The sequence below is a fragment of the Streptomyces sp. NPDC036822 genome, assembly GCF_055609145.1.
The window spans coordinates 54038-166342 of record NZ_JBVJPY010000001.1; the positions used below are offsets into that span (position 1 = coordinate 54038).

Sequence of the window (112305 nt, forward strand, 5' to 3'; positions counted from 1 at the left end):
GCTTCGGCTGGGCCTCGGCCCGGCTCGACGACCTCGCCGGCTGGCCGGGAGCGCGGCTGACGGCCGTGCTCGCCGCGGTCGCGGGCGGCGACCCCCGCGGGGCGCTGCGGGCCTGGCGCGCCGACGCGGCCGCACATCCGAGCCCCAACGCCGGCCCCGTCGAGGCTGCCTTCGCGGGAGCGCTCGGCGTGCGGCTGGGAGGGACGCTGTCGTACGGCGGCCGGGTGGAACACCGGCCGGTGCTCAACACGGAGGGCCGGGACGTGGACGTGGCGGACATCGAGCGTGCCGTACGGCTGTCGCGCCGGGTGACCGGGCTGACGCTGGCGGTCTGTGTGACCGGACGGGCCCTGGCGGGCGCGACGAAGCGGAGGAACGCATGACAGGCGGGGGGCTGCTGGTCGCCGGGACCACGTCCGACGCGGGCAAGAGCGTCGTCACGGCGGGGATCTGCCGCTGGCTGGTGCGCCAAGGAGTGAAGGTCGCGCCGTTCAAGGGGCAGAACATGTCCCTGAACTCCTTCGTGACCAGGGAGGGCGCGGAGATCGGCCGGGCGCAGGCCATGCAGGCGCAGGCCGCGCGGGTGGAGCCGACCGCCCTGATGAACCCGGTGCTGCTGAAGCCGGGCAGCGACCGCTCCAGCCAGGTCGTACTGATGGGCAAGCCGGTGGGCGAGCTGAGTGCCCGGGGGTTCTTCGGAGGGCCCGGCGGGTCGTCCCCCGGGAAGCTGCTGCACGGAGGACGGCGGCAGGAACTCTTCGAGCCGGTCCTCGCGTGCCTGGAGGAGCTGCGGGGCACGTATGACGCCGTGATCTGCGAGGGGGCGGGCAGTCCGGCCGAGATCAACCTGCGGCGCACGGACATCGTGAACATGGGCATCGCGCGGGCCGCGCGGCTGCCGGTGCTCGTGGTCGGCGACATCGACCGGGGCGGGGTGTTCGCCCAGTTCTTCGGGACGACGGCGCTCCTGGCGCCCGAGGACCAGGAGCTGATCGCGGGTTACCTCGTGAACAAGTTCCGGGGCGACGTCTCGTTGCTCGAACCCGGGCTCGACATGCTGCTCGGCCTCACGGGGCGCCGGACGTACGGCGTCCTGCCCTACGCCCACGGCCTCGGCATCGACGAGGAGGACGGGCTGCGGGTCTCCCTGCGGGGCGCGGTGCGCGAGTCGGTCGTGGCGCCCCCGCTCGGCGAGGAAGTGCTGCGGGTCGCGGTCTGCGCCGTGCCGCTGATGTCCAACTTCACCGACGTGGACGCGCTGGCGGCCGAGCCGGGCGTGGTCGTGCGGTTCGTGGACCGGGCCGAGGAGCTCGTCGACGCGGACCTGGTGGTCGTGCCGGGCACGCGCGGGACCGTCAAGGCGCTGGCCTGGCTGCGGGAACGCGGCCTCGCCGACGCGCTGGCCCGGCGCGCGGCGGAGGGCCGGCCGGTGCTCGGCATCTGCGGCGGCTTCCAGGTCCTCGGCGTCCGCATCGAGGACGACGTCGAGTCGAAGGCGGGCGCCGTGGACGGGCTCGGGCTGCTGCCCGTCCACGTCCGGTTCGCGCCCGGGAAGACCCTGGCCCGGCCGGTCGGGGAGGCGCTCGGCGAACGGGTGGAGGGATACGAGATCCACCACGGCATCGCCCGGGTGGACGGCGGCGAACCGTTTCTGGACGGCTGCCGGGTCGGCTCCGTCTGGGGCACCCACTGGCACGGCTCGCTGGAGAGCGACGGCTTCCGCCGGGCGTTCCTGCGGGAGGTCGCGGCGGCGGCCGGGCGCCGTTTCGTACCGGCGCCGGACACGAGCTTCGGGACCCTGCGCGAGGAGCAGCTGGACCGCCTCGGAGACCTGATCGAGGAGCACGCGGACACGGACGCGCTGCTGCGGCTCATCGAGAACGGCCCGCCGCCCGGGCTGCCGTTCATCCCTCCGGGCGCGCCGTGACGCCCCGTCCCGCCGGACCCCCACGAGTTGAAGGAGTGACCGCCCGATGAGCACCCGGTATCCGTTCACCGCCGTCGTCGGCATGGACGACCTGCGGCTGGCGTTGCTGCTGAACGCCGTCAGCCCGGCGGTGGGCGGTGTCCTCGTACGCGGCGAGAAGGGCACCGCCAAGAGCACGGCCGTCCGTGCGCTGGCGGACCTGCTGCCCGAGGTGCCGGTCGTCGCGGGCTGCCGCTTCAGCTGCGACCCGGCCTCCCCCGACCCCGGCTGCCCCGACGGGCCCCACGAGGCCGCCCCGGCCGCCGCGCGGCCCGCGCGGATGGTCGAGCTGCCCGTCGGCGCATCCGAGGACCGGCTGGTGGGCGCGCTGGACATCGAACGGGCCCTCGCCGAGGGCGTGAAGGCCTTCGAGCCGGGGCTCCTCGCGGACGCGCACCGCGGGATCCTCTACGTCGACGAGGTCAACCTCCTCCACGACCACCTGATCGACCTGCTCCTCGACGCCGCCGCCATGGGCTCCTCGTACGTCGAGCGCGAAGGCGTCTCCGTACGGCACGCGGCCCGCTTCCTGCTCGTCGGCACGATGAACCCCGAAGAGGGCGAGCTGCGGCCGCAGCTGCTGGACCGCTTCGGTCTGACCGTGGAGGTCGCGGCCTCCCGCGAGCCCGAGCAGCGGGTCGAGGTGGTGCGCCGCAGGCTGGCGTTCGACGACGACCCGGCCGCCTTCGCCGCCCGCTGGGAGGGCGAGGAGAGCGCGCTGCGGGACCGGATCACGGCCGCGCGGGCCCTGCTGCCCCGGGTGGGGCTCGGCGACGCGGCGCTCCTGCAGATCGCCGCCACCTGCGCGGCGTTCGAGGTGGACGGCATGCGCGCCGACATCGTCATGGCCCGCACGGCGACGGCGCTCGCCGCGTGGGCGGGCCGGACGGACGTCACCTCCGAGGACGTACGGCAGGCCGCGCTGCTCGCGCTCCCCCACCGCAGGCGGCGCAACCCCTTCGACGCGCCCGGCCTGGACGAGGACAAGCTGGACGAGACGCTGGAGCGGTTCAAGGGCGAGGACGAGGACCCGGATCCGGATCCCGAGGGTCCGGGGCCCGACGGTCAGGGTCCCGACGACGGGCCGGGTGGAGGCGGAGGCGGGGTGCCGCCGCAGGGCGAGGGGCCCGACGGGTCCCCGGAGAGCGCCGGTCCGGCCGAGCCGCCCCGCGAGGCGGAGCCCGAGCCGACGACCGAGCCCGAGCCGGCGGCACAGAACGGACCGGCCCCCGCGCCCGGCGGTGGCGCCGGGCAGCGCGCCGCCGTCCGAGCCGCCGAACCGTTCCGTACGAAGATGCTCAGCGTGCCAGGACTGGGCGAGGGGGCGGCCGGGCGCCGCTCCCGGGCCCGTACCGAGCACGGCAGGACGACCGGGGCCGTACGCCCCCGGGGCGCCCTCACCAAGCTGCACCTGGCCGCGACCGTGCACGCCGCCGCCCCGCACCAGAAGGCGCGCGGCCGCTCCGGCCCCGGCCTGGTGGTGCGACGGGACGACCTGCGGCAGGCCACCCGCGAGGGCCGCGAGGGCAATCTGGTGCTCTTCGCCGTGGACGCCTCCGGGTCGATGGCGGCCCGGCAGCGGATGAGCGCCGTCAAGGGCGCCGTGCTCTCCCTCCTCCTCGACGCCTACCAGCGCCGCGACAAGGTCGGCCTGGTCACCTTCCGCGGCCGGGACGCCGAGGTGGCGCTGCCGCCGACCTCGTCCGTGGACGCGGCCGCGGCCCGGCTCGAACAGCTTCCGACGGGTGGCCGCACGCCCCTGTCGGCCGGGCTCCTGAAGGCCCACGACGTCCTGCGGATCGAGCGGCTGCGCGATCCCTCGCGCCGCCCCCTGCTCGTCGTGGTGACCGACGGCCGGGCGACCGGCGGCGGCCGCGACCCGGTGGCGCTCGCCGCCCGCGCCGCGCGCCTGCACGCCGCCGACGGCACCGCCGCCGTCGTCGTGGACTGCGAGAGCGGGCCGGTGCGGCTCGGCCTCGCCGGGGACCTCGCCCGCGAGCTGGGCGGGACCGCCGTGACGCTGGACGAGCTGCGGGCGGACTCGATCGCCGGGCTGGTCAGAGACGTACAAGTGAACCGCTCCACGAGAAGGGCCGCCTAATGCCGCAGGGACAGCCGACCGTCGTACCCGACGACGGTCTCACCACCCGTCAGCGCCGCAACCGCGCGCTGGTGATGGTGCACACCGGCGTCGGCAAGGGGAAGTCGACCGCCGCGTTCGGCATGGCGCTGCGCGCCTGGAACCAGGGCTGGCCGGTCGGGGTGTTCCAGTTCGTCAAGTCCGCCAAGTGGCGGGTCGGCGAGGAGAACGCCCTCAAGGCGCTCGGCGAGACCGGCAAGGGCGGCACCGTCACCTGGAACAAGATGGGTGAGGGGTGGTCCTGGATCCAGCGCGAGGTCGCCGAGGGCGAGCAGTCGCACGAGGACAAGGCGCGCGAGGGCTGGGAGCAGGTCAAGCGCGATCTCGCCGCCGAGGCGTACAAGTTCTACGTCCTCGACGAGTTCGCCTATCTGCTGCACTGGGGCTGGATCGACACCGCCGAGGTGGTGGAGGTGCTGCGGAACCGTCCCGGGCAGCAGCACGTGGTCATCACCGGCCGCAACGCCCCGCAGGAGCTGGTGGACTTCGCGGATCTCGTCACCGACATGTCGAAGGTGAAGCATCCGATGGACGCCGGCCAGAAGGGCCAGCGGGGCATCGAGTGGTAGCACGTCTCGTCATCGCCGCGCCGTCCTCCGGCGCGGGCAAGACCACGGTCGCCACCGGTCTGATGGCCGCGTTCGCGGGCCGTGGTCTCGCGGTCTCGCCGCACAAGGTCGGCCCCGACTACATCGACCCCGGCTACCACGCGCTCGCGACCGGCCGCCCGGGCCGCAACCTCGACGCGTACATGTGCGGTACGGGCCTGGTCGCGCCGCTCTTCGCGCACGGGTCGCGCGGCTGCGACCTGGCGGTCGTCGAGGGCGTCATGGGCCTGTACGACGGGGCCGCCGACCAGGGGGAGCTGGCGTCGACCGCGCAGGTCGCGAAGTTGCTCAAGGCGCCGGTGGTGCTGGTGGTGGACGCCTCGTCGCAGTCCCGGTCGGTGGCGGCGCTGGTGCACGGCTTCGCCTCCTGGGACCCGGAGGTGCGGATCGGCGGCGTGATCCTGAACAAGGTCGCGACCGACCGGCACGAGCACCTCCTGCGCGAGGCGCTCGGCGAATCCGGGGTTCCGGTCCTCGGGGTGCTGCGCCGGGCGCCCGCGGTGGCGACTCCTTCGCGGCACCTGGGCCTGGTGCCGGTGGCCGAGCGGCAGGCCGCCGCGGTGGCCGCGGTGGCGGCGCAGGCGGAGCAGGTACGTGCCGGGTGCGACCTGGAGGGGTTGCTGGCTCTTGCGCGCAGCGCCCCTGAACTGCACGCCGAAGGTTGGGATCCTTCCGTCGCGGGGCGGCGGTCCGCCGGTGGGTGGGCTGTGCCCACCCGTTCCGCCTCCGCGGAACAGTCGCCCACGACCAGGCCGGTCGTCGCGGTGGCCGGGGGCGCCGCGTTCACGTTCTCGTACGCCGAGCACGCCGAACTCCTGCGGGCGGCCGGGGCGGAGGTCGTCACCTTCGACCCGCTGCGGGACGAGGCGCTGCCCGAGGGCACCTCGGGGCTCGTGATCGGGGGCGGGTTCCCCGAGATGTACGGCTCCGAGCTGTCCGCCAACGAGCCGCTGCGCAAGGCCGTCGCCGAGCTGGCGCGCTCCGGTGCGCCCGTCGCCGCGGAGTGCGCCGGGCTGCTGTACCTCGCGCGGTCGCTCGACGGGGCGCCGATGTGCGGGGTGCTCGACGCGGACGCCCGGATGTCGGAGCGGCTGACGCTGGGCTACCGCGACGCCGTGGCCGTGAGCGACAGTCCGCTCGCCGAGACCGGGGCGCGGATGCGCGGGCACGAGTTCCACCGGACCGTGATCGAGCCGGGGGCGGGCGCCCGGGCGGCCTGGGGGCTGCGGCAGCCGGAGCGGAGGGTGGAGGGGTTCGTGCAGCGGGGGGTGCACGCGAGCTATGTGCACACCCACTGGGCCGGTGCGCCCGGAGCGGCCGCACGCTTCGTCGAGCACTGCGCGAACGGTCCCGTGGCGTGAGGTCAGCCGGAGACGCCCACCACGAGCCAGATGAAGGCCACGCCCCCCACCGTGCAGAGCAGGGTGGAGAGGGCGGGGTGGTCGTGGTGGGCCTCGGGAAGGATCTCGGCCGCGGCGAGGTAGAGCAGGGCTCCGCCGAAGAAGCCGAGGTAGCTGCCGAGAAGTTCCTCCGGAAGGGTGAACAGCAGGGTGGACGCGGCTCCCACGATCGGTGCGCACGCGTCCGCGACGAGCATCAGGACGGCTTTGCGGCGGGCGTTCCCGTACAGGCTGGTGATCGTGTACGTGTTGAACCCGTCGGCGAAGTCGTGGGTGATGACGGCGAGCGCGACGGTGGCTCCCATGCCCCCGCCGACCTGGAAGGCGGCGCCGAGCGCGACGCCGTCCATGAGGCTGTGGGCGACCATGGCGGCGGCCGCGGTCAGTCCCACCTGCGGGACGCGTTCACCGGGGGCGACCCCGTGTGCCGCCTGGCGGACGGCGAGGAGGCGTTCCACCACATGGGCGAAGAGGAAGCCTCCGACGAAGAGGAGCAGGGCCTGCGACACGCCGAAGACCTCGGTGCCGACGGCCTCCAGGGCCTCCGGCAGGAGGTCGAGTCCGACCACGCCGAGCATCAGTCCGCCGGCGAGGCCGAGGACCAGGTGGCGCCGGTCGGTGACGCGCCCGGCCGTCCATCCGCCGAACAGCGTCATGAGGAACGCGCCGAGCGCGACGAGAACGGCCATGCGCCCTTGCTATCGGATCGCGCGGCCTCCGCGCACGTCCGCGCTCGTGCGGGTGCCGTCGTGGCGGGCGTGGGTGCCCGCTCCGGGACGTCGGCGGACGAGGTGCTCGCCCTGCTGGAGCAGGTGGTGCGGGAGGCGGGCCTGACGGCCGCCGACGTGGCGGCGCTGGCCACGCTGGACGCGCGGGCCGGGGATCCGGGCATAGCGGGCGCGGCGAAGCGCTGGGGGCTGCCGGTGCGGGCGTTCGGGTCCGAGGTGCTGGCGTCCGTACCCGTACCGCATCCGTCGTCGGTGGCGGAGGCGGCGACGGGGACGGCGTCGGTGGCGGAGGCGGCGGCTCTGGCGGGAGCGGCGGAGCTGTCCGGCGCGGGAGCGGACGCCGGTACGGCCGCCCCGGGGGGCGCGGGGGCCGAACTCCTCGTGCCGAAGCGGAAATCGCGTGGAGTTACGTGCGCGATCGCCCGTTCCCTCCCGTTTGTGGCGAACGAAGAGTCCATCGCCGCACGGTTGTTGTCCCAGGGACACGGGTACACCGCTGGGAAGGCGGCGTTCGACCCGGTCCCCGAGCTCCGCACTCCCCCCACTCACCACCCCACGGCGGCCATGTATACGCATACGCATTCCGACGCCCATGATCTGCGTCATCACGGTGACGCGGAGGTACGGGACGAGAAGTTGATCGACCTCGCGGTCAATGTCCGGACGCACACGCCTCCGGAGTGGCTGCGGGAGCGGATCGCGGCCTCCCTGGCGGGTCTGGCGGCCTATCCCGACGGGCGGGCCGCGCGGGCGGCGGTCGCCGAGCGGCACGATCTGCCGACCCGGCGGGTGCTGCTCACGTCGGGTGCGGCGGAGGCGTTCGTGCTGCTCGCGCGGGCGCTGCCGGTGCGGCGGCCGGTGGTGGTGCATCCCCAGTTCACCGAGCCCGAGGCGGCGCTGCGCGACGCCGGGCACGAGGTGGGCAGGGTCCTGCTGCGGGAGAAGGACGGCTTCCGGCTGGATCCCGCCGCCGTCCCGGAGGACGCCGACCTGGTGGTGATCGGGAACCCGACGAATCCGACGTCGGTGCTGCATCCGGCGGAGACGATCGCGTCGTTGGCGCGTCCGGGGCGGACGCTGGTGGTGGACGAGGCGTTCATGGACGCGGTGCCGGGCGAGCGGGAGGCGCTGGCGGGGCGGACGGACGTGCCGGGTCTGGTGGTGCTGCGGAGCCTGACGAAGACGTGGGGGCTCGCGGGGCTGCGGATCGGTTACGTCCTCGCCGAGCCGGAGACGGTCGACGCCCTGGAGCGGGCGCAGCCGTTGTGGCCGGTGTCGACGCCGGCCCTGGTGGCGGCGGAGGCGTGCATGTCGCGGCTGGCGCTGGCCGAGGCGGAGCACGCGGCGCACCGGATCGGGGTCGAGCGGGCGCATCTGCTGGCCGGGCTCGCGGAGTTCGACGAGGTGCGGGCGGTCGCGGCGGCGGAGGGCCCGTTCGTGCTGCTCCGGATCGAGCGCGCGGACGCGGTGCGGGAACGGCTGCGGGCGCTGGGCTTCGCGGTGCGCCGCGGCGACACCTTCCCGGGCCTGGACCGGAACTGGCTGCGGCTGGCGGTGCGGGACCGGACGACGACGAACCGTTTCCTGCAGGCGCTTGACCAGGCGCTGCTCGCGGCCGGCTAGCCGACCGAAGCGGCCCGCCGGAGCGGCCGGTGGAGACGGCGGGAGGGGTGGGTGGTGCCGGACGGCACCACCCACCCCTCCCCCGTTCTCCCCGCTGCCCCGTCCGCACCCCCCGGTGCGTTCCCCCCTCAGCCCCCCCTCGGGCAGGTGGGCGGCGGGTCGATCGGCCGCGAACCGGTCGGTCAGCCGCGGGCGCGGATCCGGGCCAGGACGAGGCCCGCGCCGCCGAGGCCGAGCAGGAGCGCGGCGCCGCCGGCCAGATACGGGGTGGTCGAGCTGCCGCCGGTCTCGGCGAGGTTCTGTCCGGCCGGGTTCGAGCCGCCGTTCTGCGTCTGCACGCCACCGCCGTCGGTGGGTTCCGCGGAGGGCTCCGTGGTGGGCCGCTCGGTCGGCCGCTGCGTGGGCCGGGTGTCCTTCGGGGTCTCGCAGGTCGCCTCGGCCAGGGTCAGCACGCCGTCGACCTCGGCCACGTTGAGCTTCAGCGGGTTCACCGCGACCTTCAGCTCCAGGGCGGTGGCCGCCGCCGTGCGCGAGGTCGTGGCCGTCTTCGACAGGTCGAGGGTCACCTCGCCGACCCCGGGGACGGTGACCTTCGTGCGTCCGCCGCTGGTGAGCGTGGTCTTCTTGCCGAGGACCGTCACGTGCCCGAGCACGTTGGACTCGGCGACGGGCTGCTTGCCCGCCTCGCAGACGGCCTTGGAGGTGACCTTCTCGACCTCGATCAGCGAGAGGGCGGGAAGGCCGGGGACGTGCACCCGCGCCTTGGCGAGGTTGACGTACCCCTCGGCCCGCTTCCCCTCCACGGTCGCCTTGGCGGTGGCCACGTCGGCGCGCAGGACGTCGACCGGCTTGCCCTTCTCGACGCCCTCCAGCGTCACGGTGAGCGCCGTACGGTCCGCGCTCTCCGGCGCCTGGACCTCGTTGAGGGAGGCCCGGAGCGGCACGTGCACGGCCTTGTTGAGCAGGGAGACGTCGAGGCCGGTCCGCAGGACGACGGCGGTGGCGCGTCCTTCGCCGCCCGTGGCATGCGCGGGGGCCGCGAGGACCACGGGGCCGACGGCCAGCGCGGCGGCGGTCGCGGCGGCGGCGGTGCGGCGTACGGGCAGGCGGAAGGTGTTGCTGTTCAAGGTGGTGGAACCCCCACAGGAGACATGGCGTCGCCGGCCGCTCACCACGGGGACATGTGGCCGGCGCGGAGTCGACGACTCGAGACACCGGAATCTTTACGCACGGAGAGTGAACCGGCGGACACCTGGCGTCAGTTCACTCCAAAGGGGGGTTTCCGCTTTCGCTTTCGATTCTTTCGGCACACGCGTTCCCTCGCGCCCCGTGCGTCGCGCACATACGGGGCGCGCGACGCACGGGGGAGGCGTTCCAACGAGGGCCGACGACAGGAGGTAACGGCCTGTCAACCCGGCGCCCCCGCGGGAGCCGTCAGGCGGCACGCCAGTAGCCGAGGGAGTGGACGCGCTCCTTGGGCAGCGCCAGCTCCTTGCGCACGTACGTGCCCAGCGTGCGGGTCGTGGCCGTGTCGCAGGCGATCCACACGTAGGGGTCGCTCCCGGTCAGCGCGGGCAGTTCGGCCTTGACGCGCTCGACGAGCGCCGCTCCCCCCCGCTCGCGCGGGACGCGGCGCACCTCGTGCAGGTCCGGGTCGAGCCGGATCGGAAGGTCCTCGTCGGAGTCGTGCGCGGTCTCGAACCAGAGGGTGGCCGGGACACCGGGGACCGCGTCGAGCAGGGAGTTGACGGCCGGCAGCGAAGCGGCGTCGCCGATGACGAGGAGACGCTCCGGAGGCGGCTCGGGGGCGCTGAAGCCGGTGCCCTGGAGGGTGGCGTCGATGGTGTCGCCGGGGGCGCAGGTGCGGGCCCAGCGGCTCGCGGCGCCGTCATGGAGGGCGAACTCCAGGCTGAACGTGCCGGACGCGGGGTCCGGGTCGACGAGGGTGTAGGCCCGCTGGTGCGGTTTGCCGCCGTCCTCGAACCAGAGCCGCACCCACATCGTCGGGTGGACGCCGGCGGCGGCGAGCAGTCCGCCGTCCGTGAGGTGCACCCGGCGGTAGTGCTCGGTGACCTGCTCGGCTCCGGTCACGGTGAACGTGAAGTCCTTGCCGCGCATCAATTTGAGGACGACGCCCTCCCAGCCATGCCCCACCGCGGCCTCCTCCCCTGAAGTCCTGTAGTAATTTAGGTCAGCCTAACCTAAGAAATGCCGGATCGGAGCGGAGTCGCTGTGAGCATCGAGGTCTATCGGGACGCATGGGGCATTCCGCATCTGCGCGCCGCCGATCCGTACGAACTCGCCCACGCGCAGGGTCTGGTGACGGCCCGGGACCGCGCCTGGCAGCTGGAGGTCGAGCGGCACCGGGCGCTCGGCACCACGGCGGCGTTCCTCGGGGCCGACGAGCTGGTGTGGGACTCCTTCGCGCGACAGGCACGCCTTGCCGACACCGCACGGCGCTGCTTCGAGCGTCTCGACCGGCTCGACGCCCGGACGGCGGGGTGGGTACGGGCGTACGTGGACGGCGTCAACGAGGGGCTCGCGGACGGGGCGCGGCGGGCACCGGAGTTCGCCGCGACGGGGCTCGCCCCCGGACGCTGGGAGCCGTGGACGCCGCTGGCGGTCTGGCTGAGCACGCACATCCTGTTCGCCGGATTCCCGGCGAAGCTGTGGCGGGAGGAGGTCGCCCGGCGGCTCGGCGAGGAGTGGACGGAGCTGTTCAACACGGACGGCCCCGCGACCGCGGGCTCCAACGGCTGGGTCGTCTCCGGTGGCCGCACCGCGAGCGGGTCGCCGATCGTGGCGGGCGACCCGCACCGCTTCATCGAGGCCCCCGGGGTCTACCAGCAGATCCGCCTCGCGTGCCCGGAGTACGACGTCGTGGGCTTCGCCGTGCCGGGCGTGCCGGGGCTCGCCCACTTCGGCCACACGGGCGGCGTGGCGTGGGCGATCACCAACGCCATGGCCGACTACCACGACCTGTACCGGGAGCGCCTGCGCCGGGCGGAGGACGGCGGGGTGGAGGCCCTCGGCCCGGACGGCTGGCAGCGCGCGGCGGTGCACACCGAGACGGTGGAGGTCGCGGACGGCCCGCCGGTCCAGGTCGAGGTGGTCGAGACGGCGCGGGGGCCGGTGATCATCGCCGACGCGGGCGGGGGCTCCGGCGCGGAGCCGGGCGCCGACGGCTCCTGGGAGGCGATCAGTCTGCGCTACCCGCCGCGGGTGACCGGTGAGCTGGGCTTCGGTGTCCTGCCCGAGCTGCTCGCCGCGCGGACCGTCGCGGACGTGGACCGGGCCGTCGACGGATGGTGCGAGCCGGTCAACGTCGTCCAGGCCGCCGACACGTCCGGCGGCCTGCTGCACCGGGTGGCCGGCCGGGTGCCGGTCCGCCACCGCGCCAACGGCCTGCGGGTGGTGCCCGCCTGGGATTCCGCCCACGCCTGGCGGGAGGACGCCTCGGCGCCGACGCCGCGCGCCGACGTCGACCGCGACGGGCACGCGGTCATGGCCAACGCCCGGGCCCTGGCGGCCCCCCTCGGCGTCGAGTTCGCGCCCCCGCACCGGGCCGCTCGCATCGACGCGCTGCTCGCGGAGTCGCGGGCCTGGACCCCGCGGGCCATGACGTCCGTCCACACCGACACCGACAACCCCTCCGCGGCCCGACTCCTGGCGGCGATCCGCGCCACGGGGAACGAGCCGCGGACGCAGATCCCCGCCGGGACGGCACCGGGCACCGGCGCCCCGGCCGAGGGGCCGGCCCCCGACGAGGCTCCCGGGGCGACCGGCTCCGCCCCGCTCTCCCCCGGCGCCGCCGCCGTACGGGCACGGTTGCTCGCCTGGGACCGGCGGATGGAGGCCGGGAGCACCGACGCCGGGTTGTACGCCGCCGTGCGGGGAGCCGTCGTGCGGCGGGTCGCCGCGCACCCCGTCTTCGCGGCGCTGCGCGAACCCGCGCCGTATCCCGCCCTGTTCCAGCCGTGGCTCGCGCTCGGGCCCCGGGTGGCCTTCGCCCTGGAGACCCTGCTCGTCTCCGGACCCGTACCGGCCGAGGACATCGCCGCGAGCGTCCGGGAGGCTCTCGAAGAGGTCGCCGAGGGAGCGGAGCCGGCGGCCTGGTGCGCGACCCACCGGCTCGCACCCTGGCAGGCCCTGCCGGACCCGGACGACGCCCAGTGGCCCGGGCTCGGCGGGGACCACGACTGCGTGCTGTCCACGTCCAGCGTGCCCGGCTACACCGACCGCAGCGCCCGCGCCTCGGCCGCCCGCTACGTCTGGGACCTCGCCGACCGGGCCGACAGCCTCTGGGTGGTGCCGTTCGGCGCCTCCGGCGTCGCGGGCGACCCCCACCACCGTGACCAACTCCCGCTGTGGCTGCGGGGCGAGCTCGCCCCCGTCACCACCGACTGGCACCACCTCACCAAGGAGCACCCCCGTGACGACCACTGACCCCCTCCGTCTCCAGACCGTCGAGGGCTTCGGCACGGTCCGCGTCGACCCCGTCGACCCCGACCGCGACGCCGTCCTCATCCACGGCTGGGTCAACGAGGACCGGGCCCGGTTCTGGGGGATGGGCGGCACGACCGTCGAACAGGTGCGGGAGGTCTACGCGCACCTGGACTCCCTGACCACGCACCACGGCTTCCTGGTCCGGCGGGCCGGCGTGCCGGTCGCCCTCTTCCAGACGTACGACCCCGCGGCCGACCGGGTCGGCGAGTGCTACGACGTGCTGCCCGGGGACGTCGGCGTCCACCTGCTGATCGCGCCGAGCGCGGCACCGGAACGGGGTTTCTCCGCCGGGTTGCTCACCGCCCTGACCGCCTTCACGCTGGCCCGCCACGTCCGCGTGGTCGCCGAGCCCGACGCGGCCAACGAGAAGGCCATCGCCCGGCTGGTGCGCTCCGGCTTCGAGCTGGGACCGGAGGTCGTGCTGCCGGAGGTGGACCTCCCCGAGATCTTCCTGCCGGAGAAGAGGGCGCGCCTCGCCTTCTTCTCCCGCCGCCAGGCGGCAGGCGCGGGGGAACCCCGCCGGATCGTGACCGAGAAGGGCGCGGCCGAACCGGCCAGGACCGGCCGGAGCCGCCGGCCGGCCCCGGTCCCGCCGGCCGCGACCGGTCCGGCATCCGGCGCGGACGACTCCGGGCGTCGGCGGCCCGCCCCGCCGGTCCGGCCCGGTGTCAGCCGATCACCCGTCCGTTGACGATCACCCGTCGCGGCGCCGCCAGGACGCGGACGTCCGCGCGCGGGTCGTCGTCGTAGACCACCAGGTCGGCCGGGGCCCCCTCCTCCAGGGAGGGGCGCCCCAGCCAGGACCGGGCCCCCCAGGCGGTCGCCGAGAGTGCCTCGATCGGCGGGATGCCGGCCTTGACCAGCTCCTCGACCTCGGCCGCGACCAGGCCGTGGGCCAGGGAGCCGCCCGCGTCCGTGCCGACGAAGACCGGCACGCCCGCGTCGTACGCCGAGCGGACGGTGTCGTAGCGGCGCTCGTGCAGCCGCCGCATGTGCGCCGACCAGCGCGGGAACTTCTCCTCGCCGCCGTCGGCCAGCCGCGGGAAGGTGGCGATGTTGACGAGCGTCGGGACGATCGCGACACCCCGCTCGGCGAAGAGCGGGATGGTGTCCTCGGTGAGGCCGGTGGCGTGCTCGACGCAGTCGATGCCCGCCTCCACCAGGTCCCGCAGCGAGTCCTCGGCGAAGCAGTGCGCGGTCACCCGTGCCCCGAGCCGGTGCGCCTCCGCGATCGCCGCCTCGACCTCGGCGCGCGGCCAGCAGGCGGTCAGGTCGCCCGCGTCGCGGTCGATCCAGTCCCCGACGAGCTTGACCCAGCCGTCACCGCGCCGGGCCTCCCGGCCGACGTACTCCACCAGGTCCGCCGGTTCGATCTCGTGCGCGTAGTTGCGGATGTAGCGGCGGGTGCGGGCGATGTGGCGGCCCGCGCGGATGATCTTCGGGAGGTCGTCGCGGTCGTCGATCCAGCGGGTGTCGGAGGGCGAACCGGCGTCGCGGATGAGGAGCGTGCCCGCGTCGCGGTCGGTGAGGGCCTGCTTCTCGCTCGTGGCGTCGTCGACGGGGCCGTGCCGGTCGAGGCCGACGTGGCAGTGCGCGTCGACGAGGCCGGGCAGGGCCCAGCCCGTCACGGTCAGCGTCTCGTCCGGCCGCCCCGAGGGGCGCTCGAAGGTGATCCGTCCGTCGACGGCCCACAGCTCGTCCCGCACGTCCTCCGGGCCGACGAGCACCCGCCCCTTCACATGCACCACCACGTGATCGCTCATGCCTGCACTGTACGAGGGGCGTGCGAGCCGCCGGAACGGGCTCCCGCCGCGTGCCGGCCCCCGCCGCCGGCCCGGCGCGGCCCCCGGCGCCGGGGGCCCTCTCGGTACGCTGAGCCGAAGCTCCACCTGCATCGAACTGAGTCGAAGAAGGCACCGCCGTGACCGTGACACACCCGTTCCTGGACCTGGCCCCGCTGACCGCCGCGCACTTCGCGTCCATCGAGCGGCGGGTCGCCGCGCTGCTCTCCACCGAGCAGGACGTGGTGATCACCCAGGGCGAGGCGCTGCTCCCCCTGGAGGGCTGCATCCGCAGCGGCGCGCGGCCCGGCTCGACCGCGCTGAACATCGTCACCGGCCCCTACGGACAGACCTTCGGCGACTGGCTGCGGGACTGCGGCGCGACCGTCGTGGACCTGGCGGTGCCCTTCCACACGGCCGTGACGGCCGCGCAGGTGGAGCGGGCGCTCGCCGAGCACCCGGAAATCGACTTCGTCTCCCTCGTCCACGCGGAGGCGGCCACCGGCAACACCAACCCGGTGGCCGAGATCGGCGAGGTCGTGCGGGCGCACGGTGCGCTGTTCTACCTGGACGCGGTGGCGTCGATCGGTGCCGAGCCGGTGCTGCCCGACGCCTGGGGCGTCGACATGTGCATCATCGGCGCGCAGAAGGCGATGGGCGGCCCGGCCGGCGTGTCGGTGGTCTCGGTCAGCGAGCGGGCCTGGGAGCGGTTCGCCGCGAACCCGCGGGCTCCGCGCCGCTCGTACCTCTCCCTCCTCGACTGGAAGGAGCGCTGGATCGACGGCGGCCGCAGGGCGCTGCCGCATGCGCCGGCGCAGCTGGAGATGCTGGCCCTGGAGGCGTGCCTGGAGCGGATCGAGGCCGAGGGCCTGGACACCCTCATGGGGCGCCACGCGGCCGCGGCGGCCGCGACCCGCGCGGGCGCGCTGGCGCTGGGCGGGGGCCTGGAGCCGTATGTGTACGAGGCGGCGGACGCGGCCCCGGTCGCGACGACGCTGCGGTCCCCCGCGGGTGTGGACGCCTCCGAGCTGGTGGCCCGGGCGCTGGCCGTGGATCCGTCGCTGCCGCTGATCGCGGGCGGGGGCGCGCTGGCCAAGGAGATGATCCGGGTCAACCACTACGGCGCGGCCGCGACCCGGGACGTGGTGCGCTCCTCGCTGGAGGCGCTGGGTGCCGCGCTCGACGCGACGGGCCGGACGGCCGATCCGCAGGCCGCGCGGCGCGCGGTCACGGAGGTGTGGGCGTAGCGGACAGGCCCGGCCCGGGCGCGGGCCGGGCACGCGAAATGCCGCGACCGGCTTCCCGGTCGCGGCATTTCGCATTTCCGAAGAGAAAAGCGGGCGCACACCGCGCAAGCGAATTCCCTTTCAATATGCCTTTACGTCACCGGACTCTTATGCCCCGAATCCGCGACCGCAAACGCAGGAGTTCCATCAGCGTTTCCCGAGGTTGTTGATGTTGTGACGGACTCCACACCGTGCCCGTTTTGCGGGGGTATTTACGGGCAAATCGGTCGGCTTTCGCGCTCGCGCGAATAACATGTCCCGCACGCTTTGCCCACCCCTGCGGGAGGTGCAATCGAGAATTTCGCTGGGTAAATTCCCTCTGCATGACCGCCGCACAAGCAGCCATGACCGTAGAAAGCCCACGAGTAGAGGACGGAGCCGCGATCTGGCGTATCGCCCGCGATTCCGAGGTACTGGACCTGAACTCCTCGTACAGCTATCTGCTGTGGTGTCGCGACTTCGCGGCCACGTCCTTGGTCGCACGCGACGCCGACGGGGAGCCGATCGCCTTCGTCACCGGATACCTGCGGCCCGACCGTCCCGGCACCCTCGTCGTCTGGCAGATCGCCGTCGGCGACGGGCACCAGGGGCGGGGCCTCGCCGGGGTGCTCCTCGACGCGCTGACCGCGCGGATCGCGCCCGACGCCGTCGAGACGACCGTCACCCCGGACAACACGGCCTCCGACCGGCTCTTCACCTCCTACGCCCGGCGCCACGGGCTCCGCCTGGAGCGCGAGGTCCTCTTCGACGGAGGGCTGTTCCCCGACGGCGCCGCCCACCAGCCCGAAGTCCTGTACCGCATCGGCCCCTTCCAGCCCACAGGAGAATCGCTGTGACCATCACCCCTCCCGCGCACCCGGCTCCCACCGCCCTCGGCCGAGCGGCTTACGACGGCGCCGACTCCGCCCTCAGCGTCTTCGAAAGCCTGGAGTCGGAGGTGCGCAGCTACTGCCGCGGCTGGCCCACCGTGTTCGACCGCGCCCAGGGCGCCCACCTCGTCGACGAGGAGGGGCACACCTACCTCGACTTCTTCGCCGGGGCCGGTTCGCTCAACTACGGCCACAACAATCCCGTGCTGAAACGGGCCCTCATCGACTATCTGGAACGCGACGGCATCACGCACGGTCTCGACATGGCGACCACCGCCAAGCGACGCTTCCTGGAGACCTTCAAGGAGGTCGTCCTCGAGCCCCGCTCGCTGCCGTACAAGGTGATGTTCCCGGGGCCGACCGGCACCAACGCGGTGGAATCCGCGCTGAAGCTGGCCCGTAAGGTGAAGGGCCGCGAATCCGTGGTCTCCTTCACCAACGCCTTCCACGGCATGTCGCTCGGCTCGCTCGCCGTCACCGGCAACGCCTTCAAGCGGGCCGGCGCCGGTATCCCGCTGGTGCACGGCACCCCGATGCCGTTCGACAACTACCTCGACGGCCAGCTTCCGGACTTCCTCTGGTTCGAGCGGCTGCTCGACGACCAGGGCTCCGGACTCAACAAGCCCGCCGCCGTGATCGTGGAGACCGTTCAGGGCGAGGGCGGCATCAACGTCGCCAGGGCCGAGTGGCTGCGGGCGCTCGCCGACCTGTGCCGCCGCCAGGACATGCTGCTGATCGTCGACGACATCCAGATGGGCTGCGGGCGGACCGGCGCGTTCTTCTCCTTCGAGGAGGCCGGCATCACCCCCGACATCGTCACCCTGTCGAAGTCGATCAGCGGGTACGGCCTGCCGATGTCGCTGTGCCTGTTCCGGCCGGAGCTGGACGTGTGGGAGCCGGGCGAGCACAACGGCACGTTCCGCGGCAACAACCCCGCCTTCGTCACCGCCACGGCGGCGCTGGACGCCTACTGGGCCGACGGCCAGATGGAGAAGCAGACGACGGCGCGCGGCGAGCAGGTCGAGCAGGCGCTCCTCGCCCTCTGCGAGGAGAACTCCGCCGACGGCGCCCACTACCGCGGCCGCGGTCTCGTGTGGGGCCTGGAGTTCGCCGACCGCACGCGGGCGTCGAAGGTCTGCGCGCGCGCCTTCGAGCTGGGGCTGCTGCTGGAGACCTCGGGCCCGGACAGCCAGGTCGTCAAGCTGCTGCCGCCGCTCACCATCTCGCCCGACGAGCTGGACGAGGGGCTGCGCACGCTGTCCCGCGCGGTCCACGAGACCGCCTGATCCACCCGTACACCCTGAGGAGTTGCACCCACCGTGATCGTCCGATCGTTCAAGGACATCGAGAACACCGACCGCCATGTCAGGGCCGCGTCCGGCACCTGGGAGAGCAAGCGGATCGTCCTCGCCAAGGAGAAGGTCGGCTTCTCGCTCCACGAGACCGTGCTGTACGCGGGCACCGAGACGTCCATGTGGTACGCCAACCACATCGAGGCCGTCCTGTGCGTGGAGGGCGAGGCCGAGCTGACGAACGACGAGACCGGCGAGACGCACTGGATCGAGCCCGGCACCATGTACCTGCTCGACGGCCATGAGCGCCACACGATGCGCCCGAAGACCGACTTCCGGTGCGTCTGCGTCTTCAACCCGCCCGTCACCGGACGGGAGGACCACGACGAGAACGGGGTGTACCCCCTGCTCACGGAGGAGGCCTGATCATGACCGACGTACTCACCGACAGCACGAACACGACCGACCTCTACCCGACCCGTGGCGCCGCCGAGGTGCTCACGCCCCGGCGTGACCCGGTGGTGTGGGGACGGGGCGGCCCCGGCCTGGAGTCGTACGAGCGGGACGGCTTCCTCGCCCAGCCGGACCTGCTGACCGACGACGAGGTGGCGGTCTACAAGGGCGAGCTCGACCGGCTGATCGCCGACCCGGCGGTACGCGAGGACGAGCGCTCGATCGTGGAGCCGAAGTCCGGCTCCGTCCGGTCGGTCTTCGAGGTCCACCGGATCAGCGAGGTCTTCGCACAGCTCGTGCGGGACGAGCGCGTGGTGGGCCGGGCCCGCGAGATCCTCGGCTCGGACGTGTACGTCCACCAGTCGCGGATCAACGTGAAGCCGGGCTTCGGCGCGTCCGGGTTCTACTGGCACTCGGACTTCGAGACCTGGCACGCCGAGGACGGGCTGCCGAGGATGCGGACCGTGTCGGTGTCGATCGCGCTGACCGAGAACCACGACACCAACGGCGGTCTGATGATCATGCCGGGCTCGCACCGGACGTTCCTCGGCTGCGAGGGCGCCACCCCGAAGGACAACTACAAGCGTTCGCTCCAGATGCAGGACGCGGGGACGCCGTCCGACGAGGCGCTGACGCGCATGGCGGACGCGCACGGCATCCGGCTGTTCACCGGCCGCGCGGGCTCGGCGACGTGGTTCGACTGCAACGCCATGCACGGCTCGGGTGACAACATCACGCCGTATCCGCGCAGCAACGTCTTCATCGTCTTCAACAGCGTGGAGAACACGGCCGGCGAGCCGTTCGCCGCGCCGGTGCGGCGACCGGAGTTCATCGGGGCGAGGGACTTCACACCCGTACGGTGACGGGCGCGGGCCCGGGAGACGACCGCGGACGCCCCCGGACATCAGGCATGGCCTGGCGTCCGGGGGCGTCCGCGCGTCCGGCCGCGCCGGCGGTCAGCCGCCGATGACCTCCAGGGCGCGGTCCACGTCCGCCGAGCCGTTGTAGAGGTGGAAGGAGGCGCGCAGGTTGCCCGCGCGGGCGGACGTCAGCACGCCGGCCTCGCTCAGCGCGGCCTGCCGTTCGCCGAGGCCGGGGACGGCGACGATGCCGGAGTCGTCCGGCACGGGCGCGTGCCCGAGAGCGATGAGCCCGTCCCGGAAGCGGGCGCCGAGCGCCTTGTTGTGCGCCTCGATCCGCTCGATGCCGATCTCCTCGAGCAGCGCCAGCGAACGGGCGGCGCCGTGGTACGAGAGAAAGGCCGCCGGCTCGTCGAACCGGCGCGCGGAACGGGCCAGTTCACGGACCGGACCGTAGCTGTTGACCCACAGCTCCTCGCCGGTGACCCAGCCGGCGTGGATCGGCAGCAGCGAGTCCTGCGCCTCCTGAGTGACGGTGAGGAAGGACGCCCCGCGCGGGCAGAGCAGGTACTTGTACCCGCCCGCCACGGTGTAGTCCCAGTCCCCCGCCCGCAGCGGCAGCCAGCCGGCCGACTGGGTGGCGTCGAGCAGCGTACGGGCGCCGTGGGCGGCGGCCGCCGCCCGGATCGCCGCCATGTCGGCCGTGCGGCCGTCCGCCGACTGCACGCAGGAGAAGGCGACGAGCGTGGTCTCCGGCCGGACGGACTCCGCGAGCCGCTCCAGGGGCACGAACCGCGTCTTGAGGTCGCCGCGCACGGTGAACGGGGTGATGAGGGAGCTGAAGTCGCCCTCGGGGAAGAGGATCTCCGCACCGGCCGGCATCGACTGGGCGATCATGCCGATGTGGACGGAGACCGAGCTGCCGACGGCGACCCGGTCCGGCCCGACCGCGGCCAGCCGGGCGAAGGCGGCCCGGGCCTCGTCGACGATGTCGAAGCTCCCGGCGCCGTCGGGGCGCCCGGCCGCGGTCTCCTCGGCGAGTACGGTGATCGCCTCGATGGTCCTCCGGGGCAGCAGCGCGCAGGCGGAGGTGTTGAGATAGGTCTGCTTCGGCGCGAACTCGGCTCCGCCGAGGGGGTCCAGGGATTCCATGGGACCAGCCTGGATTCCCCCCGACCTCGCGTCAATGACGAGAGATCCGGGGGAAAACCCAAGCGTCGCTTATACGTCACAGTTTCCGTCGACGTCACAGGCGGCTCCGTCGGCGGCGGGGCCGCCGACCGGCTGCGGAACACGGCCGTCCCACGCCTGCTCCAGCGCCCGGGTGAAGACCTCGGCGGGCTGACCGCCGGAGATGCCGTAGCGGCGGTCGAGGACGAAGAACGGCACGCCGTTCGCGCCGAGTTCGGCCGCTTCCCGCTCGTCCGCGCGCACCTCGTCGGCGTACGCGCTCGCGTCGGCGAGGACCGCCCGGGCCTCGGCCCCGTCCAGACCGGCCTCCACGGCGAGCGTCACCAGGGTCTCGGCGTCGAAGACGGACCGCTCCTCGCCGAAGTTGGCGCGATAGGCGAGGTCGAGCAGCTCGTCCTGCCGGCCGCGGGCCTTGGCCAGGTGCAGCAGCCGGTGGATGTCGAAGGTGTTGCCGTGGTCGCGGCCCTCGGTGCGGTAGGCGAGGCCCTCGGAGTGCGCGTTGGAGGCGACGTGGGCCTCCATGGCGCGGGCCTCCTCCAGGGTGCGGCCGTACTTCTCGGCGAGCATGTCGATCACCGGGGCCGTGTCGCCCTGGGGCCGGTTCGGGTCGAGCTCGAAGGAGCGGTGCACCACCTCGACGTCGTCCCGGTGGGCGAAGGCCGCCAGCCCCTTCTCGAAGCGGGCCTTGCCGATGTAGCACCAGGGGCAGGCGATGTCGCTCCAGATCTCGACGCGCATGTTCTTGCTTCTCTCCGGGGTGGCGGGGTGATGTCGTGGGATGTTCCCAGGTCGGAACGTTCCCGCCCGCCGGATTCATTCCGGCCGGAAGGGTCCGGCGCGCGCACGGTGCGCCCGTGCGCGCGCCGGGCCCCGCCAGGACCTCAGCGGCGCGGCAGCCCCAGCGGATTGCCGTCGCGCAGCTCCGGCGGGAGCAGGTGCTGGGGGGTCGACTGGTAGGTGACCGGGCGGAGCCAGCGCTCGATCGCGGTGGCGCCGACCGAGGTGGAGGTGGAGGTGGTGGCCGGGTACGGGCCGCCGTGGTGCTGGGCGCCCGCGACCGCCACGCCCGTCGGCCAGCCGTTGACGAGGACGCGTCCGGCCAGTGGCGTCAGCTCGCCGAGCAGGGCGGGGGCGTCCGGGTCGTCGTCGGTCGCCATCTGCAGGGTCGCCGTGAGGTTGCCGGGAAGCCGGGAGAGGATCTCGCTGATCTCCTCGCGGGAGGAGTAGCGGGCGATCACGGTGACCGGGCCGAAGCACTCCTCCAGGAGCAGTTCGTGCCCGCCCTTCAGCAGGGTCCCGGCATCGACGGTCAGCACGCCCGCGCTGACGGTGTGCTCCCCGCCGGCGCCGGGGGTGACGGGCGCGGCCACCCCGGGGAGCCCGGCCCGCTCCCGGACGCCGTCGACGAAGGCGCCGCGCATCCGGTGGTCGAGCATCACGCCGGGCTCGGTCTCGCTCACGGCGGCCGTGAGCGATCCGATGATCCCGTCGCCGGCCTCGCCCGCGGGAGCCAGGACGAAGCCGGGCTTGGTGCAGAACTGGCCGGCGCCCAGGGTCATGGAGCCCGCGAGGCCCGCCCCGAGCTCCTCGGCCCGCTGGCGGGCCGCCGCGTCGGTGATCACGACGGGGTTGAGCGAGCCGAGTTCGCCGTGGAAGGGGATGGGCACGGGCCGGGCCGCCGCCGCGTCGAAGAGCGCCCGGCCGCCCCGTACGGAACCGGTGAAACCGGCCGCCGCGACCAGGGGGTGGCGGACCAGCTCCACGCCGGCGTCGAAGCCGTGCACCAGGACGACGACGTCCTCCGGCAGCCCGACCACGGCCGCGGCGCGGCGCAGCAGGGAGGCGCAGAGCTCGGAGGTGGCCGGGTGGTCGGGATGGGCCTTCACCACGACGGGGCAGCCGGCCGCGAGCGCGCTCGCGGTGTCGCCCCCGGGGACGGAGAAGGCCAGCGGGAAGTTGCTGGCGGCGTAGACGGCGACGACACCGAGCGGGATCTTCCACCGCCGCAGGTCGGGGGTGGGCGGGGTGGTCGTCGGATCGGGCAGGTCGATCCGTACGTCGAGGAAGGCGCCCTCGTCGACCACGGCCGCGAAGGACCGCAACTGCGCGGTGGTGCGCGCGAGTTCGCCGGTCAGCCGGACCGGCCCGAGGGCGGTCTCGGCGTCGGCGGCCTCGATGACGTGCGCGGCCGCCTCGTCGAGGAGGTCCGCGGCGGTACGGAGCAGGGCGGCCCGCGCCGTACGGTCGGCGAGCGCGTCCCGTACCGCGTGCGCGGCCCGCACCGCCTGGTCGACCTCCGCCGCTGTGGCCTCCACCGCAACCTCTTCGCGCGGCTTCCCCGTCCGGGGGTCCACACTCCACACTGATTCAGCCGCCACCGACACGCCCCTCTTCACGACCTGTTCGCTATTCTGAACACGGTTCCTGTAGATGAATGGGACTCTATTGACGGGCGGGCCGTCTCCACAAGAGGCGGCGGCGAGAGGGGCGAGGGTGATGTCGACGGCCGACACCGGTGGGTCACAGGTCAAGTCAGCTGTACGGACGGTGGAACTGCTCGAGTATTTCGCCGGGCAGCCCGGGATGCACTCCCTCGCCGCCGTCCAGGAGGCGGTCGGCTACCCCAAGTCCAGCCTGTACATGCTGCTGCGCACCCTGGTCGAGCTCGGCTGGGTGGAGACCGACTCCACGGGGACGCGGTACGGCATCGGCGTCCGGGCCCTGCTCGTCGGCACGTCGTACATCGACGGCGACGAGGTGGTGGCCGCCGCCCGGCCCACCCTGGACCGGCTCTCCGACGACACCACCGAGACCATCCACCTGGCGCGGCTCGACGGGACCAACGTCGTCTACCTGGCGACCCGTCAGTCCCAGCACTATCTGCGGCCGTTCACCCGCGTCGGCCGCCGGCTCCCGGCCCACTCGACCTCGCTGGGCAAGGCGCTGCTGGCCACCCACAGCGACGAGCAGGTGCGCAAGATGCTGCCGGAGACGCTGCCGGCGCTGACCGAGCACACCCTGACGGACCGCGAGAAGCTGATCGAGGAGCTGCACCTCATCCGCGAGCAGGGATACGCGGTGGACCGCGAGGAGAACACCCTCGGACTGCGCTGCTTCGGCATCGCGATCCCCTACCGGACGCCCGCGCGGGACGCGATCAGCTGCTCGGTGCCGGTGGCGCGGCTCACCCCGGGACACGAGCAGATGATCAAGGACGCGCTGTTCGACGCCCGTGACCGGCTGACGCTGGCGACCCGCAGGCTCTGACCGCAGCGCCCCGGGCCTGACCGGAGCACCCCGGCCTGACCGCAGCGCGCCGGGCCTGCGCGGGCCGTTGCCAGGGCCGGTGCCATGCGGACCGCCGCCCGGCGGTGCGGTGCGTGGCCCGGCGGTGCGGTGCGGGCCGCGGCTCGGCGGCCCGTCACCGCTCGGCGAGCGCCTTCTGCCAGACCGGGCTGTCGACGTAGTGGTTGTCGAAGCGCTCGGAGGACTCCTTGATCTCCTCGAAACTCGCCTCGCCCCGCATCACCCGGCCGAGCAGCCGCAGATAGTCGAAGCGGGCCATGCCCGGGGTGAAGACGAACAGCACGTCGGCCTCGGCGCCCGGCGCCGCCGCGAAGGCATGCGAAGTGTGCGGCGGCACGAGCAGGAAGTCGCCCTGCTCCAGGACGCTCAGCTCCTCGCCGACCAGGACCTGGAGCGAGCCGCCGAGCACGAAGAACATCTCCGAGGCCCTGGTGTGGAAGTGCGCCGGGGCGCCGACGGCCCCCTTCGCGAAGGACGAGCGGTAGCTGGTGAGCAGACCGCCGGTGGTGTCGGAGTCGGCGAGGAGGGTCATCACGCTGCTCGGGTCGGCCGTGGTCTCGGCGTCGGCGGCGCGGGTCAGGAGCGGGGCGAAGGACTTCGGCGTGGTGATCTCGTTCATGAAGATCACCTTACGTAGCTGACTGACCCGACGGGAGGTGCATTCCGTGACCGAAAAGATCGGTCAATCAACGCTTCCGAGGGCCGGACGACCACCGCCTCCCCCGCGCGGCGGAGGCGGTTCACCTCGGGGAAGGAGGCGGCGGGGGCGGGCCGCGCGCGACCGTGAGCCCATGACGCAGACGCCTTCCCTCCGCGCCCCGGATCCCGGGGCCGACGCCCCGCCTGTCACCGCCCGCCGGGTCCTGCGGACCCTCGCCGCGCTGGCCTGCCTGCCCTACATCGCCCTCAAGATCGCATGGGTGGCGGGCAGCGAGATCGGCATCCCGGCCGGAAGCACGCTCCTCGACCACCGGGCGCTGCTGATCGTCGCCAACTCCGTCACCGTCGTGGCCGACGCCCTGGTCGTGGTCCTCGCCCTGCTGCTCACCCGGCCCTGGGGCCGGCGCGTCCGGGCGTGGCTGCTTCTGCTCCCCCTGTGGGCCGCCACCGGGCTGCTCGCCCCGATCATGGTGGGCTTCCCCGCGCAGGTGGTCACCGGGCTCCTCACCGGGTCGCGCGAGCACCGGCCCGGCGGACGGCCGTTCCTCGACGAGTGGGTCTTCGGCGTGGTCTACGGCGGCTTCATCGTCCAGGGAGCGACCCTCGGCACGCTGTTCCTCCTCTACGCCCGGGACCGGTGGGGCCACTCCTGGCGCGGCACCCTCGGGGATCTGCCCGCCCGGTTCGCCGGGACCGGCGCGCGGATCGCGGCCGTGGCCGCCGTCCCGGTCGCCGTCGCCTGCGCCGTGCCGCACGTGCGGTGGGCGATGGGCTCGACGGCCGGTCTCCCGGCGACCCTCGTCTCCCGGGGCGCCGACCTCCAGGTCCTGGAGTGGACGCGGACGCTCTTCGCGGTCGTCGCCGTCGGCGCGGTCCTGCTCCTGGTCTTCCAGCGGCCGCGTTCGCTCCCGGTCCGTGCGGTCCTCTGCGCCGGCTGGGTGGCCACGGGCGCCGTGGGCTGCTGGGGGGCGTACATGACCCTGGTGTCGCTGCTGCCCGAGACCGGGATCGAGGAAGCGCACTCCCGGGCGATGGAGCTGACCTACGCTGGGGAAATGATCACCGGGTTCCTGCTGGCCGGCTGCCTGGCCGTCTTCCTCCGGCGACGCGCCGCGTGAGGTCGTCCCACCCCCCGTTGCTCGGCCGGCGGGAGAGGCGACGGTGGCTCCATCTCATCCTGGGCGGCGCCCTGTTCATGCCGTACTGGCTGGTCGGCACCGTGATCGTGGGGCCGTTCACCGGCCAGGGGTCCGCGTTCACGGCCGGTCTGACCGTGCAGCTGGCGGCGTACGCGATCGGCCTGCCGCTCGCCGCGGTGACCTCGCTCTTCCCGCTGGCCCGGCCGATGTCCGTGGCGGCGGCTCGGGCACTGTGCGGGGTGCCGGCGGACCGGTTCGCGGACGGCCCCGCCCAGGGGCGCGCCGCCCGTGCGCGGACGGCGGCCTGGTTCACGCTCCACCTCGGCGTCGGCGCGCTGGTCAGCGGGACGACCCTGGCCCTGCCGCCGTTCGCGCTCACGCTGATCGCGCTGCCGTTCTCCGCCCGCCTGCGGTCGTCCGAGGTGAGCCGCTACTGGAACACGGACCAGGCATGGCTGCCCTGGGCCGGCGTCCCCCTCGGCCTGCTCATGCTGCTGGCGCTCGTCGCCGTCGCGGCGGGGGCCGGGGCGCTGCTCGCCCGGCAGGCCCCGCGGCTGCTCGGGCCGAGCCCGGCCGACCGGCTGGCGGCGGCCGAGCGGCGCGCGGCGGAGCTGGCCGTGCGCAACCGGCTCGCGCGCGAGCTGCACGACTCGGTCGGCCACGCGCTCAGCGCGGTCACGCTCCAGGCGGGCGCCGCCCGCAGGGTCCTCGACTCCGACGTGGAGTTCGTACGGGAGGCGCTGGCGGCGATCGAGGAGACCACCCGGCGCACGGTCGGCGAGCTGGACACGGTGCTGGGTCTGCTGCGCCGGGGCGAGGAGGACGGCGAGCTCGCGGGGCCCGGCCTCGGCTCGCTCGACGCGCTGGTCGGGGCGGCGGGACGGCGGGTGGAGCTGACCGTGACCGGGGAGCTGGCCCGGGTCCCGGACGCGGTGTCGAGGGAGGCGTACCGGATCGTCCAGGAGGGCCTGACCAACGCGGCGCGGTACGCGGACGGCGAGAGCGTGACCGCGCTCCTCGCCCTGCACGACGAGGAGCTGGAGATCACCATGGAGAACCCGCTGCCCGGCCACGCGCCGGTGACCCGCCCCGACGGCGGGCGCGGCCTGCGCGGCATAGCCGAACGGAGCCGCCTGCTCGGCGGCACGGCCCAGGCCGGGCCGGCCGACGGCGTCTGGCGGCTCGTCGTCCGGCTGCCCCTGGCGGGTGGACGGTGATCCGGATCGTCCTGGCCGACGACGAGCGGATGGTGCGGACCGCCCTGCGGGTCATCCTCGACGCGGAGCCGGACCTGACGGTCGTCGGCGAGGCGTCCACCGGCGCCGAGGCGGTGTCGGTCGTGCGCGAGCTGCGGCCGGACGTGGTGCTGATGGACGTGCGGATGCCGGAGATCGACGGGATCCGGGCGACCGAGCGGATCCTCACGGACCTGGCGGATCCCCCGCGGATCATGGTGGTGACGACCTTCGAGAACGACTCCTACGTCTACGACGCGCTGCGCGTGGGCGCGGCGGGCTTCCTGCTGAAGCGGGCGGCGGCGGAGGAGCTGGTGAGCGCCGTGCGGCTGGTGGCGTGCGGCGACTCGCTGCTCTACCCGGCGGCGGTACGGCATCTCGCCGCCGAGCACGCCCGCCGCAGGCCGCCCGCGGCGCCGGCCTGGGTCGCCCGGCTCACCGAGCGGGAGGGCGAGGTCCTGCGCCTGATGGCCACCGGCCTGACGAACGCGGAGATCGCGGGCCGGATGGGCGTCGGGCCCGCGACGACGAAGACCCACGTGGCGGCGGTCCTGGCGAAGACCGGCGCCCGGGACCGTACGCAGGCGGTGATCCTGGCCTACGAAGCGGGGTTCGTCACCCCCCGGTGAGCGCGTCCGCCGCAGGTCGTGTCCGTGACGTCTCGCCTGGGTCGCGACGCCCCCCGCGAAGGGGCGGGAGTCCGTCCGGACAGGCACATGAAGGTTGGGTGAGAAACCGGACACATCCGGAACGCCCCCCACCCCTTCGTTCGTCCCGCATATGGGATGAACAAGACGATCAGGCGCGCCTCGGTCTTCGCGCTGCTCCTGGTGCTCGCCCTGCTGGGCCGGGCGACCTGGATACAGGCGTACGAAGGCAAGGCCCTCGCGGACGACAAGAGCAACCGGCGGAACATCATGGCGCAGTACGCGCAGCCGCTCGGGAACATCATCGTGGCCGGCTCGCCGGTCACCGGTTCGAAGAAGACGGAGGGCACCGACCTCGCGTACAAGCGGGACTACACCGACGGAGAGCTGTACGCGGCCGTGACCGGCTACAGCTCGCAGGCGTACGGCTCCACCCAGCTGGAGGGCATCTACTCCGACGTCCTGGACGGTACGGACACCCGTCTGAAGAACCCGTTGGACGCCCTCACCGGCAAGGCGCAGGAGCCCGGTGACGTCCTGACCACGATCGACCCGGCCGTGCAGAAGGCCGGCTACGAGGCGCTCGGCGACAACAAGGGCGCGGCCGTCGCCCTCGACCCGGAGACCGGCCGGATCCTCGGGCTGGTGTCCACGCCCTCGTACGACCCCTCGAAGATCGCCGGTCTGACCGACGGCTCGGACTGGCGGGAGCTGACCACGGACGAGGACAAGCCGCTGGTCAACCGGGCCCTGCGGCAGCCGCTCCCGCCCGGGTCCACGTTCAAGCTGGTCGTGGCCGCGGCCGCGCTGGAGGAGGGGCTGTACGGCTCGGTGGACACGGCGACCGAGAGCCCCGACCCGTACACGCTCCCGAACACCCGGACGGTCCTGAGGAACGAGAACACGTCCGCGCCGTGCGAGAACGCGACCATCCGCACCGCGCTGCGGTACTCCTGCAACAACGTCTTCGCCAAGATGGCCGTCGACCTCGGCCAGGACAACGTGAAGGCGACGGCGGAGAGGTTCGGGTTCGGCGACGCCGAGCAGGACGTGCCCGTGCGGGCCTACCCGAGTGTGTATCCGTCCGGGATGGACAAGGCGCAGACGGCGTTGACCGGCATCGGCCAGTTCGACGTGACGGCCACCCCGCTGCAGATGGCGATGGTGTCCGCGGCGATCGCCAACGACGGGCTCATGGCGTCGCCGCACATGGTCTCCGAGGTCGTCGACTCCGACGGGGACGCCCTGGAGTCCTTCGAGGACGGGAAGACCGAGCGGATCGTCTCCTCGTCGACGGCGGAGCAGCTGCGCAGCGCGATGGTGACCGTGGTGGAGAAGGGCACCGGCACCAACGCGGCGATCGCCGGCGCGGAGGTGGGCGGCAAGACGGGAACCGCCCAGCACGGCGAGAACAACAGCAAGACGCCGTACGCCTGGTTCACGTCCTACGCTAAGGACGCGGACACCGGCAAGGAGGTGGCGGTCGCCGTCCTGATCGAGGATTCGGGCGCGGCGCGCTCGGAGGTCAGCGGCAACGGGCTGGCGGCTCCGGTGGCGCAGAAGATGATGAAGGCGGCGCTGAAGTGACCCGGCGGGTCGCTCAAGACAGCGGTCTGGCCATGAAGAGGGCGGTCTCGCCCTCGGACGCGGTGCCGGTGTAGAGCGTGGTGTCCAGGCCGCAGAGCCGGAATCCCATGCGCCGGTAGGCGCGTACGGCCGGGACGTTGACGCTGGTGACCTCGAGCCAGGCGGTACGGGCCCCCTGCTCGCGGCCGTACGCGAGGGCGCGGCGCATCAGCTCGCCGCCGATGCCGCGGCCGCGGTGGGCGGGGTCGACGGTGATCCGCCGGACGACGAGGCGGCGGTTCCACCGCTCGACGGCGACGGCGACGCATCCGCGGACGGTCCCGTCGGCGTCGACGGCCACGATCTCGTGAGCCTCGTCGGGCTCCCCGTCCTGCGGGTCCTCCGGGTCCTCCGGGAAGACCTTGGTCAGCGGCGGGTCGACGGCGACCATGCGCAGCCCGAAACCGACGTCCCCGGCGGCGACTTCGTAGACGTGCTCCGTCGTGAACGAGTCGTCGAGCGCGGCCACGGCCGATTGGTCCCCGGGGGCCGCGACACGATATGCAAGGGCACTCATGACCCGAGCATAGATTCGATCCCGCGGAGGACCCCGCCGTGCCCATGCGCCTGCCCCGTTCCCTGTCCGGCTGGACCATGGCCGTCTTCGGGCTGCTCGCAGCGGCCCTGGGGGTGGTGGGTCTCGTCTCCCCGGACACCCTGCTCGGGCTCATGGGCTTCGAGCCCGTACCCGGCGGGGAACGCGCGGACGGGGACCACACCCTCGTCTTCATGACCGCCTCCTCCATGGCGGCGCTGAACATGGGCGTCTACTACGTCCTGGCCGCCCTCGCCGACTGGAAGGCCTTCTTCCGCTGGACGGTCCCCTTCCGTCTCCTCACCTGCGCCGTCTTCACGCTGGCGGTGCTGACGGGCCGCGCCCCGGCGGGCTTCCTCGGCGTCGGCCTGTGGGAGGGCCTGGGCGCGGTGGTGACGGGGGCGGCGCTGCGCCACGAGAACCGCGGCCGCGAGAAGGCCGTGGCCTGACCGCGCCGGACGCGGCCCGGCACCTCCGTGCGTTGCGCCCGGGGCCCCTCAGGGACGGACGGCGGCGCCCCGTCCGACCGGGGACAGGGCGCCACCGCGCACGCGATGCCCCGGCCCCTGGTGGCGCGGACGGGGGACGCGCGTCTCAGGCGAGGGCCCGCAGGGCCTCCCGTACCGCCGCGAGGTCCGCGTCCGAGGCCAACCCGGCGTGGTAGAGGCGGAGTTCGGTCGCCCCGGCGTCCGCCGCGCGCTTCGCGTCGTCGGTCAGGGTGCCCGGGGAGCCGCCCATGCCCGTGACGACCGGGAAGTTGGCCGCGAGGACGGTGCCCGGGGCCGCGTGCGCGGCGAAGCCGGCGACCGAGGTGGCCGGGGTGACGACGCCGTCCGCGAGGGCGAGGACGTGGGCCGGGTCGGTGCCGACGTTGGCTCCGCAGCGGTGCGGGAGCGGGTCCGCGTGGAGCAGGACGCGGAAGCCGGGCGGGGCGGCCGCCCGGACGGCGTCCACCGCGGCCTCCTGGAAGGCGCGGGCGGCCCGGGTGCGCCACGACAGGGCGGCGTCGGAGTGGGCGGCGTCGAGCCGCCCGGCGGGCCCCCCGGTCCACACCGGCTCCAGGGCCGCCCGTACGGCGGCCGCGAGCGCGTCGGGGTCCGCGCCCTCCTCCCCGTACCCCTGCCGGCACGACGCGCAGAAGCAGAGGGACATGAGGTACTGCTCCGCGTCGCCCAGGGGCACGCCCGCCGTCTTGTCGTGGGCGTGCAGGTGGGCCAGCCCGTACCAGCCGCAGGACTCCAGCTCGGTGCCGGCCGCTCCGGGCCGTACCGCCGCCTCGGCCGCCAGGTCGACCAGGAACGCGCGGACCTCGGGCGTGCCGACGCACGGCGCCCAGGGGTAGCGGTCGCCGTACGCGTTGACGACCGAGGTCTCCGGACGCTCCGCGCCCAGCCGGGAGTTGTGGGCCAGGACGACCCAGCTGTGGACCTCCAGGCCCGCGTCCGCGAGCGCCTCGGCGGCCTCGCCGTACGCGTCTCCCGGCGCCCACTCCCCCGCCGGGTACGGCCGCGGGTCGCGCCCGGCCCAGCGGGCCGGGTCCGGCGGGTAGAGCACGGCGGCGTGCTCGGCCGTGACGACGCGGTGCGCGGGGTGGCGGGGGGTGAGGGCCCGCGTGGAGTGGTACGCGGAGGCGAGGGTCACCTGCGCTACGCCCAGCTCCGCGAGCAGGCCCGGCGCCGCCGGGTCGCCGACGACGTCCCAGGGGTAGACGAACGTCCCGGCCCTCACGACGCTCCGCCCAGCAGTGCCCGCCCGCGCTCGATGATCGCGGCCAGTTCCTTGAGGTGCTCGGGCGCCGGCTCGCTCAGCGGCGGCCGCACCTCCCCCACGTCCAGACCGCCCATCCGGACGGCGGCCTTGACCAGTGAGACGGCGTAGCCGCGTCCCTGGGCGCGGAGTTCGACGAGCGGCCGGTAGAAGCCGTCGATGAGCCGTTCCACGGTCGCGTCGTCGCCGGAGGCGAGGGCGCGGTGGAAGGCGAGGGCGATGTCGGGGGCGAAGCAGAAGACGGCGGAGGAGTAGAGCGTGACCCCGATGCCCCGGTAGGCGAGCCCGGTGAGTTCGGCGGTGGGCAGGCCGTTGAAGTAGAGCAGGTCAAGGCCCTCCGCCCGCACGGCGCTGACGATGCGCTGCATGAGGTCGAGGTCGCCCAGGCCGTCCTTGAGACCGATGACGCCGTCGACGCGGGCGAGCGCGACGACGGTCTCCGGGGTCAGGATCGCGTTGTCGCGCTGGTACACGATGACGTCGAGCGAGGTCGCGGCGGCGAGCGCGGAGTAGTGCCGCAGCAGCCCCGCCTGGTCGGCGACCACGAGGTACGGGGGCATGGCGAGGAGCCCGTCGGCGCCCGCCTCCTCGGCGAGGCGGGCGTACTGGATCGCGAGCGCCGTGCCGTAGCCGGCGCCGGCCACGACGGGAACGCGGCCCGCGGTCTCCTCGACCGCGGCGGCGACGCAGGCCCGGAACTCCTCCGGGGTGAGGGCGTGGAACTCGCCGGTGCCGCAGCAGGCGAAGACGGCGGCCGCGCCCGCCTCGACGCCGGCGCGCACATGGGCGCGGAAGAGGTCGAGGTCGACGGCGCCGTCCGGACCGAAGGCGGTGACGGGGAAGAACAGCAGGCCGTCGAGCCGGTCGGCGAGCGGGGCTGAGGTCACGGGCGCTCCCAGAGAAGTCCGTCGTGCACCGTCGTGCACAATTCTGATTGTCGTCCATATTCATGAACAAGCTCACGCTAAGGCAGGCGTCGAGCGCCGGTCAAGGCGCAGGCCCGTTGCCACATGGACTCTTGACGGCCCGCCCATGGACTCTTGACGACCCGTGGAGCACTCCTTAGCGTGTCCATGGTTGTGAATGCGATCTATGGACGGAGACTCCGCTACATGTCCACACCCCGCACCGTCCTGCTCACCGGCGCCGCCGGTGGCGTCGGCACCCTGATGCGGGAGCTGCTGCCCGCCCACGGATACACCCTGCGGCCGCTCGACGTCGTGCCCGTCGACGGCGCACCGGACGCGATCGTCGCCGACCTCGCCGACCGCAAGGCGCTGCGCGAGGCCGTCCGGGGCGTGGACGCCGTCGTCCATCTCGCCGGGATCTCCCTGGAGTCCACCTTCGAGAAGGTCATGGCCGCCAACGTCACCGGCCTGCACCACCTCTACGAGGCCGCGCGCGAAGAGGGGGTGCGCCGGATCGTCTTCGCGTCCAGCAACCACGCCGTGGGCTTCACCCCGCGCCCCCGCGGCGACGATCCCCTGATCCCGGTCGGCACCCCGCACCGGCCGGACACCTTCTACGGCCTGTCCAAGTGCTTCGGCGAGGACATGGCCCAGTTCTACTGGGACACGCACGGCATCGAGACCGTCTCGGTGCGGATCGGCTCCTGCTTCCCCGAGCCGACCTCGGTGCGGATGCTGTCGATGTGGCTGAGCCCGGCGGACTGCGCCCGGCTGCTGCACGCGGCCCTCACCGCCGACAACGTGGGACACACCGTGGTCTACGGCTCCTCCGCCAACACCCGTCTGTGGTGGGACCTCTCCTCCGCGCGGGCCCTGGGGTACGACCCCCAGGACGACTCGGAACCCTTCGCGGAGCGGATCATCGCCGAGCGGGGCCTGCCGGCCGACGACGATCCGGCGGAGGCGAACCTGGGCGGCCACTTCTGCACCGACCCGCCGCGCTGGCCGTCCTGAGCCGACGCGGACGGCGGGAAGGTACGCGGGCCCGGCCGGACATGCGGGGGAGCGCCGGCCGGGGCCCGGGTCAGGGCCTGCAGGGCACACCCGACCTCCGCACTCTAGGGACGCCGCCCGTCCGGCACTATCCGCGCAGCGCGGAGCCTGTCCGTGAAGCGCGGCACGTCGGGCCGGGCCGGGCCCGGCGGCTCAGGCCCGGACGGGGCCCCGGCGGGTGGCGCCGGTGGCCCTCAGCGTCTGCGAGGGCGTCTCGCCGAACCGCGTCCGGTACTGCGCGGCGAACCGCCCCTGGTGCGCGAACCCCCAGCGCCAGGCCACGTCGCCCACCCCCAGCTCGCCCGGCTCACCGTCCCGCAGCTCCTCGTGGACCCGGTCGAGCCGGACCTCGCGGACGTACGCCATCGGTGACATCCCCACGTACTGCCGGAAGGACTCCTGGAGCCGCCGCACGCTCACCTTGGCGAGGAGGGCCAGTTCGGTGGTGGTGAAGGGGTGCTCTGGCCGTGCCCGTACGGCGTCCATCGCGCGTTTGACGGGTGCGGGCCGCAGCCGCTCGCCGGGACGGTCCAGCTCCTCGCGCCAGGGATGCTCGGCGGCCAGCAGCAGCCCGTTCAGCAGGGCCTCCTGGAGGGGCAGGGCGACCAGCTCGTGGTGGGCCAGGCCGTCCCCGCGCAGCGCCTCCCGCGCCACCTGCCCGGCGAAGCGCACCCAGGCGAGCCCGGGGCCGCGCGAGGTGTCCAGGCGCGGGGCGAGGGAGAGCCGGCTGCGCAGCGGGCGTCCCGTCAGGCGCTCCAGGCGGTCGCTCAGCGCGGCCGCGTCGATCTTGACGGAGAGCGCCCGGCAGTCCCCGCTCCAGCGGTCGAGGAAGGTGTCCCCGACGGGGTCGAGCACCACCGCCTCGGCCGCCGTCGCGAGCAGCGGAGCCCTCCCACCACCCTGACGCAGCTCCATGGTCCCGCTCAGCGGCGCGTTGACGTGGAACGCGCCGAGCTCGCCGAAACGCATCCGGACGTCCGCCCCGCAGGCGAGGTCGCCGATGACCAGCGGGCCCAGCTCGACGGTGTCGAAACGGGCCGTGAAGGGACGGCTCCGCCGCTCGATGACGTCCATGAAGTTGGCGTAGTACCGCGCGTCGATCTCGAGCCGCGCCTGGTCGACGTCCCGCGTACGAAAAGAACTCCCACCCACGAGTCGCAAGAATATTCGTATGACGGACCCGCCTCCGACCGGCAGGATGCCCGTCATGCCTCAGCCTTTCGGATTCAGCTACGAGCGGCGCGCGGACGGCGCGGTCCTGCTCACCCACCGCGGCCGCGCCGCCGGCACCCTGCGCGGCGGCCGGGCCGAGAAGTTCCTGGCGGAGGTGGCGTCGGGCGACGCCCAGCTGGTGATGGCCCGCTGGACCGGCGCCTACAAGTTCGGCAACGAACGGACCGCCCGCGACCACCCGCGTAACCGAAGTGGCCGAAGGGCGGGAAGGTAAGGGAACGGCAAAGCGGTCTCGCTCGTTAGCCCTGGCATGACCGCTATGACCCCCGGCTCGAACATCCCTCTCTCCGCCGCGCGCGTGGCGGTGGACGTCGCCGCTCCGGTGCGGCTCGACGTCTCGGGCCTGCTGCTCACTCCCGAGGGCAAGGTGCGCTCGGACGACGACTTCATCTTCTACAACCAGCCGGCCGGCCCGGGCGTGGCGTACCGCTCCGGCGGCGGCACGGCGCCGGACGCGATCGTCGTGGACACCGGAGCGGTACCGGCCGGGATCGAGAAGATCGTGGTCACCGCGAGCCCCGACGCGGCCGGCCAGTCCTTCCAGGGCATCGAGCCCACGGCGACGATCCGCAACGCCGACGACGGCAGCGTCCTCGCCACCTTCACCCCGCCGCGGCTCGGCACGGAGACGGCGCTGGTGGTCGTGGAGATCTATCTGCGCAACGGCGCCTGGAAGGCGCGGGCCGTGGGCCAGGGTTACGCCGACGGGCTCGCCGGCATCGCCACCGACTTCGGCGTCTCCGTCGACGAGGAGCCGGCGGCGCCCGCCGCCGCGGCCCCGGCCGCTCCCCCGGCCCCGCCGGTCGCCCCGCCCGTGACCGCCCCTCCGGTGGCCGCCCCCGCCGACCCGCGCGTGGCCGCCGCGACCCCTCCCGCGCCCCCCGCCGCCCCCGGCAAGATCAACCTCGACAAGGGCCGCGTCAGCCTCCAGAAGAACCAGACCGTCTCGCTCGTCAAGGGCGGCCGGCCGCTGCTCTCACAGGTCAAGATGGGCCTCGGCTGGGAGCCGGCGTACCGCGGCAAGGACATCGACCTCGACGCCTCGGTCATCGCCTACGGCCCCCAGCGCAACCACCTGGACAGCTGCTACTTCGGCAAGCTGTCCATCCTCAGCGGCTCGATCAAGCACTCCGGGGACAACCTCACCGGTGAGGGAGCCGGCGACGACGAGGTCATCGTCGTCGACCTCGGCCGTCTCCCGGCCGACGCGACCGGCCTGGTCTTCACGGTGAACTCGTTCTCCGGGCAGAAGTTCACCGAGGTCGCGAAGGCGTACTGCCGGCTGATGGACGCGGCGACCGGCGAGGAGCTGGTCCGCTTCGACCTCACCGGCGCCGAGCCGCAGACCGGCGTCATGATGGCCAAGCTCATCAAGCAGTTCTCGGGCGAGTGGGAGATGACGGCGCTGGGCGACTTCGTGAAGTCCCGGACCGTCCGCGGCATGGTGAAACCGGCCGCCCAGGCGCTCTGAACCACGCACCCGCACGCGGAGCACCGCGGGGCGACGCGCTCCCCCGCGCAACCGACGCGCACCGTCCACGGCCGCACCGTCCACGGCCCGCCGTGGACGGTGCGCGCGGCGGTCAGAACAGCGCGCTGTAGGCGTCGAGGGCCGGCTGACCGCCGAGGTGGGCGTAGAGGACGGTCGAGTCACGGCCGATCTCGTCCCGTGTCACCAGGTCGATCAGGCCCGCCATCGACTTCCCTTCGTAGACGGGGTCGGTGACCATCCCCTCCGTACGGGCGGCGAGCCGCATCGCGTCGAGGGTGGCCTCGTCGGGGATGCCGTACACCCCGGCGTGATACCGGTCGTGCAGCTCGACGTCCGCGGCCGTGATCTCCCGCTCGACGCCGATCAGGGCGGCGGTGTTCCTGGCGATGCGGGTGATCTGCTCGTGGGTCGCTCCGGGCTTCGCCGAGGCGTCGATGCCGATGATCCGGCGTGCCGGGCCGCCCTCCTCGGCGAGCGCGGCGAAGCCGGCGACCATGCCGGCCTGGGTGGAGCCGGTCACCGAGCAGACGACGACGGTGTCGAAGAAGACCCCCAGCGTCCGCTCCTGCTCGGCCACCTCATAGGCCCAGTGGGCGAAGCCGAGCCCGCCGAGGCGATGGTCGGAGGCGCCGGCCGGGATGGCGTACGGCTTGCCTCCGCTCTCCTCGACCTCCCGCAGGGCCAGCTCCCAGCTCTCCTTGAACCCGATGCCGAACCCGGCCTTCACCAGGCGCACATCGGCGCCCGTGAGGCGGCTGACGAGGATGTTGCCGACCTTGTCGTAGACCGGGTCGGGCCAGTCCACCCAGCTCTCCTGGACCAGCACGCACCTCAGCCCGGCGCGGGCGGCGACGGCGGCGACCTGGCGGGTGTGGTTGGACTGCACCCCGCCGATGGAGACGAGCGTGTCACAGCCCTGCGCCAGGGCGTCGGCCACGAGGTACTCCAGCTTGCGGGTCTTGTTGCCGCCGTACGCCACACCGGAGTTGCAGTCCTCCCGCTTGGCCCAGAGGGTGGCGCCGCCGAGGTGGTCACCGAGCCGTTCGAGGGGGTGGACCGGGGAAGGACCGAACAGCAGGGGATAGCGGTCGAAGTCGGCGATCGGCATGGCGGCTCCCGGGGTCGTGACGTGCCGTGCGGAACGTGCGGGCGTACGACGTGCTGCGCGTGACGGGACGTGCTGCGGCGGAGCGAGCGCGGGGGGCAGGAGGGGCGCGGGGGGCAGGAGGGGCGCGGTGTCCTGCGCCGGCCGGCCTACAGCGGCTCCGGACTACAAGGGCTGGGGAACGCGTCCGCGTACGGCGGTCACGTCTGCGGCGTCGTCGGCGAGTTCCTCCAGGGCGCGCCAGATCTCCGTCGTCACCGTGACGGCCTCGTCCGTGTCCCCCGCCGCGCACGCCGCGATCAGGCGGTCGTGCAGCGCGGCCGAGCCACAGGCTCCGGTGTCGCCGAAGAGGCGGCGCTCGACGCGGCGCAGGAGCGGGGTGTACCGGTCGATGGTGGCGGCGACGGCGTGGTTGCCGCTGGCGCTCACGAGGACCTGGTGCAGTTCGTCGTCGGCGCGCAGGGCGGCCTCCACGTCGGCGGAGCGCACGGCGGCGGCGAAGCGCACGTTGGCCTCGCGCATGGCCCGGATGCCTTCGGGGCCGAGCAGCGGCACGCCGGTGCGGGTGGCGAGTTCGTGCATCACCCGCACGACCGCGGCGGCGTCCCGGACGACCCGGCTGACGAGGCGGGTGACCCGGGTGTAGCTCTGGGGTTTGGTCTCCACGAGACCTTCGTCGGCGAGCCGGGCCAGGGCCTCGCGCACGGGTGCGCGCGAGAGCCCCAGCCGCTCGGCGAGATCGGCGTCCTTGACCACGGAACCGGGCGCGAGGTCCCCGCGCACGATCGCGTCGCGCAGGGCCTCGTACGCCTGGTCACGCAGAAGCGTCCGGCCCACGGGCCGCAGTGCGTCCATGAGCTGACATGTTAGGTGTCAGTCACCGGGGCTGACCAGGTCAACGGGGCCGCCGCGTACGGTCGGCGGTGCAGGGAGGCGGTCGGCGGCGAGCGCCTCGGGGGCGGTGGCGAGGGCGCCGGCGGTGCTGGTGAGGTCGCGAGACCGGCACCCGCGGCGGCGGACCGCCTGGCGAACTCTCTACGGTGGAGGGGCATGGCGTACGTCTCCCCCGTTGTCACCGGATGTCGGGGCACACGGTCCCGTGCGCGTGCGCACGCCGGTCGAACAGAAGGGCCTCCCTCCATGAACCTCCCCGCGTCCGGTCGACGGGTCCTGATCAGCGGTGCGTCGCGGGGCCTCGGCCGCGCCGTGGCCCAGGCCTTCGCCGCCAACGGCGACCGGGTGGCCGTCCACTACGGCTCGCGCGCCGAGGAGGCCCGGGCGACCCTCGACTCGCTCGACGGCACGGGCCACGCCCTGGTCGGCGGCGACCTGGCGGATCCGGCGGTGGCGGTGACGGTGACGGACGCGGCGGCGGAGGCGCTGGGCGGGATCGACGTGCTGGTGAACAACGCGGCCGTGAACATCCGGCACCCGCTGCCGGAGACTCCGTACGAGGAGTGGGTGGCGCTCTGGCAGCGACACGTCTCCGTGAACCTGCTCGCCACGGCGAACCTGAGTCATCTGGCGGCGCGGCGGATGATCGAGCAGGGCGGTGGCGGACGGATCGTCAACATCGGTTCGCGCGGGGCGTTCCGGGGAGAGCCCGACCACCCGGCGTACGGGGCGACGAAGGCGGCGGTCCACGCGCTGGGCCAGTCGCTCGCGGTCTCGCTGGCCCCGCACGGCATCGGCGTCGCCTCGGTCGCCCCGGGGTTCTTCGCGACCGAACGCGTCGCCCCCCGCCTCACGGGCCCGGAGGGGGCGGCCATCCTGGCCCAGAGCCCCTTCCACCGCGTCGCCTCGGCCGACGAGATCGCCGCGGCGGTCCTCTGGCTCGCGTCCCCGGCGGCGGAGTGGTCCTCGGGCACCATCCTCGACCTCAACGGCGCGTCCCACCTGCGCACCTGACCCGCACGCCGGCGCCGAGCCACGCCCGTGGCGCGGGCACCACCCTCGACCTCAACGGCGCGTCCCACATACGCACCTGACCCGCACGCCGGCGCTGGGCGCCGCCCGTGGCGCGGGCACCGGCCCTCACCGTCGTCCGGCGCGATGCCCCTCAGCCGGGCCAGGGCCACCGTCGCGCCCCCGGGCCGCCGTCAGGTCAGGCGCCCGGGCCCGCGCGCCCCGTCACGCCCCCGTGCGGGACCTCGCCTTGAAGGCGGCCTTGCGGGCCTCCTTCGCCGCGCCCTTGTCCCGGTGGAGGCGGCCCAGCGCCTCCAGGACCTCCGCCGTCGCCGGGTGGTCCACCCGCCAGGCCGCCTCGAAGAAGCCGCTGTGACGGCCGGTCAGGCCCTCGGCCAGGTCCTGGAGCTCCTCCAGGTCGCCGTCCGCCTCCAGCTGCGCCGCGATCGTGTCGATCGCCAGCCAGAAGATCATCGACTCCGGCGGCGCCGGGATGTCCGTCGCTCCCCGCTCCGCCAGCCAGACCCTCGCCAGGCCCCCCAGCTCCGCGTCGTCCAGGACCTCGCGGACCGCGGGCTCCGCCCCCTCGCCGACCAGGGACAGGGTCTGCTGGCAGTGCAGGCGCCGCAGCGGCGACCCCGCGTCCGCACCCCGCGCGGCCGCGAGCAGCTCGCGCGCCGCCGTCAGCGCGTCCCTCCCGGCCAGCCATCCCACCGTCTCGGCGCGCGCCGCCGTCAGCGGGTAGTGCGCGATCCCGTCGAGCAGCGCGTCGGCTCCCTTGTCGGCCAGGTCGCCGACCGCCGGCGCGTCCACGCCCGCCTCCAGCATCCGGGCCCTGACGCCGTACAGGCCGAGCGGCGTCAGGCGCACCATGCCGTACCGCGTGACGTCCTCCTCGTCGACCGGCGGGGCCGGCTCCTCGCCCTCCTCCGCCATCAGCGCCTCGTCGACGGGCTGGTACTCGACGAGCCCGATCGGTTCGAGCAGACGGAACTGGTCGTCGAGACGCATCATCGCCTCCGACACCTGCTCCAGGACGTCGTCCGTCGGTTCGCCCATGTCGTCCGGCACGATCATCGACGCGGCGAGCGCGGGCAGCGGCACGGGGCCGTCGCCCGCCCCGGCCTCGCCGACGGTCAGCAAGTACAGGTTGCCCAGCACGCCCTCCAGGAACTCCGCCTCTTCCTCGGGGTTCCAGTCGAGCAGTTCGAAGTCGATCTCGCCGTCCTCGCCGATGACCTCCGCGAGGTCCTCGAGCACGGGCGCGGTGGCGTCGGCGAAGACGACGTCCAGCGCGTCCAGCCAGATGCCGAGGACGTCGAGCGGCGCGCCGCCGCCGGTGAGGAGGGCGAGGTTCTCGCCCGCCGTGACCGTGCCGACGCCCGTTCCGGCGTCGTCCGCCGCGTCGCCGGACCCTTCGTGCGCGCCGTCTTCGGAGCCCTCGTCACCGGCGACGTCCCCGTCCTCGGTCTCCACGAGACCGGTGTCCACGGCGACCCGCCAGGCCTCGCTCGCGTCGGCCGCGCCGTTCTCGTCCGCCGCCAGCCCCAGCGCCTCGGCGGCCGCGGGCAGTTGCTCGTCGAGCAGCTCGCCTCCCACGCCGACCCTGGTCTCCGGCCCGGCCCAGCGGGCGAGCCGCACGGCGCGGGCGAGCAGGGGGGTGGCCAGGGCGTCCCGCGCCAGCTCCGCGTCCGAGTGCAGCTGAACGGGCGGCAGGGTGGGGCGGTCCGATGCCATGAAGGGTCTTCTCCTCGAAGCGATGGGGGGGTGGGGGCCCGAGTCGGTCAGAGACGGCCTTCAGGGTAGACGCAATTGCGGCGAGGTCATCCGGTTCACGATTCCGTCAGCCTTCGTACACCCGTCGACCCTTGACAAGGAGGGCGCGCAGCCAAGAGATTGACGCGCGTAGATACATCGACCGATCCTCCAAGCACCTCCGGAGCCCCTTGATGCCTTCCTCCATACCGAGATCCGCGGCCGTCGCCGCCGTCGTGTCCGCCGCGCTGGCGGCCGGACTCCTCGCAGGCTCCTCCGCCTCGGCGGAGACGACCCCGGCGGGGACCACCGCGGGCGTCCGCGTCCACGACATCCAGGGCACGACCCGTATCTCGCCCCTCGTCGGCCGCCAGGTCACCGGTGTCACGGGCATCGTCACCGGCGTGCGCACCTACGGTTCGCGCGGGTTCTGGATCCAGGACCCGCAAGGCGACGACGACCCGGCCACCAGCGAGGGCCTGTTCGTCTTCACCAGCTCCGTCCCCACCGTCGCCGTCGGCGACGCGGTGAGCGTGGCGGGCACCGTCGGCGAGTACGTCCCCGGCGGCCTGAACTCCGGCAACCAGTCGCTCACCCAGATCACCCGGCCGACGGTCACCGTGGTCTCCTCCGGCAACGCCGTCCCGGCCCCCGTGACGATCTCCGGCTTCTCCGTGCCGGACGCGTACGCCCCCGAGGGCGACCCGGCCGCCGCCGGATCCATCAACGGCCTGGCACTGGACCCGGAGTCGTACGCCCTGGACTACTACGAGTCCCTGGAGGGCACCAACGTCCGCGTCGGCACCTCGCGGGTGGTCGGCGCCACCGACCCGTACTCCGAGCTGTGGGTGACGGTGAAGCCCTGGGAGAACGACAACCGTCGCGGCGGCGCCGTCTACGGTTCGTACACCGCCCAGAACACCGGCCGGCTCCAGATCCAGTCGCTGACCCCGATCGCCGAGAAGCCCTTCCCGAAGGCGAACGTCGGCGACGTCCTCGCCGGCAGCACCGAAGGCCCCCTGGACTTCAACCAGTTCGGCGGCTACACCGTGACCGCGCGCACCATGGGCACCGTCGTCGACCGCGGTCTCGAGCGCGAGACGACGGACAAGCAGCACAAGAACGAGCTGGCCGTGGCGACGTACAACGTCGAGAACCTCGACCCGTCCGACCCGCAGGAGAAGTTCGACGCGCTGGCCGCGGCCGTGGTGGACAACCTGGCCTCGCCCGACATCCTCGCCCTGGAGGAGATCCAGGACGACAACGGCGCCAAGAACGACGGCACGGTCGCCGCGGGCCAGACGCTGAAGAAGTTCACGGACGCGATCACCGCGGCCGGCGGCCCGGCCTACGAGTGGCGCTCCGTGGACCCGGAGAACAACAAGGACGGCGGCGAGCCCGGCGGCAACATCCGTCAGGTCTTCCTCTTCAACCCGGAGCGGGTCTCCTTCACCGACCGGGCGGGCGGCGACGCGACGACGGCGACCGGTGTCGTGCGCGGCGAGCGCGGCCGGGCCGCGCTGACCCTCTCCCCCGGGCGGATCGATCCGGCGAACACGGCCTGGGAGAGCAGCCGCAAGCCGCTGGCGGGCGAGTTCACCTTCCGCGGCCGCACGGTCTTCGTGATCGCCAACCACTTCGGCTCGAAGGGCGGCGACGAGGGCCTCACCTCGCACCACCAGCCGCCGAACCGTTCCTCCGAGGCCAAGCGCCTGCTCCAGGCGCAGGCCGTGAACGCCTTCGTCAAGGACGTCCTCGCCGTCGAGAAGCAGGCCGACGTGCTCGTGCTCGGTGACATCAACGACTTCGAGTTCTCCGAGACCACGAAGGCACTGACGGACGGCGGGGCGCTCTACCCGGCCGTGAAGTCGCTGCCGCGCGGCGAGCGCTACTCGTACGTCTACCAGGGCAACAGCCAGGTCCTCGACCAGATCCTGACCAGCCCGGGGATCCACCACTTCGAGTACGACAGCGTCCACATCAACGCGGAGTTCGCCGACCAGAACAGCGACCACGACCCCCAGGTCCTGCGCTTCCGCCCGTAGCGGCAGGGGCCGGCCGGTGGATCGGGTGCCGGCCGGTCACACGCCCGCGTGCAGGCTCAGCGCGGGCGTGTACCGCCGTACGCGGCTGCCGCTCAGACCGGGGAACCGGTGCACCGCCGCCCAGGCGTCGGTGAGCGGGCCTTGCTCGGCCTGCCACACGGCATGGGCCTGCTCGCTCTCCCACTCGGCGTGATTCAGCACTCCGGAGCCGTCGGTGGCGAGGTGGAAGTGCGCCGCGATGCCGCCGCGGGCCGGGCGCCGGCCGGCGTCGTCGGCCATCGCCGCGCACACCGTGTCCACCCAGGCGCGTTGCCGATCGGCGTCGGGCCCGTCGAAGGAGGCCTCGACGGTCACGACACAGCCGGGCACGGCGAGGGCGCGCTCCTCGTCGAGCACGGCGGAGCGGTACGGCGGCCCGTAGCGCCGCAGCCCGACCCGCTCGACGCCGGGGACCGCCGCGTCGATCTCGGCGTTGCGGTCGTCGCGGACCGCGTGGACGTACCGCTGGTACGCCTCCTCGCTCGTCCACTGGGAGTGGTGGAGCAGTGTCCGGCCGTCGGTCCCGGTGTACACGGAGTACGACAGGAGTCCGGCGTCCGGCCAGTCCCGGCGTTGCCAGGCCCGGGCGATCGCGTCGACGGCCGTCCGCTGCCGCTCGGGCGTGCCGACCCGCCAGGTGCCGGCGAGGACGAGTCCGACGCCGGCGCGGGTGGCGTCGGGACGGGCGTGGGGCTGGAGTACGGAGCGCATGACGGATCCTCCTGTCGTCGGGGCTCCAGCCTGTTTCCTCGACCATGGTTGAGGTCAAACGGGTGCGTGGCAGACTCCGGTCATGATCTTCCGTGCCGCCACCCGCGCCGAACTCCCGGCCGTTCTCGCCCTGCTCGCCGACGAGGAGCACGTCGTCGACCCGACCTCGGTCACCGTCACGGAGGCGTACGAGCGGGCCTTCGCGGACATCGAGGGCGACGCGCGCAACGAGATCCTGGTGCTGGTGGAGGAAGACGGGACGGTCGTGGGGTGTCTGCAGGCCACCTATATCCCCGGCCTGGGCAAGGGCGGCGCCGAGCGCGCGCTGATCGAGGCGGTCCGGATCAGGGCCGACCGGCGCGGTGGCGGGCTCGGCCGGGAGCTGCTGGGCCGGGCCGTGGAGCGGGCCCGAGCCCGCGGCTGCGGGCTCGTGCAGCTGACGAGCGCCAAGCGGCGGTCGGACGCCCACCGCTTCTACGCCTCCCTGGGCTTCGCGCGCAGCCACGACGGTTTCAAGCTCGCCCTGCCGCCCCGCTGAGCGGAGGCCGGCCGGGCCCTGCGCCGCGGCCCGCCGCCCCGGAGAGGGTCGGCGGGCCGCGGCGTGCGAGGAGCCGGGTCAGTCCTTGACGTACGTGCTGCCGAGGATCGCGGCATGCTCCAGGACGTCCTCCAGCGGGTCGTCGACCTGGCCGATCGAGATCAGGGAGACGTGCGGCCCGTTGTGCGAGTGGTTGTGTGTCTCGTCCGCGGTGGCGGCCGTGACGGGCACCAGCACCGCCGCGGCGGTCAACGCCCCGATCAGTCCGACGACGGTGCGCCTCGTCCTCATGTCGACTCCTCGCCTTGTCCGTTCGTATGACGCTGTGATCCGCGTCCTCCTGCTAACGCAGAGTCACCCGCATCGGTCACGTCGGGTCAGTTGTGGCTGTGGAGCACCTCGTTCAGTCCGCCCCACACCGCGTTGTTCGGGCGGGCCTCGACGGCGCCGGTGACCGAGTTGCGGCGGAAGAGGATGTTCGAGGCGCCGGAGAGGTCGCGGGCCTTGACGACCTCGCCGTCGGGCATCGTGACGCGCGTTCCGGCGGTGACGTAGAGGCCGGCCTCGACGACGCACTCGTCGCCGAGCGCGATGCCGACGCCCGCCTCGGCGCCGATCAGGCAGCGCTCGCCGATGGAGATGACGACGTTGCCGCCGCCGGAGAGCGTGCCCATCGTGGAGGCACCGCCGCCGATGTCGGAGCCGTCGCCGACGACGACACCGGCGGAGATCCGGCCCTCGACCATCGAGGTGCCGAGGGTGCCGGCGTTGAAGTTGACGAAGCCCTCGTGCATGACGGTGGTGCCGGCGGCGAGGTGCGCGCCGAGCCGGACGCGATCGGCGTCGGCGATGCGGACTCCGGCGGGGGCGACGTAGTCGGTCATCCGCGGGAACTTGTCGATCGAGGTCACCTGGAGGTGAAGGCCCTCGGCACGGGCGTTGAGGCGCACCTTCTCGACGTCGTCGACGGCGACCGGGCCGAGCGAGGTCCAGGCGACGTTGGCGAGGACGCCGAAGAGGCCGTCGAGGCTCTGGCCGTGCGGCTTGACCAGCCGGTGGCTGAGCAGGTGCAGACGGAGGTACGCGTCGTGGGCGTCGAGCGGCTTGTCGTCGAGGGAGGCGATGGCGGTACGGACGGCGACCACCTCGACGCCCCGGCGGGCGTCCACGCCGATCGCCTTGGCGGCGCCTGCGCCGAGGGCGTCGACCGCGGCGTCGGGGGTGAGCCGCTCGGTCCCGGCGGGGCCGGGCGCGTCGGTCAGCGCGGGGGCGGGGAACCAGGTGTCGAGAACGGTGCCGTCACCGGCGATGGTGGCGAGGCCGGCGGCGACGGCGCCGGTGGTGCGAGGAGCAGTGGTCATGCGGAAAACCTAACGGGCGGGCCCCCGCGCGGGCCAACCGGTCTCAGGTGTCGGTCGAGCCGTCCGGCGGATCCGACGAGGCGGGGGGCGGATGCTCCGGCGGTTCCGCCGAGACCGCGGGCGGGCGCTCCGGCGGCCCGGTCGCCCCGGCCGCGGGCGTCCCCGTCCCGGGCGCCCCGCCCGGCTTCGGCCCCGCCGGCGTGAGCACCCGGGCCAGGACCTCCCGCGCGTACTCCTCGTCGTACGTCCCGTCCGTCAGCAGCACCCGCAGACAGATGCCGTCCATGAGCGCGACCAGGGCGCGGGCGGTCACCGGGTCCGTCCGCCCCGCGAGGGGCCGGACGACGGCGTCCGTCCATTCGGCGGCGACCGGGCGCAGGGCGGGCCGGCGCAGGGCTGCCAGGTAGAGCTCGTACTCCAGCTCCGCGCCCGTCCGTTCGCCGCCGAGCCACTGTCCCATCAGGCCGGCCAGCTCCCGCGCGAGGTCGGCCCCCGGGTCCGCGAGGGCGCCGCTCTCGCGGACCGCGCGTCCGAAGCCCTCGTCGGCCTGGCGCAGGGCGGCGACGAGGAGTTCGTCGAGGGAGGCGAAGTGGTACGTGGTGGAGCCGAGCGGCACGTCCGCCTCGGCGGCGACCGTCCGGTGACTGAGCCCGGCGATGCCGAGCCGCCCCACGACACGCAGGGCCGCGTCGACGATCCGCCGGCGCCGCTCGGGGTCGTGGCGGCGGGCGCGGGCCATCAGTGCGCGCCGCCGAGGTTGAGGACGACCACACCGGCCACGATCAGGACGATGCCGGCGACCTTGGCGAGACCGAGCGACTCGTTCATGAAGAGGACGCCGATGGCGGCGACGGCCGCGGTGCCCACGCCCGACCAGATCGCGTACGCCGTGCCGATCTCCAGGGTCTTGAGCGTCTGCGCGAGGAGCGCGAAGGCGAGCAGATAGCCGCCGACGGTGACGAGCGAGGGCCAGAGCCGGGAGAAGCCGTCGCTGTACTTCATGGCCGTCGTCCCGACGATCTCCGCGGCGATCGCCCCGGCCAGCAGTCCGTATCCCATGTGTACGAGCGTACACAACGATGGGAACGGGCGTACGCATCCCGGGACGCCCCGCCCATGGGGCCTGCCGCTACGGTGTCCCGCATGACGCATCACTCGGGACCGTACGGCTACGGCTACGCTCCCCCACCGCCCCCGCCGAAGCCCGGCGTGATACCCCTCGTGCCGCTCAAGCTGAGCGAGATACTGACCGGCGCCTTCGCGACCCTCGGCCGCCACTGGAAGCAGCTCATGGGGGTGACGCTGGCCGCCTACGGCACCGCGACGCTGGTGGTGGCCGCCGCGATCTGGATCGCCTACGCGGCGGTCGGCGACCACCTGCCCGGGCTCTTCGACCTCTCGGGGAACCAGGAACCGTCCTGGGACGACGTGCGGCCGCTGCTGATCGCGTTCGGCGTCGTCTGGCTCGTCGCCATGATCGCGATGATCGCCGCGAGCGGCGTGGTCTACGCCGCCTGCCCCGCCGTCCTCCAGGAGGCGGTGCTCGGCCGCCCCACCACCTTCGGCGCGGTGTGGCGCCGTGCCTGGGCGAGCATGCCCGCGGTCCTCGGAACGGTCTTCCTGACCATGCTGGTCATGCTGCTGCCGATGGCCCTCTTCGGCGCGGCCTTCGTCGGGCTGATGGTGGCGGCCCTCGCGGCGGCCGACGACTCGGGCCCGGTCTCCTGGGGCCTGCCGGCCCTCGGCCTGGTCGGCGCGCTGGTGCTGATCCCCCTGGCGACCTGGCTCTGGGTGAAGCTGAGCCTGGCCCCGTCGGCGGCGGTCTTCGAGAGGCAGCGCGCGGCGGCGGCGATGCGCCGCTCGTGGCGTCTGGTGGACGGCTCGTGGTGGCGGATCTTCGGGGCCCTGCTGGTGGCGGGCGTCATCTCCGGGGCGGCCGGCTCCCTCTTCCAGGCCTTCGCCCAGCTGTTCTCGACCCCCGCGACCTTCTCCGCGCAGAGCGCCCCCGAGTCCCCTGGCGAGCTCCTGGCCGAGATGGCGCCCTTCCTGGCGGTCAGCATGATCCTGTCGGTGCTCGGCCAGATCGTCGTCTCGGTCTTCCCGCCGCTGGTCACCAGCCTGATCTACGTCGACCAGCGCATCCGCAAGGAGAACCTGGCCCCGGCCCTCCTCCAGGCGGCCGGGGACCCCACGTCCGGCCGGTGAGCGACGTCCTCACCCGGGCGGTGGGCGGTTCCCCTCAGTCGACCAGCGACTTCTTCGGCCGCAGCACGCAGAACTCGTTGCCCTCCGGGTCGGCGAGGACCACCCAGGTGACGTCCTCGCCCTGTCCGACGTCCACCCTCCGGGCCCCGAGGCCGACGATCCTCTCGACCTCGGCGTCCTGGTCGTCGGGCGAGAGGTCGAGGTGAAGCCGGTTCTTGACGGTCTTGGACTCGGGCACGGAGAGGAACACGATGCCGGGCAGGGCGTGCTCCCCCGCGCCGATGACGATCTCCTCCTCGTCCTCGTAGAGCACCTTCCAGTCGAGCACCCGCGTCCAGAACTCGGCCTGGCGCTTGGCGTCGTGCACATCGATCGCGATCTGGTACAGAGAAACGGCCATGCCCGCCAGTGTGCCTGGCGGGCATGGCCGTTCACCGTATTTCCGGCGGAAGGTCAGACGTTGAAGCCGAGCGCGCGCAGCTGCTCGCGGCCGTCGTCCGTGATCTTGTCCGGGCCCCACGGCGGCATCCAGACCCAGTTGATCTTCAGTTCGCTGGCGATGCCGTCGGTGGCGGCCTTCGCCTGGTCCTCGATCACGTCGGTCAGCGGACAGGCCGCCGACGTCAGGGTCATGTCCAGCGTGACGATGTTGGAATCGTCGATGTGGATGCCGTAGATCAGCCCGAGGTTGACCACGTCGATGCCCAGCTCGGGGTCGACGACGTCGTACAGCGCCTCGCGGATCTCTTCCTCGGAGGCCGGCTTCATCGTGGCCTCGGCGTTCTCGGTCATGCCGACTTCCTCTCCGCGTCGCCCAGCGCCTGGGCGGTCGCGTCCTTCCACGCCATCCAGCTGAGCAGCGCGCACTTGACCCGGGCGGGGTACTTGGAGACTCCGGCGAACGCGACCGCGTCCTCCAGGATCTCCTCCATCGCGTCGTCCGGCTCGAGCTGGCCCTTGGACTGCATCAGCTCCAGGAACGTGCCCTGGATCTTCTGTGCCTCGGCCAGCTCCTTGCCGACGAGCAGTTCGTTGAGCACGGACGCCGAGGCCTGGCTGATCGAACAGCCCTGGCCCTCGTACGACACGTCCTCGATCCGCGACCCGGCGTACTTCACCCGGAGCGTGATCTCGTCGCCGCACGTCGGGTTGACGTGGTGCACCTCGGCATCGCCGTCCCGAAGACCGCGCCCGTGGGGGTGCTTGTAGTGGTCCAGGATGACGTCCTGGTACATCGAATCCAGCTTCACGAGAATCCCCTAGCCGAAGAAGTTCCGTACGTGCTCCAGACCCTCGACCAGGGCGTCGACCTCGGCCGGGGTGGAGTACAGATAGAACGACGCCCGCGTGGTCGCAGGAATTCCGTACCGCAGGCAGACCGGCCGCGCGCAGTGGTGGCCGACCCGGACCGCGATGCCCTGCTCGTCGAGGACCTGGCCCACGTCGTGCGGGTGGATGTCCCCGAGCGTGAACGAGATCGCAGCGCCGCGGTCCTCGGCCGTGGTGGGGCCGATGATCCGCAGGTCCGGGACCTCCAGGAGGCGACGGACGGCGTACTCGGTGATCGCGTGCTCGTGGCGCGCGATGTTCTCCATGCCGATCGCCGAGAGGTAGTCCACGGCCGCGCCGAGGCCGACGGCCTGGGCGATCGGGGGCGTACCCGCCTCGAACTTGTGCGGCGCCGGGGCGTACGTCGAGGAGTGCATCGACACGGTCTCGATCATCTCGCCGCCGCCGAGGAACGGAGGCAGGTCCTCCAGGAGCTCCTGCCGTCCCCACAGCACGCCGATGCCGGTCGGGCCGCACATCTTGTGGCCGGTGAAGGCCACGAAGTCGGCCTGGAGGGCCTGCACGTCGAGGACCATGTGCGGCGCGGCCTGGGAGGCGTCGATGCAGACGAGCGCACCGACCTCCTGGGCGCGCCGGATGATCGCCTCGACCGGGTTGACCGTCCCCAGCAGGTTCGAGACCAGGGTGAACGAGACGATCTTGGTCTTCTCGGTGATGACCTCTTCGATGTTCGACAGGTCGAGCCTGCCGTCGTCGGTGAGGCCGAACCACTTCAGCTTCGCGCCCGTGCGCTGCGAGAGCAGCTGCCACGGCACGATGTTGGAGTGGTGCTCCATCTCCGTGATGGCGATCTCGGTCTCGTGGTCCACGCGGTAGGGCTCGTCGGCCCAGCCCAGCATGTTGGCCACGAGGTTGAGCGACTCGGAGGCGTTCTTGGTGAAGATCACCTCGTCGCGGCTCGGCGCGTTGATGAACGCCGCGACCTTGTCACGGGCGCCCTCGTAGAGCGCCGTCGCCTCCTCGGCGACCGTGTAGACGCCGCGGTGGACATTGGCGTTGTGGCGCTCGTAGTAGGTGTTGAGCGCGTCGAGCACCTGGCGCGGCTTCTGCGAGGTCGCCGCGGAGTCCAGGTACACGATCTTCTTGCCGTCGTGGACCACGCGATCCAGGAGCGGGAAGTCCTTGCGGATCGCCTCGGTGTCGAGGAGGCCGGAGAGCCCCTGATGGGCAGAAGTCACGCGGATGCGCCACCCTTCACGTACTTGTCGTAGCCCTCGTTCTCCAGCTGGTCGGCGAGCTCGGCGCCGCCGGACTCGGCGATCCGGCCGTTCGCGAAGACGTGCACGAAGTCGGGCTTGATGTAGCGCAGGATGCGCGTGTAGTGGGTGATCAGCAGGGTGCCGACCTCGCCGCTCTCACGGACGCGGTTGACGCCCTCGGAGACGACGCGCAGGGCGTCGACGTCGAGGCCCGAGTCGGTCTCGTCGAGGATGGCGATCTTCGGCTTGAGGAGCTCCAGCTGGAGGATCTCGTGGCGCTTCTTCTCACCGCCGGAGAAGCCCTCGTTGACGTTGCGCTCGGCGAAGGCCGGGTCCATCTGGAGCTGCTCCATGGCGGACTTGACCTCCTTCACCCAGGTGCGCAGCTTGGGGGCCTCGCCGCGGATGGCGGTGGCGGAGGTGCGCAGGAAGTTGGAGACCGAGACACCGGGGACCTCGACCGGGTACTGCATGGCCAGGAAGACGCCGGCGCGGGCGCGCTCGTCGACCGACATCTCCAGGACGTCCTCACCGTCGAGGGTGACGGTGCCGCCGGTGACCGTGTACTTCGGGTGGCCGGCGAGCGAGTACGCCAGGGTCGACTTGCCGGAGCCGTTGGGGCCCATGACGGCGTGGGTCTCGCCCTGCTTGATGGTCAGGTCGACACCCTTGAGGATCTCCCGGGGGCCGTTCTCGGCCTCGACGGAGACGTGCAGGTCGTGGATTTCAAGCGTTGCCATGGGTGACTCAGGACTCCTGGGTGACGGAGACGAGCACATCGTCCCCTTCGATCTTTACGGGGTATACGGGGACGGGGCGCGTCGCGGGAAGGCCGGACGGCTTACCGGTGCGGAGGTCGAAGCTGGAGCCGTGCAGCCAGCACTCGATGGCGCAGTCCTCGACCTCGCCCTCCGAGAGGGAGACGTTCGCGTGCGAGCAGATGTCGTTGATCGCGAACACCTCGCCCTCGGTCTGCACGACAGACACCGGCGTGCCGTCGACCTCGACCCGCTTGGGGGTGTCGCTCTCCAGCTCGCTCAGCGCGCAGACTCGGACGAAGGCCATCAGACGGAAGCCTCCAGCTCGGCCTCGATCTTGGCGAGGAGGCGCTCCTGGACGTCCGGCAGACCGATCTGCTGGACCAGCTCGGCGAAGAAGCCGCGGACGACGAGGCGGCGGGCCTCGATCTCCGGGATGCCGCGGGCCATCAGGTAGAAGAGCTGCTCGTCGTCGAACCGGCCGGTGGCCGAGGCGTGACCGGCGCCGGCGATCTCGCCCGTCTCGATCTCCAGGTTCGGGACGGAGTCGACCCGGGCGCCATCCGTGAGGACCAGGTTCCGGTTGAGCTCGTAGGTGTCGGTGCCCTCGGCCTTGGCCCGGATGAGGACGTCCCCGATCCAGACGGCGTGCGCGTCCTGGCCCTGCAGCGCGCCCTTGTAAGCCACGTTGGACTTGCAGTGCGGGGTGTTGTGGTCGACCAGGAGGCGGTGCTCCTGGTGCTGGCCCGCGTCGGTGAAGTAGAGGCCGAACAGCTCGGCCTCGCCACCGGTGCCCGCGTACTCGACGCGCGGGTGGATGCGGACCACGTCGCCGCCGAAGGTGACGATGACCGACTTGAAGCTCGCGTCGCGGCCGACGCGGGCGTTGTGCTGGGCGACGTGGACGGCCTTCTCGTCCCAGTCCTGGACGGAGACCACGGTGAGCTTGGCGCCGTCACCGAGGAGGTAGTCGACGTTGGCCGCGAGCACCGCGTCGCCGGTGTGGTCGATGACCACGACGGCCTCGGCGAACGCGCCGAGCTCGATCACCTGGTGGCCGAAGGCGATGCCGCCCTGGCCGTGCACGGCGATCCGGATGGGCTCGGTGAGGACGGTCTCCTTGGCGACGGTGACGACCGAGGCCTTCTCGAAGGAGGAGTACGCCTGGGCGGCGACGCGGTCGACGGGCGTGCCCGCCTTGCCGAGCCGCGCGTCGTCACGGCCGACGGTCTCCACGGTGACGCCCTCGGGGGCCTCGATCTCCACCTTGACGCCCTCGCCGCTCGCGACGGCGGTGCCGTCGTGCAGGCCGCGCAGGCGCTCCAGCGGGGTGAACCGCCACTCCTCCTCGCGGCCGTGCGGGACCGGGAAGTCCGCGACGTCGAAGGACGGGGGCGCGCTCATGCGCGTGGCGACGGTGGACTCGGCGGCCACCGCGATCGAGCCGGCGGTGGTGGAGCCCGCCGGGATGTTCTGAGCCTCAGCCATGGCTGTCGTCTTGCTCTCTTCCTACGTTTCGATCCTCGGCCCGCCGCAGAGGGCGGGCCGCTAGCTGGTGGTGGGGCGCCGGAACGTCAGCCGACGGACCCTTCCATCTGCAGCTCGATCAGCCGGTTCAGCTCGAGCGCGTACTCCATCGGGAGCTCCTTGGCGATCGGCTCGACGAAGCCGCGCACGATCATGGCCATGGCCTCGAACTCGGTCATGCCACGGCTCATCAGGTAGAAGAGCTGGTCCTCGGAGACCTTGGAGACGGTGGCCTCGTGCCCCATGGAGACGTCGTCCTCGCGGACGTCCACGTAGGGGTACGTGTCCGAGCGGGAGATCGTGTCGACGAGCAGCGCGTCGCACAGGACGTTCGACTTGGAGCCAGGGGCGCCCTCGCCGATCTCGATGAGACCGCGGTAGGAGGTGCGGCCGCCGCCTCGCGCCACAGACTTGGAGACGATGTTGGAGGAGGTGTTCGGGGCCATGTGGACCATCTTGGCGCCCGCGTCCTGGTGCTGGCCCTCGCCCGCGAAGGCGATGGACAGGGTCTCGCCCCTGGCGTGCTCGCCCATGAGGTAGACGGCCGGGTACTTCATGGTGACCTTGGAGCCGATGTTGCCGTCGACCCACTCCATGGTCGCGCCCTCGTAGGCCACGGCGCGCTTGGTGACCAGGTTGTAGACGTTGTTCGACCAGTTCTGGATCGTGGTGTAGCGGCAGCGGCCGCCCTTCTTCACGATGATCTCGACGACCGCGGAGTGCAGGGAGTCCGAGGAGTAGATCGGGGCGGTGCAGCCCTCGACGTAGTGGACGTAGGCGTCCTCGTCGACGATGATCAGCGTCCGCTCGAACTGGCCCATGTTCTCCGTGTTGATACGGAAGTAGGCCTGCAGCGGGATCTCGACGTGCACGCCCTTCGGCACGTAGATGAACGATCCGCCGGACCACACGGCCGTGTTCAGGGAGGCGAACTTGTTGTCGCCGACCGGGATGACCGTGCCGAAGTACTCGCGGAAGAGCTCCTCGTGCTCCTTCAGCGCGGTGTCGGTGTCGACGAAGATGACGCCCTGCTCCTCCAGGTCCTCACGGATCTGGTGGTAGACGACCTCGGACTCGTACTGGGCCGCGACACCGGCGACGAGGCGCTGCTTCTCCGCCTCGGGGATGCCGAGCTTGTCGTACGTGTTCTTGATGTCCTCGGGCAGTTCCTCCCAGGAAGCGGCCTGCTTCTCGGTGGAGCGCACGAAGTACTTGATGTTGTCGAAGTCGATGCCCGACAGGTCGGAGCCCCAGCTCGGCATGGGCTTCTTGTCGAAGAGGCGCAGACCCTTCAGCCGCAGCTTCAGCATCCACTCCGGCTCGTTCTTCTTCCCGGAGATGTCGCGGACGACGGCCTCGGAGAGACCTCGCTTCGCGGTGGCACCGGCCGCGTCCGAGTCGGCCCAGCCGTACTCGTACCGACCCAGGCCCTCGAGCTCGGGGTGGCTGATCTCGGTGGTCATGCGGGGTTCCTCCCGGCCGTACTTGCGGATGCTGACGATGGTGTGGTCTGAGGGGCGCTGTGCGGGATGAACGTGGTGCAGACGCCGTCACCGTGGGCGATGGTGGCCAGGCGCTGGACGTGCGTTCCCAAGAGGCGGGAGAAGATCTCCGTCTCCGCCTCACACAGCTGGGGATACTGCTCGGCGACGTGGGCGACCGGGCAGTGGTGCTGGCAGAGCTGCTCGCCGACCGGCGCGTTCCGCGCAGTGGCAGCGTACCCGTCAGCGCTCAGCGCCTTGGCAAGGGCCTCGGTGCGCTGGGCGGGCTCCGCCGACTCGACGGCCTCGCGGTACGCCTCCGCCTGAGCCTCCAGACGGTCGCGGGCGAACGCGGCGACGGCCGCCTCGCCCCCGGCGTTCTTCTCGATCCAGCGCAGGGCGTCCACGGCCAGCGAGTCGTACGACTGGTCGAAGGCGTCCCGGCCGCAGTCGGTCAGCGCGAAGACCTTGGCGGGGCGACCGCGGGTGCGGGCTCCGTAGACGCGCTTCTCGCGGGCTTCGACGACGTTCTCGGCGACGAGCGAGTCGAGATGGCGGCGCACGGCCGCCTGGGTGAGGCGCAGGCGCTGCGCGAGGTCGGCGACCGTCGAGGGGCCGTGGTCCAGGATGGACCGCGCGACCCGGTTGCGAGTGGATCGCTCACCGGTCGCGAGTTCCTCCAGGGGAGCCTCTCCGACGTTTTTCACAACGCCATTGTTGCGTAATTCCTTCGGGAGTGACAAGCGACGCGGATCTCGGCGACGGTGCCGTACATCACGCAGGTAAGGCTTACCTGACCTGGGGCAATGATCATTCGTAGGACGAATGACCCCGGATTTCCGGCCCCGCGCCGGGAGCCCGCGCGCGACCTCTCTAGACTTCCGGCATGCGATACGAGTCCGTCGTCCAGGTCCGGGGCCTGGTCAAGCGGTACGGGAACAAGACCGCCGTCGACGGCCTCGACCTCGACGTCCGGGCGGGCACCGTCACCGCGATCCTCGGCCCGAACGGCGCCGGGAAGACCACCACCGTCGAGAGCTGCGAGGGCTACCGGAAGGCCGACTCCGGCACCGTCCGGGTCCTCGGCCTCGACCCGGTGGCCGACGCGGCCGCGCTGCGCCCCCGGATCGGCGTGATGCTCCAGTCGGGTGGCGTCTACTCCGGCGCCCGCGCGGACGAGATGCTCCGCCACATGGCCAGGCTGCACGCGCACCCCCTGGACGTGGACGCCCTGATCGAGCGGCTCGGCCTCGGCTCCTGCGGCCGGACCACCTACCGCCGGCTCTCCGGCGGCCAGCAGCAGCGCCTCGCGCTCGCCCTGGCCGTCGTCGGCCGCCCCGAGCTGGTCTTCCTCGACGAGCCGACTGCCGGGCTCGACCCGCAGGCCCGCCACGCCACCTGGGACCTGGTGCGCGAGCTGCGCGCCGACGGCGCGACGGTCGTCCTGACCACCCACTTCATGAACGAGGCCGAGACCCTCGCCGACGACGTCGCGATCATCGACGCCGGCAAGGTCGCCGCCCAGGGCAGCCCCGAGGAGCTGTGCCGGGGCGGCGCGGAGAACACCCTGCGCTTCACCGGCCGCCCCGGCCTGGACCTCGGCTCGCTGCTCAAGGCCCTGCCCGACGGCACGGCCGCCGCGGAGCCGCTGCCGGGGACGTACCGGATCAGCGGCGAGGTGGGGCCCCAGCTGCTCGCCACCGTCACCAGCTGGTGCGCCCAGCACGGCGTCATGCCGGACGGCATCTCGGTGGAGCGCCACACGCTCGAGGACGTCTTCCTCGAACTGACCGGCAAGGAGCTGCGCGGATGAGCACCGGTACGGGTACGGGCACCTACGCGCCGAAGCCGGGCGCGGCCCCGGTCGGACGGATGATCGCGGCGCAGACGGCGCTGGAGACGCGGATGCTGCTGCGCAACGGCGAGCAGCTCCTGCTGACCGTGATCATCCCGTCGCTGCTGCTGGTGCTGTTCTCCACGGTCGACATCGTCGACACGGGCACGGCGGAGGCCGTCGACTTCCTCGCCCCCGGCGTCCTGGCGCTCGCCGTAATGTCCACGGCCTTCACCGGTCAGGCCATCGCCACGGGCTTCGAGCGCCGGTACGGGGTCCTCAAGCGGCTCGGGGCGTCCCCGCTGCCCCGCTGGGCGCTGATGACGGCCAAGACCCTGTCGGTGCTGCTCACCGAGGTCCTCCAGATCGCGCTCCTGACCGCGATCGCGCTCGGTCTCGGCTGGTCGCCCCGGGGTGACGTGTTCTCCGTCCTGCTGCTGCTGCTCCTCGGCACGGCCGCCTTCTCCGGCCTCGGGCTGCTGATGGCGGGCACGCTCAAGGCGGAGGCGACGCTGGCCGCCGCGAACCTGGTCTTCCTGCTGCTCCTGGTGGGCGGCGGGGTGATCGTGCCGCTGGAGAAGTTCCCCGGCGCGGCCCGCGCGGCCCTGGAGCTGCTGCCGATCTCCGCGCTCTCGGAGGGACTGCGGGACGTGCTGCAGGGCGGCGCCTCGCTGCCGTGGGGCCAGGCGGCGGTCCTCACGGTCTGGGCCGTGCTCGGCCTCGGCGCGGCGGCGCGGTTCTTCCGCTGGGAGTGACCACGGGGTGACGTTCCGGGACAACCCGGTTCGTACCCCACCCCTCGTGAAAGCGTGCACAAGCCCCCGCCTACGATGGTTCCCGTGCTGACCCCCCTCGCCTACATCGCCCAGCGCTGGACGCCGTCCCCCCGGACGCTCCGGCGCGCCGCGCTCTCCGCCGTCGTGATGAGCGTGGCCATCATCGTCACGGGTGGCGCGGTCCGGCTGACCGGTTCCGGTCTCGGCTGCGACACCTGGCCCAAGTGCACGGACGACAGCCTCTTCGCCACACCCGAGCAGGGCGTCCACGGCGCCATCGAGTTCGGCAACCGGATGCTGACGTACGTCCTGTCCGCCGCCGTCGGCTGGGCCATCATCGCCGCGCGCTCGACCAAGCCGTGGCGGCGCGGGCTGACCCGGCTCGGCTGGGCGCAGTTCTGGATCGTGGCCAGCAACGCGGTCATCGGCGGCATCACGGTGTGGATGGGCCTCAACCCGTGGACCGTCGCCGGGCACTTCCTGGCGGCCAACGCGCTCCTCACCGTCGCCGTCGTCACCTGGCAGCGCACCGGCGAGGGCGACACCACGCCCCGGCCGCGCGTCCCCCGGCCGGTCAGCAAGCTGTCGTGGGCGATCATCGGCGCCTCGGCGCTGCTGATCGTGCTCGGCACGGCGGTGACCGGCTCCGGCAAGCACGCCGGCGACAAGAGCGAGGTCCCGCGCATGCCGTGGGACTGGACCGCGGCCGCGCACGTGCACGCCATCGCCGCGTGGGTGGTCTGCGCGCTGGCGCTCGCCATGTGGCTGGTCCTGCGGGTGGTGGACGCCCCGGACGACACCCGGGCACGCGCCCGCGACCTGCTGATCGTCCTGCTCGCCCAGGGCGGCCTCGGCTACCTCCAGTACTTCACCGGGGTGCCCGAGCTCCTGGTGGGCGCCCACATGCTCGGCTCCTCGCTGATGTGGATCGCCGTCCTCCGGCTCTCTCTGAGCCTGCGCGAGCGCCCGCCGGCCGCCCCGGGAATCCCGGCGCAGCCGGACGCCGCGCTCGCCACCGCGTAGGACACGCAGCACGGGCGCTCACGCACGGCGGGGGACAGCGCTCGTCTCCGCGGAGGACACACCCGGGCTCTCACGCACGGCGGGGGCCACGCCCGGTGCTCACGCCCGCGGAGGACACGCCCCGGCGCTCCCGCGCCGCGGGGACCGGACCGCGGCGCTCACCACGCGAGACGTGTGAGCCCGCCCCCGAGAGCGGGGTCCGGACCGGCGGCCGACTGGCCGTCCAGGCCGTAGACGCGGCGCGCGTTGCCCGCCGCGATCATGGTGGCGACGCGTTGCGCGTCCGTACGGGACCAGGCGCCGTCGCCGACCCACTCGCCGAGCACACGGGCGAGCGCGCTTCGGAAGACGCTCGCCGCGACGACGTGGAGCTCGGGCAGCGCCCGCGCGCCGCTGGAGAAGAGCAGCTTGCCGAAGGGCGCCAGCTCCAGGAGCTCGGCGAGGACGGCGGCCGCCCGCGCCCCGGTCCGGGCGAGGACCGGTCCGAGGTCGGCGTAGACGTGCGGAAAGGCCTGGGCGAGCTGCGCCGCCCGGCGGTGGTGGGGGTATCCGTGCAGCAGGACCAGGTCGGTGCCCAGGCCGCTCGTGGCGCTGGCGAAGCCGGCCAGCCCGGCGAGGTCCCCCGACCCCGCGTGCAGCTGGAGCGGGCGCCCCGAGGCGACGGCGATCCAGAGCAGATGGCGCAGCAGTACGGGGTCGGTCAACCGGCCCCCGGCCCCGCGCCGGGCCAGCCAGCGGCCCGCGGCCCCGCGCACCTCGCCGGGGCCCGGCGGGTCGGGGGTGTGCGCGAGTCCCCTGCGGGCGCCGTCGGCCGAGGTGAAGGCGACGGCGGTCGCGGCGGCGCCGTGGACGGCCTCGACGAGGTTGGCGAGGAGCGCCTCGACGGTCCCGGAGGTGTCGGCGACCTGCTCGGCGAGCGGCTCCAGGCGGACGATCTCATGGGCCTCTGCGTCGCCCGCGGCGGCGATCTCGGCCGGCCCGGTCAGGTCCCCCGGCGCCCCGGTGTCCACCAGATAGGTGCTGATCCCGGAGGCGCGCAGCAGCCGGCGTCCGGTCTCCAGGACGCCCAGTTCCCGGCGGCGGGCCAGATAGCGCGCCGGTGTGCAGTGCGGCTCCAGACCGAGCAGGGGCGGGCACCAGCGGCGTACCGCGAAGCCGGTCTGGGTGTCGAAGAAGGTGGTGCCGGGCGCGGCCCGTCCGGGCGCCGTGCCGAGCTGGGCCTCGAAGGTGCCGAGGCCGAGCTCCGTGCGGAGCACCCCGTGGCAGTGCTGGTCCACCAGGCTCGGGGTCTCGATCATGCGGGGGGCTCCCTGTGTGGACGTGCTTGCACACGTCCTAACGGGTGAGCCCCGCGCGAGGTTGTTGCCTCCGTGACAAGTGAGCGGTCCCGCTCACTTGTCGGACGGACCACCGATCTGGATGCCCGCCATCCGGGTCCACTCGTAAGGGCCGGTGACGACCTTGGCGGCGAACTCGCCGTCGAACTCGTCGTGGAGGGTCAGTCCGGCCTTCTCGGCGGCCTGCTGGGCGACCGGGAACGAGGGCGCCACGAGGTCGCCCCAGCCGCCGTCCTCGCCGACGAGGACGATCCGGGTGCCCATCTGGCCGATGTACGCCAGCTGCCCCTCGGCGCCGCCGTGCTTCTCGGAGAACGCCTGGATCTGCTTGGCGAGCTTGGCCGCCTTGCGCTCTGCCTGCTTCGTGTCTGCCATGTGCAGGATGCTACCGAGCGGTAGATCCAGTGGCGACGGCCGGGGCGTGTGGGGTGTCCCACGCGCTCCGGCCGTCGGTACAAGCCTGGAAGGTCCGGTTCCGCTACCTCAGGAAGGGGTCCACCGCGACCGCGACGAAGAGCAGCGAGACATAGGTGATCGACCAGTGGAAGAGGCGCATCTCCTTGAGCTTCGCGCCGGTGGCGCCGCCCTTGGCGCGGTTCAGCAGCCCGTGCGCCTCCCACAGCCACCAGCCGCCGGTCAGCAGCGCCACGGAGGTGTAGAACCAGCCGGTGTAGCCCAGCGGGGTCAGCAGCAGCGAGACGGCGACCATCACCCAGCTGTAGAGGACGATCTGCTTGGCCACGACCTTGTTGGAGGCGACGACCGGGAGCATCGGCACGCCCACGCGCGCGTAGTCGTCCTTCACCTTCATCGACAGCGGCCAGTAGTGCGGCGGCGTCCAGAAGAAGATGACCAGGAAGAGGATGACCGCGGCCCAGGACATCGAGTTCGTGACGGCCGACCAGCCGATCAGGACCGGCAGACAGCCGGCGATCCCGCCCCAGACGATGTTCTGCGCGGTGCGGCGCTTCAGGATCATCGTGTAGACCACGACGTAGAAGAGCAGCGCGCCGAGCGAGAGCGCGGCGGAGAGCCAGTTGACCAGCAGGCCGAACCAGAGCGTGGAGACCACCGCGAGCGTGAGGCCGAAGACGAGGCCCTCGCGCGGCGAGACCATGCCGGTGACCAGCGGACGCTGGGAGGTGCGGTCCATCAGCGCGTCGATGTCGCGGTCGATGTACATGTTCAGCGCGTTCGCGCCGCCCGCCGACAGATAGCCGCCGAGGCAGGTGGCGAGGACGAGCCACAGGTCCGGCACGCCCTGCTCGGCGAGGAACATCACCGGCACGGTCGTGATGAGCAGCAGCTCGATGATCCGCGGCTTGGTCAGCGCCACGAACGCCTTGACACGGGCCCCGAACGGCCGATGGCCCCCCGGGCTGGGAGTCAAGACGACCCCTGCGGGTCGGGACTCGACGGCCGTCACGCACACCCCTGACAGAGAATTTCCCAGCAAGCTCCCCGGCGAGGTCGGGGTGAAGACTTGCGCGTACCACGCCACTCTAGACGCTGCCCGTACGCCGATCTTCGCCGGGGTGGGCTCGTGTTGGGAGGGGTCGTTCCGGGGCGTTTCGACGCCCCGTCCCACGGAGTGGACAGGGCGCCGGGAGGCGAAGTGACAGAGTCGCCCGCACTCTTGATGTATCCGCTCATTTGAGGGACAGCACTCGAAAAGATGGACGTTCTGTCGGGGGTAGGCTCGACAGCGCCGGTACACCCTCAGTCACCGGCTTATGCAGACATGTGGAGAGGAGCCCTGACTCAGGGTGAGCACTAAGCCGACCACCACAGACCTCGAGTGGACCGAGTTGGACCAGCGGGCCGTTGACACCGCTCGCATCCTGGCCGCGGACGCCGTACAGAAGGTCGGCAACGGCCATCCTGGTACGGCCATGAGCCTGGCCCCCGCCGCATACACCCTCTTCCAGCGGGTCATGCGCCACGACCCCGCCGAGCCGGAGTGGGTGGGACGCGACCGGTTCGTGCTGTCCGCCGGGCATTCGTCCCTGACCCTCTACACCCAGCTGTACCTGGGCGGTTTCGGTCTCGAGCTGGACGACCTGAAGGCGTTCCGCACCTGGGGCTCGAAGACGCCGGGCCACCCGGAGTACGGCCACACCAAGGGCGTGGAGACCACGACCGGCCCGCTGGGCCAGGGTGTCGCCAACGCCGTGGGCATGGCGATGGCCGCCCGCTACGAGCGCGGCCTGTTCGACCCGGAGGCGGCCCCCGGCACCTCCCCCTTCGACCACCACGTCTACGTGATCGCCGGTGACGGCTGCCTCCAGGAGGGCATCTCCGCCGAGGCGTCCTCGATGGCCGGTCACCAGAAGCTCGGCAACCTCATCCTGCTGTGGGACGACAACCACATCTCGATCGAGGGCGACACCGAGACGGCCGTGTCCGAGGACACGATGAAGCGGTACGAGGCCTACGGCTGGCACGTCCAGCGCGTCGAGCCGAAGGCCGACGGCGACCTGGACCCGGCCGGCCTGTACGCCGCCATCAAGGCCGCCGAGGCCGAGACCGAGCGCCCGTCGTTCATCGCCATGCGCTCGATCATCGCCTGGCCCGCTCCGAACGCGCAGAACACCGAGGCCGCGCACGGCTCGGCGCTGGGCGACGAGGAGGTCGCGGCCACCAAGCGCGTCCTGGGCTTCGACCCGGAGCAGAGCTTCGAGGTCTCCGACGAGGTCATCGGCCACACCCGCGCGCTCGGCGACCGGGGCCGCGAGGCCCGGGGCGCCTGGGAGAAGTCGCTCGCCGAGTGGCGCACGGCCAACCCGGAGCGCGCCGCGCTGTTCGACCGCATCCAGGCCAACGAGCTGCCCGAGGGCTGGGAGGCGAAGCTCCCGGTGTTCGAGGCCGGCAAGGGCGTGGCCACCCGTGCCGCCTCCGGCAAGGTCCTCCAGGCGCTCGGCTCGGTGCTCCCGGAGCTGTGGGGCGGCTCGGCCGACCTCGCGGGCTCGAACAACACCACGATCGACAAGACGTCCTCGTTCCTCCCCGAGGGCAACCCGCTGCCGGAGGCCGACCCGTACGGCCGCACGATCCACTTCGGCATCCGCGAGCACTCCATGGCCGCGGAGATGAACGGCATCGCGCTGCACGGCAACACCCGCGTCTACGGCGGCACCTTCCTGGTGTTCTCCGACTACATGCGCAACGCCGTGCGCCTGTCCGCGCTGATGCACCTGCCGGTGACGTACGTGTGGACGCACGACTCGATCGGCCTGGGCGAGGACGGCCCGACGCACCAGCCGGTGGAGCACCTCGCCTCGCTGCGCGCGATCCCCGGTCTGAACATCGTGCGCCCGGCGGACGCCAACGAGACCGCCATCGCCTGGCGGGAGATCGTCAAGCGCCACACGCGCGAGTTCGGCAAGGGCGCCCCGCACGGCCTGGCGCTGACCCGCCAGGGCGTGCCGACGTACGCGCCGAACGAGGGCACCGCCAAGGGCGGGTACGTGCTCTTCGACGCGGAGAACGGCGAGCCGGAGGTCGTGCTGATCGCCACCGGTTCCGAGGTGCACCTGGCCGTCGAGGCCCGTGAGCAGCTCGAGGCCTCCGGTGTCCCGACCCGTGTGGTCTCGATGCCGTCGGTGGAGTGGTTCGAGGAGCAGGACCAGGGGTACAAGGACGCCGTCCTGCCGCCGTCGGTCCGTGCCCGGGTGGCCGTCGAGGCCGGCATCGGTCTGACCTGGCACAAGTACGTCGGTGACGCAGGCCGGATCGTCTCGCTGGAGCACTTCGGTGCGTCGGCGGACGCCAAGGTCCTCTTCCGCGAGTTCGGGTTCACGCCCGAGGCCGTCGCCGCCGCGGCGCGGGAATCTCTCGCCGCCGCCTCGCGCTGACGCCCATACGTACGACTAATGGAGATGCAACTCTCATGACAGACGCTCTCAAGCGCCTCTCCGACGAAGGCGTCGCGATCTGGCTGGACGACCTCTCGCGTCAGCGGATCACGTCCGGCAACCTGGCCGAGCTGATCGACCAGAGCCACGTGGTCGGTGTCACCACCAACCCGTCGATCTTCCAGAAGGCCATCTCGGAAGGTCACGGCTACGACCAGCAGCTGACCGACCTCGCCGCCCGCCGGGTGACCGTCGAAGAGGCCATCCGCATGATCACCACGGCGGACGTCCGCGACGCCGCCGACATCCTGCGCCCGGTCTTCGACGCCACCGACGGCCAGGACGGCCGGGTCTCCATCGAGGTCGACCCGCGCCTGGCGCACAACACCCTGGCCACCGTCGCCGAGGCCAAGCAGCTCGCCTGGCTGGTCGACCGCCCCAACACGCTCATCAAGATCCCGGCCACCGAGGCGGGTCTGCCGGCGATCACCGAGGTCATCGGCCTCGGGATCAGCGTGAACGTGACGCTGATCTTCTCGCTGGAGCGCTACCGCAAGGTCATGGACGCCTACCTGGCCGGTCTGGAGAAGGCCAAGGACCGCGGCCTGGACCTGTCCAAGATCCACTCGGTGGCGTCCTTCTTCGTCTCCCGGGTGGACTCGGAGATCGACAAGCGCCTGGACTCGATCGGCACCGACGAGGCCAAGGCCCTCAAGGGCAAGGCGGCCCTCGCCAACGCCCGTCTCGCCTACCAGGCGTACGAAGAGGTCTTCTCATCTGAGCGCTGGGCGGCGCTGGACAAGGCGCAGGGCAACAAGCAGCGTCCGCTGTGGGCCTCGACCGGCGTGAAGGACCCGGCGTACAAGGACACCCTGTACGTGGTGGACCTGGTCGCCCCCGGCACCGTCAACACCATGCCCGAGGCGACCCTGGAGGCCACCGCCGACCACGGCGAGGTCAGCGGGGACACCGTGCGCGGCACCTACACCCAGGCCCGCGCCGAACTCGACGCCGTGGCCGAGCTCGGCATCTCGTACGACGACGTCGTCCAGCTGCTCGAGGACGAGGGCGTCGAGAAGTTCGAGGCGTCCTGGAACGACCTGCTCAAGTCGACCGAGGCGGAGCTTGAGCGCCTCGCACCTTCGGAGGCGTAACACCTTGAGCGCTGTCCACGGAGCCAACCCGCTCCGTGACGCCGCAGACCGACGGCTCCCGCGCATCGCGGGGCCGTCGGGTCTGGTGATCTTCGGCGTCACGGGCGATTTGTCCCGGAAAAAGCTGATGCCCGCCGTCTACGACCTGGCCAACCGCGGCCTGCTGCCGCCGGGCTTCTCGCTCATCGGCTTCGCCCGCCGGGAGTGGCAGGACGAGGACTTCGCCCAGGAGGTCCACGACGCCGTCGAGCAGCACGCCCGCACGCCGTTCCGCGAGGAGGTGTGGCAGCAGCTGATCCAGGGGATGCGCTTCGTCCAGGGCGACTTCGACGACGACGACGCCTTCGACCAGCTCAAGAGCACCATCGAGGAGCTGGACAAGGCGCAGGGCACCGGCGGCAACTTCGCCTTCTACCTGTCCGTGCCGCCGAAGTTCTTCCCCAAGGTCGTCCAGCAGCTGAAGAAGCACGGCCTGGCCGACCAGAAGAACGGCTCCTGGCGCCGTGCGGTCATCGAGAAGCCCTTCGGCCACGACCTCGCCTCCGCCAAGGAGCTCAACGAGGTCGTCCACGAGGTCTTCCCGCCCAACGAGGTCTTCCGGATCGACCACTACCTGGGCAAGGAGACCGTCCAGAACATCCTGGCGCTCCGGTTCGCCAACACCCTCTTCGAGCCGATCTGGAACCGGTCCTACGTCGACCACGTGCAGATCACCATGGCCGAGGACATCGGCATCGGCGGCCGCGCCGGCTACTACGACGGCATCGGCGCCGCCCGGGACGTCATCCAGAACCACCTCCTCCAGCTGCTCGCGCTGACCGCGATGGAGGAGCCCGCCTCCTTCGACGCGGACGCGCTCGCGGCCGAGAAGACCAAGGTCCTCGGCGCGGTGAAGCTGCCGAAGGACCTGGGCGCCTCGACCGTGCGCGGCCAGTACGCCGCCGGATGGCAGGGCGGCGCGAAGGCCGTCGGCTATCTGGAGGAGGAGGGGATCGACCCCAAGTCCAAGACCGACACCTTCGCGGCCATCAAGCTGGAGATCGACAACCGCCGCTGGGCGGGTGTCCCCTTCTACCTGCGGACGGGCAAGCGGCTCGGCCGCCGCGTCACCGAGATCGCGGTCGTCTTCCAGCGCGCCCCGCACTCCCCGTTCGACTCCACCGCGACGGAGGAGCTGGGCCAGAACGCCCTGGTCATCCGGGTGCAGCCGGACGAGGGCGTGACCATGCGGTTCGGCTCCAAGGTGCCGGGCACCTCGATGGAGGTCCGTGACGTGTCGATGGACTTCGCCTACGGCGAGTCCTTCACGGAGTCCAGCCCCGAGGCGTACGAGCGGCTCCTCCTCGACGTGCTCCTCGGCGACTCCAACCTCTTCCCGCGGGTCGAGGAGGTCGAGCTGTCCTGGAAGATCCTCGACCCGATCGAGCAGTACTGGGACAAGCACGGCAAGCCCGCGCAGTACCAGTCCGGCACCTGGGGTCCGGTCGAGGCGGACGAGATGCTCGCACGAGACGGACGGAGTTGGCGCAGGCCATGAAGACCGACCTGACGGACACCACGTCCAGCAAGATCAACAAGGCGCTGGTGCTCGGACGGCGGGCCATCGGCACGCCGGCCGTCGGCATGGTGCTCACCCTCGTCATCGTGACCGACGAGGAGAACGCCTACGACGCCCTGAAGGCCGCCAACGACGCGTCCCGCGAGCACCCCTCGCGGACGCTGGTGGTCATCAAGCGGGTCTCGCGCTCGCCGCGGGACCGCGCGAAGGCCCGGCTCGACGCCGAGGTCCGCCTCGGCGCCGACGCCAGCACGGGCGAGACGGTCGTCCTGCGGCTGTACGGCGACGTCGTCGACCACGCCCAGTCGGTGGTCCTTCCGCTGCTGCTGCCCGACGCGCCCGTCGTCGTCTGGTGGCCGGTCAACGCCCCGGCCGACCCGGCGAACGACCCGCTGGGCGCGCTCGCCCAGCGGCGGGTGACCGACACCTACGCGTGCGAGCAGCCGATCCACGAGCTGACCGGCCGCGCGGAGCGGTACACCCCGGGCGACACCGACCTCTCCTGGACCCGGATCACCCCGTGGCGTTCGATGCTGGCCGCCGCGCTCGACCAGGTCGTGTGCGAGGTCACCTCGGCCGAGGTGGAGGGCGAGGAGTTCAACCCGAGCGTCGAACTGCTCGCCATGTGGCTGGCGGACCGGCTGAAGGTGCCGGTACGGCGGTCCACGTCGTCCGGCCCCGGTCTCACCTCCGTACGGATGGAGTCCACCGGCGGGCCGATCGTGCTCGACCGGCCGGACGGCTCCCTGGCGACGCTCCACATCGAGGGGCAGCCCGACCGTGCCGTGGCGCTGAAGCGCCGTGAGACGGCGGAGCTGATCGCGGAGGAGCTGCGGCGGCTCGACCCGGACGACACCTACGCCTCGGCGCTGCGCTACGGCGTGCACCGGCTGGAGGAGAACGCCGCGCTGACGGCTCCCGATCCGGTCGACCAGGCCCCGGCCGCCGACCCCGCTCCCTCGTCGGCGAAGAAGCCGGCGAGGAAGGCGGCGGCCAAGTGAGCGCCCCACAGCTCGTCGTCCATCGCGACAAGGAGCTGATGGCCCAGGCGGCCGCGGCCCGGCTGATCACGCGGATCGTGGACGCCCAGGCCGCCCGCGGCACGGCGTCGGTGGTCCTCACCGGGGGCCGCAACGGCAACGGGCTCCTCGCGGCGCTCGGTTCGGCGCCGGCCCGGGACGCGGTCGACTGGTCGCGGCTCGACCTGTGGTGGGGTGACGAGCGGTTCCTGCCCGAGGGCGACCCGGAGCGCAACGTCACCCAGGCCCGTGCGGCACTGCTCGACAGCGTGCCGCTGGACCCGGCCCGGGTGCACGCCATGCCGGCGTCGGACGGCCCGCACGGCGACGACGTGGAGGCGGCCGCGGCGGCCTACGCGGCCGAACTGGCCGCCGCCGCCGGCCCGGAGGGCCACGGCGCCGTCCCGTCGTTCGACGTGCTGATGCTGGGCGTCGGACCCGACACCCATGTGGCCTCGCTCTTCCCGGAGCTTCCGGCGGTGCGCGAGACCGAGCGGACGGTGGTGGGTGTGCACGGCGCGCCCAAGCCGCCGCCCACCCGGATCTCGCTGACGCTCCCGGCGATCCGGGCGGCGCGCGAGGTCTGGCTGCTCGCGGCGGGTGAGGACAAGGCGAAGGCCGCGGCGATCGCGCTGTCGGGCGCGGGCGAGATCCAGGCACCGGCGGCCGGCGCGTACGGCCGCTCCCGGACGCTGTGGCTGCTCGACGCCGCGGCGGCCTCGGAACTGCCGCGCGACCTCTACCCGTCGGCGTCCGCCTGACGGACGGCCCGGCGGACAGCCTGACCGACGGTCATGGAGGCCCGGTTCACCCGTGGGTGGTGGACCGGGCCTTCGGCGTCGGTACGGGCTCCAGGAAGGGAGCGAGGAGACCGGGCACCGCCGTGGCGGCGAAGGCGAGGCCCTCGCTCTCGTCGGCGTCGAGGACGGCGTACGCGCCCTGCCCCGCCGCGGTGGTCGCGGTCAGCGTGAGGACTCCCGCCCGGCGCTGGAAGACGGACTGCTTGACGGTCCATCCGATCACCCCGCTCCGCTGGAGCGCGACGGTGGCCCGCCGTACCGTGCCGGACCGGGTCACGAGATAGCCGTCCGTGACGCCGTGCCCGAGGCCGCGGTAGGCGTCGAGGGCGAGGAGGACGCCGAGCGGGACCAGGACGAGGGCGCAGCCGGCCGCGACGTAGAACAGGACGGGGGTCAGGACAGCTCCCAGCCCCGCCAGGACGGCCACCGGCGCGCCGGTGGCCCACAGGGCCCAGCGCAGCCGCCGGGTGCGGGCGGCGCGGGGGTGGGCGGCGAGCGGGGCCCCGGTGGGCGCCTCGGTCTCGCGCAGCACCTGGGCCGCGACGCGGTCCGCGACGGCGCGCGGCGCGGGAGGCAGCAGGGCCCTGTGGTCCCCGTGCCTGTCCTCGTCGTCGTGGGTCAGTCCGGTGGCGACGGCGTCGACGCGGGCGGCGCGGCAGAGCCGTACGCCGAGCGGCTCGACGAGTTCGACACCGCGCAGCCGCCGTTCCTCGATCGAGACCGAGCGGGCGGTGAACAGTCCCCGGCGCACCCGCAGGGTGCCGCCGGGTTCGCGCTCCAGCCGGTAGTTCCACCACATCTCGACCCAGAGGCCGAGCGCGCCGACGATCCCGGCGAGGACGGCGAGCAGCACCAGGACGACGATCGCCCAGACGAGGGGGGTGTCCTGGAAGCGGTCGCCGACCCAGTCGATGACCTCACCCTGGGCTCCGAACGACTGGCTGACCTGCATCACGGCTCCGGCGGCGGCGCCGCCGAGGAGCGGGACGACGAAGGAGACGGGGGCGTAGCGGATCCAGCGTGGGTCGAGGGCGGCGAGCGCGCCGTCGTGCCGGGTGTCGAGCGCGGCCGGGGCCCGGCGGTCGAGGAGTTCACGGCGGAGCCGCTCCCCCTCCGCCCGGCCGACGGGGTCGAGTTCGAGGGTGGACTCACCGCCGCCGCTGTTCTCGCCGGTGCCGATGCGGACCTTCACGAGGCCGAGGACGCGCTGCAGCGGGTGGGCGGTGAGGTCGACGCTGCGGATGCGCTCACGGGCGAGGGAGCGCCGTTTGACCAGCAGGAGTCCGGTGTGGAGTTCGGCGCGCTCGGCGCCGATGCGGTAGCGGGTGCGGCGCCAGCGGACGTAGTCGGCGGCGGAGCCTCCGGTGACGAGCAGGGCCGCCCCGGCGAGGACCCAGCCGACGGCCTGCCACAGCGGCATGGAACCGGCCAGGCCGAGGACGGTGGGGAGCCCGGCGCCGCCGGCGACTCCCGCGAGGACGGCGGCGGTGACCAGGACCGTACGGCGGTCCAGGCGTCGCCAGTCCTCGGCGGGCGTCATGTCGCGTCCCCGGGCGTGGCCTGGGTGATGCGGGTCAGCTTCTCGGCGAGGCCGGCGGCGAGTTCGTGGTCGAGGCCCTCGATCCTGAGGGCGCCTTTGGAGGACGCGGTCGTCACGGTCACGGTGGCGAGCCCGAAGGCCTGTTCCAGGGGCCCGCGGACGGTGTCGACGGTCTGGATCCGGGACATCGGGGCGATCCGCCACTCCTGCCAGAACGCCCCGGTGCGGACGTAGACGGCGTCGCCGGTGACCTCCCAGCGGTGCACCGTGAACCACCAGGCGGGGAGGAACGCGGTGCAGGCCAGGCCCAGGACCGCCAGGATCCCGGCGGCGAGCAGCAGCCAGGACCGGGCGGGCGTGACCAGGGCGCCGAGCACGCCGAGGACGAGCACCGGGACGGCGGTCGTCACCAGCCACTGGGTCCGCCACCAGGTGACGGCCCGTCGGTCCAGCGTGTTGTTCGGCGGCCGCAGCCGCACCCCGGCCCCCACCGCGTCCTCCCCCCTCATCGGATCAGCCGCGTCCGCGCAGGGAACGGTAGGCGGCGACGAGTCCGGCGGTGGAGCCGTCGAGCCGCTCGCCGCCCTCGCCCCGGGTCAGGACCGGCTCGATCTTCTTGGCGAGGACCTTGCCGAGCTCGACGCCCCACTGGTCGAAGGAGTCGATGTTCCAGACGGCGCCCTGGACGAACACCTTGTGTTCGTACAGGGCGATCAGCTGGCCGAGGACGGAGGGCGTGAGCTCGGTGGCCAGGATGGTGGTGGTGGGGTGGTTGCCCCGGAAGGTCTTGTGCGGGACCAGTTCCTCCGCCACGCCCTCGGCCCGTACCTCCTCGGGGGTCTTGCCGAAGGCCAGCGCCTGCGTCTGGGCGAAGAAGTTGGCCATGAGCAGGTCGTGCTGGGCGACCAGGCCCGGCAGCAGGTCGGCGACCGGCTCGGCGAAGCCGATGAAGTCGGCCGGGATGACCTTGGTGCCCTGGTGGATCAACTGGTAATAGGCGTGCTGTCCGTTGGTGCCGGGGGTGCCCCAGACCACGGGTCCGGTCTGCCAGTCGACGGGGACGCCGTCCCGGTCGACGGACTTGCCGTTGGACTCCATGTCGAGCTGCTGGAGGTACGCGGTGAACTTCGACAGGTAGTGCGAGTACGGCAGCACGGCGTGCGACTGGGCGTCGAAGAACGCGCCGTACCAGACCCCGAGCAGGCCGAGCAGCAGCGGCGCGTTCTCCTCGGCGGGGGCGGTGCGGAAGTGCTCGTCGACGAGGTGGAAGCCGTCGAGCATCTCGCGGAAGCGGTCCGGGCCGATGGCGATCATCAGGGAGAGGCCGATGGCCGAGTCGTAGGAGTAGCGGCCGCCGACCCAGTCCCAGAACTCGAACATGTTGGCCGTGTCGATGCCGAACTCCTCGACCTTCTCGGCGTTGGTCGACAGCGCCACGAAGTGCCGGGCGACGGCTTCCTGGCCGGCCCCCAGCTCGGCGAGGAGCCAGTTCCGGGCCGAGGTGGCGTTGGTGATCGTCTCGATGGTGGTGAAGGTCTTCGAGGCGACGATGAAGAGCGTCTCGGCCGGGTCGAGGTCGTGGACGGCCTCGTGGAGGTCGGCGCCGTCGACGTTGGAGACGAAACGGACCGTCAGGTCCCGTCGCGTGTAGGAGCGCAGGACCTCGTAGGCCATGGCGGGACCGAGATCGGATCCGCCGATGCCGATGTTCACGATGTTCTTGACGGGCTTGCCGGTGTGGCCGGTCCACTCCCCCACGCGGACCTTGTCGGCGAAGGCGCCCATCTTGTCGAGGACGGCGTGGACGGCGGGCACGACGTTCTCGCCGTCGACCTCGACGACCGCGTCGCGCGGGGCGCGCAGCGCGGTGTGCAGCACCGCCCGGTCCTCGGTGGTGTTGATCCGCTCGCCGCGGAACATGGCGTCGCGCAGCTCGGCGACCCCGGTGGCGACGGCCAGCTCGCGCAGCAGCGCCAGCGTCTCGTCGGTCACGAGGTGCTTGGAGTAGTCCAGGTACAGGTCGCCGACCCGCAGGGTGTATCCGGTGCCCCGGTCGGGGTCGGCCGCGAACAGGTCACGCAGATGGGTCTCGCCCCACTGCTCACGGTGCTTGCCGAGGGCGGCCCACTCCGGCGTCTGGTTGAGCCTCACGCGGCCTTCGGTCTTCATCTCGGACATCGCCCACTTCTTCTCTCACTGCCTGCTTGCCCCGCTGCCGTCCCAACCTAATTGATCGCCGGTGCCGACGACGCGACGGCGCCGTGAACGGGTGCCGTCGTCGGGGTGCGGAGCGGCGGTGGCGGGGGGGCGGTGACCGGGCGTCAGTGGCCGCCGCGGTGGAGGCGGCCCGCGTAGTGGGCCTCCAGGGCCGCGTTGCGCTCGTGGCCGCCCGGCAGGTTGGCGGAGACGTACACCGGCGGCCGGTGGCCCTCGGCGAGGAGCAGGGCGACCGCCTCGGCGACGACCATCTGCACGAGGAGGGAGGAGGTCAGGGTGGAGATGCCGCAGAGCGCTCCGCCGTCGGGAAGCGGCAGCAGGGCGTCGCCGGTGGGCGCGCAGTTGTCGAGCACGGCGTCGGCGAGGTCGGCGAGCCGCCGGCCGCTGGGGTGGAGGGCGGGGACGGCGTGGGTGTGTTCCAGGGAGGTGAGGGCGACCAGCCCGTGCCCTGCTCCGGTGACCTTCAGGGCCAGGTCGACGACGGAGTTGTTGACCCCGGAGTTGGAGATGATGACGAACAGGTCCTGGGGCCGGGGCGTTGCCAGGGCGTAGAGACGCTCGGCGAGACCCGGGGAGCGCTCCAGGAGCGGGTCGGCGAGCACGGCCGGGTCCTCGCCGCCGCGCAGGACGAGGTCGGCGAGGGAGAGCCGGCTGGTGGGGACGAGCCCGCCGGCGCGCCCGGCGATCTCCAGCGCGGCGGCCTGGGAGTGCCCGGTGCCGAAGGCGTGGATCACTCCGTCGGCGGCGACACAGTCGGCGAAGAGCCGGGCGGCCGCGGGAACGGAGTCCTTGCCGGCGGCGACGGCCCGTTCGACGGCGGCCCGCGCGTGATCGGCGAACAGGTCGGCGCCGAGGGGGTGTCGGGGCATGAGCGAACCTCCACTGGTTCGATGAACCGATCTAGGGAGAGCAATCTGAATCAATGAACCAGCGGCGGCGGAGGTGCGTCAAGGGGGCGTGCCTCGCGGGAACCGGAGCGCCGGGACGACGCCCGTCCGGCATGGGAGCGGCGCCTGCCCGGCCACCCGTGCCCGGACCGCCGGAGCCGAGGTCCGCCCGGATGGCGGGCTGACGCGACTGCGCCGGTGGGCCGTCCGGGACGGAGCGGCCCGCAGGGGCCGAGACGGCCGCGCGGACCGCCGGAGCCGACTGCAGCGGCGCACGCCGCGACTCGACCCTACGCGGACCACCTGGCCGTGTCGGGCACGGGAGGCACCGGCGTCTCCGCGTCGATGAACCCGTCCCGGGACGGCAGCGGCCCCACCCGTGCACGGACGCCGGAGCCGACGCCGACGGCAGCCGCGCCGGGCAGCCCGTCGCCGGAGGGCGGTCGCGCGAGACCCGCTCGGCCGCGCGCGGGAACGCCAGGTACCCCGTCAGTACGGAAGGCGCGCCAGCGCCACCGCGCCGGTGAGGCCGTCCGGGGACGGGAGGGGGGTGAGGCCCAGCGCGGTCGTGTGGGCGGCGAGTCGGGGCAGCAGAGGGCCGTCGGGGCCGAGGAGACCGCCCGTGACGACCAGCGGCTCGCCCGGGCGGGGCGCCAACGCCGCGACGGTGGCGGCCAGTTCCTCGGCCGCCCGGTCCAGCAGTTCGCGGGCCACCGCGTCCCCGGCGCGTTCGGCGTCGACCACGAGAGGGCTCAGCGCCGCGAGGCGGACCGGATGCCCCCCGTAGCCGTATCCGACGATGTCCTCCTTGCTCAGGCCGCCGCACAGTTCCCCGACCGGTCCGGCGAGCGCCGTGGCCGGGCCGCGGCCGTCGAGGAAGCGCAGGACGGCCCGCAGGGCCTCCCGCCCCAGCCAGAAGCCGCTTCCCCCGTCACCGAGCAGCCAGCCGTCGCCGTCCACGGCCAGGACCGCCCTGCGGCGCTCCACCCGCGCGGCTGCCGCGCCCGTCCCGGCGATCAGGACGAGCCCGTCGGTGGGCGTGCCGGGTCCCGAGGCGAAGGCGATGTCCGCGTCGCCGTAGACCTCGACGCGCCCCGGGGCGATCCCGGTCGCGCCCAGCGCCTCGGCCAGCGCCGTGCGGGCGTTCTCGTGGCCGCCGCCCGGCCCGCCGCCCGCGAAGCCGGCCACGACGGCCTGGACCGCGCCCCGCAGCCCACGCGGTACGGCCCCTCCGAGGGCCGCCGCCAGGTTCCGCACCAGGGCGTCGCGCGGGACGCTCAGCGCGTTGCCCGGACCGCTCGCCCCCTCCCCCAGCGTCTCGCCGGTCGCCGCGTCGGCGAGCCGTGCCCTGGTCCGCGTACCGCCGGCGTCGAGGCCGACGACCACGGCCCGGCCCGCCACCCCGTCGGCCGCCCGGCCCGCCATCCCCGCCTGAATCCCGGATTCGTTCATCAGCCCGCATGGTGGTTGATAGATTCACGCCTCGACAAGACCCCCGACACACCCGGACAGGAGCCAGGCGCCGTGATCACCGCGCTCATCCGTTCCGAACTCCCCCGTATGTCCGGTTCCCTGCGCAAGGTCGGCCTCTGGGTGCTCGAGGACCCGCGGCGGGTGGCGGGCGTCTCCGCGGCCGAGCTGGGCCGGCGCACCGGCACGTCCCAGGCCACGGTGACCCGCTTCTGCCGGGCCGTCGGCCTCGACTCGTACCAGGGACTGCTGCTCGCCCTGGCCCAGGAACAGGGCGAGGAGGACCGCCGCGAGGAGGCGCGCCCCCTCGGTCCGGACATCGGGCCCGACGACCCGCTCGACCAGGTCGTCGCGGCCGTCGCCCGCGCCGATCTCCAGGCCCTGCGCCGGACCGCCGAGCGGCTGGACCTGGACGCCCTCGACCGCGCGGCCCGCACCCTCGCCACGGCGCGCCGGGTCGACGTCTACGGCGTGGGCGCCTCCGGGGTCGTCGCCCTGGAGACCGAGGCGCGGCTCTTCGGCATCGGCTGCGACGCGCGCGGCTGGACGGAGGTGCACGCGGCGGAGACCTCGGCCGCGCTCCTGACACCCGCGGACGCGGTCGTGGCGCTCTCGCACTCCGGCGCCACCCGCGAGGTGCTCGCCCCGCTGCGGCTGGCGGCGGAGCGGGGCGCCTCGACGATCGCGGTGACTGGCGATCCGCGCTCCCCCGTCGCCCGGGCCGCCGGGATTCATCTGACCTCGACGTCGGCGGAGACGGGCTTCCGGCGCGGCGGATTCGGGACGCGGCACTCGGTGCTGCTGATCCTCGACTGCCTCTACGCGCGCGTGGCGCAGCTGACCTACCAGCGGTCGACGGCGTCGATGGCGCTCACCGCGCACATCGCCGACAAGCACCGCTGACGAGCACCGCCGGCCGGCACGGCCGAGCGGGCGGAGACCGTGCGAACGGGCCCTGCCCGCGAACCGAGTTCGCGGGCAGGGCCCGTTCGTCACACCTTCACACCGGACTCAGATCTCGCCGCGCAGTTTGGCGAGCGCCTCGGCGAGGATCGCCTCACCGTCGGCGTCGCTGCGCCGCTCGCGTACGTACGCGAGATGCGTCTTGTACGGCTCGGTGCGCGGCGGGTCCGGCGGGTTGTCCCGGTCCTGTCCGGCCGGGAAACCGCAGCGCGGGCAGTCCCACGTCTCCGGAACCTGCGCGTCACTGGCGAAGCTCGGCTGCGTCTCGTGCCCGTTCGAGCACCAGAAGGAGATGCGGAGGCGCGGCGCCGACTCGCCCCGCTCGGCCTCCCCCATCGGCCCCGCTCCGACCCGGCTTCCCCGGATCGCGTTGCCACTTGCCACGGTCGTAACTCCCTGCGTGATGGTGCTCGAAGATGCCCCAGTCTACGTAAGGCCCAACGCGCGTCCAGTGATTGGAGTTACACAGAACTCCGCAACGCCGGCACGAGCGCTCAGCCGTTCACCTTCATCAGAAGTGCAAGTACGATAATGCACGCGAACCACAGCAGACCGACCACGACGGTGATCCGGTCCAGGTTGCGCTCGGCGACGGAGGAGCCGCCGACGGAGGACTGCATACCTCCACCGAACATGTCGGAGAGGCCGCCGCCCTTCCCCTTGTGCATCAGCACGAGCAGCATCAGCAGCGCGCTGAAGACGATCAGGGCGATCGAGAACCCCATAACCACGGCTGGACCCTACTTCCTGGCAATTCTCGGAAAAGTACGAACGACGGGGGCCGACAGGCTCACACAGCCTGGTCGGCCCCCGCAAGGGTACGACGGATCGTCGCTACCGCATACTCACTGGTCGCGGAAGCGGACGATCCTCACGAACTCGTCCGCGTCCAGCGCCGCGCCGCCCACCAGGGCGCCGTCGACGTCCGGCTGCGCCATGATCGCGGCGACGTTCCCGGCCTTCACCGAGCCGCCGTACTGGATGCGGACCTTGTCGGCGAGCTCCTGCGAGTACAGCTCCGCGAGACGCCCGCGGATCGCGCCGCAGACCTCCTGCGCGTCCTCGGGGGTGGCCACCTCGCCGGTGCCGATGGCCCACACCGGCTCGTAGGCGATGACGACGGACTCGGCCTGCTCGGCCGGGACGTCCTTCAGGCCGCCGTCGAGCTGCTTCAGGGTGTACGGGACCTGCTCGCCGGCCTTGCGGACGTCCAGGCCCTCGCCGACGCACAGGATCGGGGTCAGACCGTGCTGGTACGCGGCCTTCACCTTGGCGTTGCAGACCTCGTCGGACTCGGCGTGGTACTGCCGGCGCTCGGAGTGGCCCACGGCGACGTAGGCGCACTTCAGCTTGGACAGCATCGCGCCCGAGATCTCACCGGTGTAGGCGCCGGACTCGTGCGCCGAGAGGTCCTGGGCGCCGTACTTGATCTTGAGCTTGTCGCCGTCGATCAGGGTCTGGACGGACCGCAGGTCGGTGAAGGGCACCAGGACCGCGACCTCGACGGCGTCGTAGTCCTTGTCGGTGAGGGCGAAGGCGAGCTTCTGGACGTGTGCGATGGCCTCGAGGTGGTTGAGGTTCATCTTCCAGTTGCCCGCCATCAGCGGGGTACGCGAACTCACTTTTACTCAGTCCTCCAGAGCGGCGAGGCCGGGGAGCGTCTTGCCCTCGAGGTACTCGAGGCTGGCGCCACCACCGGTGGAAATGTGGCCGAAGGCGTTCTCGTCGAAGCCCAGGGTCCGGACGGCGGCGGCGCTGTCGCCACCGCCCACGACGGTGTACGCGCTGCTGTCGACCAGCGCCTGCGCGACGGCGGCCGTGCCGCCGGCGTAGTCGGGGTGTTCGAAGACGCCCAGCGGACCGTTCCAGAAGACGGTCTCCGCGTCGGCGATCTTCGAGGCGTACAGCTCCCGCGTCTTCGGGCCGATGTCGAGGCCCTCCTTGTCGGCGGGGATCTTGTCCGCGTCGACGGTGACGAAGTCCGTGCGCACCTTGGCCTTCAGGTCAGGGAACTCGCCGGAGGCCAGGATGTCGACGGGGAGCACGAGCTCGACGCCGTTCTTCTCGGCGCGCTCCATGTACTCCTTGACGACGTCCACCTGGTCCTTCTGGAGCAGGGAGATGCCGACCTCGTGGCCCTTGGCGTAGAGGAAGGTGTACGCCATGCCGCCGCCGATCAGCAGGCGGTCGGCCTTGCCGAGCAGCTGATCGATCACGGCCAGCTTGTCGGAGACCTTCGCGCCGCCCAGGACGACGACGTACGGGCGCTTGACGTCGGTGGTCAGCTTCTTCAGGACGCCGACCTCGGTGGCGATGAGGTAGCCGGCGGCGTGCGGAAGGCGGGCCGGGAGGTCGAAGACCGAGGCGTGCTTGCGGTGCACGGCGCCGAAGCCGTCGCCGACGTAGAGGTCGGCGAGGGCGGCGAGCTTGTCCGCGAACGCGCCGCGCTCGGCGTCGTCCTTCGACGTCTCGCCGGCGTTGAACCGGAGGTTCTCGATCACGGCCACGTGGCCGTCGGCGAGGCCCGCGACGGTGGAGGTGGCGGAGTCGCCGACCGTGTCGGTCGCGAAGGCCACGGGGGTGCCGAGCAGTTCGCCGAGGCGAGCGGCGGCCGGGGCGAGGGAGAACGCCGGGTCCGGGGCACCCTTGGGGCGGCCGAGGTGCGAGGCGACCACGACACGGGCACCGGCGCCGGCGAGGGCCTTGACCGTGGGAAGGACGGCGCGGATCCGGCCGTCGTCGGTGATGTTCGTGCCGTCCAGTGGCACGTTGAGGTCGGCGCGGACGAATACCCGCTTGCCGGCGACGCCTTCGGCGAGAAGCTCGTCGATCGTCTTCATCTTGTCCTGACTCCTTGGAACGCGGTGGAGCACACGAGACAGGGCTCGTACAGCGCGACGTTACGCTGTCCGAGCCCTGCGCTCACATCAAGGGGTGCCTGCCCTGAGGCTTGCTTAGAGCTGACCGCCGACGAAGACGGTGAGGTCGACGAGACGGTTGGAGTAACCCCACTCGTTGTCGTACCAGCCGAGGATCTTCACCGTGTTCCCCTCCTGGACCATGGTCAGGGAGGAGTCGAAGGTGCAGGAGGCCGGGTCGCTGACGATGTCCGAGGACACGATCGGGTCCTCGGTGTAGTACAGGATGCCCTTGAGGTCGCCGTCCTCGGACGCCTTCTTGAAGGCGGCGTTGACCTCGTCCTTGGTGACCTCGCGCTGGAGGGTCACGACGAGGTCGGTGGCCGAGCCGGTCGGGACCGGGACGCGCATGGCGATGCCGTCCAGCTTGCCCTTGAGCTGCGGGAGGACCAGGGCGGTGGCCTTCGCGGCACCGGTGGTGGTGGGGATGATGTTCTCCGCGGCGGCGCGGGCGCGACGCAGGTCGGAGTGCGGGAAGTCCAGGATGCGCTGGTCGTTGGTGTACGCGTGGACCGTCGTCATCAGACCCTTGACGATGCCGAAGTTCTCGTCGAGGACCTTGGCCATCGGCGCCACACAGTTGGTGGTGCAGGAGGCGTTGGAGATGACGTGGTGGTTGGCCGCGTCGTACTTGTCCTGGTTGACGCCCATCACGATGGTGATGTCCTCGTCCTTGGCCGGAGCCGAGATGAGGACCTTCTTGGCGCCACCGGCGATGTGCTTCTCGGCGTCGGCCTTCTTGGTGAAGATGCCGGTCGACTCGATGACGATGTCGACGCCCAGCTCACCCCAGGGGATGTCGGCCGGGTTGCGCTCCGAGAGCACCTTGATGGTGTGGCCGTCGACGGTGATGGTGTCGGCGGTGTGGGTGACCTCGGCCTTGAGGCGTCCCAGGATCGTGTCGTACTTCAGCAGGTGAGCAGTGGTCGCGGTGTCACCCAGGTCGTTGACAGCCACGATCTCGATGTCGGCACCCTGCTCAAGGAGCGCGCGGAAGTAGTTGCGACCGATGCGGCCAAAGCCGTTGATGCCTACGCGGATCGTCACGAACCGATCTCCTCGTTAGGTACGCCGGGTTTCGACGCCGGCGAGATTCTTTTAGGGATGTCCCCGACCGCTTACGACCCTACCTCTCCCGTCGGCTCAGAGTGACATCGTGTGCGGTCGTAACCCCCTGGGAATGCACCGTGGCCCGTAACTACCGGCGGGTTCGAGCCACGATGCGCCTTTCATCCCGATCACTGACTGTGATCAAAGGGGCGGGTGGTCGCTCAGCCGTGCACCGCGCGGAGCGCCTTCCTGATCAGTGCCCCACGCTCCTCCGCGCGGGTGACGTGTTCCAGGCCGAATCCGAGCAGGACGGTGTCACGTGTGGTGACCGCCGCCTGTGAGTGGAAGAGCCCCGTGGAACGGGTCCAGTCGGTTCCGTTCCCGGGGCTGCCGGCCGGCGGCCCCGGTACGGACCAGGCGCCGAGCGCGGTCTCGAAGCCCTCGGCGTCGCCCGCGGTACCGCCGACGACGAGCCTGGTGTCGTCGACGAAGGCGCCCGTCTCCCCGGTGCCGGGGTCCGAGATGTACGAGATCGACAGCTCGACCCGCTTGCCGGCGTAGGCACTGAGGTCGATCGACGCCTGACGCCAGCCGTGGGACGGGCCGGTGAAGGCGTTCCAGGAACCGGTGGTGCCGGTGGTGGCGCAGCCGTCCTCGCCGACGGTCAGATAGCGGGAGAGGAAGGGGTGGCCCTGGACGTAGTAGCCCTCGCCGCAGTCGGCCGGGGCGGCGGTGGAGGTTCCGCCGTTGGCGTCCGGCAGTGTCGTCCAGTCGTCGAGACCGGCGGTGTGGGCCTCGACCACGAGGTTGTCGTAGCCGGGCTCGGTGTCGTAGCTGAGCTGGAAGGACAGGCTCGGCTTCGCGTCGGCCCCGACGCCGGTGAGGTCGACGGTGCGGGTGAGGCGGCTCCAGGTGTCGTCGGCATGGCGCACGGCGGCGAAGTACGAGCCCTCGTACGGCTCGAAGGGGGTGCGGACCCCCGGGTAGTCGCCGGCCGAGGCGCTGCTGCCGAAGGCGGGGAACTGCCGCGGGGGCAGGGTGTCCGAGGTGACGGTGTACGCGCCGGCGTTGTCCAGCGGGTTGCCGTCGGCCGCGCCGAGGGTGGCCGAGGCGCCGGCGAATCCGCCCGCTCCGGCGAAGCCGGGCGGGTTCTTCAGGCCGGCCCGGTGGTAGGCACCGAGGTAGTACTGGGCGAAGTCGTTGGAGTCGGCGCGGCCGATGTCGACCAGGCCGCCGGACTTCTCGCCGGCGTTGACGAGCTTGCCGCCCTCGTTGAGGTAGTCGCGGACGGCCAGCATGACCGGCCCGGAGGGCTGCTCGGCGCCGGTGTACCAGACGACGGTACGGAAGTGGCTCAGGATGCCGAGGGGGTCCGGGACGCCCTGGGTGGCGACGTCCCAGACGGCGGCCTTGCGGCCGCTGTCGGCGAGCGCCTTCACATAGGCCGCGGTGTGGCGGGCGGCGGTCGTGCCGCCCTCCTCGGCGAGGACGAGGACGTCGCCGCGCGGCCGCTCGGCCACGGTGTACGTGAACGGCGTGGAGGCCGTCGCCCGGCCCTCGCGGGTGCGGGCGGTGAACCAGACCTCGACGGTGTCGCCCGGTCCGGCGTCCTCCACCTCGGCCCGGTACTGGTCGAAGTAGAGGTTGTCCTCGCCGCCGTACGTCTCGCCGCCCTTCCACGCCTCCAGCCGCTCGCTGTGCGTCCGGCCGCCGTTGACGCGGTACCTCAGCTCCTTCGCGCGCAGGGACTTCCGCGCGGTGACGGACACCTCCTGGTCGCCGCCGCGGGCGTAGGAGGTGGCGAAGGCGTGCGGGGTGAAGTCGGGGGCGTCGACCCCGGTGACGGAGACGGGCCGGTCCGGCCGGGCCGCGCTCTCCGCGACGGCGAGGGCGAAGGGGACGTTCTTCGCGAACTCCGCCTGGATCAGCTTCTCGTCGTCGGGGAAGGTGAAGACGGAGGCGCAGTCGGCGGCCTCCCAGGCGTCGGTGGGATCGACGCGCGAGGCGGTGGCGCAGGTCGACATCTCCGGGGTGAACATCTGCATCCCGTTGACGTTGGCGGCGTGTCCGTCGGCCTCGCCGTTGGTGGTGTAGAGCTCGGAGGAGACCTGCGGGCGGTAGCCGGGGACGGCCGGCTTCTCCGGGGTGCCGGCGAGTGCCTCGAGCGCCACGTCGTCGGGGGTGTCGGTGGCGACCTGCCAGCCCACGCCGTAGAGCAGCAGCTGGGCGGCGGAGTGGTAGTTGATGCCGTACTGGAAGCCGATGCGCCGCTGGAAGGCGTCGAGCGCCCTGGTCTCCGGCTCGGACATGGGGCGGGTCCCGCGGAACGTCTCGTCGGCCGGGTCGGGTGACGATCCCTCGTTGTCGTAGCCCCACTTGTAGGCGAAGTTGCGGTTGAGGTCGACGCCGTCGCCCGGCCCGATCCTCCCGTCGCCGTCGTTGTCGCGGAGGTTCTTGCGCCACTGACGGTTCTCGGGGTCGGCGTGGGTGTGGTCGTAGCCGTCCGGGTTGGCGGAGAGCACGAACCACAGCTCGGTGGTGTCCACGACCTTGGTGAGCCGGGGGTCCTTGCCGTAGCCGTCGAGGTAGTGGTGCATCAGCCGCCGGGTCATCTCGGTGGTGATCCACTCACGGGCGTGCTGGTTGGAGACGTAGAGCGTGGCGGGCCTGGAGCCGTCCCGGGACTTCGCCGCGCCCTTGCTGATCTTGAGGGCGAGGATGTCCTGTCCCCTGACGGTCCTCCCGAGGGAGACCACCTTGGTCAGCCCGGGATGGGCCCGGGCGGTGGCGAGGATCTCCTGCTTCAGTCCGCCGGCTCCGCCGTAGGGGCGGAAGACGCCGTCCCCCGCTCCGGCGACGCGCCGGGCGGCCCGGTCGGAGAGGGTGTGCTCGGCGAGTTCGACCCCCTTGCCGCGCAGCCGGTCCGCCTGCTTCCCGGTGAGGTGGAGTTCGAGGGTGGCGGAGCCCTTCTCGGGCACCTGCTCGGTGAGTTCGTGCGCGTCGGTACCGGCGTCGAGGAGCAGCGGCACCTGTTCCCGGCTGACCTGCGCCCGCCATACGGAGAGGGCGTCGCCGCCGTCGGTGTCCTGTGGTTGCGCTCCGGCGACGGGTGCCGTCGCCAGGCCGGCGATCAGCAGTGAAGCCGCGGCGAGGATCGATCTCGCTCTGCGTCTCATGAGCCCCCCTTGCTGTTGTCTGCCACGAAGGTGAACAGACGACAGGCTCATGAGAGTCCTTGATCATGTCAAGAATGCCTCCGGTGCGCCGACGCAAACTGCCGGTGCCTCAGAAATGCACCGGCAGCGGCGAGTTGGGCGGAGCGGAAGATCAGCCGACGAGGCTGTCGTCCAACTCCTCCGACAGGTTGGACTCCGTTCCCGGGATGCCCAGGTCCTGGGCCCGCTTGTCGGCCATGGCGAGCAGCCGGCGGATCCGGCCCGCGACGGCGTCCTTGGTCAGCGGCGGATCGGCGAGCGCACCCAGCTCCTCCAGGGAGGCCTGCTTGTGCTCCATGCGCAGCCGGCCGGCGGCGGCGAGGTGCTCGGGCACCTCCTCGCCGAGGATCTCCAGGGCCCGCTGGACCCGGGCACCGGCGGCGACCGCCGCGCGGGCCGAGCGGCGCAGGTTGGCGTCGTCGAAGTTGGCCAGGCGATTGGCGGTGGCGCGGACCTCGCGGCGCATCCGCCGCTCCTCCCAGGCCAGCACCGACTCGTGCGCGCCGAGCCGGGTCAGCAGGGCGCCGATGGCGTCCCCGTCGCGGACGACCACCCGGTCCACGCCGCGCACCTCACGCGCCTTCGCGGCGATGGACAGCCGGCGCGCCGCTCCCACGAGGGCGAGCGCGGCCTCCGGGCCCGGGCAGGTCACCTCCAGGGAGGAGGAGCGTCCCGGCTCGGTCAGCGAGCCGTGGGCGAGGAACGCGCCGCGCCAGGCGGCCTCGGCATCGCAGGTGGCGCCGGAGACGACCTGCGGGGGCAGGCCCCGGATCGGGCGGCCGCGGCCGTCGACCAAGCCGGTCTGCCGCGCCAGCTGGTCGCCGCCCGCCACCACGCGTACGACGTACCGGGAGCCGCGCCTCAGTCCTCCGGGAGCCATCACGATCAGCTCGGAGCTGTGGCCGAAGATCTCCAGGATGTCCCGCTTGAGGCGCCGGGCCGCCATGGCCGTGTCCAGCTCCGCCTCGATCACGATCCGCCCGCTCACCAGGTGCAGGCCGCCGGCGAACCGCAGGATCGACGAGACCTCTGCCTTCCTGCAGCAGGTCCGGGTGACGGGGAGCCGGGAGATCTCGTCCTTCACCGCTGCCGTCATCGCCATGGGCCGATCCTTCCATGCATCCGAAAAATACGGTCGTACGCGGCGGCCAACAGCTCCGGGTCGTGCTTCGGGAGACCGTCGGCCCGGGCGACCGGCGCCAGCTCGACCGCGGCGCCGAGCCGCTTGGCGGCGTCGGACAGGGACTCGCGGTCGGGCACGGCGGCCTCGTCGGCCAGCACCACGTCCAGGGCGAGTTTAGGGGCGTGTCGTCCCAAAACCTCCAAATGACGCTGCGGAGAGAACCCCTCGGTTTCTCCCGGTTGCGGTGCGAGGTTGAGCGAGAGGACACGCCGGGCCTTGGTGACGACCAGGGCGTCGAGCAGCTCGGGCACGAGCAGGTGCGGGATCACCGAGGAGAACCAGGAACCGGGGCCCAGGACCACCCAGTCGGCGTCGAGGACCGCGGCGACGGCCTCGGGGACGGCGGGCGGGTCGTGCGGGAGGAGGTGCACGGACTGCACCTCGCCCGGCGTGAGCGCCACCGTCGCCTGGCCGCGGACCGTGTCCACGTCGTCCGGGCGTGTCGGATCGTGTCCCTTGACCAGGGCCTGGAGCTCCAGCGGCACGGCGGACATGGGCAGCACCCGGCCGTGCGCGCCGAGCAGCCTGCCCACCAGGTCCAGGGCCTGGACGTGGTCGCCCAGCTGCTCCCAGAGGGCCACGATCAGCAGGTTGCCGACCGCGTGCTCGTGCAGGTCGCCCTTGGAGGAGAAGCGGTGCTGGATGACCCGGGCCCAGGTCTGGCCCCAGTCGTCGTCACCGCACAGCGCGGCGAGCGCCTTGCGCAGGTCCCCCGGCGGCAGCACGCCCAGCTCCTCCCGGAGCCGGCCGCTGGAGCCGCCGTCGTCGGCGACGGTGACCACGGCGGTGAGGTCACCGGTGATCCGGCGCAGGGCGGCGAGGGAGGCCGACAGGCCCATGCCGCCGCCCAGCGCGACGACCTTGGGCTGGGCGCCGCGCCTGCGGAGCGTACGCACCGAGAGGGTGGACGTACGCCGGCGGTACGGCTTCACTCGCGCCCCATGTCCCGGTGGACGACGACGGTCTCGACCCCTTCCGCGGCGAGGCGGGCGGCGAGCTTCTCGGACGTGGCGACGGAGCGGTGCTTGCCCCCGGTGCAGCCGACGGCGATGGTCACGTACCGCTTGCCCTCGCGGCGGTAGCCCGCGGCGATCAGCTGGAGCAGCTCGGTGTAGCGGTCGAGGAACTCCTTGGCGCCGGGCTGGTTGAAGACGTAAGCCGACACCTCCTCGTTGAGGCCGGAGAAGGGCCGCAGCTCGGGGACCCAGTGCGGGTTGGGCAGGAAGCGCATGTCGACGACGAGGTCGGCGTCGACGGGCAGTCCGTACTTGAATCCGAAGGACATGACGGTGGCCCGCAGCTCCGGCTCCTCGTCGCCGGCGAACTGGGCGTCCATCTTGGCCCGCAGCTCGTGGACGTTGAGGCTGGAGGTGTCGATCACCAGGTCGGCGTCGCCGCGCAGCTCGCGCAGCAGGTCGCGCTCGGCGGCGATGCCGTCGGTGATCCGGCCGTCGCCCTGGAGCGGGTGCGGCCTGCGGACCGACTCGAAGCGCCTCACCAGGGCCTCGTCGGAGGATTCCAGGAAGACGATCCGCCGGGTGACCTGCTGGGCGTCGAGGGCGGCCAGGGACTCCCGCAGGGCGTCGAAGAACTGCCGGCCGCGGACGTCGACGACGACGGCGATCCGGGCGACGTTGCCCTGGGAACGTGCGCCGAGCTCCACCATGGTGGGGATCAGCGCGGGCGGCAGGTTGTCGACGACGAACCAGCCGAGGTCCTCCAGGCACTTCGCCGCGGTGGACCGGCCGGCGCCGGACATGCCGGAGATGATCACCAGCTCGGGGATGGCCGCGTCGGCGGTGCTGTCGCCGTTGGCCTCCGTGCCCGTACTCATGTGTCCTGCTCCGTCTTCTCGCTGATGCCGTTCGTGCTCTTCAAGCCGGTCCTGCTCGTGGTGCCGGTCCTGCCCGTCGTGCCTGTCCTGCCCGGTCATGCGGTGCTGCCCCCGTCGTCTTCCATGATCTCTCCTGTTGCCGTGTTCACGGCGGGTGCGGCCGGGGCCGCCTGGGCGAGGGCCACCGTCACGGCCTCGGCCGTCTTGCGGCCCATGCCGGGGACCTCGCAGATCTGCTCGATTGTCGCCTGTCGGAGCCGCTTCACCGAACCGAAATGCTTGATCAGCGCCTGTTTGCGCGTGTCTCCGAGACCGGGGACGGCGTCCAGGGGGCTGGTCCTGATGCGCTTGTTCCGCTTCGAGCGCTGGTAGCGGATGGCGAAGTCGTGAGCCGTGTCACGTACCCGCTGAAGGAGGTACAGACCCTCACTGGAGCGGGGCAGCACGACCGGGTCGTCGTCGCCGGGCAGCCAGACCTCCTCGAGGCGCTTGGCGAGGCCGCAGACGGCGATGTCGTCGATGCCGAGCTCGTCGAGGGCCCGCCGGGCGGCGGCCACCTGCGGCTGCCCTCCGTCGACCACGACGAGCTGCGGGGGATACGCGAACCGCTTGGGCCGCCCGTCGTCGGCGGGCACCTCCCCGGAACGGGACAGACCGCCGGCCGGGGCCACGCCGTCGACGGCCGCGAAGGCGCCGGGGGTGCCGGGGGACGCTCCGGCCGGGGCCGCGCCGTCGACGGCGGCGGCCGCGGCCTCCGCCGCCTCGGTGTCGTCGACGCCCTCGGGCCCCCACTCCCCCGTCTTCTCCTTCTCGGCGAGGTAGCGCTTGAAGCGGCGGCTGATCACCTCGTGCATCGAGCGGACGTCGTCCTGGCCCTCGAAGCCCTTGATCTGGAAGCGGCGGTACTCGCTCTTGCGGGGCAGGCCGTCCTCGAAGACGACCATGGAGGCCACGACGTCGTCGCCCTGGAGGTGAGAGATGTCGAAGCACTCGATCCGCAGCGGGGCCGAGTCCAGGTCCAGCGCCTCGGCGATCTCCTCCAGGGCGCGCGAGCGCGTGGTCAGGTCGCTGGCGCGCTTGGTCTTGTGCAGCACGAGGGCCTGCTGGGCGTTGCGCGCGACCGTCTCCATCAGGTCCTTCTTGTCCCCGCGCTGCGGGACGCGCAGGGAGACGGCCGAGCCGCGGCGCTCGGAGAGCCACTGGCCGACGGCTTCCAGGTCCTCGGGGAGGGCCGGGACGAGGACCTCCTTGGGGACGGCGTCGCCGCTCTCCTCGCCGTACAGCTGCTGGATCGCGTGCTCGACGAGACCGGCCGTGGAGACGGCCTCGACCTTGTCCGTGACCCAGCCCCGCTGGCCGCGGACCCGTCCGCCGCGGACGTGGAAGATCTGGACGGCGGCCTCCAGCTCGTCCTCCGCGAGCGCGATCAGGTCGGCGTCGGTGGCGTCGGCGAGGACGACGGCGTTCTTCTCCATGGCCCGGCGCAGGGCCTCTATGTCGTCGCGGAGCCGGGCCGCCCTCTCGTACTCCATCTCCTCGGCCGCCGCCGTCATCTGCTTCTCCAGGCGGCGGATGTACGTGCCGGTGCGGCCGGCCATGAAGTCGCTGAACTCCTCGGCCAGGTCCCGGTGTTCCTCGGGGGTGACCCGGCCCACGCAGGGGGCGGAGCACTTGCCGATGTAGCCGAGGAGGCAGGGGCGCCCGGCGGAGGCGGCGTTGCGGAAGACGCCGGCCGAGCACGTGCGGACGGGGAAGACGCGGAGCATCAGGTCGACGGTCTCGCGGATGGCCCACGCGTGCGCGTACGGCCCGAAGTAGCGCACGCCCTTCTTCTTGTGGCCGCGCATGACCTGGACGCGGGGGAACTCCTCGTCGAGCGTGACCGCGAGGTACGGATAGCTCTTGTCGTCCCGGTACTTCACGTTGAACCGCGGGTCGTACTCCTTGATCCAGGAGTACTCCAGCTGGAGCGCCTCGACCTCGGTCGAGACGACGGTCCACTCGACGGAGGCGGCCGTGGTGACCATCGTGGCCGTGCGCGGGTGCAGGCTCGCCAGCGGCTGGAAGTAGTTCGCCAGCCGCTGGCGCAGGGACTTGGCCTTGCCGACGTAGATCACCCGGTGGTGCTCGTCGCGGAATTTGTAGACCCCGGGCGAGTCGGGGATCTGTCCCGGCCTGGGGCGGTAGCTGGAGGGGTCGGCCATGGTCCCCACCCTACTGGCGGGAACTGACAGTCCGGGTGTCCGTCCCATGACGTCCGGGTGCCCCGCCGGGCCGTCGCGGGGAGGCGGCCGGCCCGGCGGGGCGGTGGCGTGTCAGGAGGCGTGTCCCGGCGCGCCGGGTGCCCTCCGGCGACGCCGGGCCGCCACCGTCAGGAAGCCCAGCGCAAGGACGGCGCCCACGCCCGCTGTGGCGGAGAGGACGGGAGTCGACGGCCCCTCGGGGGCGGGGCTGCCGGGTGGGCGGAGGGCGCCGGAGGCGAGGGAGGCATCGGAGACGAGGGAGGCGCCAGGGGCGAGAGGGGCCGCGTCGGCGCCGGGGGCGGCGTCACCGTCCGAGGCTCCGTAGCCGCCGGCGGCGCCCTTGCGGGCGTAGCCGGAGCCGGGCAGCTTGTCGCCGTACGCGTCGGCGACCCGCTGCCGGTACGCGGCCAGGCTCGTCCCCGCCGAGCCGATGGCGCGCACGGCGTCCTCGTCCAGCGGGGTCACCGTCGCGCCCCGGTGGACGTACCACGCGTCGATCTGCGGCTCGCGGAAGACCGTCCCGCCCGGCAGCGCCCGGGCTCCCCGCGCGGCGTAGCGGATCTCGTCGTCTCCGGTGGCGATGTTCACCACCTGCCAGCCGCCCGGGCGTCGGACGGTCCACAGGGAGGCCGTCTGCCCGTCCGAGGCGACGGCCTTGCTCGCGTGGAACTCGACCCGGGCCACCGGCGCGCCCGCCTTCCCCGCGACGAACTCCGGTGAGAGGACCCGCACCGGGACGGAGGCGCCATCGATGCGGGGGCGCGCCTCGGAGCGGGCGAGGGCGCCGTCCCGGGCGAAGAACCGGGAGAGCGTGTCGAGGGTGGCCGGCGCGGAGGCCGCCTTCTCCGGGGTGGCCGCCGTCGGCGGGATCTCGGAGGCGGCGGCGGGAACCGCGCCGAGGGCGACGAGGGCGACGGCGGTGAACAGACCGGCGCTCGCGGCACGTACGTGGGTCATGGTCGTCACGCCCCTATCCGGTAGAGCGAGTGGGTCCAGGAGAAGGAGCCGTTGTCGACGTACCAGGCGTGCGAGGCCCAGTTGTAGCGGTCGCTGGAGGGCCAGGGGTCGCCCCAGTAGACCCAGCTGTTCGCGTCGTCGTAGCCGTACACCACGTGCATGTGGCCGCCGCCGCTCGACCACTGGATCCGCGTCTCGATCGGGCGGCCGGCGTTGATCTCGGTCTGCACGGTCGGGTAGCGCAGCCAGCCGGTGACGTACGAGCCGGGGTTGACGCCCGCCCAGCGCAGTCCGGTCTGGACGTTGCCGAGGGTGGCCTGGTTGTTGGGGCAGTCGTAGCCCTGCTGCCGGTTGAAGGCGGCGTTGCAGAACTGGTTCTGGGTGTACGAGCGGCCGAACCAGGTGGCGATGGTGTTGCCGCCGGCGGCCCAGCACCAGTTCGTCTTCTGCTGCGCCTGCATGGTGATGTTCAGCCGCTGGGAAGCGAGAGCCGAGGGGCCGTCGGCCACGGGCCCGGCGGAGGCGGCGGTGGTGGTCGCCGTGGCGGCGGAGGCTGCGGAGGCGGTGGTGCCGGCGGGGATGAGGAAGAGGGCGGCGGCGGCGAGTGCCGCGAAGGACAGCTTTCTTTGCATCGCGTTCCTCCCGGGGCGGGAAGTGTGGGGATGTGGGGGTGTGGGGGGTGGAGGAGCGCGTCCGGACGCTGGTGAGGAGCATCGAGCGTTGTCGGGAGCCGGTCAACGCGCTTCAATGCGGGGTGACGGCGGCCTGTGAACGGTGTGACCCGGGTGTGAACAGGTGCCCATGTGCCACCTGCGGTCCCGCCATCGGCGGCGCGGCGGCCCGCCGTCCCGTCGTGAATGTTCACTGAGGAGTCCCCATGGGGCACACCGAGGCCGATCTGGTGCAGTTGCTGCACACCGGACCGTTCCACCTGGCGCTGCGCACGGCGCTCGCGGTGCGCGGGCTGCCGCTCCAGCGGGTCCAGCACCATCTCGCCCACCGGGGGATCAAGGTCGGCGTGACCAGTCTCAGTTACTGGCAGCAGGGCGCCCGGCGGCCGCAGCGGCCGGCGTCGATGAAGGCGGTCCGCGCCCTCGAGGAGGTGCTCCAGCTGCCGGGCGACTCGCTCATCCGCCTGCTGACCGGGGACGCGGCGGCGCGCGGTGCCGTGGACCGGCCGGCGGCCCGTACGTACCGCTCGCTGGTGGAGGCGTCGGGCGCCGTCGAGGAGCTGATCGCCGCACTCGAGTCGCCGGTGGACGGCGGCCTGCACACGGTCGGCCACCAGGAGCGGGTCCGCATCGGGGCGGAGCGGCAGCTGCTGGGACGCGCGTCGCAGCATGTGGTGCGGGCGCACCGGGACGGGGTCGACCGCTACCTGGCGATCCATCACGGGGATCCGGGCTGCGACCCCGCGCGGGTGGAGGTGCGCGCCGTCGAGAACTGCAGGACGGGGCGGGTCCGGTGGCACCGCGAGGCGGGGGTGCTGGTCGCGGAGCTGCTGTTCGACACACGGCTGCGGGCCGGGGACACGTATCTCTTCGGGTACGGCTTCGAGGACGGGACGGCGGGTCCGAGCGGGGAGTACGTCCGGGGGTTCTCGTTCGCGGGCGGGCAGTACGTGCTCCAGGTCGGGTTCGACGAGGCGGCGCTGCCCGTGCGCTGCCGGCGCTTCACCCAGGCGTCGGCCGGCGCGCCGCGCGGTGGCCGCTCTCCGCTCACACTGAGCGGGCGCCACCGCACCGTGCACCTGGTGGAGCAGGGGGTACGGCCGGGGATTATCGGCATCGACTGGGACTGGGCGTGAGGGGCGCGCGCCGGCGGGCACAGGGCCCCGGCGAGGCCGCCCTCGTCCCCGGGGCTCAGGCCTCCGGGCCCGCGACCAGCTTGCCGTTCTCGACCCGGACGGGGACCGCGGGGAGCGGGACGGTGGCCGGGCCCTGGAGGGCCTTGCCGGTGGTGACGTCGAAGCGGCTGCCGTGGCAGGGGCAGTTGCCCTCGTTGTCCTCGATCTTGTCCAGGACGCAGCCGGCATGGGTGCACTGGGCGCTGAACGCCTTGTACCGGCCCTCGGCCGGGCAGCTCACCAGCACCCGCTGCTCGCGGTAGAGCTTCGCCCCGCCGACGGGCACCTCCTCCGGGGCGCCGAGGACGACCGGCGCGGTCGGGGTCGGGACCTGGGCGTGACCGAGCTTGGACTCGGTGGAGCAGGCGGTGACACCCAGCCCGGCGGCGCCGGCCAGGGCCGCGCCCTTCAGTACGGTGCGGCGGGCGGACTGGCCGGGCATGAGCGCTCCACGGTCGGATCGGGGCAGGACGTGACCGAACCGACGATACCGGCGTGCCTCCGGGAACCCGCGCGGGGGCCGGGCGGGCGGGCGGCTTGCCCGGGCTTCGCTGCCGCGGGGTCGGGGGCTGTGCCGTCCGTCGGGCATGGGTTACGTTCACGGCGTGATCGTCGTCGCCGGTGAATCCCTGATCGACCTGGTCCCGGACGGGGCCGCCACCCCGCCATCGCCGCTGGCGCCGCTGGTGCCCAGGCCTGGCGGCGGCCCGTACAACACCGCCGTGGCGCTGGGCCGGCTCGGCGCAGACGTGGCCTTCTGCTCGCGGGTCTCCACGGACGCCTTCGGCGAGGCCCTGGTGGGCGGGCTGCGGGCGGCGGGAGTCTCGGACGTGCTCGTCCAGCGGGGCCCCGAGCCGACGACCCTGGCGGTCGCCACGCTGGGTGCGGACGGCTCGGCCCGGTACGGCTTCTATGTCGAGGGCACGGCCGACCGGCTCTTCGCCCTCCCCGATCGCCTCCCGGAGGGCGTGCGCGCCCTGGCGTTCGGTACCTGTTCGCTGGCACTGGAGCCGGGTGCGAGCGCGTACGAGGCGCTGCTGCGGCGCGAGTCGCGCCGGGGCGCTCTCACGCTCCTCGACCCGAACATCCGGCCCGGGCTCATCCCGGGCGGGGCGGCCTACCGCGAGCGTTTCGCGGGCTGGCTGCCGTACGTCTCCCTGCTGAAGCTCTCGGAGGAGGACGCGTCCTGGCTGGGCGGCACCCCGGCCGAGTGGCTCGCGCGGGGCCCGTCGGCCGTGGTCCTGACCCGGGGCGCGGAGGGGATGACGGTCGTCACTCCGTCGTTCGAGGTGTCGGTGCCGGCGGTCCGGACGGGTGTCGTGGACACGATCGGCGCGGGCGACACGGTGAACGCGGCGCTCCTGCACGGCCTGGCGGGCCGCCCGGTCGCCTCACTGGACGCCGGCGCCTGGAGCGGCCTTCTGACGTACGCGGCGAGGGCGGCGGCCCTGACCTGCACGCGCGCCGGGGCGGAGCCGCCGTACGCGCACGAACTCGACTGAGGCCGTGACGGGGGTCTCCCCCGCGTCACGGCCTCAGCGTGCCCGCCGCTCCACACGGCCGATCGTCACGGCCCCTCGTGGAGGCCGCCACTCGGCACGGCCCGTCGTCGGGCCGTTCGTCGCGGCCCCGGGCTCACGCCTTGCGGGCGCGGCTCGCCGTCTTCTTGGCGGTGGCCTTCTTCGCCGGTGCGGCCGTCTTCCTGGCGGGCGCCTTGGCCGTGGCCTTCTTCGCGGCCGCCTTCTTCACGGTCCCGGACCCGCTCCGGGCCGCCGGGACGGTCGCGTCGCTGATCCGGTCCGCGCCGAGGATCTCGCGGAGGAACTTGCCGGTGTGGCTCGCGGGAACCGACGCGACCTCCTCCGGCGTGCCCTCGGCGACGACCAGACCGCCTCCGCTGCCGCCCTCGGGGCCCATGTCGACGACCCAGTCCGCGGTCTTGATGACATCGAGGTTGTGCTCGATGACGATCACGGAGTTGCCCTTGTCGACGAGACCCGAGAGGACCTTGATCAGCTTCGAGATGTCCTCGAAGTGCAGACCGGTCGTCGGCTCGTCCAGGACGTAGACCGTGCGGCCGGTCGAGCGCTTCTGGAGCTCGGAGGCGAGCTTGACGCGCTGGGCCTCACCACCGGAGAGCGTCGGCGCGGACTGTCCGAGGCGGACGTAGCCGAGCCCCACCTCATTGAGCGTGCGCAGGTGGCGGGCGATCGTCGGGACGGCCTCGAAGAAGTCCAGCGCCTCCTCGATCGGCATGTCCAGGACCTCGGCGATGGACTTGCCCTTGTAGTGGACCTCCAGGGTCTCCCGGTTGTACCGGGCGCCGTGGCAGACCTCGCACGGGACGTAGACGTCCGGGAGGAAGTTCATCTCGATCTTGATCGTGCCGTCGCCGGAGCAGTTCTCGCAGCGGCCGCCCTTGACGTTGAAGGAGAACCGGCCGGGCAGATAGCCGCGGACCTTGGCCTCCATCGTCTCGGCGAAGAGCCTGCGGACGTGGTCGAAGACGCCGGTGTAGGTCGCCGGGTTCGACCGCGGAGTGCGGCCGATCGGCGACTGGTCGACGTGGACGACCTTGTCGACCAGGTCGTCCCCGTCGACGCGGGTGTGGCGCCCGGGGACCGACTTGGCGCCGTTCAGCTCGCGCGCCAGGTGGGTGTAGAGGATGTCGTTGACCAGGGTCGACTTGCCGGATCCGGAGACACCGGTGACGGCCGTGAGGACGCCCAGGGGGAAGGAGACGTCGATGTCCTGGAGGTTGTTCTCGCGGGCGCCGTGCACGGTGAGCCGGCGCGAGGGATCCACGGGGCGGCGGATGTCCGGCGTCCCGATGGCCCTGCGGCCCGAGAGATACTGCCCGGTCATCGACTCCTCGTTGGCGAGCAGCTCGGCGAGGGGGCCCGAGTGCACGACCTTGCCGCCGTGCTCACCGGCGCCGGGGCCGATGTCGACGACCCAGTCGGCGACCTTGATCGTGTCCTCGTCGTGCTCGACCACGATGAGCGTGTTGCCCATGTCCCGCAGCCGGACCAGGGTCTCGATGAGCCGGTGGTTGTCGCGCTGGTGCAGTCCGATCGACGGCTCGTCGAGGACGTACAGCACGCCGACCAGGCCCGAGCCGATCTGGGTGGCGAGCCGGATGCGCTGGGCCTCGCCGCCGGAGAGCGTGCCGGCGGCGCGGTTGAGGGAGAGGTAGTCCAGGCCGACGTCGACCAGGAAGCGCAGCCGTTCGTTGACCTCCTTCAGGACCCTCTCGGCGATCTTCTTGTCGCGGGCGTTGAGCGTGAGGCGGCCCAGGAAGTCGGCGCAGTCGCTGATCGACATCGCGGAGACCTCGGCGATGGACCGGTCCATGACCGTGACCGCGAGGACGATCGGCTTGAGGCGGGTGCCCTCACAGGTGGGGCAGGGCACCTCGCGCATGTAGCCCTCGAAGCGCTCCCGGCTGGAGTCGCTCTCGGCCTCGCTGTGCCGCCGCTTGACGAAGGAGACGGCACCCTCGAAGGCGGGGGTGGTGTACGCCCGCTCCCGTCCGTAACGGTTGCGGTAGCGGACCTCGACCTGGGTCTTGTGGCCGTGCATCAGGGCCTTCTTGGCCCGCTGCGGGAGTCCGGCGTACGGGATGTCCGTCCGGAAGCCGAGCGCCTGGGAGAGGCCGCCGATGAGCCGGCCGAAGTACTCCTTGGTGTGGCCGTGGGACCAGGGGTGGATGGCTCCCTCGTCCAGGGACTTGTCCGGGTCCGGGACGATCAGCTCGGGGTCGACCTCCATGCGGGTGCCGATGCCGGTGCAGTCGGGGCAGGCGCCGAAGGGCGAGTTGAAGGAGAAGGACCGCGGCTCCAGCTCCTCGAAGGACAGGTCGTCGTACGGGCAGTAGAGGTGCTCCGAGAACATCCGCTCGCGCTCGGGGTCGTCCTCGGGGAGGTCGACGAAGTCGAGCACGACCATGCCGCCGGAGAGTCCGAGCGCCGTCTCGACGGAGTCCGTGAGCCGCCGCTTGGCGCCGTCCTTGACGGTGAGGCGGTCGACGACGACCTCGATCGTGTGCTTCTCCTGCTTCTTCAGCGTCGGCGGCTCGCTCAGCTGTACGGTCACGCCGTCGACCCGGGCCCGGCTGTAGCCCTTGGTCTGGAGGTCGGCGAAGAGGTCGACGAACTCTCCCTTGCGCTCCCGCACGAGGGGCGAGAGCACCTGGAAGCGGCTGCCCTCGGGCAGCTCGAGGACCCGGTCGACGATGGCCTGCGGTGACTGCCGCGAGATCGGCCGGCGGCACTCGGGACAGTGCGGCTTGCCGATGCGCGCGAAGAGGAGCCGGAGGTAGTCGTAGACCTCGGTGATGGTGCCGACCGTGGAGCGCGGGTTGCGCGAGGTCGACTTCTGGTCGATGGAGACGGCGGGCGAGAGACCCTCGATGAAGTCGACGTCCGGCTTGTCCATCTGGCCGAGAAACTGCCGGGCGTACGACGAGAGCGACTCGACGTACCGGCGCTGACCCTCGGCGAAGATCGTGTCGAACGCGAGGGAGGACTTGCCCGACCCGGAGAGCCCGGTGAAGACGATGAGGGAGTCACGCGGGAGGTCGAGCGAGACGTTCTTGAGGTTGTGCTCGCGAGCGCCACGAACGATGAGACGGTCGGCCACGCCGGTCCGCACCTTTCTTGAGAGAGCGGAGGCACAGGGAGGAAGGTCGCAGGATGTCGATGTGCCTGAATGTGCCTGCATACCCAACAACCAAGGATGCCGGATGCTTCCACCGAGCTTATAGCACGCACATTCGATTTCCGGCCGCGCTCCGACCGCTTCACCCGAACGAGTGGCGGCGCTAGGGTCGGCGGCATGATCGACCACGCGCGTGACCTGGCCTCTGCACGCCAGGCGACCGACCGACTCCTCACCGCGGCCGCCTCATGGGACAACGCGGCGGTGGCCCAGCCGTCACGGCTTCCCGGCTGGAGCCGTGGCCACCTCCTCGCCCACCTCGCCCGCAACGCCGACGCCCTGGTGAACGTTCTCCGGGGCCGGCCCATGTACGTCTCCGCCGAGGCCCGCGACGCCGACATCGCGCGCGACGCCGGCCGCTCCCTCGCCGAACAGCTCGCCGACGTCCGCGCGAGCGCCGAGCGCTTCGACGCCGTGGGGAACGAGCCCGCCGACTGGGAGCGGACCGTGGAGCTCCGCAACGGCGTCACCGACAGCGCCGCGCGGATCCCCTTCCGCCGCTGGGTGGAGGTCGCCCTGCACCACGTCGACCTCGGGGTCGGCTACGAGCTGGAGGACCTGCCGGAGGAGTTCGTCCAGCGGGAGATCGACTTCCTCACGGAGCGGTTCGCGGGCCACAAGGACGTGCCGGCGACCGCCGTCCGGGACGAGGGCGGGCGGGAGTGGTCGACCGGCGGCGGCGCCCCGGGCGGACCGGTGACCGTCTCGGGTCCCGCGCCCGACCTGCTCGGCTGGCTGGCCGGACGCCGGGACGGCTCGGCCCTGAAGGCCGAGGGCGGACCGCTGCCGCAGCTGCCCCCGTTGTGACCCCCGCCGTCGGGGCCCGGCGATAGGCTGCACCCATGACGTACAGCGGAGCGGTGAAGGTCGGCGGACCGGCGGACGTGCACGAGCTGACGGACCTGATGATCTCCAAGGTCGCGGTCGGCCCGATGGACAACAACGCCTATCTGCTGCGCTGCCGGGCCACCGGCGAGCAGCTGCTGATCGACGCGGCCAACGACGCCGCGACCCTGCTGACGCTGATCGGTGACGACGGCATCGCCTCCGTCGTCACCACCCACCAGCACGGAGACCACTGGCAGGCGCTGGCCGCCGTGGTCGCCGCGACCGGCGCCCGGACGTACGCCGGGGCGTACGACGCCGACGGCATCCCGGTCCCCACCGAGGTGCGGGTCGAGGACGGTGACACGATCCGGGTCGGGCGCGTCGAGCTGACCGCCCGGCACCTCGTCGGGCACACCCCCGGCTCGATCGTCCTCGTCTACGACGACCCGCACGGCCATCCGCACGTCTTCACCGGCGACTGCCTCTTCCCCGGCGGGGTGGGCAACACCTGGAAGGACCCGGAGGCATTCGCCAGCCTCTTCCACGACGTGCGGACCAAGCTCTTCGACGCGCTGCCCGACGAGACGTGGGTCTACCCCGGCCACGGCAGGGACACCACCCTCGGCGACGAGCGACCGCATCTCGAGGTGTGGCGCGAGCGCGGCTGGTAGCGGCCGCTCCGGAGCCGCGAGGACCGGCGCACGCCGTCGTGCCGGGCGCTTCCGCACGCCCCCGTAACCCACGCGCACGCCGGGTAGTTGGCGCGGCATGCACGACAGTCACTCCCCGCGTCCGCCGTCCGCACCCTCCATGGCGCGGCTCGCCGCCGCGTCCCTCGTCGGCACGGCCATCGAGTTCTTCGACTTCTTCGTCTACGGAACGGCCGCCGCGCTCGTCCTCGGACCGCTCTTCTTCCCGACGTTCTCCCCTCTCGCCGGGACCCTGGCCGCCTTCGGCACCTTCGCCGTGGGTTTCGTCGCCCGGCCCCTGGGCTCCGCGCTCTTCGGCCACATCGGCGACCGCTACGGGCGGCGCCCGGTCATGTTCGCCTCCCTGGTGCTGACCGGCTGCGCCACGGTCGCCGTCGGCTGTGTCCCCACGTACGCGACCCTCGGCATCACCGCCCCCGTCCTCCTGCTCGTCCTGCGCTTCCTGCAAGGGCTCGGCCTGGGCGGTGAGTGGGGCGGAGCGGTGCTGCTGACCGCCGAGCACGCGCCGGAGCGGCGGCGCGCACTGTGGGCCAGCTTTCCCCAGATCGGCCCCCCGGTGGGCTTCCTGCTGGCCAACGGCGTGATGCTGGCCCTCTCCGCCGGGCTGACCGACGCGCAGTTCCGCGAGTGGGGCTGGCGGGTGCCCTTCTGGGCGGCCGGGCTGCTCGCGGCGGGCGGTCTCCTGCTGCGCTCCTCGCTGGCGGAGACCCCCCAGTTCGAGGAGATGAGCGTGGCGGGGAGGCGGGCGACCGCTCCCCTGGCGGAGGTGGCGCGCGACCACTGGCGCCTGGTGCTCCTGACCGCGGGCGCTCTCGCCGTCGGGTACGCCGTCTTCTACACGGTCTCCACCTGGGCCCTCGCCTACGGCACCGAGCGGCTGGGGGTCGACCGCACGGTGATGCTGGTCTGCGTCATGGGGGCGGTGGCGATCAGCGGCGTCGTGACGCCCTTCGTGGCGGTCCTCGGCGACCGCCACGGCCGGCGGCCCCTGTGCCTGCTGGGGTGCGCGGCCTCGGCGGTCTGGATGTTCCCCATGGTGGCCCTGCTGCACACCGCCCGGCCGGTGCTGATGTTCCTCGGATTCACCGGCGCGCTGCTGGCGTTCATCACCATGTTCGCGGTGATCGCCGCGTACCTCCCGGAGCTGTACGAGCCGAGGGTGCGGTGCACGGGCGCCGCGGTCGGCTACAACCTCGCCGGTGTCCTCGGCGGGGCGCTGACACCGATCGTGGCCACGGCCGCCTCGACCGGTCCGGGCGCGCCGTGGGGCGTGGCGGCCTATCTCACGGTGGTGGCGCTGGTGAGCCTGGGCTGTTTCGCGCTGTTGCCCGAGACGCTGCCGGCCCGGCAGGAGGAGGCCGCGAAGAAGGTGCCGGTCTAGGGAGTGTCCGGAGCGGGTGCACGCCGGGGGCCGGTCGGGCAGGGTCCCGGGCGAAGACGCGCCGCGGCCGGCGGGGGCGGTGGTGTGCCGCCCGCGCCGGCCGCGGTGCTGTCTCCTGCTGCTGCCCGGCCCTGCCGGGCTCTTCGAGCCGTGCCCGGAGAGGGTCAGGCCTCGACGCTGTCCTTCTCGGTCTCGCCCGCCTCGGCCGCCTCGCGCTGGGCCTGCTTCTTGGAGGCGATCAGGCTGGTGATCGTGGTGATGATCAGGACGCCACAGATGACCGCCAGCGAGAACGGGATGGAGATCTCGGGGACGTGCACCCCGGACTCGTGCAGTGCGTGCAGCACCAGCTTCACACCGATGAAGCCGAGGATCACCGACAGGCCGTAACTGAGGTGGACCAGCTTTTTCAGCAGGCCGCCGATCAGGAAGTACAGCTGCCGCAGACCCATCAGGGCGAAGGCGTTGGCGGTGAAGACGATGTACGGGTCCTGCGTCAGACCGAAGATCGCGGGGATCGAGTCGAGCGCGAAGAGGATGTCGGTGGTGCCGATGGCCAGCATGACGATCATCAGCGGGGTCAGGACCCGCTTGCCGTTGACCCGGATGAAGAGCTTCGTGCCGTGGTACTTGTCCGCGACGCCGAACCTCTTCTCGACGGACTTGAGGAGACGGTTCTCCTCCCAGTCGTCCTCGTCCTCGTCGGCGCGTGCCTCCTGGATGAGTTTCCAGGCGGTGTAGATCAGGAACGCGCCGAAGATGTAGAAGACCCAGGAGAAGCTGGCGATGATCGTGGCGCCTGCGGCGATGAAGATCGCGCGGAGCACCAGGGCGATCAGCACACCCACGAGCAGCACGCGCTGCTGGAGGTGGGAGGGCACCGCGAACTTCGCCATGATCAGCACAAAGACGAAGAGGTTGTCGACGCTGAGCGACTTCTCGGTGATGAAGCCCGCGAAGAACTCGCCCGCGGCCTGGCTGTTGCCGAAGACCAGCAGGCCGAGTCCGAAGAGCACGGCCAGGATGATCCAGACGATGGTCCAGATTCCGGCTTCCTTGACCGACACGTCATGGGGCTTGCGCCCGATGAGGAAGTCGATCCCGATCAGTGCGGTGAGACCGAGAATGGTCAGCACCCAAAGAGTCATCGAAACGTCCACTGCGCCTCCGGCGTCGTACGGCTACTGATCAGCGTCGTCGCTGCCGGAGGTCTCTTCCACCCGGGCCGTGCGGGACGGTCCGGGCCGACGCCCCGGGATCAGACCGCACAGGATCTGTCCGTATTGACGGGAACGCCGCACATGGGGAGTACTCCCCTCCGCACCATGAAGACTACCCGAAAGACCAAGAGAAGGTAAAGGGCAGGGTAAGGAGACCCCAAGGCGGCAGGTCAGCGGCCCCACTGCCGGCGGGCGTCGGCGACCTGCGCGAGGACCGTCCGGAGCACCTGGCTGCCGTGCGGGACCTGCGGCGGCTCGTACGTCCAGGCGTGGCCGACCCAGGGATCGGCGAGGTGGTCGTCGGCCACCGGAGTGATGCGCAGCAGCGAGCGCCACAGCGGGTCGAGGACCGGGCCGTACGCCGAGGCCTCCTCGCGGTCGGCGACCATCAGCAGATGGACGCCGACGGCGGGGCCCTCGTCCGCGAGGTAGCGCAGCTGGGTGACCGCCCGGTCGTCGAAGCCATGGGGGAAGTCATGGACGATCAGCAGCTGCTCGGCGGTGTCCATGCCGGGCGGCAGCGCGTCGGGGGCGCCGGCCCGGACCGCCATCTGCACCAGGTCGACCCGCTCGGTGAGCCGGGCGAGGACGGCGCCGACCCCGGCGGCCCCGGCGGCCGGGGGACCCGCGAGGACGCCCGCCTCGACCAGGGGGGCGAGCGACGCGGCTCCCGAGCCGGCCGGGTCGATGACATGGACGGTGAACTCGCCCGAGGGATACACGGCGAGGAGCCGGGCGGCGTGGGCGACGGCGGTGTCCATGGCGAGGCGGCGCAGCTCGGCCTCGTCGAGCAGGTTGGCGGCCTCGGAGTGGCCGCGTCCGCTGTCCACCCACAGCCCGCGTTCCAGCGGGAGGCGGACCAGCATGGGGATGCGCAGACCGGTGCGCTCGGGGAGGTGGAGGTCGCCGAGGCGCACGGCCATCGGCACCTCCATGGGCACGCGGTAGGCGTGCCAGACGGGGTTGTCCCAGCGGGCGAAGGCGGCCGGCAGCGCCGGTTCGACGACCTCGGCCTCCGCCGACAGCTGGTCGAGATCGCGGTCCAGGGCCTCCTGGGCGCGGGCGGTCAGCTCGTCGTGCCGGGCGCGGGCCGCCTCGCGGGCGGCGTCCCCCGCGCCGCCGATGCGGCTGCGGGGGTCGGACAGGGCCCGGTCCAACTCCTGGTCGAGGCGGGACTCGGCGAAGTCGCACGCGCTGCGGTAGGCGGCGGTGGCCCGGGCCAGGTCCTCGAACATGCCCCACACCTGGTTGTAGAGCCGCTCCTCCATGGACCAGCCGGTGGCGTCCCCGGCGACGGGAACGGGCGGGGCGGGCCGCGGGTCCGGGGCCGCGGCCTGGCGCCGGGGATGGGCGTAGCTGATGCCCCCGCCGGTCGCGGGGCCGGAGGAGCCGCCGGGAGGGGCGGAGGAGGCGTCGAGCGACGCGGACGCGGTGGCCGTCGGGGGCGGGACCGGCGTGCCGGGCGCTCCCGGTGCGGCGGTGGGGGCCGGCTGGGGCGCCACCGGCAGCGTCGGGGCCGCGTCGGAGGCCGTCACCGGTGAGGAGTGGCGCACCCGCTCGGCGTCGGGGACGCGCGGCGGCGGGGCGGAGACCGACCGGGCCATGCCCCGGGAGACGGCGTCCAGGATCGACGCGGCGAGTTCGGAGGGCCGCTCCACGCCCTGGTCGCCGAGCATGGCCGCGAGGCCGCCTTCGTACCCCTGGCCGATGGCGCGGACCTTCCAGGAGTCCTGGCGGCGGTACAGCTCCAGGGCGACGACCGCGGACTCCCGGTCGAGGCCGGTGAGGGTGAAGCTGGCGATCTCGCCGCCGTCGAGACCGGTGACCGCGACGAAGGGCGCCGCGACGGCGCCGAAGCGGGACGGCCCGCCGACGCCGACGGGCAGCGCCAGCAGGACCGAGACCCGGTGCACGGGGTGCGGCAGCGCTTCCAGGTCGACGGCGAGACGGTGGTCGGCGGCGGCCTGCTGGGAGACCTCGATGCCGGGCAGCGAGGGCGAGCCCGGATGGGCGATCCACTCGACACCGCCCACCCTGCCCCGTTCGTCGCCGAGGGTCGCTCCGGCGATGACCGGATGCCCGGCCGACACCCGGATCTCCAGTCGGGTGTGGGGCAGGGGGTGGTTCTGCCCGCGGACCAGCTCGGCCGTCATCGACTCTGTCCCCTCAGCATCTTTCCGTGCGGATCATGTGGGAGCGGATCATGTGGGACAGCTCCCGGCGGCCTGGTGCCTCCGGGAGCTGTGAGTGCGCCTGCGGGTGCCGGACTACAGGTGCGGCAGGATCGCGGGCATGAGGTCCTGGAACGTACGGCCGTTGGCCGGGTTCCCCAGGGCCGTCATCTGCCAGCCGGAACCGGCCCGGTGCACCTTCGCCATGATCTGCGCGGTGTACTGGCCGCCGCCGTCCAGGGTGTAGCGCGCGAGCTCCTGGCCGTTGGTCTCGTCGACGATCCGGCAGAAGGCGTTCTGCACCTCCTGGAACGTCTGGCCGGTGAAGGAGTTCACCGTGAAGACGATCTGGTCGATGTGGACGGGGACGCGCTGGAGGTCGACCAGGATCGACTCGTCGTCGCCGCCCTGCCCGGCGCCACCCACCAGGTTGTCACCGGTGTGGCGGACCGAGCCGTCGTCGCTGACCAGATGACGGAAGAAGACCACGTCGACCGGCTGCTTGTCCGCGAAGAGCACCGCGGAGGCGTCCAGGTCGACCTCCCGGGTGCGCGAGCCGAACAGCCCACGGCGCGGCGCCGCCTGCCAGCCGAGCCCCATCCGTACCGAGGTAAGGGTGCCCCCGCCCTGCTTCTCCAGGCTGATGGCCTGACCCTTGGTCATGTTGACCGTCACGCGCTGTCCCCTCTCGTTGCGATCCCCGCGGCCGTCTCTGCTGTGCGTGCGGTTGTCCAGCACCCTACGCAGGGGGACTGACAGCGCAGCAGACGCGGTCCGGTTTTGTGTCGGTCTTGCAACACACCGGACCGCTTCCGGGCCTCTTTCCGTCAGGCGAGACCCGCCTCCTTCATCTGGCGCAACTCCTTCTTCAGCTCTCCCACTTCGTCCCGGAGGCGGGCGGCCACCTCGAACTGGAGCTCCGCCGCGGCGGCGCGCATGCGGTCGGTCATCTCCTCGATGATCGCCGCCAGTTCGGTGGCGGGGCGGTCGCCGAGCTGGACCGTCGAACCCGCCGCGCCCGCCTTGCCGCCCTTGCCCTTGGTGCCGTGGGCGGCGAGGGAGGGCACGGGGGCCTTGCCTCCCTTGCCCTCCTTGCCCTGGCGGTACCCGGTCCCCAGCAGCTGCTCGGTGTCGACCTCCTCGCGCGCGATCGTGGCGACGATGTCGTTGATCTTCTTGCGCAGCGGCTGCGGGTCGATGCCGTGGGCGGTGTTGTACGCGATCTGCTTCTCACGGCGCCGGTTGGTCTCGTCGATGGCCTTCTCCATCGCCGGCGTGATCGTGTCCGCGTACATGTGGACCTGACCGGAGACGTTGCGCGCCGCGCGGCCGATGGTCTGGATCAGGGAGGTGCCGGAGCGCAGGAAGCCCTGCTTGTCGGCGTCGAGGATGGCGACGAGCGAGACCTCGGGCAGGTCGAGACCCTCGCGGAGCAGGTTGATGCCGACCAGGACGTCGTACTCGCCGGCCCGCAGCTCGCGCAGCAGCTCGATGCGGCGCAGGGTGTCGACGTCGCTGTGGAGGTAGCGCACCTGGATGCCGAGTTCGAGGAAGTAGTCGGTGAGGTCCTCGGCCATCTTCTTGGTGAGGGTGGTGACGAGCACGCGCTCGTCCTTCTCGGTGCGCAGCCGGATCTCGTGGACCAGGTCGTCGATCTGGCCCTCGGTGGGCTTGACGACGACCTCGGGGTCGACCAGGCCGGTGGGGCGGATGATCTGCTCGACGAAGCCGTCGCCGCGCGACAGCTCGTACGTGCCGGGAGTGGCGGAGAGGTAGACCGTCTGACCGATTCGCTGCTGGAACTCCTCCCACTTCAGCGGGCGGTTGTCGAGCGCGGAGGGCAGCCGGAAGCCGTGGTCGACCAGGGTCCGCTTGCGCGAGGCGTCGCCTTCGTACATCGCACCGATCTGCGGCACGGTGACGTGCGACTCGTCGATGACGAGAAGGAAGTCCTCGGGGAAGTAGTCGAGGAGGGTGTTGGGCGCGGAGCCCGGCTCCCGGTCGTCGAAGTGCATCGAGTAGTTCTCGATGCCGGAGCAGGAGCCGATCTGGCGCATCATCTCGATGTCGTACGTGGTGCGCATGCGCAGGCGCTGGGACTCCAGCATCTTGCCCTGCTTGTCGAGCTCGGCGAGGCGGCTCTCGAGCTCCCGCTCGATGCCGTTGATCGCCTTCTCCATGCGCTCGGGTCCCGCCACGTAGTGGCTGGCCGGGAAGACGTACAGCTCGCGGTCCTCGCTGATGACCTCGCCGGTGAGCGGGTGGAGCGTGGAGAGGGCCTCGATCTCGTCGCCGAACATCTCGATCCGGACGGCGAGCTCTTCGTAGACCGGGAAGATCTCGATGGTGTCGCCGCGGACCCGGAAGGTGCCCCGGGTGAACGCCAGGTCGTTGCGGGCGTACTGGATGTCGACGAAGCGGCGCAGCAGCTGGTCGCGGTCGATCTCCTCGCCGACCTTGAGCGGGACCATCCGGTCGACGTACTCCTGGGGCGTGCCGAGGCCGTAGATGCAGGAGACGGAGGCGACCACGACGACGTCCCGGCGGGTGAGCAGCGAGTTCGTCGCGGAGTGGCGCAGCCGCTCGACCTCCTCGTTGATCGAGGAGTCCTTCTCGATGTAGGTGTCCGACTGCGGGACGTACGCCTCGGGCTGGTAGTAGTCGTAGTACGAGACGAAGTACTCGACGGCGTTGTTCGGCAGGAGCTCGCGGAACTCGTTCGCCAGCTGGGCGGCCAGCGTCTTGTTCGGTGCCATCACCAGCGTGGGGCGCTGGAGCTTCTCGATCATCCACGCGGTGGTCGCCGACTTGCCGGTGCCGGTGGCACCGAGCAGGACGACGTCCTTCTCACCGGCGCGGACCCGCCGGTCGAGATCGGCGATGGCCGTCGGCTGGTCGCCGCTGGGCTGGTAGGAGCTGACGACCTCGAAAGGCGCCACCGTACGTTCGATCTTGGAAACGGGCCGCATGCAACCACCGTACGACCCCCCACTGACAGTCGGGCGGTGAAAGGTCCGGAGGGGACGCACGGGGACGCGGGCGGAGGGACGGGAACGGTCCTGGGCGGACGGATGAGAAGGGCCCGGGCGGAGGGGCGGGAGCGGCCCTGGCGGAGGGTCCGGCTCACCAGTCCTGGGAGCGGTGGACGCCGTGCGGCGCGCCTCCCCGGCCGCCCCTGCGTGCCGCCCGGCCGGACGGCGGGCGGGCCGACCAGTTCGCGGGCTCGCCGTAGGCGGCGGCCCGGCGGGGCGCGGGGACGCCGGGCAGATGACCGCCCTGGGTGGCGGGCCGCTGCCAGTCCGGGTCGCCCATCACGAGCAGCGGGTCGAACATGACGACGACGGCGGCCAGGACGAGGAAGACTCCCGGCCCGATCAGCATGGGCAGCAGCAGCGAGGTGGCGGAGTCGCCGACGACCGGGGCGGTGCCCTCCGCGTACAGGTGGACGTTGACCGCCGCCATGGCGGTGTAGTGCATACCACTGACCGCCAGACCCATCACCATGCTGGCGCCCAGGCTGGCCAGAAAGCCGTGCACCGAGACGGCCGCCCAGAGGGCGGCGGTGGCCGCCACGACCGCGATCACCACGGACAGGGCGACGGTAGGGGTGTCGTACTCGATGCGCCCGTGGAGCCGCATCCCCGCCATGCCGAGGTAGTGCATGGTGGCGATGCCGAGCCCGGTGATCGTGCCGCCGGTGACCAGGGTGAGACGGGTCGCGCCGCGGTATCCGACGATGAAGATGCCGATGCCGACCATCACGACGGCGACGGCCAGACTGGCGAAGGTGAGCGGTCGGTCGTATCCGATGGGGACCTGCCGGACCGAGAAGCCCATCATGGCGATGAAGTGCATCGTCCAGATACCGGTACCGATCGAGGTGGCCCCCAGGGCCAGCCAGCCGGCCTTGAAGCTGTCCCGGTTGCGGAGCGATCTGGTGGTGCAGCGGAGACCCAGGGCGCCGCCGAGGCAGGCCATGAGGTAGGCGGCCACCGGCGTGACCAGGCCGTAGCTGAATCCGTCGACCGTGCCCTGCATGAGCGTGAGTCCTCCACCCGTGGCGCAACGTCGTCCGAAAACAGTCGGTACCGCTGAGTAGTACTACGGGGCGAGATTATGGCGCGCGGGCGGCCGGACGACCACGTGGTCCGGGAATTGGCATGGGTGAGACCGGGGCGAGACCGGACCGTGATGTCAGTGCCGGGTCGTACGGTGACCGGCATGGACACCACGGTGGAATGGACGGTCGTCGAGAGCGGCATCGGCCCGCTCTTGCTGGCCTCGACCGATCGCGGCCTGGTGAGCGTGGTCTTCCACGCCGACGAGACGGTCCGGGAGCGGGCGCTGGACCGCCTGGCCGGGCAGCTCGGGGCGGAGCTGACGCGGAGCGGCACGGGCAGGCTCGCCGAGCCGATACGGCAGCTCGCGGCGTACTTCTCCGGCGGGCTGCGGCACTTCGACGTCCCCCTGGACTGGACGCTGACGACCGGTTTCAACCGGCAGGTGCTGCGCGAGCTGGCGGACTCGGTGCCGTACGGGACGGTGGTGGGGTACGGAGACCTGGCGAAGCGCGTGGGCCAGCCGGGCGCGGCGCAGGCGGTCGGGGCGGCCATGGGCTCCAACCCGCTGCCGGTGGTCGTGCCGTGCCACCGGGTGGTGGAGAGCGACGGCGGCCTCGGCGGCTTCGGAGGGGGCCTGGAGACGAAGCGGCGGCTGCTGGCCCTGGAAGGGGTGCTGCCGGAACCGCTGTTCTGAGCGGGCCGCGTGCCGGACGGCCGGGGGTCCGGGGCGTTCCCCTCCCCTCCCCCGGCTGGCACACTCCCGTAAGTGACCCACGCTCCCGGCGCCCCTGACGCCACCGCCGACATACCGCCCCGGCGCGTACCCGCCCCGAAGGCCACCGACCTGCCGGCCCTGCGCCGCCGTATCCAGGCCGTGCTGATCGCCAGCCAGATCCTCGGCGGGCTCGGCATCGCCATCGGGGTAGCCCTCGCCGCGGTGCTCGCCAAGGACGTCAGCGGCACGGAGGCGCTGTCCGGGCTGGCCTCCACGGCCACGGTGGCCGGCCCCGCCCTGCTCGCGATGCCGCTGGCCTCCCTCATGGCCGCCCGAGGACGCAGGCCCGGGCTGGTGTTCGCGTACCTGATGGGCGCCGTGGGCGCGGGTGTCGTGGTGCTCGGGGCCGTGATCGACAGCTTCCCCCTGCTCCTCGCGGGCCTGGTCGGCTTCGGCGCCGGATCCTCGGCCAACCTCGCGGCCCGGTTCGCCGCCGCCGATCTCGCCGAACCGGACCGCCGGGGCCGTGCCATCTCCACGGTGGTGTGGGCGACGACCGTCGGCGCCGTCCTCGGTCCGAACGTCGCGGCGCCGGCCGGGAAGAGCGTCTCCGGCTTCGGCATCCCGGCGACGGCCGGCCCGTTCGTCTGGGCCGCCGGGGTCTTCCTGGTCGCCGCGGTCATGGTCGCCCTGCTGCTGCGTCCCGACCCGCTGCTCACCGCCCGCGACCTGGCCGAGCCCGAGGACGCCGGGGAGGCGGCCGCCGGCCGCTCCCTCAAGGCGGGGATGCGGGCCGTCCGGGCGTCCTCCCGGGCGCGCCTCGCGCTGGTGACCGTGGCCGTCTCGCACACCGCCATGGTCTCGATCATGTCGATGACGCCGGTGGCGCTGAGCCATCACGGAGCCGGCATCCAGCTGATCGGCCTGGTGATCAGCGGTCACATCGCGGGCATGTACGCCTTCTCCCCGGTGATGGGATGGCTCGCGGACCGGCTGGGGCGCCTGTCGGTCATCGGCCTCGCGGTCGGGCTGCTGTCGGTGGCCGCGCTGCTCGCCGGCACGGCGGGAGCGAGCCACCCGCAGACCGCCGCGGGCCTCTTCCTGCTGGGCCTTGGCTGGTCGGCGGGCCTGGTGTCGGGGTCGGCGCTGCTGACGGACTCGGTGCCGCAGGCGGCCCGGGCGGCGGTCCAGGGGCTGTCGGACTTCACGATGAACACGGCGGCCGGGGTCGGCGGCCTGGTGGCGGGACTGATCGTCGCCCAGGCCGGTTACGACTGGCTGAACCTGGTGGGCGCGTGTCTCCTGCTCCCGATGGCGGCGCTGGCGGTCCGGGGAGCGGTACGGGGCACCGCCCGGCGCGCCTGAGCAGCCGCGCCGGGCCGCCCGGGTGCCCGCCGGGCAGCCTGGCTGCGGCCGTCGGCGGTCCGACGGCCGCCCCGGCGCGTCAGCGCGGGAACGCCGGGGACGACGCGCCGGAGACCAGCCTGCCGGCCGCGCCCGTGCCGTCGGCGGGGACGGTCCACACCGTGCCCTCGTGGCCGTACGCCAGGGTGCCGTCGTCCGCCCAGGCCGCCTGGTCGTCGACGCTCCGCCGCTCGGCGACCGGATGCTCGCGCAGCGTTCGGAGGTCCAGGACGTACAGCCTCCAGGGCGCCTTCACGTCCCGGGAGACCTTCTTCTTGAAGGCGATCCGGGTGCCGTCCGGTGACAGCGACGGGCATTCGACGTTCTCCCGCACAGCCCGCGCCGACCAGCCCCGCATGTCGCCCTCGACCAGGTACGTGCTGCCCTTGGTGGCGACCGTGGCGTAGAAGCGGTTGTCGTCGCGGGCGAAGGTCACGCCCCAGTAGTTCACGTCCGGGGCGTGGTAGCGCCGTCCGCCGAGGGTGAGCGGGATCTGCTCCATGTTCTTGACCAGGTAGCCGGTACGCAGGTCGAGGATCGAGGTCCTGGTCGAGAAGGCGGCGGTGGCGTACGAGTCGCCCGTGGCGAACATCGTCCAGGAGAGCATCCGGCCCGAGGCGGAGACCCGGGCCCGGTTCGGGATGCCGGGCAGCGCGATCCGGCGCACCTCGCGCAGCCGCCGGTCGAGGACGAGGGCGTACGAGCGGGCCGGGACGCCGGGCCGCCGCTGGAGGCACAGCGCGGTGGACCCGGACGCGTGGAAGCGGTCGCAGGCCGGGCCGCCCGCCACCCGGGCCGGCCCCGGAGCGTCCGGGTCCTGCCGGGCGACGCGTCCCGTCGCGGTGTCCCGGAAGAACGCCCGGCCCGCCGGGCCGTCGAGGGCGAAGGCCGGATCGGCGGCGGCCGGACGGGCGCGGGGGGCGGTCCGCTCGGCGGCCCGGAACGTGTAGGCGGTGGCCCCGCCGCCGAGCAGCAGGACGGCGAGGACCAGGGCCCAGAGTCGCGCGCGGTGGTGCGGGCCGTTCATGACGAAAGCCTTTCGGACGACGGTCGGCGGGCCCCTGACGGCGCTGCGGAGGGCGCGGGCGCTTCAGCGCACGGCGCCGCATCAGAGGGCGGTGGCGCATCGGCGGAGGGGGGCGCATCGGCGGACGGCGGGTCCGCAGGGGGTGGAAGCGCCCCGGGGCGCGGAGGCCCTGCGGGCAGCGGGGCGAGGCCGGTCGACGGAGCAGGCCCTTCCGGGCTCGGCGGGAGCCCGGCCGCCGCACACTCCCGACGGCCCAACCGCCGCAACCGCCCCGATCGCCCCGGCGCGAGGCCGGTCGACCGAGGCGGCTCTTCGCGACCCGGCGGCAGCCCGGCCGCCGGAGACCCCGCGGGGCCCGGCGGGGCGACGCGAGCCGGAGACGGCCCTTCGGGCCCGCCCGGCGTCCCGTGCGTCGCCGGTGCGGCGGGCAGCAGGCGCCAGGCGCAGGCGAGGGCGGTGGCGAGGCCCGCGAGGGCGAGGACGAGGGCGGTACGGGCCCCCCACAGCGTCCACGCCGCCCCGAAGCCGGTCGCCGCGAGGAGGCGGGCCAGCGCCTGCGCGGTCTGGACGAGGGCGAGCCCGCTCGCCTGCCGTCCCGCCGGCAGGAGCGGTCCGGTCAGCGCCATCAGGACCCCGTCCGTGGCCGCGTAGAAGACGCCGAGCATCCCGAGGACAAGACCGAGCACGAGGAGGTCGGGGCCCGGAGCGAGGAGCAGGGCGTACGCGACGAGCAGGGCCGCGTGCCCGTACAGGAAGGGCCGGCGGCGGCCGATCCGGTCGGCGAGCCGGCCCGCCGGGACGGCGAGCAGCAGATAGCCGGCCGCGGCGCCCAACGGCAGGAACGGGAACCAGGTGACGGCCAGGTCGAGCCGTCGCTGGAGCAGGAGGTAGACGAAGGCGTCGCCGACGGTGACCGCGCCGAGCAGCGCGGTCACGCCGAGGATCCGCCGGAAGGGGACGGACCGCAGCGGTGCGAGCGGCGCGGCCGTGCGCGGCCGCGGCGGGCGGGGCGCTCCCGCACCGACCGCTGCCCCGCCCGGTACGAGCACCACCAGCAGGAGCACTCCGACGACACCCGTGCAGAAGCTGACGACGAAGACGGCGTCGTAGGCGTCCGCCGTCGCCCACAGCAGGGCGAACGCGACGAGCGGCCCGAGGAGGGCGCCGGTCGTGTCCATCGCCCGGTGGACGCCGAAGGCGCGGCCGAGGTCGTCCGGCGGGCTGCTCAGGGTGATCAGCGCGTCGCGCGGGGCGGTGCGGATGCCCTTGCCGAGCCGGTCGCCGGCGAGCGCCGCCGCGATCCAGCCCGTCGCGCCGCCCGCGAGGAGCAATCCGAGCCGTGAGCAGGCGGACAGGGCGTACCCCACGCCGGCGACGCGCTTGTGGCGGCCTCCGCGGTCGGCCGCGTGGCCGCCGAGGAGCCGTACGAGCGCGGTGGCGCCGTTGAAGAGGCCGTCGAGGAAGCCGAACTGGAGCGGGGAGAGACCGAGTCCGACGACGAGGTAGAGCGGCAGGACGGCCGTCACCATCTCGGAGGAGATGTCCGTGACGAGGCTGACGGCGCCCAGGGCGAGGACGGTCCCGGAGACGCGCCGCCGCCCCCTCACGCGGGGTGGCGGCGCGTCCGGGCGACCGGTGGTCGCGAGGTACATCAGTGGCAGGTGTAGGTCGGGCCGGAGTCCTTGACCTGGCCGTCGGTGCCGACGTACTGCCAGGTGTACGTCGTGTCGGTGAAGTCCAGCTTGAGGACGCCGTACGGTCCGCTGATCCGCTTCTGGCTGTTCGGCTGGACCGTCTCGATCGGGTACGGCTCCGCGCCGCCCATGCCGCCGACGATCTCGACGATGCCGTCGGGGGTGGCCCGCCCGGAGGCGTCCTGGGGCGCGAACCGCTCGTAGTGGTGGTCGTGTCCGTTCAGGACGAGGTCGGCCCTGGCCCCGTGGAGGATCTGCCAGACGGGCTTGGAGACCGGGTCGTTGCCGTGGCCGCCGGAGGAGTACAGGGGGTGGTGGAAGTAGGCGGCGACGCAGCCCTTGGTGGTGCGGGCGAGGTCGTCCTTGAGCCACTGGATCTGCGCGGCGTCGTCGAAGGAGTTGGAGTCGAGGGCGATGAAGTGCCAGTTCCCCTCGTCGTAGCTGTAGTACGGCTTGCCCTGCGGGTAGGCGAGGGCGCCGAAGTACGCCTTGTAGCCGGCGAGCGGGCCGGCCGGGTCGTACGTCTCGTGGTTCCCGGGTGACGGCCGCGTCTTGGCCTTGAACGCGCCCCATGTCTTGTCGTAGTAGGCGCGGAAGTCGGAGAGCAGGGCGTCGTCGTACTGGTTGTCGCCCATGGTCAGGTAGAACCTGGGGTTGATCCGCTGGGCCAGGGCGGCCGTCCTGGGGTGGGCGCAGGAGCTGCTGGAGGCCGTGCACTGGGCGGCGATGTCACCGGCCGCGACGACGGTGAAGGCGCCTCCCGGGGAGGGCGTCGGGGTCGGCGTGGGGGTTCCGCCGTCGAGGGTGCCGTAGACCTCCGTCTCGTAGAGGGAGTAGCCGTACGACGTGCCGCGGGCGGTGCCGTACACGCGCAGGTAGCGGCCCTTGCCGGTGAGGCCGGTCCAGTCGTCGGTGCCGCCGTTTCCGGCGGTCTCGGTCGCGAGCCGCGTCCAGGTGGAGCCGTCGGCGGAGATCTCGACGCGGTAGGCCCGGGCGTAGGCGGCCTCCCACGAGAGGCGGACGCGCGAGACGGTGGCGGAGGCTCCGAGGTCGACCCGGATCCACTGCGGGTCGGAGCCCTCGGCGCTGGCCCAGCGCGTGGCCGGGTCGCCGTCGAAGGCCTTGGCCGGTTCGAAGGTGGAGTCCTCGACGGAGGAGGAGGTGGCCGGCTTGCCCCGGGAGAGGAGCGGGTCGGCGGCGGCTCCGGCGCGGCCCGGGGAGACGAGCAGCAGGCCTCCGACGAGCAGGAGGACGGCGGAGAGGATGAGGAACAGTGTGCGGGGGACGGTGCGACGGGGTGGGGCGGAGGCGTACAGGCGCATACCTGGGCTCCCTGGCCTGAAGGGTCGGCGAGAGCTGGACACCGGTGCGGGACGCCGCGTTCCTGCCCGGGAGTCCGCGCGGGGGCACGGAGCCGTCCGGGCAGGGTCGGCGTACAGCGGCCGGGTCAGAGCTCTCGCTGAGCGCGTCACGCCCTCGGGGGTCGGGCGCCGCGCCAAGCCGCTGACGGGATGCTAGCTGATAGGAAACCTTCCTACCAGAGGCCCGTACGCCCTTCTCCGGACCTTCACCCGCGCTTTCCCGGCGGACCCTCCCGCCCTTTCCCACCCCTTCACGGACCTGCCTCACGGGGCGGTCTCCGTCCGGGATCTCAGAGGCTGATGTGGTAGGCCTTGCGCAGCGTCTCGTGGACGGTCCAGGTGGTCCGGTCCCCCTCGCGCAGGACACAGGCGTCCCCCGGGCCGATCTCCAGGGTGTCCCCGCCCTCGACGGCGACGGTGGCGCGTCCGCTGACGACCACGAACAGCTCGTTGGCCTCCGTGTCGGTCACCACGCCGGGCGTGATCTGCCAGATGCCCCGGACCTGCTTGCCGTCCGCGGACTCCCACAGGACCTTGCCGGTCACCTCGGGCGTACCGGACACGATCTGGCCGGGGTCGAGCGGCTCGGACTCCAGGTCCGCGTCGGCGATGTGAACGGCGAAAGAGGGGTGATCATGTGTCGTCATGGGCGGTGACTGTAGCCGGGGCCTGCCGGGGTCCGGCGGGCGGCACCCGTGACGCGGCCGGGGCGGCGCCCCGGCCCTCGCGTTCGGCCCGGGCGACGCCAGGGCGAGCGGCTCCCGGCCGGTGATCCCGGATGTCGACTCCGGACGGCTGCCCCCGCTGCCGCGGTGTGGCCGAGGACCGCCGGCGAGGTTTGACCGGGGCGCTGCCGCGCCAGGGATGGGACATGTCCACACAGGTGTCCGGAGAGGTACGGGAGGCGCTCCGCGAGGGCCGTCCCGTGGTCGCGCTCGAGTCCACGATCATCGCCCACGGCCTGCCGCGGCCGCGCAATCTGGATGTGGCACGCGAACTGGAGGGGCTGGTACGGGAGGGCGGAGCCGTGCCCGCCACCATCGCCGTGATCGA

The 112305-nt window shown here is 72.6% G+C and carries 101 protein-coding genes and 2 pseudogenes (2 of these 103 only partly in view); 43 read left to right on the forward strand and 60 right to left on the reverse strand.

The window, feature by feature from the left end:
* The 5 genes in view from ACZ68P_RS00295 to ACZ68P_RS00315 are tightly spaced (at most 46 nt apart) and all read left to right on the forward strand, a layout consistent with a single transcriptional unit that may run on beyond the window.
* A protein-coding gene (locus ACZ68P_RS00295; RefSeq protein WP_471000325.1) for a cobalamin biosynthesis protein crosses the window boundary here: on the forward strand, positions 1 to 383 show its end. Its footprint begins 598 nt before the window's first position; only the last 383 of its 981 coding nucleotides appear in the window; its start codon lies beyond the left edge, outside the window; its stop codon occupies positions 381 to 383.
* Positions 380 to 1927 (forward strand): cobyric acid synthase, encoded by a 1548-nt coding sequence (locus ACZ68P_RS00300; RefSeq protein ID WP_471000328.1) that lies wholly within the window; start codon positions 380 to 382, stop codon positions 1925 to 1927. Before ACZ68P_RS00295 ends, ACZ68P_RS00300 begins: the two co-directional genes overlap by 4 nt.
* Positions 1928 to 1973: 46 nt before the next feature.
* Positions 1974 to 4067 (forward strand): putative cobaltochelatase, encoded by a 2094-nt coding sequence (locus ACZ68P_RS00305; protein ID WP_471000331.1) that lies wholly within the window; start codon positions 1974 to 1976, stop codon positions 4065 to 4067.
* A complete protein-coding gene (gene cobO, locus ACZ68P_RS00310) occupies positions 4067 to 4675 on the forward strand; it encodes a cob(I)yrinic acid a,c-diamide adenosyltransferase (protein ID WP_365719872.1) in 609 nt (202 codons plus the stop codon). The genes ACZ68P_RS00305 and cobO overlap by 1 nt, the downstream gene beginning before the upstream one ends.
* Positions 4669 to 6075 carry a cobyrinate a,c-diamide synthase gene (locus ACZ68P_RS00315; protein ID WP_471000335.1) on the forward strand — a complete coding sequence of 469 codons (1407 nt, stop codon included), beginning with the start codon at positions 4669 to 4671 and terminating at the stop codon, positions 6073 to 6075. Before cobO ends, ACZ68P_RS00315 begins: the two co-directional genes overlap by 7 nt.
* Before the next feature lie 2 nt (positions 6076 to 6077).
* Here ACZ68P_RS00315 and ACZ68P_RS00320 read toward each other — a convergent pair whose 3' ends face one another.
* The gene (locus tag ACZ68P_RS00320; protein WP_471000337.1) at positions 6078 to 6803 is read right to left on the reverse strand and encodes a ZIP family metal transporter; all 726 of its coding nucleotides are present in this window, start codon (positions 6801 to 6803) and stop codon (positions 6078 to 6080) included.
* Between the two features lie 60 nt (positions 6804 to 6863).
* Here ACZ68P_RS00320 and cobC point away from each other — a divergent pair, with 60 nt between their 5' ends.
* The gene (cobC, locus tag ACZ68P_RS00325) at positions 6864 to 8465 is read left to right on the forward strand and encodes an Rv2231c family pyridoxal phosphate-dependent protein CobC (RefSeq protein ID WP_471000339.1); all 1602 of its coding nucleotides are present in this window, start codon (positions 6864 to 6866) and stop codon (positions 8463 to 8465) included.
* A 182-nt stretch (positions 8466 to 8647) separates the two neighbouring features.
* Here cobC and ACZ68P_RS00330 read toward each other — a convergent pair whose 3' ends face one another.
* Positions 8648 to 9592 (reverse strand): SCO1860 family LAETG-anchored protein, encoded by a 945-nt coding sequence (locus ACZ68P_RS00330; RefSeq protein ID WP_471000342.1) that lies wholly within the window; start codon positions 9590 to 9592, stop codon positions 8648 to 8650.
* Positions 9593 to 9899: 307 nt separating this feature from the next.
* Positions 9900 to 10619 carry a siderophore-interacting protein gene (locus ACZ68P_RS00335; protein ID WP_471000345.1) on the reverse strand — a complete coding sequence of 240 codons (720 nt, stop codon included), beginning with the start codon at positions 10617 to 10619 and terminating at the stop codon, positions 9900 to 9902.
* A gap of 78 nt (positions 10620 to 10697) precedes the next feature.
* On the opposite strand from ACZ68P_RS00335, the gene ACZ68P_RS00340 reads away from it, so the two are divergent.
* The gene (locus tag ACZ68P_RS00340) at positions 10698 to 12911 is read left to right on the forward strand and encodes a penicillin acylase family protein (protein WP_471000348.1); all 2214 of its coding nucleotides are present in this window, start codon (positions 10698 to 10700) and stop codon (positions 12909 to 12911) included.
* Complete coding sequence (locus tag ACZ68P_RS00345; RefSeq protein ID WP_471000351.1) at positions 12898 to 13662, forward strand: GNAT family N-acetyltransferase; 765 nt, start codon at positions 12898 to 12900, stop codon at positions 13660 to 13662. The genes ACZ68P_RS00340 and ACZ68P_RS00345 overlap by 14 nt, the downstream gene beginning before the upstream one ends.
* Here ACZ68P_RS00345 and ACZ68P_RS00350 read toward each other — a convergent pair.
* Positions 13640 to 14734: an amidohydrolase family protein gene (locus ACZ68P_RS00350; RefSeq protein WP_471000354.1), complete on the reverse strand. Its 1095-nt coding sequence runs from the start codon at positions 14732 to 14734 to the stop codon at positions 13640 to 13642. The two genes, ACZ68P_RS00345 and ACZ68P_RS00350, sit on opposite strands and share 23 nt — an antisense overlap.
* Before the next feature lie 164 nt (positions 14735 to 14898).
* Here ACZ68P_RS00350 and ACZ68P_RS00355 point away from each other — a divergent pair, with 164 nt between their 5' ends.
* The 5 genes from ACZ68P_RS00355 (at position 14899) to thpD (ending at position 19515) form a co-directional block, all read left to right on the forward strand.
* Complete coding sequence (locus tag ACZ68P_RS00355) at positions 14899 to 15999, forward strand: pyridoxal-phosphate-dependent aminotransferase family protein (protein WP_471002342.1); 1101 nt, start codon at positions 14899 to 14901, stop codon at positions 15997 to 15999.
* Between the two features lie 383 nt (positions 16000 to 16382).
* Entirely contained in the window at positions 16383 to 16874 is a 492-nt protein-coding gene (gene ectA, locus ACZ68P_RS00360; RefSeq protein WP_365719854.1) for a diaminobutyrate acetyltransferase, read from the forward strand.
* Entirely contained in the window at positions 16871 to 18193 is a 1323-nt protein-coding gene (gene ectB, locus ACZ68P_RS00365; RefSeq protein ID WP_471000357.1) for a diaminobutyrate--2-oxoglutarate transaminase, read from the forward strand. Before ectA ends, ectB begins: the two co-directional genes overlap by 4 nt.
* Before the next feature lie 33 nt (positions 18194 to 18226).
* On the forward strand, positions 18227 to 18625 hold the full coding sequence (locus tag ACZ68P_RS00370) for an ectoine synthase (protein WP_365719850.1): 399 nt from the start codon (positions 18227 to 18229) through the stop codon (positions 18623 to 18625).
* A gap of 2 nt (positions 18626 to 18627) precedes the next feature.
* Entirely contained in the window at positions 18628 to 19515 is an 888-nt protein-coding gene (gene thpD / locus ACZ68P_RS00375; RefSeq protein WP_471000360.1) for an ectoine hydroxylase, read from the forward strand.
* 93 nt (positions 19516 to 19608) lie between these two features.
* On the opposite strand, the gene ACZ68P_RS00380 is transcribed toward thpD, so the two are convergent.
* The 3 genes from ACZ68P_RS00380 to ACZ68P_RS00390 form a co-directional block, all read right to left on the reverse strand.
* Positions 19609 to 20664, reverse strand: a complete 1056-nt coding sequence (locus ACZ68P_RS00380) for an aminotransferase class V-fold PLP-dependent enzyme (RefSeq protein WP_471000363.1) — start codon at positions 20662 to 20664, stop codon at positions 19609 to 19611.
* 69 nt (positions 20665 to 20733) lie between these two features.
* A complete protein-coding gene (locus ACZ68P_RS00385) occupies positions 20734 to 21441 on the reverse strand; it encodes a DsbA family oxidoreductase (protein WP_471000366.1) in 708 nt (235 codons plus the stop codon).
* 143 nt (positions 21442 to 21584) lie between these two features.
* Entirely contained in the window at positions 21585 to 23081 is a 1497-nt protein-coding gene (locus ACZ68P_RS00390) for an aldehyde dehydrogenase (NADP(+)) (RefSeq protein ID WP_471000369.1), read from the reverse strand.
* 118 nt (positions 23082 to 23199) lie between these two features.
* Between ACZ68P_RS00390 and ACZ68P_RS00395 the strand changes: the two genes are divergently transcribed.
* Positions 23200 to 23970, forward strand: coding sequence for an IclR family transcriptional regulator (locus ACZ68P_RS00395; protein WP_471000372.1), 771 nt, complete (start codon positions 23200 to 23202; stop codon positions 23968 to 23970).
* A gap of 154 nt (positions 23971 to 24124) precedes the next feature.
* On the opposite strand, the gene ACZ68P_RS00400 is transcribed toward ACZ68P_RS00395, so the two are convergent.
* Positions 24125 to 24628, reverse strand: coding sequence for a cupin domain-containing protein (locus ACZ68P_RS00400; RefSeq protein ID WP_471000374.1), 504 nt, complete (start codon positions 24626 to 24628; stop codon positions 24125 to 24127).
* Between the two features lie 172 nt (positions 24629 to 24800).
* On the opposite strand from ACZ68P_RS00400, the gene ACZ68P_RS00405 reads away from it, so the two are divergent.
* From ACZ68P_RS00405 to ACZ68P_RS00420, 4 genes are all read left to right on the forward strand, one after another.
* Positions 24801 to 25787 carry a hypothetical protein gene (locus ACZ68P_RS00405; RefSeq protein ID WP_471000377.1) on the forward strand — a complete coding sequence of 329 codons (987 nt, stop codon included), beginning with the start codon at positions 24801 to 24803 and terminating at the stop codon, positions 25785 to 25787.
* Positions 25784 to 27025 carry a sensor histidine kinase gene (locus ACZ68P_RS00410; protein WP_471000381.1) on the forward strand — a complete coding sequence of 414 codons (1242 nt, stop codon included), beginning with the start codon at positions 25784 to 25786 and terminating at the stop codon, positions 27023 to 27025. The genes ACZ68P_RS00405 and ACZ68P_RS00410 overlap by 4 nt, the downstream gene beginning before the upstream one ends.
* A 29-nt stretch (positions 27026 to 27054) precedes the next feature.
* Entirely contained in the window at positions 27055 to 27672 is a 618-nt protein-coding gene (locus tag ACZ68P_RS00415; RefSeq protein ID WP_471002345.1) for a response regulator, read from the forward strand.
* A 156-nt stretch (positions 27673 to 27828) separates the two neighbouring features.
* The gene (locus tag ACZ68P_RS00420; protein ID WP_471000384.1) at positions 27829 to 29277 is read left to right on the forward strand and encodes a peptidoglycan D,D-transpeptidase FtsI family protein; all 1449 of its coding nucleotides are present in this window, start codon (positions 27829 to 27831) and stop codon (positions 29275 to 29277) included.
* A 13-nt stretch (positions 29278 to 29290) separates the two neighbouring features.
* On the opposite strand, the gene ACZ68P_RS00425 is transcribed toward ACZ68P_RS00420, so the two are convergent.
* On the reverse strand, positions 29291 to 29833 hold the full coding sequence (locus ACZ68P_RS00425; protein ID WP_471000387.1) for a GNAT family N-acetyltransferase: 543 nt from the start codon (positions 29831 to 29833) through the stop codon (positions 29291 to 29293).
* Between the two features lie 44 nt (positions 29834 to 29877).
* On the opposite strand from ACZ68P_RS00425, the gene ACZ68P_RS00430 reads away from it, so the two are divergent.
* The gene (locus tag ACZ68P_RS00430) at positions 29878 to 30300 is read left to right on the forward strand and encodes a hypothetical protein (RefSeq protein ID WP_471000390.1); all 423 of its coding nucleotides are present in this window, start codon (positions 29878 to 29880) and stop codon (positions 30298 to 30300) included.
* 145 nt (positions 30301 to 30445) lie between these two features.
* Here ACZ68P_RS00430 and ACZ68P_RS00435 read toward each other — a convergent pair whose 3' ends face one another.
* Both ACZ68P_RS00435 and ACZ68P_RS00440 read right to left on the reverse strand, forming a co-directional pair.
* Positions 30446 to 31579, reverse strand: coding sequence for a hypothetical protein (locus ACZ68P_RS00435; protein ID WP_471000393.1), 1134 nt, complete (start codon positions 31577 to 31579; stop codon positions 30446 to 30448).
* On the reverse strand, positions 31576 to 32505 hold the full coding sequence (locus ACZ68P_RS00440; RefSeq protein WP_471000396.1) for a 5-dehydro-4-deoxyglucarate dehydratase: 930 nt from the start codon (positions 32503 to 32505) through the stop codon (positions 31576 to 31578). Before ACZ68P_RS00440 ends, ACZ68P_RS00435 begins: the two co-directional genes overlap by 4 nt.
* 225 nt (positions 32506 to 32730) lie before the next feature.
* Here ACZ68P_RS00440 and ACZ68P_RS00445 point away from each other — a divergent pair, with 225 nt between their 5' ends.
* Positions 32731 to 33540: an NAD-dependent epimerase/dehydratase family protein gene (locus tag ACZ68P_RS00445; protein WP_471000399.1), complete on the forward strand. Its 810-nt coding sequence runs from the start codon at positions 32731 to 32733 to the stop codon at positions 33538 to 33540.
* A gap of 192 nt (positions 33541 to 33732) precedes the next feature.
* On the opposite strand, the gene ACZ68P_RS00450 is transcribed toward ACZ68P_RS00445, so the two are convergent.
* A complete protein-coding gene (locus ACZ68P_RS00450) occupies positions 33733 to 34731 on the reverse strand; it encodes an AraC family transcriptional regulator (protein WP_471000402.1) in 999 nt (332 codons plus the stop codon).
* Positions 34732 to 34786: 55 nt separating this feature from the next.
* Between ACZ68P_RS00450 and ACZ68P_RS00455 the strand changes: the two genes are divergently transcribed.
* Positions 34787 to 35026, forward strand: coding sequence for a hypothetical protein (locus ACZ68P_RS00455; RefSeq protein WP_471000405.1), 240 nt, complete (start codon positions 34787 to 34789; stop codon positions 35024 to 35026).
* A 36-nt stretch (positions 35027 to 35062) separates the two neighbouring features.
* Complete coding sequence (locus ACZ68P_RS00460; protein WP_471000408.1) at positions 35063 to 36283, forward strand: TerD family protein; 1221 nt, start codon at positions 35063 to 35065, stop codon at positions 36281 to 36283.
* 112 nt (positions 36284 to 36395) lie between these two features.
* On the opposite strand, the gene ACZ68P_RS00465 is transcribed toward ACZ68P_RS00460, so the two are convergent.
* Together ACZ68P_RS00465 and ACZ68P_RS00470 are read right to left on the reverse strand one after the other, a co-directional pair.
* Positions 36396 to 37412 (reverse strand): 1-aminocyclopropane-1-carboxylate deaminase, encoded by a 1017-nt coding sequence (locus tag ACZ68P_RS00465; RefSeq protein WP_471000411.1) that lies wholly within the window; start codon positions 37410 to 37412, stop codon positions 36396 to 36398.
* 162 nt (positions 37413 to 37574) lie between these two features.
* A complete protein-coding gene (locus ACZ68P_RS00470) occupies positions 37575 to 38264 on the reverse strand; it encodes a GntR family transcriptional regulator (protein ID WP_471000414.1) in 690 nt (229 codons plus the stop codon).
* Positions 38265 to 38549: 285 nt separating this feature from the next.
* On the opposite strand from ACZ68P_RS00470, the gene ACZ68P_RS00475 reads away from it, so the two are divergent.
* Positions 38550 to 39317: an SDR family NAD(P)-dependent oxidoreductase gene (locus ACZ68P_RS00475; RefSeq protein WP_471000416.1), complete on the forward strand. Its 768-nt coding sequence runs from the start codon at positions 38550 to 38552 to the stop codon at positions 39315 to 39317.
* 222 nt (positions 39318 to 39539) lie between these two features.
* Here the strand turns inward: ACZ68P_RS00475 and ACZ68P_RS00480 are convergent, their stop codons facing one another.
* Positions 39540 to 41051 carry a hypothetical protein gene (locus ACZ68P_RS00480; protein WP_471000418.1) on the reverse strand — a complete coding sequence of 504 codons (1512 nt, stop codon included), beginning with the start codon at positions 41049 to 41051 and terminating at the stop codon, positions 39540 to 39542.
* 212 nt (positions 41052 to 41263) lie between these two features.
* On the opposite strand from ACZ68P_RS00480, the gene ACZ68P_RS00485 reads away from it, so the two are divergent.
* Complete coding sequence (locus ACZ68P_RS00485) at positions 41264 to 43114, forward strand: endonuclease/exonuclease/phosphatase family protein (protein ID WP_471000420.1); 1851 nt, start codon at positions 41264 to 41266, stop codon at positions 43112 to 43114.
* Between the two features lie 36 nt (positions 43115 to 43150).
* Here the strand turns inward: ACZ68P_RS00485 and ACZ68P_RS00490 are convergent, their stop codons facing one another.
* On the reverse strand, positions 43151 to 43864 hold the full coding sequence (locus ACZ68P_RS00490) for an antibiotic biosynthesis monooxygenase (protein WP_471000424.1): 714 nt from the start codon (positions 43862 to 43864) through the stop codon (positions 43151 to 43153).
* Between the two features lie 82 nt (positions 43865 to 43946).
* Between ACZ68P_RS00490 and ACZ68P_RS00495 the strand changes: the two genes are divergently transcribed.
* Entirely contained in the window at positions 43947 to 44402 is a 456-nt protein-coding gene (locus tag ACZ68P_RS00495; protein ID WP_471000427.1) for a GNAT family N-acetyltransferase, read from the forward strand.
* A 78-nt stretch (positions 44403 to 44480) separates the two neighbouring features.
* Here the strand turns inward: ACZ68P_RS00495 and ACZ68P_RS00500 are convergent, their stop codons facing one another.
* From ACZ68P_RS00500 to ACZ68P_RS00515, 4 genes and pseudogenes are all read right to left on the reverse strand, one after another.
* On the reverse strand, positions 44481 to 44693 hold the full coding sequence (locus ACZ68P_RS00500; RefSeq protein ID WP_365715240.1) for a hypothetical protein: 213 nt from the start codon (positions 44691 to 44693) through the stop codon (positions 44481 to 44483).
* An 86-nt stretch (positions 44694 to 44779) separates the two neighbouring features.
* Positions 44780 to 45763 carry a 2,3,4,5-tetrahydropyridine-2,6-dicarboxylate N-succinyltransferase gene (gene dapD, locus ACZ68P_RS00505; RefSeq protein WP_471000430.1) on the reverse strand — a complete coding sequence of 328 codons (984 nt, stop codon included), beginning with the start codon at positions 45761 to 45763 and terminating at the stop codon, positions 44780 to 44782.
* Between the two features lie 163 nt (positions 45764 to 45926).
* Positions 45927 to 46502 (reverse strand): annotated as a pseudogene (locus ACZ68P_RS00510) (TetR/AcrR family transcriptional regulator); the annotation flags it as partial.
* The gene (locus ACZ68P_RS00515) at positions 46502 to 46822 is read right to left on the reverse strand and encodes a DMT family transporter (protein ID WP_471000433.1); all 321 of its coding nucleotides are present in this window, start codon (positions 46820 to 46822) and stop codon (positions 46502 to 46504) included. The pseudogene ACZ68P_RS00510 and the gene ACZ68P_RS00515, both read right to left, overlap by 1 nt.
* Before the next feature lie 84 nt (positions 46823 to 46906).
* On the opposite strand from ACZ68P_RS00515, the gene ACZ68P_RS00520 reads away from it, so the two are divergent.
* Positions 46907 to 47968 (forward strand): DUF7847 domain-containing protein, encoded by a 1062-nt coding sequence (locus ACZ68P_RS00520; RefSeq protein ID WP_471000436.1) that lies wholly within the window; start codon positions 46907 to 46909, stop codon positions 47966 to 47968.
* 34 nt (positions 47969 to 48002) lie between these two features.
* Here ACZ68P_RS00520 and ACZ68P_RS00525 read toward each other — a convergent pair whose 3' ends face one another.
* From ACZ68P_RS00525 to ACZ68P_RS00565, 9 genes are all read right to left on the reverse strand, one after another.
* Positions 48003 to 48368, reverse strand: a complete 366-nt coding sequence (locus ACZ68P_RS00525) for a VOC family protein (RefSeq protein ID WP_471000439.1) — start codon at positions 48366 to 48368, stop codon at positions 48003 to 48005.
* A gap of 53 nt (positions 48369 to 48421) precedes the next feature.
* On the reverse strand, positions 48422 to 48760 hold the full coding sequence (locus tag ACZ68P_RS00530) for a metal-sulfur cluster assembly factor (RefSeq protein ID WP_365715235.1): 339 nt from the start codon (positions 48758 to 48760) through the stop codon (positions 48422 to 48424).
* Entirely contained in the window at positions 48757 to 49218 is a 462-nt protein-coding gene (gene sufU, locus ACZ68P_RS00535; RefSeq protein ID WP_365715234.1) for a Fe-S cluster assembly sulfur transfer protein SufU, read from the reverse strand. The genes ACZ68P_RS00530 and sufU overlap by 4 nt, the downstream gene beginning before the upstream one ends.
* 9 nt (positions 49219 to 49227) lie before the next feature.
* Complete coding sequence (locus tag ACZ68P_RS00540; RefSeq protein WP_365715233.1) at positions 49228 to 50496, reverse strand: cysteine desulfurase; 1269 nt, start codon at positions 50494 to 50496, stop codon at positions 49228 to 49230.
* Positions 50493 to 51257, reverse strand: a complete 765-nt coding sequence (gene sufC / locus ACZ68P_RS00545; protein ID WP_365715232.1) for a Fe-S cluster assembly ATPase SufC — start codon at positions 51255 to 51257, stop codon at positions 50493 to 50495. Before sufC ends, ACZ68P_RS00540 begins: the two co-directional genes overlap by 4 nt.
* A gap of 7 nt (positions 51258 to 51264) precedes the next feature.
* Complete coding sequence (locus tag ACZ68P_RS00550) at positions 51265 to 51582, reverse strand: bifunctional 3-phenylpropionate/cinnamic acid dioxygenase ferredoxin subunit (RefSeq protein ID WP_365715231.1); 318 nt, start codon at positions 51580 to 51582, stop codon at positions 51265 to 51267.
* Positions 51582 to 52763, reverse strand: coding sequence for a Fe-S cluster assembly protein SufD (sufD, locus tag ACZ68P_RS00555; RefSeq protein ID WP_471000444.1), 1182 nt, complete (start codon positions 52761 to 52763; stop codon positions 51582 to 51584). The genes ACZ68P_RS00550 and sufD overlap by 1 nt, the downstream gene beginning before the upstream one ends.
* Positions 52764 to 52849: 86 nt before the next feature.
* Positions 52850 to 54265 carry a Fe-S cluster assembly protein SufB gene (sufB, locus tag ACZ68P_RS00560; protein ID WP_365715229.1) on the reverse strand — a complete coding sequence of 472 codons (1416 nt, stop codon included), beginning with the start codon at positions 54263 to 54265 and terminating at the stop codon, positions 52850 to 52852.
* Positions 54262 to 54990: a helix-turn-helix transcriptional regulator gene (locus tag ACZ68P_RS00565; protein WP_365715228.1), complete on the reverse strand. Its 729-nt coding sequence runs from the start codon at positions 54988 to 54990 to the stop codon at positions 54262 to 54264. The genes sufB and ACZ68P_RS00565 overlap by 4 nt, the downstream gene beginning before the upstream one ends.
* A gap of 179 nt (positions 54991 to 55169) precedes the next feature.
* Here ACZ68P_RS00565 and ACZ68P_RS00570 point away from each other — a divergent pair, with 179 nt between their 5' ends.
* The 3 genes from ACZ68P_RS00570 (at position 55170) to ACZ68P_RS00580 (ending at position 57916) form a co-directional block, all read left to right on the forward strand.
* Positions 55170 to 56096, forward strand: coding sequence for an ABC transporter ATP-binding protein (locus ACZ68P_RS00570; RefSeq protein ID WP_471000447.1), 927 nt, complete (start codon positions 55170 to 55172; stop codon positions 56094 to 56096).
* Entirely contained in the window at positions 56093 to 56872 is a 780-nt protein-coding gene (locus ACZ68P_RS00575) for an ABC transporter permease (RefSeq protein ID WP_471000451.1), read from the forward strand. Before ACZ68P_RS00570 ends, ACZ68P_RS00575 begins: the two co-directional genes overlap by 4 nt.
* Positions 56873 to 56947: 75 nt before the next feature.
* Entirely contained in the window at positions 56948 to 57916 is a 969-nt protein-coding gene (locus tag ACZ68P_RS00580; protein WP_471000453.1) for a COX15/CtaA family protein, read from the forward strand.
* Between the two features lie 158 nt (positions 57917 to 58074).
* Here the strand turns inward: ACZ68P_RS00580 and ACZ68P_RS00585 are convergent, their stop codons facing one another.
* The 3 genes from ACZ68P_RS00585 to ACZ68P_RS00595 form a co-directional block, all read right to left on the reverse strand.
* Entirely contained in the window at positions 58075 to 59214 is a 1140-nt protein-coding gene (locus tag ACZ68P_RS00585) for an amidohydrolase family protein (protein ID WP_471000455.1), read from the reverse strand.
* A gap of 93 nt (positions 59215 to 59307) precedes the next feature.
* Positions 59308 to 59628: a hypothetical protein gene (locus ACZ68P_RS00590; protein ID WP_365715223.1), complete on the reverse strand. Its 321-nt coding sequence runs from the start codon at positions 59626 to 59628 to the stop codon at positions 59308 to 59310.
* Positions 59629 to 59731: 103 nt separating this feature from the next.
* Positions 59732 to 60679, reverse strand: coding sequence for a heme o synthase (locus tag ACZ68P_RS00595; RefSeq protein WP_365715222.1), 948 nt, complete (start codon positions 60677 to 60679; stop codon positions 59732 to 59734).
* 340 nt (positions 60680 to 61019) lie between these two features.
* Between ACZ68P_RS00595 and tkt the strand changes: the two genes are divergently transcribed.
* The 5 genes from tkt to pgl are packed head-to-tail and all read left to right on the forward strand — an operon-like array spanning position 61020 to position 67599.
* A complete protein-coding gene (gene tkt, locus ACZ68P_RS00600) occupies positions 61020 to 63107 on the forward strand; it encodes a transketolase (protein WP_471000459.1) in 2088 nt (695 codons plus the stop codon).
* A 35-nt stretch (positions 63108 to 63142) separates the two neighbouring features.
* Positions 63143 to 64261 (forward strand): transaldolase, encoded by a 1119-nt coding sequence (gene tal, locus ACZ68P_RS00605; protein WP_471000462.1) that lies wholly within the window; start codon positions 63143 to 63145, stop codon positions 64259 to 64261.
* Between the two features lie 4 nt (positions 64262 to 64265).
* On the forward strand, positions 64266 to 65798 hold the full coding sequence (zwf, locus tag ACZ68P_RS00610) for a glucose-6-phosphate dehydrogenase (protein WP_471000466.1): 1533 nt from the start codon (positions 64266 to 64268) through the stop codon (positions 65796 to 65798).
* The gene (gene opcA, locus ACZ68P_RS00615; protein WP_471000468.1) at positions 65795 to 66820 is read left to right on the forward strand and encodes a glucose-6-phosphate dehydrogenase assembly protein OpcA; all 1026 of its coding nucleotides are present in this window, start codon (positions 65795 to 65797) and stop codon (positions 66818 to 66820) included. The genes zwf and opcA overlap by 4 nt, the downstream gene beginning before the upstream one ends.
* Complete coding sequence (gene pgl / locus ACZ68P_RS00620; protein ID WP_471000471.1) at positions 66817 to 67599, forward strand: 6-phosphogluconolactonase; 783 nt, start codon at positions 66817 to 66819, stop codon at positions 67597 to 67599. The genes opcA and pgl overlap by 4 nt, the downstream gene beginning before the upstream one ends.
* A gap of 46 nt (positions 67600 to 67645) precedes the next feature.
* Here pgl and ACZ68P_RS00625 read toward each other — a convergent pair whose 3' ends face one another.
* The 5 genes from ACZ68P_RS00625 to ACZ68P_RS00645 all read right to left on the reverse strand — a co-directional run bounded on the left by ACZ68P_RS00625 (position 67646) and on the right by ACZ68P_RS00645 (position 73734).
* Positions 67646 to 69178 carry a PH domain-containing protein gene (locus ACZ68P_RS00625; RefSeq protein ID WP_471000474.1) on the reverse strand — a complete coding sequence of 511 codons (1533 nt, stop codon included), beginning with the start codon at positions 69176 to 69178 and terminating at the stop codon, positions 67646 to 67648.
* Positions 69175 to 69687 (reverse strand): PH domain-containing protein, encoded by a 513-nt coding sequence (locus tag ACZ68P_RS00630; protein WP_471000477.1) that lies wholly within the window; start codon positions 69685 to 69687, stop codon positions 69175 to 69177. Before ACZ68P_RS00630 ends, ACZ68P_RS00625 begins: the two co-directional genes overlap by 4 nt.
* Positions 69688 to 69691: 4 nt before the next feature.
* Complete coding sequence (gene pgi, locus ACZ68P_RS00635; protein WP_471000480.1) at positions 69692 to 71356, reverse strand: glucose-6-phosphate isomerase; 1665 nt, start codon at positions 71354 to 71356, stop codon at positions 69692 to 69694.
* A gap of 143 nt (positions 71357 to 71499) precedes the next feature.
* Positions 71500 to 72264: a sugar isomerase domain-containing protein gene (locus tag ACZ68P_RS00640; RefSeq protein WP_471000483.1), complete on the reverse strand. Its 765-nt coding sequence runs from the start codon at positions 72262 to 72264 to the stop codon at positions 71500 to 71502.
* Positions 72265 to 72771: 507 nt separating this feature from the next.
* Positions 72772 to 73734: an N-acetylglucosamine kinase gene (locus ACZ68P_RS00645; protein ID WP_471000486.1), complete on the reverse strand. Its 963-nt coding sequence runs from the start codon at positions 73732 to 73734 to the stop codon at positions 72772 to 72774.
* A gap of 72 nt (positions 73735 to 73806) precedes the next feature.
* Between ACZ68P_RS00645 and ACZ68P_RS00650 the strand changes: the two genes are divergently transcribed.
* On the forward strand, positions 73807 to 74655 hold the full coding sequence (locus ACZ68P_RS00650) for a MurR/RpiR family transcriptional regulator (RefSeq protein ID WP_471000489.1): 849 nt from the start codon (positions 73807 to 73809) through the stop codon (positions 74653 to 74655).
* A gap of 108 nt (positions 74656 to 74763) precedes the next feature.
* On the opposite strand, the gene ACZ68P_RS00655 is transcribed toward ACZ68P_RS00650, so the two are convergent.
* The 12 genes from ACZ68P_RS00655 to ACZ68P_RS00710 all read right to left on the reverse strand — a co-directional run bounded on the left by ACZ68P_RS00655 (position 74764) and on the right by ACZ68P_RS00710 (position 88747).
* Positions 74764 to 75099 (reverse strand): RNA polymerase-binding protein RbpA, encoded by a 336-nt coding sequence (locus ACZ68P_RS00655; RefSeq protein WP_003976875.1) that lies wholly within the window; start codon positions 75097 to 75099, stop codon positions 74764 to 74766.
* A gap of 110 nt (positions 75100 to 75209) precedes the next feature.
* Positions 75210 to 75440 carry a preprotein translocase subunit SecG gene (gene secG / locus ACZ68P_RS00660; RefSeq protein ID WP_365715253.1) on the reverse strand — a complete coding sequence of 77 codons (231 nt, stop codon included), beginning with the start codon at positions 75438 to 75440 and terminating at the stop codon, positions 75210 to 75212.
* Between the two features lie 120 nt (positions 75441 to 75560).
* Complete coding sequence (tpiA, locus tag ACZ68P_RS00665; protein ID WP_471000492.1) at positions 75561 to 76337, reverse strand: triose-phosphate isomerase; 777 nt, start codon at positions 76335 to 76337, stop codon at positions 75561 to 75563.
* Between the two features lie 6 nt (positions 76338 to 76343).
* Complete coding sequence (locus ACZ68P_RS00670) at positions 76344 to 77555, reverse strand: phosphoglycerate kinase (protein WP_471000495.1); 1212 nt, start codon at positions 77553 to 77555, stop codon at positions 76344 to 76346.
* A gap of 114 nt (positions 77556 to 77669) precedes the next feature.
* A complete protein-coding gene (gap, locus tag ACZ68P_RS00675) occupies positions 77670 to 78680 on the reverse strand; it encodes a type I glyceraldehyde-3-phosphate dehydrogenase (RefSeq protein ID WP_471000498.1) in 1011 nt (336 codons plus the stop codon).
* A gap of 224 nt (positions 78681 to 78904) precedes the next feature.
* On the reverse strand, positions 78905 to 81859 hold the full coding sequence (locus tag ACZ68P_RS00680; protein ID WP_471000501.1) for a M14 family metallopeptidase: 2955 nt from the start codon (positions 81857 to 81859) through the stop codon (positions 78905 to 78907).
* A 151-nt stretch (positions 81860 to 82010) separates the two neighbouring features.
* Positions 82011 to 83000 (reverse strand): DNA-binding protein WhiA, encoded by a 990-nt coding sequence (whiA, locus tag ACZ68P_RS00685; protein ID WP_365715207.1) that lies wholly within the window; start codon positions 82998 to 83000, stop codon positions 82011 to 82013.
* Positions 82991 to 84013: a gluconeogenesis factor YvcK family protein gene (locus ACZ68P_RS00690; protein WP_471000504.1), complete on the reverse strand. Its 1023-nt coding sequence runs from the start codon at positions 84011 to 84013 to the stop codon at positions 82991 to 82993. The genes whiA and ACZ68P_RS00690 overlap by 10 nt, the downstream gene beginning before the upstream one ends.
* Positions 84010 to 84915 carry an RNase adapter RapZ gene (gene rapZ, locus ACZ68P_RS00695; RefSeq protein ID WP_365715205.1) on the reverse strand — a complete coding sequence of 302 codons (906 nt, stop codon included), beginning with the start codon at positions 84913 to 84915 and terminating at the stop codon, positions 84010 to 84012. Before rapZ ends, ACZ68P_RS00690 begins: the two co-directional genes overlap by 4 nt.
* A 95-nt stretch (positions 84916 to 85010) precedes the next feature.
* The gene (gene uvrC, locus ACZ68P_RS00700; protein WP_471000507.1) at positions 85011 to 87119 is read right to left on the reverse strand and encodes an excinuclease ABC subunit UvrC; all 2109 of its coding nucleotides are present in this window, start codon (positions 87117 to 87119) and stop codon (positions 85011 to 85013) included.
* 111 nt (positions 87120 to 87230) lie between these two features.
* A complete protein-coding gene (locus ACZ68P_RS00705; RefSeq protein ID WP_471000510.1) occupies positions 87231 to 88115 on the reverse strand; it encodes a hypothetical protein in 885 nt (294 codons plus the stop codon).
* 5 nt (positions 88116 to 88120) lie between these two features.
* Positions 88121 to 88747 (reverse strand): papain-like cysteine protease family protein, encoded by a 627-nt coding sequence (locus ACZ68P_RS00710; protein ID WP_471000512.1) that lies wholly within the window; start codon positions 88745 to 88747, stop codon positions 88121 to 88123.
* Positions 88748 to 88992: 245 nt separating this feature from the next.
* Between ACZ68P_RS00710 and ACZ68P_RS00715 the strand changes: the two genes are divergently transcribed.
* Positions 88993 to 89922 (forward strand): hypothetical protein, encoded by a 930-nt coding sequence (locus ACZ68P_RS00715; protein ID WP_471000514.1) that lies wholly within the window; start codon positions 88993 to 88995, stop codon positions 89920 to 89922.
* A 55-nt stretch (positions 89923 to 89977) separates the two neighbouring features.
* Here ACZ68P_RS00715 and ACZ68P_RS00720 read toward each other — a convergent pair whose 3' ends face one another.
* Positions 89978 to 90403 (reverse strand): Rieske (2Fe-2S) protein, encoded by a 426-nt coding sequence (locus ACZ68P_RS00720; RefSeq protein ID WP_471000517.1) that lies wholly within the window; start codon positions 90401 to 90403, stop codon positions 89978 to 89980.
* Positions 90404 to 90566: 163 nt separating this feature from the next.
* Between ACZ68P_RS00720 and ACZ68P_RS00725 the strand changes: the two genes are divergently transcribed.
* Entirely contained in the window at positions 90567 to 91463 is an 897-nt protein-coding gene (locus tag ACZ68P_RS00725) for a carbohydrate kinase family protein (RefSeq protein WP_471000520.1), read from the forward strand.
* Positions 91464 to 91596: 133 nt separating this feature from the next.
* Here the strand turns inward: ACZ68P_RS00725 and uvrA are convergent, their stop codons facing one another.
* Positions 91597 to 94602, reverse strand: a complete 3006-nt coding sequence (gene uvrA / locus ACZ68P_RS00730; RefSeq protein ID WP_471000523.1) for an excinuclease ABC subunit UvrA — start codon at positions 94600 to 94602, stop codon at positions 91597 to 91599.
* Positions 94603 to 94797: 195 nt separating this feature from the next.
* On the opposite strand from uvrA, the gene ACZ68P_RS00735 reads away from it, so the two are divergent.
* The 3 genes from ACZ68P_RS00735 (at position 94798) to ACZ68P_RS00745 (ending at position 97599) form a co-directional block, all read left to right on the forward strand.
* A complete protein-coding gene (locus tag ACZ68P_RS00735; protein WP_471000526.1) occupies positions 94798 to 95487 on the forward strand; it encodes a maleylpyruvate isomerase family mycothiol-dependent enzyme in 690 nt (229 codons plus the stop codon).
* Positions 95488 to 95522: 35 nt separating this feature from the next.
* On the forward strand, positions 95523 to 96179 hold the full coding sequence (locus ACZ68P_RS00740; RefSeq protein WP_471000529.1) for an MBL fold metallo-hydrolase: 657 nt from the start codon (positions 95523 to 95525) through the stop codon (positions 96177 to 96179).
* A 139-nt stretch (positions 96180 to 96318) separates the two neighbouring features.
* On the forward strand, positions 96319 to 97599 hold the full coding sequence (locus tag ACZ68P_RS00745) for an MFS transporter (protein WP_471002348.1): 1281 nt from the start codon (positions 96319 to 96321) through the stop codon (positions 97597 to 97599).
* A gap of 164 nt (positions 97600 to 97763) precedes the next feature.
* Here the strand turns inward: ACZ68P_RS00745 and ACZ68P_RS00750 are convergent, their stop codons facing one another.
* From ACZ68P_RS00750 to ACZ68P_RS00770, 5 genes are all read right to left on the reverse strand, one after another.
* Positions 97764 to 98759 (reverse strand): TerC family protein, encoded by a 996-nt coding sequence (locus ACZ68P_RS00750; RefSeq protein WP_471000533.1) that lies wholly within the window; start codon positions 98757 to 98759, stop codon positions 97764 to 97766.
* Between the two features lie 230 nt (positions 98760 to 98989).
* On the reverse strand, positions 98990 to 100972 hold the full coding sequence (locus tag ACZ68P_RS00755; protein WP_471000536.1) for a TerD family protein: 1983 nt from the start codon (positions 100970 to 100972) through the stop codon (positions 98990 to 98992).
* 114 nt (positions 100973 to 101086) lie between these two features.
* Positions 101087 to 101665, reverse strand: coding sequence for a TerD family protein (locus tag ACZ68P_RS00760; protein ID WP_215065185.1), 579 nt, complete (start codon positions 101663 to 101665; stop codon positions 101087 to 101089).
* A 152-nt stretch (positions 101666 to 101817) separates the two neighbouring features.
* Complete coding sequence (gene uvrB / locus ACZ68P_RS00765) at positions 101818 to 103959, reverse strand: excinuclease ABC subunit UvrB (protein WP_471000539.1); 2142 nt, start codon at positions 103957 to 103959, stop codon at positions 101818 to 101820.
* 154 nt (positions 103960 to 104113) lie between these two features.
* The gene (locus ACZ68P_RS00770; protein WP_471000542.1) at positions 104114 to 105028 is read right to left on the reverse strand and encodes an MHYT domain-containing protein; all 915 of its coding nucleotides are present in this window, start codon (positions 105026 to 105028) and stop codon (positions 104114 to 104116) included.
* Between the two features lie 183 nt (positions 105029 to 105211).
* Here ACZ68P_RS00770 and ACZ68P_RS00775 point away from each other — a divergent pair, with 183 nt between their 5' ends.
* Both ACZ68P_RS00775 and ACZ68P_RS00780 read left to right on the forward strand, forming a co-directional pair.
* Entirely contained in the window at positions 105212 to 105745 is a 534-nt protein-coding gene (locus ACZ68P_RS00775) for a methylated-DNA--[protein]-cysteine S-methyltransferase (protein WP_471000545.1), read from the forward strand.
* 111 nt (positions 105746 to 105856) lie between these two features.
* A complete protein-coding gene (locus ACZ68P_RS00780; protein WP_471002351.1) occupies positions 105857 to 107131 on the forward strand; it encodes an MFS transporter in 1275 nt (424 codons plus the stop codon).
* A 79-nt stretch (positions 107132 to 107210) separates the two neighbouring features.
* Here the strand turns inward: ACZ68P_RS00780 and ACZ68P_RS00785 are convergent, their stop codons facing one another.
* The 4 genes and pseudogenes from ACZ68P_RS00785 to ACZ68P_RS00800 form a co-directional block, all read right to left on the reverse strand.
* Positions 107211 to 108197, reverse strand: a complete 987-nt coding sequence (locus ACZ68P_RS00785; protein ID WP_471000548.1) for a TolB family protein — start codon at positions 108195 to 108197, stop codon at positions 107211 to 107213.
* A 374-nt stretch (positions 108198 to 108571) separates the two neighbouring features.
* A pseudogene (locus tag ACZ68P_RS00790) lies at positions 108572 to 109849 on the reverse strand (MFS transporter); the annotation flags it as partial.
* The gene (locus ACZ68P_RS00795; RefSeq protein ID WP_471000550.1) at positions 109849 to 111213 is read right to left on the reverse strand and encodes a discoidin domain-containing protein; all 1365 of its coding nucleotides are present in this window, start codon (positions 111211 to 111213) and stop codon (positions 109849 to 109851) included. The pseudogene ACZ68P_RS00790 and the gene ACZ68P_RS00795, both read right to left, overlap by 1 nt.
* A 329-nt stretch (positions 111214 to 111542) precedes the next feature.
* Positions 111543 to 111899 (reverse strand): cupin domain-containing protein, encoded by a 357-nt coding sequence (locus ACZ68P_RS00800; RefSeq protein ID WP_471000553.1) that lies wholly within the window; start codon positions 111897 to 111899, stop codon positions 111543 to 111545.
* 224 nt (positions 111900 to 112123) lie between these two features.
* Between ACZ68P_RS00800 and ACZ68P_RS00805 the strand changes: the two genes are divergently transcribed.
* Positions 112124 to 112305 carry the start of a pseudouridine-5'-phosphate glycosidase gene (locus ACZ68P_RS00805; protein WP_471000556.1) on the forward strand. It continues 733 nt past the right edge of the window, so 182 of the gene's 915 nt are visible here — the first part of the coding sequence; the start codon lies at positions 112124 to 112126; its stop codon lies off the right edge, out of view.

Excerpts from the sequence above, each read along its gene's own strand:
- ACZ68P_RS00300 (WP_471000328.1), top strand. The coding sequence starts at position 380 with ATGACAGGCGGGGGGCTGCTGGTCGCCGGGACCACGTCCGACGCGGGC.
- ACZ68P_RS00305 (WP_471000331.1), top strand. The coding sequence starts at position 1,974 with ATGAGCACCCGGTATCCGTTCACCGCCGTCGTCGGCATGGACGACCTG.
- cobO (WP_365719872.1), top strand. The coding sequence starts at position 4,067 with ATGCCGCAGGGACAGCCGACCGTCGTACCCGACGACGGTCTCACCACC.
- ACZ68P_RS00320 (WP_471000337.1), bottom strand. The coding sequence starts at position 6,803 with ATGGCCGTTCTCGTCGCGCTCGGCGCGTTCCTCATGACGCTGTTCGGC.
- ACZ68P_RS00350 (WP_471000354.1), bottom strand. The coding sequence starts at position 14,734 with ATGAGCGATCACGTGGTGGTGCATGTGAAGGGGCGGGTGCTCGTCGGC.
- ectA (WP_365719854.1), top strand. The coding sequence starts at position 16,383 with ATGACCGTAGAAAGCCCACGAGTAGAGGACGGAGCCGCGATCTGGCGT.
- thpD (WP_471000360.1), top strand. The coding sequence starts at position 18,628 with ATGACCGACGTACTCACCGACAGCACGAACACGACCGACCTCTACCCG.
- ACZ68P_RS00380 (WP_471000363.1), bottom strand. The coding sequence starts at position 20,664 with ATGGAATCCCTGGACCCCCTCGGCGGAGCCGAGTTCGCGCCGAAGCAG.
- ACZ68P_RS00385 (WP_471000366.1), bottom strand. The coding sequence starts at position 21,441 with ATGCGCGTCGAGATCTGGAGCGACATCGCCTGCCCCTGGTGCTACATC.
- ACZ68P_RS00395 (WP_471000372.1), top strand. The coding sequence starts at position 23,200 with ATGTCGACGGCCGACACCGGTGGGTCACAGGTCAAGTCAGCTGTACGG.
- ACZ68P_RS00400 (WP_471000374.1), bottom strand. The coding sequence starts at position 24,628 with ATGAACGAGATCACCACGCCGAAGTCCTTCGCCCCGCTCCTGACCCGC.
- ACZ68P_RS00405 (WP_471000377.1), top strand. The coding sequence starts at position 24,801 with ATGACGCAGACGCCTTCCCTCCGCGCCCCGGATCCCGGGGCCGACGCC.
- ACZ68P_RS00415 (WP_471002345.1), top strand. The coding sequence starts at position 27,055 with ATGGTGCGGACCGCCCTGCGGGTCATCCTCGACGCGGAGCCGGACCTG.
- ACZ68P_RS00420 (WP_471000384.1), top strand. The coding sequence starts at position 27,829 with ATGAACAAGACGATCAGGCGCGCCTCGGTCTTCGCGCTGCTCCTGGTG.
- ACZ68P_RS00425 (WP_471000387.1), bottom strand. The coding sequence starts at position 29,833 with ATGAGTGCCCTTGCATATCGTGTCGCGGCCCCCGGGGACCAATCGGCC.
- ACZ68P_RS00430 (WP_471000390.1), top strand. The coding sequence starts at position 29,878 with ATGCGCCTGCCCCGTTCCCTGTCCGGCTGGACCATGGCCGTCTTCGGG.
- ACZ68P_RS00445 (WP_471000399.1), top strand. The coding sequence starts at position 32,731 with ATGTCCACACCCCGCACCGTCCTGCTCACCGGCGCCGCCGGTGGCGTC.
- ACZ68P_RS00455 (WP_471000405.1), top strand. The coding sequence starts at position 34,787 with ATGCCTCAGCCTTTCGGATTCAGCTACGAGCGGCGCGCGGACGGCGCG.
- ACZ68P_RS00460 (WP_471000408.1), top strand. The coding sequence starts at position 35,063 with ATGACCGCTATGACCCCCGGCTCGAACATCCCTCTCTCCGCCGCGCGC.
- ACZ68P_RS00465 (WP_471000411.1), bottom strand. The coding sequence starts at position 37,412 with ATGCCGATCGCCGACTTCGACCGCTATCCCCTGCTGTTCGGTCCTTCC.
- ACZ68P_RS00470 (WP_471000414.1), bottom strand. The coding sequence starts at position 38,264 with ATGGACGCACTGCGGCCCGTGGGCCGGACGCTTCTGCGTGACCAGGCG.
- ACZ68P_RS00475 (WP_471000416.1), top strand. The coding sequence starts at position 38,550 with ATGAACCTCCCCGCGTCCGGTCGACGGGTCCTGATCAGCGGTGCGTCG.
- ACZ68P_RS00480 (WP_471000418.1), bottom strand. The coding sequence starts at position 41,051 with ATGGCATCGGACCGCCCCACCCTGCCGCCCGTTCAGCTGCACTCGGAC.
- ACZ68P_RS00485 (WP_471000420.1), top strand. The coding sequence starts at position 41,264 with ATGCCTTCCTCCATACCGAGATCCGCGGCCGTCGCCGCCGTCGTGTCC.
- ACZ68P_RS00490 (WP_471000424.1), bottom strand. The coding sequence starts at position 43,864 with ATGCGCTCCGTACTCCAGCCCCACGCCCGTCCCGACGCCACCCGCGCC.
- ACZ68P_RS00495 (WP_471000427.1), top strand. The coding sequence starts at position 43,947 with ATGATCTTCCGTGCCGCCACCCGCGCCGAACTCCCGGCCGTTCTCGCC.
- ACZ68P_RS00500 (WP_365715240.1), bottom strand. The coding sequence starts at position 44,693 with ATGAGGACGAGGCGCACCGTCGTCGGACTGATCGGGGCGTTGACCGCC.
- dapD (WP_471000430.1), bottom strand. The coding sequence starts at position 45,763 with ATGACCACTGCTCCTCGCACCACCGGCGCCGTCGCCGCCGGCCTCGCC.
- ACZ68P_RS00515 (WP_471000433.1), bottom strand. The coding sequence starts at position 46,822 with ATGGGATACGGACTGCTGGCCGGGGCGATCGCCGCGGAGATCGTCGGG.
- ACZ68P_RS00520 (WP_471000436.1), top strand. The coding sequence starts at position 46,907 with ATGACGCATCACTCGGGACCGTACGGCTACGGCTACGCTCCCCCACCG.
- ACZ68P_RS00525 (WP_471000439.1), bottom strand. The coding sequence starts at position 48,368 with ATGGCCGTTTCTCTGTACCAGATCGCGATCGATGTGCACGACGCCAAG.
- ACZ68P_RS00530 (WP_365715235.1), bottom strand. The coding sequence starts at position 48,760 with ATGACCGAGAACGCCGAGGCCACGATGAAGCCGGCCTCCGAGGAAGAG.
- sufC (WP_365715232.1), bottom strand. The coding sequence starts at position 51,257 with ATGGCAACGCTTGAAATCCACGACCTGCACGTCTCCGTCGAGGCCGAG.
- ACZ68P_RS00550 (WP_365715231.1), bottom strand. The coding sequence starts at position 51,582 with ATGGCCTTCGTCCGAGTCTGCGCGCTGAGCGAGCTGGAGAGCGACACC.
- sufD (WP_471000444.1), bottom strand. The coding sequence starts at position 52,763 with ATGGCTGAGGCTCAGAACATCCCGGCGGGCTCCACCACCGCCGGCTCG.
- sufB (WP_365715229.1), bottom strand. The coding sequence starts at position 54,265 with ATGACCACCGAGATCAGCCACCCCGAGCTCGAGGGCCTGGGTCGGTAC.
- ACZ68P_RS00570 (WP_471000447.1), top strand. The coding sequence starts at position 55,170 with ATGCGATACGAGTCCGTCGTCCAGGTCCGGGGCCTGGTCAAGCGGTAC.
- ACZ68P_RS00575 (WP_471000451.1), top strand. The coding sequence starts at position 56,093 with ATGAGCACCGGTACGGGTACGGGCACCTACGCGCCGAAGCCGGGCGCG.
- ACZ68P_RS00580 (WP_471000453.1), top strand. The coding sequence starts at position 56,948 with ATGGTTCCCGTGCTGACCCCCCTCGCCTACATCGCCCAGCGCTGGACG.
- ACZ68P_RS00585 (WP_471000455.1), bottom strand. The coding sequence starts at position 59,214 with ATGATCGAGACCCCGAGCCTGGTGGACCAGCACTGCCACGGGGTGCTC.
- ACZ68P_RS00590 (WP_365715223.1), bottom strand. The coding sequence starts at position 59,628 with ATGGCAGACACGAAGCAGGCAGAGCGCAAGGCGGCCAAGCTCGCCAAG.
- tal (WP_471000462.1), top strand. The coding sequence starts at position 63,143 with ATGACAGACGCTCTCAAGCGCCTCTCCGACGAAGGCGTCGCGATCTGG.
- opcA (WP_471000468.1), top strand. The coding sequence starts at position 65,795 with ATGAAGACCGACCTGACGGACACCACGTCCAGCAAGATCAACAAGGCG.
- ACZ68P_RS00625 (WP_471000474.1), bottom strand. The coding sequence starts at position 69,178 with ATGACGCCCGCCGAGGACTGGCGACGCCTGGACCGCCGTACGGTCCTG.
- ACZ68P_RS00630 (WP_471000477.1), bottom strand. The coding sequence starts at position 69,687 with ATGAGGGGGGAGGACGCGGTGGGGGCCGGGGTGCGGCTGCGGCCGCCG.
- pgi (WP_471000480.1), bottom strand. The coding sequence starts at position 71,356 with ATGTCCGAGATGAAGACCGAAGGCCGCGTGAGGCTCAACCAGACGCCG.
- ACZ68P_RS00640 (WP_471000483.1), bottom strand. The coding sequence starts at position 72,264 with ATGCCCCGACACCCCCTCGGCGCCGACCTGTTCGCCGATCACGCGCGG.
- ACZ68P_RS00645 (WP_471000486.1), bottom strand. The coding sequence starts at position 73,734 with ATGAACGAATCCGGGATTCAGGCGGGGATGGCGGGCCGGGCGGCCGAC.
- secG (WP_365715253.1), bottom strand. The coding sequence starts at position 75,440 with ATGGGGTTCTCGATCGCCCTGATCGTCTTCAGCGCGCTGCTGATGCTG.
- ACZ68P_RS00670 (WP_471000495.1), bottom strand. The coding sequence starts at position 77,555 with ATGAAGACGATCGACGAGCTTCTCGCCGAAGGCGTCGCCGGCAAGCGG.
- ACZ68P_RS00680 (WP_471000501.1), bottom strand. The coding sequence starts at position 81,859 with ATGAGACGCAGAGCGAGATCGATCCTCGCCGCGGCTTCACTGCTGATC.
- whiA (WP_365715207.1), bottom strand. The coding sequence starts at position 83,000 with ATGGCGATGACGGCAGCGGTGAAGGACGAGATCTCCCGGCTCCCCGTC.
- rapZ (WP_365715205.1), bottom strand. The coding sequence starts at position 84,915 with ATGAGTACGGGCACGGAGGCCAACGGCGACAGCACCGCCGACGCGGCC.
- uvrC (WP_471000507.1), bottom strand. The coding sequence starts at position 87,119 with ATGGCCGACCCCTCCAGCTACCGCCCCAGGCCGGGACAGATCCCCGAC.
- ACZ68P_RS00705 (WP_471000510.1), bottom strand. The coding sequence starts at position 88,115 with ATGACCCACGTACGTGCCGCGAGCGCCGGTCTGTTCACCGCCGTCGCC.
- ACZ68P_RS00710 (WP_471000512.1), bottom strand. The coding sequence starts at position 88,747 with ATGCAAAGAAAGCTGTCCTTCGCGGCACTCGCCGCCGCCGCCCTCTTC.
- ACZ68P_RS00715 (WP_471000514.1), top strand. The coding sequence starts at position 88,993 with ATGGGGCACACCGAGGCCGATCTGGTGCAGTTGCTGCACACCGGACCG.
- ACZ68P_RS00720 (WP_471000517.1), bottom strand. The coding sequence starts at position 90,403 with ATGCCCGGCCAGTCCGCCCGCCGCACCGTACTGAAGGGCGCGGCCCTG.
- ACZ68P_RS00735 (WP_471000526.1), top strand. The coding sequence starts at position 94,798 with ATGATCGACCACGCGCGTGACCTGGCCTCTGCACGCCAGGCGACCGAC.
- ACZ68P_RS00740 (WP_471000529.1), top strand. The coding sequence starts at position 95,523 with ATGACGTACAGCGGAGCGGTGAAGGTCGGCGGACCGGCGGACGTGCAC.
- ACZ68P_RS00745 (WP_471002348.1), top strand. The coding sequence starts at position 96,319 with ATGGCGCGGCTCGCCGCCGCGTCCCTCGTCGGCACGGCCATCGAGTTC.
- ACZ68P_RS00755 (WP_471000536.1), bottom strand. The coding sequence starts at position 100,972 with ATGACGGCCGAGCTGGTCCGCGGGCAGAACCACCCCCTGCCCCACACC.
- uvrB (WP_471000539.1), bottom strand. The coding sequence starts at position 103,959 with ATGCGGCCCGTTTCCAAGATCGAACGTACGGTGGCGCCTTTCGAGGTC.
- ACZ68P_RS00770 (WP_471000542.1), bottom strand. The coding sequence starts at position 105,028 with ATGCAGGGCACGGTCGACGGATTCAGCTACGGCCTGGTCACGCCGGTG.
- ACZ68P_RS00775 (WP_471000545.1), top strand. The coding sequence starts at position 105,212 with ATGGACACCACGGTGGAATGGACGGTCGTCGAGAGCGGCATCGGCCCG.
- ACZ68P_RS00785 (WP_471000548.1), bottom strand. The coding sequence starts at position 108,197 with ATGAACGGCCCGCACCACCGCGCGCGACTCTGGGCCCTGGTCCTCGCC.
- ACZ68P_RS00795 (WP_471000550.1), bottom strand. The coding sequence starts at position 111,213 with ATGCGCCTGTACGCCTCCGCCCCACCCCGTCGCACCGTCCCCCGCACA.
- ACZ68P_RS00800 (WP_471000553.1), bottom strand. The coding sequence starts at position 111,899 with ATGACGACACATGATCACCCCTCTTTCGCCGTTCACATCGCCGACGCG.